Source organism: Vibrio sp. B181a (assembly GCF_030248375.1).
Lineage (GTDB): Bacteria > Pseudomonadota > Gammaproteobacteria > Enterobacterales > Vibrionaceae > Vibrio > Vibrio campbellii.
Map to the genome: position 1 here is coordinate 1 of NZ_JAHGAD010000036.1, position 115,343 is coordinate 115,343.

A 115,343-nucleotide genomic window follows, 5' to 3' on the forward strand; every position below is an offset into this window, starting at 1 on the left:
TTTTACTTGACCACTACAGTTTGTCTCCTCGTCGTACGCTTGAGTAAACACGTATCTAGCTCTTGCTCGAGCTGCTTAAGGGCAGAGCTGAGCACCGACTTGGAGAGTTCCAACTTCTCTGCTGCTTTCGAGATTGAGCCACACTCCACAATATGAACGAACAGAGACATTAACCGCAGCTTATTCATCGCCTTCCTTATTGTTCTATTTAACAGAACACTTATTTCTTATTTGTTTGTTTTTCAGTTTTAATTCTAACCCTATGATTGCCACATAAACAAACACCAATCACAGGAAATTCAGAATGACTCAATCAGCTTTAGAACGTGGTAAAACCGCTAGCGCAGCTTGGAAAACGGCTTTTAACAATCAAGATGCGGCAGGTTGTGCAGCGCAGTACACTGAAGACTGCATTATGGTAGCGAAACCATTTGGCACATTTGAAGGACGCGAAGCGATCCAAGGTTTTTGGCAACACATCATGGACCAAGGTTTTAACAGTGTCGATTACACCAACACTAAGTGGGAAAAAGACAGCGAAAATGGCTACATTCTTACGTCAGATTGGACGATGAACAAAGCGTTCGGCGTGGTACACAAAGAACTGTGGGAAGTTCAAGAAGATGGCCAATCTCGTCTTACTTACGATGAATTTGAAGTGCTTGGCGAGCGATAAGCATTAAGCGATAGCAATAAAAAATCCCCAAGCCGAAACTTGGGGATTTTTTTTTCAGTTTATTTAATTAAACTAAGCAAAGATAAAGGTGTACAAGTAACCGGCACCCATTGCCATGCTTAGGATGACAAATAGGAAGGCTGCAATCATTTGGTTCTTAAAGATTGATTTCAATAAAATCACTTCTGTAAGACTTGCGCCTGCGCTACCAATGATAAGTGCCATTACTGACCCCAATGCCATGCCTTTTTGCACTAAAGCAGCGCTTAGTGGAATCACAGCCTCTGCACGGATGTACAACGGAATACCAATAATTGCAGCGACTGGAATCGCATACCACTTGCCTTCACCAGCGTATTCCGCAATAAGATCCGTTGGGATAAAGCCATAGATGAATGAGCCAATCGCAATACCCATCATTAGGTAAGGGAACACTTGTTTAAAGTCTTTCCAAGTAGAGTGCCAAATACGAACCCAACGGTTTGGTTTCTTCTCTTCGACCATCGTTGCTGCCGCAGTACCATCTGATGAACAGCAAGACACTTCCACTTTAGGCTCAGCTTTTGGTCCGTCACCACAACAAGATGTTTTTGCTGCAACTGGTGCAGGTTCACCACAAGCGCTGGTGCCACAGCTAGATGCCGGTGTCGCTTGTTCTTTTTTCTTGCTTGAGTCACCGCAAGATGTACCACATGAAGATGTGCCTGCTGCTTCGTACGCTTCTGGTTTTACGTAGCGCTCAAACCCTAACTTTTCAAGTACATAACCTGCAACTACAGACACTGTCATCGCTACAGCAAAATAGAATACTGCAACTTGCCAGCCAAAAGTCACCACAAATAAACCAATGATCACAGGGTTAAGCAGTGGGCTAGCAAATAGGAACACCATCATAGGTCCAAAACCTGCTCTTGCACGCAACAAGCCTTTTAAGAAAGGAATGGTTGAACACGAGCAGAAAGGCGTAATCGAACCTAGCAAAGCTGCAATGAAGTAGCCCTTACCCTTTTTAGAACTCAAGATAGATTGAATTTTTTCTGGCGTTAGAAAATCTTGCAACACACCCACAATGTAACTAATCGCTAGGAATAGGATGATGAGTTCGGTTGCAAGAAACGCAAACATATCAAGCGCTTCTTTAGCCATGGTAATGATTTCTGGATTCATATTTTATCTCCTACTGATGTCGCATCAGTAACCGTAAATGTCCTAATGAAGCTGAATTCTTCATTTCTATTTTTCTCGAATTATAGAATTAAAAACCGATGCGTCAACCATTATATTTCGATAAATATCGAAATATAATTTTAACCCTTACTAATCAATGGATTAGGTATTGAAATTTTCTTGTTTGCTATTCATCTACACTTTCACTATCATCGAAATGTATTTATCGTCAGTCATTCCAAGAGGTCAGTATGGAACTCGAAGCTGTAGCAAAAGCGCTCAAAGAGCTAGGACACCCTACCCGTTTATGTATCTATAAAGAGGTGGTTAAAGCGGGCTATGAAGGTATCGCTGTTGGTGGCGTACAAGACAAACTCGGCATTCCTGCCTCTACTCTTTCTCATCACATCTCGAGCCTTGCCTCAGCTGGCTTGATCAGTCAGCGCCGTGAAGGTCGTACTTTGTATTGTGTTGCTGAGTATGAATGCTTAGATACGGTGATTGGCTTCCTACGCGACGAGTGTTGCATCAATGAAAACTGCTAACCTTGAATCGATTTGGAGCGAATACGAACACGCTATTCATGCTTTCTTACGCTCTAAAGTCAGTAATGAAGATGACGTAGACGACTTAAAACAAGAGATCTTACTCAAGACGTATCAGAATCTTGGGGACATTCGCGACGTATCAAGCGTGAAATCATGGCTATTCAAAATCGCCAATAACACCATCATCGATTTCTACCGTAAACGTGCACGAAATCAGCGTGATAATGACCTCGTCGCTGATGATCTTTGGTTTGAAGAACAAGAAGCGAGCCTTAAACAAGAACTGTCAAAGTGCATTGCGCCGTTTGTGCAGGCGCTACCAGAAGAGCAATCGCAACTCCTGTCTTCTATTGAACTTGAAGGCATGAGCCAGAAGAAGCTAGCGGAACAACAAGGCATCAGTTATTCGACTCTCAAATCACGTGTTCAGAAAGGACGTGTAGAATTGAAAAAGCTGTTTGAAGAATGTTGTAGCTTCTCATTCGATAGGCAAGGCCGAATGACAGATTGTAATCAAAACGGAGCTTCATGCGATAAGTGCTAGCCTCACGGCAAACACCCATCTCGTAATAAATACCAATAGCCTGGCGGCTTTCTTTGGCGCCGCCCGTCTATGAACTCCCTCACAGCTTTACCCCACCGTTAGTTATCTCATTTGCTATCTTTTTGAATAGTAAGCTTTACTTCTTTTGTTTTAATGAAGAAGGAATCTCGTATTTATGATCTCACTAAGAGAGCTCACCAAAGAAAACTACCTAGACTGTATTCGTCTCAACCTGCATCCTGACCAGGGAGAAAATCTTGCCTCCAACGCGATTACGATTGCTCAATCACGCTTTGAGACCGACTACCGGTTGAAAGTGATTTATGAGCAAGAGACGGTGATCGGTTTACTTGCGTTTTGCCATGAAGACGAACCACTCGATTACTCCATTTACTGGCTATTTCGTTTTATGATCGATAAAGATCATCAAAACAAAGGCTATGGAAAGCAGGTACTAAGCTTACTTGTAGAAGAGGTGAAGCAACTTGGCGGTAAAACCCTACTCACAATGCACAAACCAACCAATCAGCAAGCGGGAAAGCTATATCGTGCGTTCGGGTTTCATGAAGATGGCGTGCTTGATGATGGCGATATTTCATTAAGATTGGGGCTTATATAATCGAGTACTGCCTCAGTAGTTCAGCATAAGAAACCTAGCAGCTACACCAATGGCATTGCGAAACTGGATAGCGTGACCTACAAAATCCCATTGGATGCAGCAAACCGTCCTGCTAATGGCGAAATGCGTGGCTACGCAACCATCTATGGTTTGGTGTACAACCTTGACCAAAAAGTGATGGACGTACATTACCAGTAGGACGACAGTTACACCCAGTACTCAGTGGACTTTAACAAGTTAAATGACGGTCATAACTACACGATCAAAGCCGACTTACCGGATCTGTTTGGTGACATTTCATCTCGCTTAGAAAAAGGCGATGGTGTGATGGGTCAGCACTTAGCGAAATAGCCTAAACGGCAGAAATTGAAGGTATTTGGACAATAGTGCCTATCAAAATAGCGCCGATGTACTCGGCGCTTTTCAACACTTGCACTTTATCACCCAGAGCAACGTTATCTCTCCACAAGCAACATTGCTGATTTGGCGGCGACTTTGATCTCCTCACCACACGGCACATCTTCGCCAGTCATCATATCTACCAGTGCATTAGTGACGCTAAGCTTAAGTGACTGTGGTCGTGATGACTTGTTCATCACTAAAATGCCCTTCTCACCTCGCTGAAGCACTAACATATCGTCGTTACCTTCTAACACGGCCATCGGCTCGCCATGCACCCTATTATGGAACGCGACCATTTTAGCCATGCGAGCGTCTTTCCACGCATTCTGCCATCTTGGCTTCCCATCAGCGCCCTTGATGCCACTGGTATCTAAATCCGTGTAAACAAGCGGAACACCGCCGTCACGCCCTAAGATATAGGCATACGCGAGCCACTCATTTTCTTCATCCATGATTAAATCCAAAAACACATCATTATTTGGAATGTCATGGGTAATGGCGAAAGTAATGGCTCGACGGTTGGACAACGCTTGACCAAAACAGTAAGGGTCAATCAAAGACTTAAAACTGCCTTTCTTCGAGAAAGCCTTAAAGATGGTTGAAAACAGAGGAAAATCGTAGGCACCTAGGCGTGTCTCTTTCAAATACGGCTCTAAAAAGATTTCATACTCTTCTTCTGTCGCACCGCCATCGGTAATGATCTCGCCAAAGATATGCACGTCTCGTGTTATCTCTTCTGTCCACACTTGCTTTAGGTGCTCTAACGTCATGTGCTTCGCTGCGTCTATACGAAAACCCTTCACGCCCATTAACTTAAGCGCCTTCAAGTAGGCTTTTTGTTGCTCAACAACATGGTGACAAACACGCAAGGTCGGCAAGCCTGGATCTGTCGGACCTCCGGTGATTCGTCCGTTCTGGACTTCCCATTTGTCTTTCCAATCTGTGATTCCAAAGGCCTCAACAAAGTCATTTTCATCAAATAGTGGCTCAGATAAGTCACCAAATAGAACCAAACCTTGATACTTATCCGCATGTTGCTGATAATCGTCCATCACAGCTTGGCGCGGGTACTGTAAATCCGAACGGAGATGTGCTTCGTTTGCCATGTGGTTAAATACGACGTCGGCGTAAACCAATACACCTACATGGTCGAGCGCTTCCACCATGTTTTTAAAATCTGTGGTATTACCGAGCGCATTGTCGATAACACGATAATCTTGAGGTTGGTAACGCTGCCACCAGCGTTCATCTTGTGCGCTTTTCATGGGCGGAGAAACCAATACCGAGCCATAACCTAGCTCGCTGATCTCCGCTGCGCGTTGGGCAATGTCAGCATACTTCCAATCAAAAGCGTGCAGAATAACATTTGCACCTGTTGATTGTGTTTCCTGTAAGCCACTCATGTTTCTCTCCTCGTCGCGTCCGCTCACCCATTGTTACTCGAATTCATCGTGAGCGAATCCAATAGCCAAAATTATAAGAACTATTAGCGAACCGCCCTCACCCCTTTTGCATTTCTACTAGGGGGAAAAACAAGGCGTAGCTCATCCCCCGTAAAGGGTTAACAAGCCTTATTTGCGCCCAAACTATCATCAAGCCTATAAGCCCCCAAAGGTAAGCTATTGTTTTATAAAAGACTTAGTAGAAACCTCAACTTTTAACTTCTCACCTCACTCATACTCCTAAGCGCAAGAACAACATGAAAATAGAGAATCCACTCGATATGTAACAAATATTTAAGTGAGATAAAGTGCCGCTTACGTCACAGTTGGTGCCGTTAAAGATGACTAGGAAAGTCGACAAAAGCGCTTATAAAAGACAAGATCTGAGTACGAATGAAGAGCTGTAGATACAAAAATAGCGCGATAAACGCGCTATTTTTTAAGTGCGGTATAGCACCTTCACAACGTGCCAACCGAATTTGGTTTTGACTAGGTGTGGCGTTAGAACCTCACCTGAAAAACAAACTTTATCGAACTGTGGTACCATCTGACCGCGGCGAAACTCACCTAGGTCGCCACCACGTTTACCAGATGGGCAAGTCGAGTATTTCTTTGCCAATGTCTGGAATTTAGCACCTTTTTTAAGCTGCTGGATGATGTCTTCAGCTTGTTCTTTATGCTTTACAAGAATGTGTAAAGCGGCTGCTGTATTTGCCATGTGTCTGTCTCTCACTGTTCGGGTGGCGCAAGTTTACCGAATCGCTTCAATATCGCAATAACTTCTCTGATTCCGTCCATATCTTCTTCTTTTTATGATCAACGCCATCTGGCAATTTGATGAAAACTTGGCCGTTACCCAATTCAATTTCACTTTTAATTTGCGCTATTTCCTAAAAAGCTCACTTTTCCATGCTCTACGGTTGAAGCTGTCGCCTTATAAGATTAGATTAAATGCATAAATCAGTGATATTGATAAGGTTATTTTCATGGCAAAAGTCGCAAGTAAAGCGAACCAATCTCAAGGCATGTTGGTGTTTAAACTCACCCTGCAACAGAACTTCGCAATTGGCACACTTAAAGTCCGTGAGATTGTTCCTTACATGCCAACAACCAAGATTCCATATTCTCATCACCATGTGATTGGAACGGTCACGATTCGTGATTTGACAGTGCCAGTTATTGATATGGCTGCCGCCATTGGATTTCGCCCAATTCATCAAGAGGAATACCAAAACTGCTACTTGATTGTGACGGATTGCTTGCGCACTGTTGTGGCTTTCATGGTTCGGAGTATTGAGAAAATCATTGAATGTGATTGGAAAACCATTGAAACACCACCATCAAGCGCCGGTCACAATATCTTTGTCACGGGCATTACTCGCTATGAAGAAAAAATCGTCCAAATGTTGGACGTGGAGCTTCTTCTCTCGAAGATCTACCCTCAATATGAAAACACCAAGATTCCGATGCTGACGGACATCGAACGTGAACGTCTGAAAGCCCTTAACATCCTTTTGGTGGACGATTCCTCGATTGCGCGTAAACAATTAAGCGATGCATTAGACCGCATCAACATCCCTTACCAGATTTGTAAGAACGGTACCGATGCGCTCGACTTAATGAAACGAGATGCCGAAGCCAACCGCCCTATTGATCTTCTGGTGAGCGATATTGAAATGCCAGGATTGGACGGTTACGAACTTGCGTTTGAAGTTCAAAATGATTCTGCGCTGAATAATTCTTACCGTATTCTTCACACGTCTCTATCAAGCGAGATTTGTGTTGACCGAGCTCACCAAGTAGGCGCTCACGAAGCATTGGAGAAATTCAATGCAGGCGAATTGATTGAGGCGATGCTGCGCGGTGCAAAAGAGCTCGAAGCAAAAGCGATGGCTTCTTAGTCATATCTAATAGGTTTGCTTTATCTGGTACACATCAATGACTTTTTCAGCGGTGAACAAACTCGTGATACTCGCTACCGAACACGAAAACAGTGCAACAAAGACGAACAGCTTGATGTGACTGTTGAGCAATAACCCTCCGCCGAAGAAATACAGTCCTACCGCTATAACCGCTAGCATGATCAATGCGGGGCGACACAACAATTCCATCGCAAGGGAGAAAAAGTAAACCTCCTCCCTTTTCGCAATCGAATACCAGTTGTAGAAAACAATAGAAGCTGTAGCCCCCACCGCTAACGCTATAGCAATCATGACACTAGAAACACCCTGCCCTGCAAACAGCACGAACCCGACTCTGATAGACAATAGCGCGCAAAACAGCCATATCAATAAAGGCCCCCCAACAACTAAACCCATCGTTTCTTTCCTCTGAATCAATTTAATCGTTATTCAAACAAAGGCAGAAAGATGGGTAAAGGTAATCAAAGCACTCGAATGAGAACTCTGCGACGGCTAGCTTAAAGTCATTAAATTCAGACTATTAGGTGATATTTTGCCTATTTACTTGGCATTGTGTAGCTGCGAGACACGAACTCAGTTTCTTCGACTTGATAAATGTGGTTGATGTAAGACGCAAGACTGTAGAGCACATTCGCGAGCAGGTTTGAATAGCGGAACAAAATCGGAGCGGGTTGTTTCTTACCTGAATGCTCGACGGCAACCAATGCACGAACCACCTTCTTTGCTTGGCAACGACACAAATGCAGTTGGCTTGACGTTGGGTGGCCACCAGGTAGCACAAACCCTTTAAAACCGCCGTCGATACGAGCCTTGATGGCATCATAGTCGGCTTTTAGCTCATCGACTTCCGCTTCTGTAATCGCGAGCTTTCCGCGAATAGAGCCATTCACATGGTATACGTTTGGCTGCATTCGAGTCAGTATGTCGCGGCTAAAGTCATCCAACTCCATCGACAGGACAAGTCCAATACGGCTGCACAGTTCATCTGCGGTAATCTCAAAATCACAGACCGGACTGTCTTCATAGATGAATGGGTAACAAATCTCGCCAAGTTCCTTGCTTACTGGTCTCATGATCTTTCTCTGTGCTTTTGTTCTAATAAAAAAGGGAGTCAGTATAACCTAACTCCCTTTGGGCAATCACATCCCTTTGGACAAACATAAATTAGAAAACCGGCTTATGCGCTTTCGATTTTCTTGTGACCTTCTTGAAGGTGAACGAAATCAACCAGATCATCACCCGAAACTTGGTAAGCTTGACCAAAGCCTTTTACGAATAAACCTTGTTCTGCTTTCAGGTTGAACAGTACAAAGTCTTCCAGTTGGCTCAGGCCATCGATGATTTCACCAAAACGATCTTTCATTTGACCAACCACTTGTTGCCACATTTCAGTATCACGCTCAACAACCGTTGCGACAGCATCAAACGTTAGACGCTTGCGAGCGAACAACTGCTTCGACGAGTCTTCATCTTCAATCATCATCAAAGATACGTTTGGATTCTCTAGTAGGTTGCGTGCGTGACGAGCGATCTGAGAAATAAGAACGAAGTAACCTTCCTGGTTTTGAACGTATGGTGCGTAACTTACGTTTGGACGGCCTTCCGCATCAACGGTTGCCAATTGAACGGTACGACGCTCCTGACGAAATTCCTTGATTTCTGGTCCTAGACGACCTTGTAAACGCTCTTGTTTAACTTGCTGATCCATTTTGATACCTAACTTTACTTGTATGTTATTCCGAGTTTTAACCCAGTTATTCTTTAACAAAACGACACTGCTCTAACGGGTTCGCGCTAAATGCAGTGTCATCTTGATGCGAGACTACTTCTTCAGCTCTGCTTGCATTGAACGAAATGCCGTTACTTGCTCTTCAATCAGTTCACGTTTTTCGTTACGGCCTAGATAAATCTTGAAGATATTGCTGCCGCATTCAGAGAAGAAGCCAAAGTAGTGGCTCTCACGCCCCATAAACGGTTTACTTACTAGCGCAATGTTTTTCACGTTATCCAGTTTTAGGTGGCCATGAAGTTCACCTTCTTTACCCATCAGGTTGTAGTAACCACGAGCAACTTTACCTTTCGGGAACGGCGCTTTTACTTCAAAGATAGAACCAAAAGAATGAACGATAGTTGTTACTGGGCCAAAACCAACAAGACCTTCTAAGATGCTTTGTGCTTGCTCGCCTGGTGCTACTGCAACCATCTCTTGAGGAAGTGCAGCTACCACGTCAAACTCTGTTACACCAAGGCGCTCAGCCATTGCTGCTGGGAGTAGTTGCGGCTCTTGTTCTAGTAGGGCTTCGACCTGTTGCTTAATTGATTCCATTGTTTTTTCCATTTCTTTCAGATTAATTGTTAGATACTTTTGGTACGTTTTCGTTCATTTCAGAAGTCAGTACCTGAATACACGCTTGAGCCAAAGACACAGCCCAGAAGCTACCTGCTAATGTCAGTACTAAACTGCGCTCTTGTAACTCAACTAAGCCCTTGTCATGCCAGACTTTGAATAACGGCATTAGGAAGCTGAAAGTGTCTTCGCCCATAAATGCTGGCAGCTTGCTCGCCTGAACAATGCCTCGGTCAAAGCCGGACTTCAGCGCTGCGAATAGCGGCTCAAGTGGGCTTTGCTTCATCATCATTGCGATGGTGCTTTGCCCTTCATTTACGGCTTTAACGTAAGTGTCTAGCGTGCGGTGCTGCATCATGCCGTAACCACCTATGTTACCGCCCGCACCACAACCGACAGGCAATACTTCTGCATAGGTCTTCGCTAAGCTGTTGTATAAGCTGCGCTCACGGTTATCAATCGCCCAATGGTTCACGCTAAGCTGCTTCATGTGGTGCTTAGCCATGAATTTCACGCCCAGTTCGTACATGCCCGCTTTTTCTGGCGTAGTGGCAGGTGGTGGAATCTTGCCCTTCTCTACTAGGTTCAGCATTGGGGCTGTTCCGCCAACAACCAGTTGGTATAGATCCAAACCGTGCGCGCCAGTGGACATAAAGTCGTTTAAGTCTTGTTCGAGCACTTCTTTGGTTTGGTAAGGCAAGCCGTAAAGCAGGTCGATGATGACAGGAACTTTGTCCTCTTTGGCAAGTTCACTAACACGATTCAGTACATCTTCACGGTCATCCAGACGCTTAGCACTGCGACGCACTTGGGTATTGAAACTTTGCACACCAAAGGAGAAGCGGTTAAAGCCACCGTCTAACGCACCCTGATATAACTCGTCAGTAAAGCGATTAATGCGTCCTTCAAGAGTAATTTCGCAGTCCGCAGCCAAAGGGAAATAGTCGTGAATAGCCTGGCCAAGAATACGAATCTGCTCAGGAGATAAATCGGTTGGCGTGCCACCGCCAATATAAACCGCATGGAAGATGCCACTTTGTGTCCAAGGCATTGCCGCCTTCTCTCTCAACTCTTTCATCAGAGCATCAAAGTACTCATCGACTAACTTACGGCTGGCAGCATTTTGGAAGAAGTTACAGAAAGTACAACGTACACGGCAGAACGGCACATGAATATACAGACAGCGTTTGTTGTTCTTTGCTGCTTCTGAAGTGATCCGCGACAGAATGTCACCTTGTTGCGGCGGTGGTACAGGTATGCTGCTACCACCCGCGTGCGCAGAGTGTTTTTTCACAAACGCAAAACGCAGCGGATCGGGGCTATCACTTCCAAGAATTGATTCGTCAAATTTATAAATCTCGACGCTCATATTTACTCACTTAAAGCCCACCACACATAGGTTTGAGGCTCATTTCAAAAAAACTGCAAAGATCATAATTTGCACGTAATGATAATGCAATTGATAATTGATCTTATTTCCTTTTCGCGTAATAATCTTCCCACTTGATAATGATTCCTACTACCGAGATTTACCCGTGAACGTAAAAAGATATGCCATTGCCGGAGGCGCCTCTCTCGTGGTGCACGCTGCGCTTCTTTTTGTCTCCCAAGAGACAAAGGTGTTTGCAATGCCAGCAGGTAATCCTACTAGCTCGGTAAGCCTTAATTTAGTCTCGGCTCCCAAACCAGTCCAAGCTGAACCGACACCACAAGAAGTGGTAGAAGAAAAACAACCAGAGCCACAAAAAAAACCTCAACCAAAGCCAGAGCCTAAGCCGGTTAAAAAAGTCGTAGAAAAGCCGGTCGTAAAGAAAGAAGCAGTTAAAAAGAAACCGGTTGAAACGAAACCTAAACCAGTTAAAAAACCTCAACCACCAAAGCCAGTTGCGAAAAAAGATCCGCAACCTAAAGAAAAAGTGACCGAAAAAGTCGTGCAGGAACCGGTTCAACAGCAACAAGCGGCACCTGCGAATCAATCAAAAGGGGCCAGCGCACAGCCCGTCATGATTGATCAACCGGCTTTTGTCTCCCAGCCAGTTCAGCCACGTTACCCACGTTCAGCTCGCAAACGCGGTATTGAGGGGGTCGCTCTCTATGAGGTGTGGCTAGATGCAAACGGCAACCAGATTAAACAAGTGCTAATTGAATCTTCAGGCGCACAGATGCTTGATGTTTCTGCACTACGAGCCATCAAACAATGGCAATTCTCTCCTCATATTTCTGGTGGGCAAAAAGTTGCTCACCGAGTTCAAATCCCAGTTCGTTTTAAGTTGGATGGATAATGGAACAGCTACAACATTTACAAACCCAATTTGGTCTTATGACTTGGCCTTTAATTATTTGCTCTGCACTTACAGTCATGATCATTGCGGAAAGACTCTTTCAAGTATTCATTAGCTTAGGCGTGGGGAAGCGTGCAATTCGTCAAAAGCTGACCAATCTTGACCCAACCAACAACAAAGATATTGAAGCGCTAGCGGACGAGCTTTCAGGCAAACGCCCTCTACTCTATCGCGGTGTCGCTATGTTGCTCGCTCACCACTCTTTTTCTAAATCATTACGTGAGGATGCAGCTGGTATTTGGCTTCAAGAAAAGCGTCATCAGTTGCACTCAGGCCTTCGCTTACTGACGTTGATTGGCGTGATCAGCCCTCTGATTGGTCTGTTAGGAACAGTACTTGGGCTTATCGACATGTTTAAAGGCATTGCCTCTTCCACAGGCAACATCACACCAAACGATTTGGCTGATGGTCTAGGCCTTGCGATGCGCACGACAGCAGCAGGTTTGATCATTGCATTACCTGCCATTTCTGGCGCGCAACTTATTGGCCTTTGGGCTGATCGTGTTATCGCGAAGCTTGAGCATACGCTCAACTATGTGAATCTTTGGCTTGAAGGCATTTCCCTGCAACACGTGTCTCCAGAAAACCACAAAGAAATCGCTACTGTGGCAAATCATGTTGAAGCGAGAAGCTCATGATTAAGGCACCGCAAGACAATCACAGTCACGGTTTAACGCCAGACTTAACCCCGCTGCTCGATATCATTTTCATCGTGATGGTGTTTTTGATGCTCACTGCGGCGGTGAAGTTAGATTCCCTCGATGTGAACCTACCCAGTACCGACTCCCAAGCGGTAGCTGAAGTGGACAAAGAATCGATTACGGTAAACATCTTGAAAGAAGAACCGCACTGGGCAATCAACGGTAAGGCGTACATCAATTGGGAAAACTTTACGCTGGCCCTATTAGAAGAGAGTAAATCAACCGACAAACCTATCGTGATTGGCGCGGAAAAAACCGCCGATATTCAATCGCTGGTTAAGCTTCTTGGCTTTTTACAAGAAAACGGAATTCAAGCGACTCAACTACTCACTGAAGAGTCGCAATAGAAGAACACAAGATTGAGAACACACTAATGAATAAAATACTTTCGCCCGTTCGTACCGCATTGACTGCAGCCATTACTATGCTTGCCAGTGCGAGTCTGTTTGCCAACGAAGCCCCATCATCTGAGCGTGTTGTCAGTGCAGGCAGTGCAGTGACTGAACTGCTGATTGCTCTTGATGCAAAAGACAGCCTTGTTGCCGTTGACGTAACAAGCCAATTACCAGAGGGAATGGCGCTGCCAAAAGTTGGTTACCACCGCCGTCTGTCTGCTGAAGGTCTGCTGGGATTAAGCCCAACGAAATTAATTGGTTCAGATGAAATGGGACCAAACACCACGCTAGACCAATTGAAATCCGCAGGTGTTGATGTCGAGGTCGTCAACACAGAAGCAAACGTGGAAGGTTTGGTTGACCGTATTGACCAAATTGCGACCATCATGCATCGTGAAACTCAAGCGACAGCACTAAAAACGGAAGTTGAAGCGCAAGTGAAAGCACTTGAAGGTAACCAACCAGCGAAAGCTGACAAAAAGAAGGTACTTTTCTTACTGATTCACGAAGGTCGCCCAGCAAACGTCGCGGGATCTGACACTACACCTGATGCAATCATTCAATTAGCGGGTGGTGAAAACCCAGCAGCGAGCAAACTCTCTTCATACAAACCGCTATCTACAGAAGCAATGGTTGAAATGCAGCCAGATGTGATTCTTGTAAGTGGCCGTAGCTACCAAACCATGGGTGGTGCGGACGCCATTTTGAAAGCGATGCCTCTGCTTGCTGCAACGCCTGCTGGCATAAACAAAAAGTTCGTGACAATCGATGGTCATGCGCTGGTTGGCGGTTTAGGGCTTAAAAGCCTGTCTGAAGCGAAGCGTTTGAATGAACTGCTTTACCCGTAGAGAGTTTCAATGCTGTTAAGACGTCTACCTTTATCTACTACCCTACTTGCGTTGTCTGGCGTTTTAGCCTTTATCGCAGTAGCGTCCATAACCGTTGGTCCAATGAATATTAGCTTCTCAGATAGCCTGAGAAGCTTAACCGGAGCAGGTTCAGACCTTGCTCCTCACATCCAACTCGTTATCAACGAAATACGACTCCCACGCACCATTCTTTGTATGTTTATAGGTGCGATCCTCGCTATCTGTGGTGTTGTAATGCAGGGGTTATTCCGAAACCCTCTTGCCGAACCAGGCATCATCGGCGTTTCCGCTGGTGCAGCACTTGGTGGTGCATTTGCCATTGTCGTATTTGCCGACTTTAGCCAAAACTATCCGACACTCATGAACTTGGCGGCGCTACCATTCTTCGCTTTCTTGGGTGGCGCTCTTACAACCGTATTGGTTTACTGGCTAGGGACAAACAAGTTTGGTACATCAGTAACCATCATGCTACTGGCAGGTGTCGCTATCAGTGCACTATCTGGTGCTGCTATTGGTTTTATGAACTTCATCGCTGACGACCAGATGCTGCGTGACTTAACACTTTGGTCGATGGGCTCGTTAGCAGGCGCAAACTGGTCAGGGATTGCTTTAGCAGCCGTGACACTAGTACTGCTGATGTTCTGGTTCCAGAAAAAAGCCATGTCACTCAACGCATTGCTCTTAGGTGAGTCAGAAGCTAAGCATCTTGGCGTTCCCGTTCAAAAACTTAAACGACAACTTATCCTTTTATCGGCAGTGGGTGTTGGTATCACAGTAAGTATTAGCGGTGCCATTGGCTTTATTGGCCTAGTGATACCTCACTTAGGTCGTATGCTTGCTGGTCCTGACCATCGTACACTGCTTCCTATCTCAGCACTGATGGGCGCATTGCTTCTTACTGCGGCAGATATGTTTGCTCGCGTAGTGGTGGCTCCTGCAGAGCTTCCTGTCGGTATCGTCACCGCTCTGATCGGTGCACCGTTCTTTATCTACTTACTGTTCCAACAAAAAGGGAAGATTCTGTAATGAACAACATCGTTTTGTCTGGCAGAAATATCTCAATGAGGTACGGAAGCCGAGTGGTACTAGACAACGTCAGTATTGATATTCGTGCAGGAGAAGTGACTGCGTTACTAGGTCCAAATGGCGCTGGTAAAAGTACCTTGCTGAAGCTGCTGTGTGGTGAAATTCTCTCTCAGAATGACATCCAGTTCTTTGGTAAGCAGAGAAACGATTGGGAGCCAGCAGAGAGTGCAAAACACGTTGCGATGTTGCCTCAGCACAGCACGCTGACTTTCCCATTCTTAGCGAAAGAAGTGGTCGAGTTGGGCGCAATTCCTCTCTCTATCAGTCACAAAGAAACGTCTGAGTTAGCGCTCCACTATATGGCACAAACTGATGTACTGCATTTGGCCGATAATCTCTATCCTGCCCTCTCTGGTGGTGAGAAACAGCGTTTACACTTGGCTCGTGTACTAACACAGTTACATCAATCAGGTGATAGAAAGATTCTAATGTTGGATGAGCCAACGTCTGCACTGGATTTAGCCCACCAGCACAACACATTGAAAATCGCTCGTGAGGCCGCAAAACAGAATAATGCAGCAGTGGTCATTGTATTGCACGATCTAAACTTAGCCTCGCAATATGCAGACCGTTTAGTGTTGCTGCATGATGGTCAGCTCGTTTGTGATGACACGCCATGGAATGCGCTAACCCCAGAACGCATTGAGCAGGTTTATGGCTATAACTCTATCGTAACCAAACACCCTACTCTGGACTTCCCACAAGTCCACGCAGCGGCATAGAAAGAGCACTCACTTTCTCACTCGCGTAGCTAAATTAAACCCAAAGTTAGACCCAAACAAAAAGCCCCGCAGTGATTGCGGGGCTTTCTTGTTCTAGTGTTATTTGCTCATTTGAATTAACGAACGACCAATCAACCACTCTAACTCTTTGTCGCTACCAGCACCAAATTGACTCTCAGCCATTTTGTACAAACGGTCAATACCATTTGCAGCAAACTCATGTGCACTTTCTGAAGTAACAATATGGTGGAACAACAAACGCAAAATCGCTAGGAATTCAGTATCTTCTAAAGCCTTGATCCAGCTCTTCGAAAACGCGTCCAAACCTTTGTCAAATTCTAGATGTTCAACGAACATTTTGAAGATGCGACCGTCTAGCGCGGCGGTAAAGTCCGTTTTCTTAGGAAAATGGTGGCTAATACCTGTACGCGATACACCAGTCTGTTGACTTAACGTGGTGTAAGACATTTTGTCATAACCAAGTCTTAGAAGCTGATCAACAACGGCATCCATGATCTTCTGGATAGTGATTTCGGTATCTTCTTTACTACGCTTTGGCATATTTTAAGCTCTTCTCTTTGTAAATCCATCTAACTCACATTTAAATGAGGCCAGAATGAAATCATCCTCAGCATTATGTACTGTATGTCCTTGACATGAAAATTAAGGCAGCAATCATAACTAAACCGCACTGCGTAACGTGCAATTTACAGTGATATTTCTGTCAATACTGATGACTCAAAATATGGCGAAAAGTCCACTCCATCAAAACCTTACACCATTTTATTCATCCAAACTATTTACAGACTAAGAATGATAATTATGTAAAAATAATTAATCCAGAAATAGTCTTATAAATTAACCACCAGTTCAACTAACCTGACAAAAATCTCACGAATATGTAGGTTAATTGATTTTAAATATTGATACATATCACACTAATTTTATTAAGGAAGTTCTAATAAATTTAATTAACCCCTCATTAACAACATAACATACCGTGCCTTTTTTATCCAAAATCATTCATTTTTGTAGATAGAGATCAAATACCTGATAGAATACCCACAGTATTTACAAGAGGATTCGTTATGAGTGTCGAATTAGAACAAAACCAAGTATGTGAAGCTTGCGGTTGCGCTGGTGAAATGGGTTTTATCATCAAAGAAGGTGACGATGTTGCCGACGTAACGATTTTCGCAGAGACTAAAGCAGCATTAGAAGCTGAGTTGGCGAAATACATCGAAATGGCAACAGCAGTATGTGCTGGCGTTGAATACAACGTTTCTGAACTAACAGAAGAATCGAAAGAGCTAACCGCTCGATTCAAGTTTGAAGTAAGTGCTGAAAAGCTGATCTTTGAACTTAAGACTCGCTCTCTAGCGCGTTAATCACAACATTTCATCGGTAGTTCTATATTTTACCGATAGATAAGTAAAGCGAGCACACGGCTCGCTTTTTTGATCTCTGATGAACCGGTCTATTTCTGGTCCTGTTGAAACACAACCCACTTCAGTGAACCGTTGGTTTCAAAATCATTCTCATCGGTACACATCAGTAGCACACCCTCTACATTCAGCACTGCACCCGTCGTGTATGCTTTGTCATCGTAGTAACAAACACGCTGCCCTAGTTTGCCATCTGCAACGACCAACGCTTTAGTATCTGGCGTGCTGTAAGATTTCGCCATTACCACGCTTGAAAACACCAACGCTGCAATTGCTGCCAAAAATGATATCGATTTTAAGTTCATGAATATTTCCCTCAATCAAGACCTTATAACTTAACAAAGAAGCATCGCAAGTTCTTGGCAGCATCTCATATTCTTGTTAAGTGACGATGTAGCGGCTAACGGCGCTTTACGTTATCCTTTTCCAGACTTTATCAACGGTTGTAATGGTTATGCGCATTCTCCCCCTCTTACTCGCTCTGACAACGTTTTCTAGTACCACCACTGCCTATGAGCTTGATTACTACGCCAAGTTTGGTCATACCGACAACTACGGCAATATCGACCTACGGAATAAACCCTATACGACCATCCCTGATGGCTTAGTCGTTAAAGGCAACCTCAATATTTCCCAGACGCCGATAACCAAACTTCCAAAAGGGCTTGATGTACAAGGCAGCCTTGAGGCCACCAACAGCGCGCTTAAAACGGTAAGACCTGGCATTAAAATTAAAGGCTACGCGAACTTACTCGCCAGTAAAATTGAGCGCTGGCCACGCGGTGTCAAACTAGGTGGCTACTTGAACCTCACGGATACGCCGTTAACGAGCTTGCCAGCGAGACTGAGAGTAAAAGGCGACTTGAGCGTTATCCGTACGCCGCTAACGGAGCTACCGGAAGGTTTAGTGGTGGATGGCAACCTCTATATCGGAGGTTCAAAGCTAACGACATTTCCCGATACCATGACAGTAAGAGGCAATATCTTCTTAGGGGGAAATAAAGTGACAAAGTGGCCAACAAACTTGACCTTAGGTGGTGCAGTTGCACCGTAGAGAGGGATGTTTCCAAAGCTACTTGAGCCAATGAAAGGAACTAGGTCTAATGAGAGGAACGAGTTCAGAATCTAACAATAACACGCCTGAGATAGATTCCGTTTGAGCCTCGTTCCTCGCAATTAAATGTCCATTACCTTTCAAGCAATGGACATGACAAGATTACTCTTGATTGTTTACTGGATTAGCATAGCTAGCTACTAAGTAGCTGTGCGCGCCAGTCGGCAGTTTTTCAAGCTTCTCTTGTAACTGAGTTTTTACTGATTCAGTGATCGACTCATCTTCACGACCTGCGGCAAGCAAGTTGATTGGGAATACTCGGTAGTTATTGTGAATTTGGCGGTCGATTTCGTTCGCGAGTTCATCCGGCGTCTCGAACTCTTGGTCGATCACATCACCAAAGGCAACATGCACTTTGCCTTTGTAACCCACGATGCCTTGAATGATGCTTTCAATGTCTTCAAACTCGCCTTTCTCATAGCGGCCATTCTCTGCCTTTTCATACAGTTCTTTGGCTTTTGCTATGTCACAAGGGTCATTTTGGTAAGAGATAGACACTGGCACAATCTTCAATGAGCGAGTGTATTCGCCAAAGCTGACTTTTTGCTTACGGCCTTCCACATGGAACATCTTCAAGATGGCTGGATCAGTAAAATCATTACCGTCTTTCGCACGGCCTTCTTTTTGCGCAATCCAGATTGAGTTGCCTGTGTCTAGAGAGTGCTTGATGTAGCCAGACAATAAACCCAACGCTTTCATCATTTCACGCGGTGCTTTCGCAGAACGTTTTACAATGAAGCTCTTGTTGAGTCGCATTAGCTCAGTCGCACAAGGTTTCTTCAGCAGGTTATCACCAATTGCAATACGCACAGTACGATGATCTGTTTGGTGTAAACCGTAGTTCACAAGCGCTGGATCCATCGCGATATCACGGTGGTTAGAAACAAATAAGTAAGACGTGTTCTTGTCCAATTTATCTAGGCCAGAAAATGTCACGCCGTCGGTAGTTCGATTTAGCGTATCTTGCAGGTACTTCTTAACCTCTAGCTGAATCGCTTCCACAGAATCCAGTTTACTCCACTTCGCTTTCAAGTAGACACGGATAATCGGACTCATGAGTGTTTTGAACCACGCCGCTTTGTTTGCAAAACGGTGGTTTAAAATCGCACTGATAAACTCATCGTCTTTGATCAGGCGGTCCAGCGCAGCTGGGATTTCTTCGTCATTGTATGGACGAATTTCAATATAAGGATCGTTATTGGCTGTCATTATTCAATTCATTTCAAAAAAAGCTGGCACATTTTACGCATTGTTTTGCCAACCCGCAGCATTTTAGACCATACTTTTAACATGGTCATACCAGTAGCATTACAATTTCTATTCACAAAAAAATCTGTTATCCGGTTGGCAATTTAGGGGTTTAGCGTTACCCTTAGCGCCCCAAAAACTCTGGTATTCACAATGAACTACGCAATTGAATTTCACGACGCTAATTACCCTTTTCTTAATGTTGCTGCGCGCAAAAAGGCGCTAAAACACAGCTTACTATCAGTAGTGGAAGGTTTGGCGATCATTAAATTGGGTAAACATGAGTATGCCATTGAACCGGGTCAACACTTCTGGATTCCTCAGGGATGTTTGAGCTCCCTCACCTTTTTACCTAACACACGAGTGACTCGCTGTGACTTTTCTGTGCGCTTAGCTGACGCATTCGCTCAACAAGCAGGCTATGTGAAACCATCAGCGTTATTGTCAGCGCTTATTGAGAAATTGGTAATGACAAAAGCACGAAGCGAACATCAATTGGACTTGCTGGCAGTGGTTAAACATGAAGTGCTGGCTCTAAAGCCAATGCTGACTAGCTCAGCGCTAACCGACTCAATCAACAAATGGAAACCAGGTTGTGATTCGCAAGTTTCTATCGAGCTTTGCTTGGTTCTGACGCTAAGAGAAGCGCGTAAAATGAAGTTATCTGGTAAGAAGCAATCCGATATCGTGGCTAAGTTGTTCAACAACAATGAAGAAGAATACGAGCAACTGTGTTTCTTAGTGTTTGGGGAAGCACTGTAAATACAGCATACATAGAACGAAAAAAGGACGCACTCATGTGCGTCCTTTTTGTTTTGATTCGGCTTAAAACGGAACTTCGATTTGCATCATCCAGTCAGCGTCGTAGTATTCATGCCAACGGTAATCAAAGCGCATTCTTGGTTCACCATCGTGCTTATCGCCAAAGCCCACACTGAACATCAAACCATGACTTTTTAACCACTCTTCGGTGCTCATATTAGCTTCTTCATCACGTAGCTCTTCTGGCATCCAAAGCCCAAGACCAAAGTAGTTTTTTTCTAGGTTTTGAGTGAGTATCGGCGTGTTTTCCGAGCGAATAGCCCATTGATCCCAGTAACTTTCTGTTGGGCCTTCCATCGCCTTTTCAGCGATGTACCAGTTAAGTGTGTCCATGCTCAGAACACCCACGCTATCAAAAACATCTTCACAAACTGGCATGGTGTTATCAGCAAATACGACGGATCGATCAGACAAATAGTTACAAGCGGAACTAGCCTGTGTAGCCACAAGCAGCGCGCATGCACTAAATACCACAATTCTGACCATGAAAACCTGACCTCTTCGTTTTCAGATTACGATTGTTTATATAAGCCTTCGCTCATCAATATTTCATTAACCGTTGGGGTCGTGAATGCGCTGATGTCTTTACCCTCTACCAACGCATTGCGAATGTCCGTGCTTCTGATATTGACTTTCTCTGGACAAGCCATCACAGCCCAACGCTCCATAATTTCTTCCGCTCTATAAAATTTAGCAAATTTGAAAAAATTATCAGGACCTATGACAAAAGTTATATCGGCTTGGGTGTGGATTTCTTGAATTTTTTCTAATAACGCAAAAGTCGTCACACTTTGTCCGGGTTGGTACAAAGCTTGCTCAAGGTCTGAACGTTGAACATTAGAAAGCCCCATGTCTTTAATAAAGGCATCAACCAGTTTGCACCGAATTGGGTAATCCAACATATTTTTGCCCCAAGCGTGTGCAATGCTTGGCTCTAGAAGCACGAGATCAAAGTGGCTCAGTGACTCGATCACGCTTTTGTGACCTAAGCTCGGCGGGTTAAATGCGCTACCAAAAACGGCGATTTTTTTCATATCCGGTGATTACCTGGTTGAAGAGAGTTTTCTAATCCGATGAATTCGGTATGATACTACTAATCTTTAGATCTTTTTGACACCAATGCGACGTTTATGGACTCCAATTGGGCAGTTTCTCGCCACTTGGTGAACGATATACGTCTTAAGCAGTATGAATCTAGTAATACTGATTAGTGTCGAACCTATTTGCAGGAAAAGGAACCCTAAATGGAACAATCCATCCGCGATGAAATGCGAGTACTCCCTTCTATCGACCCGCATTTCGAAATTGAACGCCGCGTCGCTTTTATCAAGCGTAAATTACAAGATTCTGGCTGTAAGTCTCTTGTTCTTGGTATCAGTGGAGGCGTTGACTCAACAACGTGTGGTCGCTTAGCTCAATTGGCTGTAGACCAACTAAACGAAGAATCTGACGACAATGGCTATCAGTTTATCGCCGTTCGCTTGCCTTACGGTGAGCAAAAGGATGAAGACGAAGCCCAACTTGCTCTTGATTTTATCCAACCAACGCATTCCGTATCGGTAAACATCAAAGCTGGTGTGGATGGTCTTCATGCTGCTTCTCACGTTGCATTGGAAGGTACGGGTCTTCTACCAACTGACGCAGCAAAAGTTGACTTCGTGAAAGGCAATGTAAAAGCACGTGCTCGCATGGTAGCGCAATACGAAATCGCTGGTTATGTCGGTGGGCTCGTTCTCGGTACTGACCACTCAGCAGAGAACATCACGGGTTTCTACACCAAATTTGGTGATGGCGCGTGCGATATGGCACCACTGTTTGGCTTGAGCAAACGTCAAGTTCGCGAAGTTGCTGCAACGCTAGGTGCGCCTGAATTGCTTGTGAAAAAAGTGCCAACGGCAGACTTAGAAGAGCTTGCTCCACAAAAAGCAGACGAAGATGCACTGAGCCTGACTTACGAGCAAATCGATGACTTCCTAGAAGGTAAGCCAGTATCGCAAGAAGTGAGCGATCGTTTAGTAGCTATCTACAAAATGACTCAGCACAAGCGTCAGCCGATCCCAACGATCTACGACTAAAACGCGATTGTGCGCATGAGTGTTCCCGCTCTGAGCCCGCTCTAAGATAGAAAAAACGCCGCTAAGTTAGCGGCGTTTTTGTTTGCTGGTCATGGGCAGCGATTACTATTTAGGGTAGTTAGTCTGTTAGCGTCACGTCCGTTTGTGGAATAGCACAACACGCGAGCACTGTACCCATTGCACGTTCTTCTGCGCTTAATGCAGGTACATCCGGATGATCAACCTGCCCAGACTCTAATTGAACCTTACATGCCCCACACAAGCCCGCACGGCAGCTGTTCGTGATGCTCTTGCCGGCATTCTCGACTTGTTCCAGCAATGTTTGTTGGTTGTTACCCGCCAACTTCAAGCCGTTGAATTCAATCTCAACACTTTTCTCAGGTTTGGTCGTCGCAACCGCAACGCCAAAAGCTTCTTGATGGTAGTTATCTTCAGGTAACCCTTTCTTCAGCAGAAGGTTTTTCGCTTTCTGCATAAAACCATCAGGGCCACAAACGAACACTTGGCGTTGTTCAACATCTTTGATCTGTTTGATATGAGATAAGCTAATACGCCCTTTCAGACCAAACCAGTCCACCGCAGGCTGAGTTAAGCAAATCTTCACATCTAAGCCCGGATGTTGGCGTTTTAGTTCGTTTAACTCATCTTTACACGGGATATCAATCTCGCTACTGCACTGATGGTAGAACACCACGTCATCGAGTTGGTTGTGATCCGCCAAGTAGCGAACCATCGACAGCATTGGCGTTACACCGCTACCGGCAGACAGCAAGAGTAGAGGCTGAACAGAGTGCTCTTTTAGATGAAATTGACCATCTGGCGTTTCCGCTTCCAATACATCCCCCACTTGCAGGTTATCTAGTAACGCGTTAGATACACGACCACCAGAAACACGCTTAACGGAAATCGCGTAACGACCTGGACGAGATGGACTAGAAGAAAGCGTATAACGACGCCCAACTTTCTTACCGTCTAATTTCACTTCAATAGGCAAATGCTGCCCCGGCAAGTATGTTGGTAACTGACCTTTGCTTGGCTCAAGCCATAAGGTGACGAAGTCGCGCGCAATCTCTTCTCGCTCGACACAGGTGAGCGACATGCGATTAGGAGAGTTATCTGTATAGAATTCAGCTTCTTTGTATTCCAGCACTTCTACCTTGTCTCCCTGACGAATAATGCCTTCATTACGGGCAACAAGGTTTTGGCCGAAGAACACACCACCACGTTCATTAGCACGGAACTCTTGCAGTGTTTTCAACGGTTCTTTGCTTTCGCGGAAAGTGCCACGTTGAGTATTAACGGTGGTTAGAATGCAACGCTCACAAGGTTTCACTGATTCAAATTCGACTTCACCAATGCGAATGCGCTTCCATGAATCTTCTTCAAATGGCTTGGTATCGGACACCACAAGGTTGGTTCTAAACTGGTCCATCGAGTGCTGTTCAGAGCTTCTGCGATTTAGCTCTTCCAGTGACGCCTCACTGATCACAAGCACCGGATAGCCATCAGCAAAGCTAACGTTGTGGCCCAACTTCTCTCTTACACGATTAGATTGCTCACCAGTAAAAAGTAACTCAACGCGAAGGCCTAACACTTTACTAAACCAATCATCTGCTTCGTCAGTGGTGGTGTATGCAGTAAAACTGTCTTTCCAAACCGTCGCGGGTGCTTCCTGCATTTTGAAATCTTGATAACGGATCTTTAATGGCTCTTCCCCAAGACTGGTAAACACCACACCATCTGGCAATAACGCTGATTTGATGGTCACCATTTGTGGGAATTTACGGGCCGTCACCATTGAGCCATCTGACGTCGCAATCATAAATCGACGATCAAAACTTAATCCTTGTTTTTCAACCCAAGCGGAAGACAGCGCGACGCCTCCTACGGATTTGACTGGAAAAACATTAATTTGGGATAAAACTGATTGCGACATAACCTACTTCCTACAGGTGCTTTTTAATTGTTCTACTATCATATCCCCATAAGCTTCGTGACCCAAGTGTCTCGAGGTTACTCGGGGATAAAACTCCAATTTGCACGCGATATATTCATAAGGGATTCATTATTGGGCTCTAAGATATGTGTCAGTGCGTCGCATTTTATGAATAACGTCCCATAAATTTGCACATTATTGACGAAATTAGGATTGCCAAGATGTGACATTGAGCACATAATTCGCCAACTTTTTGACACTAAAAATAACCTATCCGGAGCATAGACCATGGATACTAACAAACTGATTCTAATTCTACTTTGTATCTTTCTTCCACCAGTGGCGGTTTACATGGAAAAAGGTCTAGAGAAAGACTTCTTCATCAATCTAATCCTGACGTTTTTCTTCTTCCTACCAGGCACAATTCACGCGCTTTGGTTGACGATGAAGTAACCAGCAGAGCTCCTACCGTAAAGAAATGTGAAAAATGGGGTGAAATGGAAGAGCAATTCCACTATCATCCTGTCGCCTAAGCGCAAGCGTTTGCTCTTGAGGTAAATGCAGCGTTTAGGCTCCAAACATAACTTTTAAATGGTGGGAGCAATTAATGACAACACTGACTATTACTCGTCCTGACGATTGGCACGTTCACTTACGCGATGGTGAAGTTCTAAAAGATACCGTTCGCGATATTAGCCGTTACAACGGTCGTGCACTGATCATGCCGAACACCGTCCCACCTGTGACCAATACTGAAATGGCGCTAGCCTACCGTGATCGAATCCTTGCAGAGCAGCACGGTGAGCAATTCGAACCTCTTATGGCGCTGTACCTAACAGACAACACCACGCCAGACGAAATCCGTAAAGCGAAAGCGACAGGCAAAATTGTTGCAGCAAAGCTTTATCCTGCGGGCGCAACCACCAACTCTGATTCTGGCGTAACCGATGCAAAGAATATCTACCACGTTTTTGAAGCGATGGAAGAAGTTGGCATGCTGCTTTTGGTTCATGGCGAAGTAACCCACAACCACGTTGATATTTTTGACCGTGAGAAGGAATTCCTAGACACGGTTCTTGCTCCTATCGTTAACGACTTCCCTAACCTAAAAATCGTTCTTGAGCATATCACGACTGCGGATGCGGCTAACTTCGTAAATAACGCTTCTGACAACGTTGCAGCAACCATCACAGCTCACCACCTGATGTTTAACCGCAACCACATGCTAGTAGGCGGCATTAAGCCACACTTCTACTGCTTGCCAATCCTTAAGCGTAATACCCACCAACAAGCGCTTATTGAAGCAGCAACGAGCGGTAGCAAGAAGTTCTTCCTAGGCACGGATTCAGCGCCACACGCAAAAGGCGCAAAAGAGTCAGCTTGTGGTTGTGCAGGCTCTTACACAGCACACGCAGCGCTAGAGCTTTACGCTGAAGTCTTTGAGAACGAAGGCAAGCTAGAAAACCTAGAGGCATTCGCTAGTTTGAATGGCCCTGATTTTTACGGTATCGCTCGTAACACAGATACTGTGACGCTAGAAAAAGCATCTTGGGATGTGCCAGAAACCATGCCGTTTGGCAGCGACATCGTTGTGCCAATCCGTGCAAATGAAAAGATTGAGTGGGAAGTGAAATAGTCACCCTCAAGAAATGAAAAAGGGTCATGCCACCATATTCGATATGGAAAGGCATGACCCTTTTCTTTTAGCTTCAATAAAACCTCAAAACAAAATTCGAGTTTATTTACCGCGAACCTTCTCCACCACAGTCCAAGCAGCAACCACAACTAGACCGGCAATCACACCAATCACACCGTTTAGCAGTGTTGGTACAATCGCTGTCGCAATCGTATGTCCACGGAAGTCCATAATGATGGGTTCAATCAGGTGATGAATCGCAGGTACGTTATGCACGACAATACCGCCACCAACCAAGAACATAGCCGCAGTACCCACAATAGCAAGCATCTTCATCAGCTTCGGAGCAAATGCCACTAGCGCACCACCCAGCTTCGCTTTGAGACCTTCACCATTTGATGTGCGCTCAAGATAAAAGCCCAAGTCATCAAGCTTAACGATACCTGCGACCAAGCCGTAAACACCGATAGTCATCAGTACTGCGATTAAACTCACCACGAGAATTTGCGTTACGATGCTTGATCCTGTGACTGTGCCCAAAGCAATCACGATGATTTCAGCAGAGAGGATAAAGTCAGTACGAATCGCGCCAGCCACTTTTCTCTTCTCGTACTCTTCGGCCGATTCACCAGTATTAACTTGCTCTTCTTTTTCTTCATGTTGGTGTGAATGAGGGAAGAGTTTTTCCAAGATCTTTTCTGCTCCTTCAAAGCAGAGGAACAGACCACCAATTAAGAGTAACGGCATGATCAGCCAAGGAATAAAAGCACTGATCAACAACGCCGACGGCACTAGAATCAGCTTATTCTTAAATGATCCTTTTGCTACCGCCCAAACCACAGGAATTTCACGCTCTGACGCAACACCAGATACCTGTTGCGCGTTTAGTGCTAAGTCATCACCTAGTACACCGGCGGTTTTTTTCGCTGCCATCTTAGACATCAATGCAACATCATCCAATACCGCTGCAATGTCATCCAACAGTGTTAGTAAACTTGCTCCAGCCATTTATTTGTCTCTTTTATGGAATTGAATAAGTAACAGAATGTAACACCATTAAATCACTCAGCAAAGTTATGATTTTGCAAAGAATAAAGTCACAAATTGTGTTTTCTGTTGCCGTGGCTTTGAGAGAGGACTAGTCTTGTCTTATCTTTCAAGCACTCAAAAGAAAAAGTATAGATGAAAAGCGGATACACTTACCCAATCGGTACCCCTGGTCAGCCTTGGGGCGAAGCAGAACGTAAAGCTTGGTGCGAACAACGTGACGTAAAACGTAGCTACCAAGATGAAGTTGTGACGAAAATTGATGCTCTTCGCGAACGTTTCGATGTTGAGCAATACGGCGCGCTTTCATACGACGAAGCGCGCTTCCCTCTGTTTTGTATCAAAACTCGTAACTGGGATGCGGCAAAACCTGTTGTTTTGGTCACTGGCGGCGTACACGGCTACGAGACAAGTGGCGTACACGGCGCGTTGAAGTTTGTTGATAAGCAGGCAGAGCGTTATGCAGAACACTTCAATATTGTGGTTGCGCCATGTGTGAGCCCTTGGGGCTATGAAGTGATTAACCGCTGGAACCCAAATGCGATTGATCCAAACCGCTCTTTCTACGCAGACAGCCCAGCAGAAGAGTCAGCAAACTTGATCAAGCTAGTTGCAACGCTAGGTGATGTTCTAATGCACATCGACCTTCACGAAACCACCGATTCTGACGAGACGGAATTCCGCCCAGCACTTGCAGCGCGTGATGGTCTTGAATACATCGAAGGCATGATTCCAGATGGTTTCTACACGGTGGGCGATACAGAAAACCCGCAACCAGAGTTCCAAAAGGCAGTCATCGAGTCAGTAGCGAAGGTGACCCACATTGCTCCAGCGGACGACCAAGGCGAAATCATTGGCTCGCCAGTGGTGCAATTTGGCGTAATTAATTACCCAATGGAAAAACTGGGGTTGTGTGGCGGCGTAACCAACTGCACTTACGGCACCACAACGGAAGTTTACCCAGACAGCCCGAAAGTGACTGATGAAGAGTGTAACGACGCTCAAGTTGCAGCAGTTGTAGGTGGTTTAGACTACGTGCTCGCTCAGCTATAACAAGCGATTCTTATATTGCTCCGGTGTAATGCCGGAGTATTTCTTAAACATGGCAATAAACGGACTGGCTTGGTTGTAACCCAACGTTAGCGCTACCTCTTTTACTGTTTGCCCCTTCCTTAACAACTCCATCGAATGCAGGTAACGCACTCGCAATCGCCACTCGGTAAAACTCATTCCCAATTCACTTTGACAATGGCGAGCTAAAGTACGCTCGGTGGTATGAACCTTCTCCGCCCATTCTCCTAAGCTGATTTCGTCAGTTGGGGCTTCTTCAACAGCTTTTAAGATTGGCTCTAAGTACTTATTGTCTGTAGTTGGCAAAAAGTGATGCTCGACTTCTTGTTTGGCTAACTGATCCAGCAAGACTTGAACGAGGCGCTTGTCCTCTTCGCTCTTAGCAACATTAATATCACGCTGACGAAAGTCTTCCACAATCGCAGAAACAATGGGCGTCACTTTGATCAAGCTCGTTTTGGATGGAAAGTGTTGAGTTAACTCTGGGTCGATGTTTAAAGAGCAGTATTCCAAAGGTTTACGGTTGTAACTGGTGTGTCGTATGCCAGCAGGCACCCAGATCGCAAGATGAGGAGGCGCTAAGAAACGCGTGTCTTCCGCATCCATCTCTAGTATGCCGCCACTGATCAGTTGAACCTGCCCCCATGGATGGCTATGTATACGAGTTTCCGTGTTCGACAGAAAGGCTTCGAAATTCATAAATACATCTGATGGTGCTCTATCAATTGATAATGATGGATGAAGATTCCTTGTGCTCTTTTTCAAATTTGTCTTCCTATCGCTTACGATGTCTTTCCAGAGATACATTTCATTATAAAGACCTGTCAGACTAGCGCCATTAATTATTCTGCGATGAGGTTCTCATGGTTTATTTGCTTCCGTTTTTTACTGTCATGATTTGGGGTGGAAATTCCATCGTAAATAAAATGGCAGCAAGTGCCATCGAACCAAGTGCCATGAGCTTCTATCGTTGGTTTGTCGCTATGGTGCTTCTGACGCCATTTTGCTTACCAGCGGTGATCAAACAGCGCCATGTGATTCGCCCATACTTGGCTAAGTTAGCGTTCCTTGCGCTACTGGGCATGGTACTAAACCAATCACTCGGCTATTACGCGGGTCTTACGACGACCGCTTCTAACATGGCACTGATTACCTCTCTCGTCCCATTGATAAGTGTTTTCTTGAGTGTGCCTTTATTGGGTAAGTCGATTTCCATGCTGAGCGTGGCAGGTGGCGTGATTTCATTAGGCGGTTTGGCGTTTATGCTGGGTCACGGTGACATCACCTACTTCCTACATCAAGACATGACGCAAGGTGACAGTCTGATGCTGTTAGCTGCCCTTTGTTACGCGATTTACTGTGTGCTACTAAAACGCTGGAAAATGCCTTTCAACAGCATGACCTTGGTCTATATGCAGGGCTTTTTCTCGCTGGTTATGCTAACTCCCTTGTGGTTGAGCAGTGATCAACTTCTACCAAGCCAAAGTGCGCTGCCATTGATTGCTTATGCGGGCATTGCTGCCTCTATCTTCGCGCCTTTAATGTGGGTGAAAGCGATTGATTTGATTGGTGCAGATTCAAGTGCCATGTTCATGAACCTGATGCCGGTGGTTTCTGTAGCGTTAGCCTCGACCATGCTGGGGGAAGAGGTGCATGTTTACCACATCATTGGCGGCATGCTGGTTATCTCTGGCGTTATCTTGTCGCAAATTAAGATCCGCAAGAAGGTTCAATCACCAAGCCCGGAACTGCCACCTGCGACATCTTAATTCAATCTCATAAGCCACGGCACCCACCGTGGCTTTTTTGTGCCCCATATCTTTTGCTGCTAGCACTGACAAAAAAGTTAATATTTTGTTGCACTCCCTATTCCAGTATCGATTTCTTGCTGATACATTGGATCTAATAGCAACGACAATAACAAAGGAATGACAGATGAGCAGTGGTCAAAGAGACATAACCCTTCGTTTTCTTGCTGAACCAGGAGACGTTAACTTCGGCGGTAAAGTACACGGTGGTGCCGTGATGAAATGGATCGACTTAGCCGCCTACGCGTGCAGCGCAGCTTGGAGTGGTAAGTATTGTATTACCGCATATGCAGGTGGTATTCGCTTTGTTGCGCCAATTCATGTCGGAAATCTAGTCGAAGTCAGTGCTAAGGTCATCTACACCGGACGCAGCTCAATGCACATCGCCATTGATGTACAAGCAAGCGATCCTAAAGAGCTAAAGAACCGTCTAACAACGCATTGCATCGTGATTATGGTTGCGGTCGATGAAGATGGAAAGCCAACCGACGTTCCAAAATGGATCCCAGAATCAGATGAAGACAAAGCACTGGAACAGTCGGCTATTCGCTTGATGAACATGCGTAAACAAATTGGCGAAGAGATGGAAGCACACGTCAAATATCTCAAATAGCTCAAAAAGTTCAAATAACTTGCCCCTCCCCAAGGCCCCAAACTGATTATCAAGTAATCGTTTGCTCTATATGTGTGAAGTAATGTCATGGTTCTGTCATTCACTTCACACTAGGTTCAAATTGTCATAAATCTTTCACTTTGATTTGATTAAATCCACGCACAATTTTCGTGTTGGATAGAGTTTGGATCTTGAGATTAAAAGAGACCACGTTAAGTGAAAATACATTGACCAATTTGAAAGCGGTCGAATATCAATGGGTACGCACAATGTATGTGGAAGGTTATAACGAAGAGGAAATTAACCACTACATTCAAACCTGTTTTGGTGGTGATACCACATTTGCCGATCTTTTCCGACGCGTCGCATTACAACAAGAGAGTTTATACACACTGCTTCAATATGTAGGCTGTGCACCTTCAAGCCGAGAGTTTTAGCCTCCCCCTTTAGTTACGCCATTTATTCTTTCAAATAACCCTACACTAATTATGTGAAGTGATACGCACGGCATTCTGCCGATGCTGTGTAATCCATTGCAAACTGGTTAGTCTGTATACGCAATAAGAAAACGCAGTGAATCTGTAGGTATAAAAAAACCTGAGTCTAGACTCAGGTTATGGTTACAAGAAACTGTTAGTGATTAAAGCGTAAGGAACTAAGCTAACAGCCAGCTATGCGTAACGCCAAAATAGCCAGATATTACTGATCGGCGGCCAAACCAAAATTGTAATATCGATGCTAAATATAAGGGCGACCATATGGTCGCCCTTTTCTAGTTATTCTTTTCTCTCTCAGAGACCAACTGAGATTATCCTTTCACACCACCAGCCGTCAGACCACCGACTAACCAACGCTGTGCAAGTAAGAATACAATTGTAATTGGTAGTGCAGACAATACTGCTGCAGCTGCGAAGTCACCCCACAGATAGTTCTGAGGATATAGGTACTGCTGCATACCAACTGCTAATGTGTAGGAGTTTACATCAGAAAGCAGTAGAGATGCTACCGGTACCTCACCAACAACGCCGATAAATGACAAGATGAACACTACAGCTAGGATTGGCACTGATAGTGGAAGCAGTACTAAACGGAACGCTTGCCACGGTGTTGCACCATCCAGTGCTGCCGCTTCTTCTAGCGAGTTGTCAATCGTCTCGAAGTAACCTTTAATCGTCCATACGTGTAGTGCGATACCACCTAAGTAGGAGAAGATCAGACCGCCGTGGGTGTTCAAACCTAGGAAAGGAATGTACTGACCTAGTTTGTCAAACAATGCGTAAAGCGCCACAAGAGCAAGTACTGCTGGGAACATCTGGAAGATCATCATCGCTTTCAGGATAGTGTTCTTACCTTTGAAGCGTAGACGAGCAAATGCGTAAGCCGATGTTGTAGACAGTGCCACGATAAGAATAGAAGTGATACCTGCTACCTTTACCGAGTTCCATAGCCAAGTCAGAACTGGGAATGGAGGCGGTGTTACAGAACCGTCTGCGTTTGTTACCGAGAAGCCCAGAGCAAGCTTCCAGTGTTCTAGCGATGGGTTGTCTGGGATCAGACTACCTGTTGCAAAGTTACCCTCACGGAATGAGATCGCAATGATCATCAACAGTGGGAAAATAATCAGTGACAGGAAAGCCCAAAGAGCAATATGGGTCGCCCATACACGGTACTTTAAAGATTTACCTTGTACTATAGCCATGGTCGTTACTCCTTAGTCCTGAGATAGCTTAGTGAAACGTAGGTTCAATAGTGCTAGCGCGCCAACCAATAGGAAGATAAGCGTTGCGATTGCACTTGCTAGACCGAAGTCCTGACCACCTGCACCTTCAAACGCGATACGGTACGTGTAGCTTACTAGTAGGTCGGTGTAACCCGCTGGCTCAGAAGTACCAATCATGTTTGGACCACCGCCAGTCAATAGCTGAATCATTACGAAGTTGTTGAAGTTAAACGCAAAGCTCGCAATCAATAGAGGAGTCAGAGGTTTAATCATCATTGGTAACGTTACTTTCATGAAGTTCTGGACGAAGTTCGCACCATCGATTGCAGACGCTTCATAAAGGTCATCAGGAATCGCTTTTAGTAGACCCATACACAGAATCATCATGTAAGGGAAACCAAGCCAAGTGTTCACGATCATCACCATGGTTTTCGCTAGTAATGGGTCAGAGAACCAAGAAGGACTGATACCAAAGATAGCGTTCAATACCATGTTGATCTCACCAAAGCTTTGGTTGAAGAGACCTTTAAAGATTAGGATTGAGATAAATGCTGGAACCGCGTAAGGCAGAATCAGCAGTACTCGGTACACTGCACGACCTTTAAGCTCTTCCCACTGAACAACACTCGCTAGAACTAAGCCAATAACTAGCGTGAATACTACCGTCAGGATTGAGAATACAACCGTCCAGATGAAGATACTGATGAAAGGCTCTTTGATGCCGTCGTCTTTCCAAACTCGCTCAAAGTTGTCAGTACCGATGTTTACCACGAAGCCAGGAGAAACCGTATTACCGACAAACTGGCCATTTTCATCGACAGGTTGGTAGTAGCCCACATCCATATTTGGACGCAGCATCTCTTGTGTACGGTTATTGAAGATCGACTCACCATCATCTTGAAGCGTGTACAGTGGTACCACCGCTGCGAACTTACGCAGACCGCTCATTCGGATGTCATCACCGCTTGGAAGATGAAGGTCAACACCACTCAGTGCACTACGGTTCTTAACAATAGTTTTGATTGGCTCTTTGTCACCCGTCGCTTCAGTGATAGGCGCTAGATCAAGATCCGTTGCAGAGAAGCCATCAAGCTGGAAAGTTGGCGTCGCTAGTAGCTCATCGCCTTTCTTCACTACAATTTGGTGACCTTGCTCAGTCTTGTATAGAGTGAATGGGAAACTTTCACCACTCTGATACGTTCTATCTAACAGGACAGACTGTGCACGATCGAAAGAAAGCTGGTTTTTCGCGCTGTAGTTAGTGAACGCCAGACCGACGGTATACGCCAACGGGAAAAGGATGAATAGAATCATCCCGGCAATACCAGGGTAGATGTATCGGTGAGCGTATGTTTTCTTACTACCAAAAATGAATAGCGCTAAAGCGGTTAGAATGATCGTAAGTAGTGCAAACGCAATCTCACCGCGAGAATACATTAGGATAGTTGCGTAGCCATTGATAATGCCGACTGTGCCCAATAGTGCCCATTTGGTGAACACTTTTTTGCTGCTTGGTAGGCTGGCTTCTGGTGCTGTCATAGCATCTGTACCTTGAACTGACTGCATAGGGAACCTGCTAGCGAATATAGGATAAATATAGAAAAGTAAGGAGGAGTTGCCCCCTCCTTAAAAAGGGTATTGCTGAATTATTTAGTCATTTGTTTTTCTGCATCTGCTAGAGCAGCATCTACAGTTTGACGACCGTCAACCACGTTGATGATAGCGTTCTTAGCTGCACCCCAGAATGCGTTCATTTGTGGGATGTTTGGCATGATTTCGCCGTTCATCGCGTTGTCCATTGTCGCCGCGATACGCGTATCTGAATCTAGCTCTTTTTGGAACGAGTTAAGCGCTACTGCACCTAGTGGCTTGTCGTTGTTAACCATACGTAGACCATCGTTCGTTAGTAAGTAGTTCTCGATGAACTCTACCGCTAGGTCTTTGTTTGGTGACGCAGTGCTGATACCAGCAGTTAGTACACCAACAAATGGCTTAGAAGACTGACCTTGGAACTTAGGTAGCGTTGTTACGCCATAGTTGATGCCAGATTTCTCAATGTTGCCCCAAGACCATGGACCGTTAATAGTCATTGCCGCAGTGCCTTGGTTGAACGCAGACTCAGATACTGAGTAATCCATATCCGCAGAGATTACCCCCTTGTCTACTAGGCCTTTCACGAAGCTCATTGCGTCTTTCACGCCTTCTTTCGCAATACCTGCATCTTTGATGTCGTAGCCTTCAGATGTGTATTTGAATGCGTAGCCGCCGTCAGCTGCCATTAGCGGCCATGTGAAGTACGGTTCTTTCAGGTTCCACATGATTGCAGACTTGCCGTCTTTCTTAAGTTTCGCGTCTAGCGCTGCTACTTCTTCCCATGTCTTAGGTGGGTTTGGAACAAGATCTTTGTTGTAGATTAGAGATAGAGACTCAACCGCTACTGGATAACCGATTAGTTTGCCATCGTAACGTACTGCATCCCATGCGAAGTCAACGATGCCGTCTTGGATTTCTTTAGATGGTTTAATTTCAGCTAGTAGACCAGATTCTGCGTAGCCACCGAAACGGTCGTGAGCCCAGAATACGATATCAGGACCATCACCTGTCGCTGCAGTTTGAGGGAACTTGTCTTGTAGGCCGTCTGGGTGAGCCACTGTTACTTTAATGCCAGTGTCTTCTTCAAACTTCTTACCAACCTCTGCAAGACCGTTGTAGCCTTTGTCACCGTTGATCCAGATGGTCAGTTGTCCTTCTTCGATGGCAGCATTAGCACCAAAAGAACCTAAAGCAACAAGGGTACCCAGTGCTACAGCGCTTAATTTTTTCATGTTCGTATCCTTTTTATATTTTTGATGTAGGGCTAGTCCATTGAGGTTCAGCCGTATTTCGACACATATCATCTGAAATTATCGATTGTGTCTCATCCTCCTAATCCCTACGCCCTTGCAATTATGACGTATTTTCGTGATCTGAATCGCCAAGGGTTAGAGACTCAAATCACAAAATGAATACTTCCTGTGATCGGTTTCAACTTTAGGTCACGCAATAATGTGATTTCCGCCCAACTCCACCTCTACTCCTCCTTTTTGACTCCTCCCCGCCTACTCCCCCTACAATTATTTCGATTAGGAGGATGTAGCAGTGAACACAATCTTAGAAACTGCAGTCATCCAAGAGTGGATGGTAAGAACCCTTTCCCAGCAGTACCTACCCTATAGGTGAAAAGATTTGCTGGTTTTTCATTGCCATACGAGTGGAATGTCATTATTGGTGTTGTTTGTGGTAATTATTTCACGGGGGAGACAACACGAATAATGTGGGGGAGAGAAACTCGTATTTGGCTATGGTGGGTAGTGCTCCAGTTCAGGACATTTGGAGCGCTACCCTGTTTTTCTTACCAATCCCAATAACTTACCGATTCCTACTGTTACTGCTCGCTAGATAATTCATATAATGATGAGCGGTGAATAATAAAAATTGATCGAGGACGAGCTACATGGCGAGTGTCACGTTAAAAAATGTTTGTAAAGCGTATGGCGACGTACTGATTTCTAAGAACGTAGATCTAGAGATCAACGAAGGTGAATTCGTTGTTTTCGTAGGTCCATCAGGTTGTGGTAAATCTACCCTGCTACGTTGTATTGCCGGTCTTGAAGACATTACTTCAGGTGATTTGTATATTGGTGACCAGCGCATGAATGACGTAGAACCATCCAAACGTGGTGTTGGTATGGTGTTCCAGTCTTACGCTCTTTACCCACACCTAAACCTATATGACAACATGTCATTTGGTCTGAAACTAGCAAAAGCTGACAAAGCGGAAATCGATAAGCGTGTTGAACACGCAGCAGAAATTCTACAGTTGGGCCACCTACTAGAGCGTCAACCAAAAGCCCTTTCTGGTGGTCAACGCCAACGTGTTGCTATCGGTCGTACGCTAGTATCACAACCAGATGTATTCCTTCTCGATGAACCACTATCAAACTTGGACGCAGCACTGCGTGTAAACATGCGTGCTCAAATCACGAAACTACAACGCCAACTTGGCTGTACCATGATCTATGTAACGCACGATCAGGTAGAAGCAATGACAATGGCAGACAAGATTGTGGTTCTCGATGGCGGTTACGTATCACAAGTTGGTAAACCACTTGAGCTTTACCACTACCCACAAAACCGCTTTGTTGCTGGCTTTATTGGCTCACCAAAAATGAACTTCATGAGTGTTTTCATTGATGAAGTGGAAGCAGAACGCGTAAAAGTACAGCTTTCTAACGGCGTATCTTTCTGGATCCCAGTTGACGGTACAACAGTGAACCGCGGTGACCGTATGTCTCTAGGTATTCGCCCTGAGCACTTAGTTCAAGCCGTTGACGCCGATGCGACAATTCACGGTGAAGTGATGATCGTAGAGAAACTAGGTAACGAAACTCAGGTTTACCTAAACCTTGAGGGTGCAGACGCAGACGTTATCTACCGTCAGCCAGATACACTACCAGTAGAGTCTGGTGACAAACTGGAAATCGGTATCCCTGCATATCGTTGTCATCTATTCCATAGCGATGGCCGTGCATGCCGCCGACTACACAAAGAAAACGGCGTAGATTTCGAGTAAAACGTCTTTCACCTTTGCTTGCTACCAATCCCTCTCATTCGAGAGGGATTTTTTATTTCCATTAAATATATAGCTTAGAAGAAGTAATATCCTTTCAATTTCGAATAGGTAATCTAAAATAAGAAATTAACGCCAATATCAAAATAGCAACCATAAAAAATGGCTGTAATTGATTAATTAAATTTCAATTAAAAATCGAGCTTAACATAATCAATTATTAGGAAATACCTATCGTTTCAGATATAACTAGTCTGTTTTTTATCAAAGCCTAAATTTCGCCAATCTAGTATTGTGACTTACAAAGCTTACTATTCTGTAGGGCCGCGTCTTCACACGGGATATCGCCAGATTCTTCAGCCCCACAAACTATCAAAACCATAATAAACAAGACGTTAAAAATCCACCCTTTGATTTAACTTCATAATTTAATCGTTTGTAAATAATTCAGAATGATCTAAAAACAACAAATAAATCAGTTAATACTTATTTACCTAAACACAACTGCGCCTTGGCGCAGTTGTTGCTTTTGACCCTAGGACGCTTTCCACTTTAACGCATCGTTTCACATAAAAAAGCAAAATGAGCAAACGCCAAAGACTCAACGCGAAACACCAAGTATTATTCTGAGATGCAAGAAACGTAACTGCCGTAACTCGGGTTGTCAAAGTAGCTGCCGCCCCAGGAGAGGTACACCCACTTGAAACCTGAATATTGAGGCGAGGCCGACCAGTAGTATTTGCTAGTCGGCCAAGATTTCGCTTTAAACAAAGCGTGTTGATCATCAACATCTTTGTATTCTTCATATAACGAATCTAACGCCTCTTTCGTTGGCAGTGTCCAGTTGCTACGACCATGGTAATTATTGTTCGCTAAATATTGGCACCATCTCTCCGCTTGACCAGTGTTATTAAATAACGCCGCCTTAAACCCATATAAACCACGCCCTTCAGTTTCAGTGTATGTGTCAGAATAATCTGAATAGTGAATGTTCTTAAGGTAACTCAGTTCAGGGTCTGGCGTGTACCACACATTAGGGTTATTGGTTGATGGCAACACCGGTAAACATGCAAACCCACCGCCAGGACACGGATAATTGCCCGCCTCAAACGTAACACTGGCTGTGGTTGAGTCCACCACCTCGCCATTAGGGCGCTTTAAATGGGCAATAATATCGACCGAGCCTGCGTCTGTATCACTAACCTTCACTACCGTATGCCCCTTATCGTCTGTCGTTGCGGGGCTCACACTTACACTCGCGCTGTCACTAGACAGACTATCTGCACTTATCGGTAATCCCGCCACTGGGTTACCGTTAGCATCTTCCACGGTCACTTGTAACGTATCTTGCGCTTGACCGTCTGCTTCGGCCTTATCTTGGGTCACCACTAACCCCGTCTCGTCGGGGAACCTCGCCGTGTCTGCATCAGCAAGGTATGTCAACTCTGGGCTGGTTAACACATTTTCTGCATCCCCGTTGTCTGTCACCTTAAAACGGTAGCTCCCGGCTTTTGTGCTAGTCGTGGTCAGCGTTGTGACCTTGCCTTGGCTATCGGTATTAGGAGTGATATTTACATCCTCTTCCGACAGGCTGCCACTTAACCTCGTGATATTGATTCCATGTGAGCCTGCCGGCTGGGTCACCGTCGCCAATGTCACACTCTTCCCGTTTGCCACTACGCTGTAACGCTTCATGTTTAACGTCATTTCGGGACTCGCTAAACACGTGACGTAATACGGGGTGCTTTGGTCATAGTCTTTAGTTTGACCATCTTCTATCCAAAACCCTTTCATACTGTCACCGTCTGAGGCCAAATACGGTTTCTTTGATGGCCAAGCCTTTAAACCCTCCTTGTCATGGTCGTTTAAGTGCGCTTGACGCAACGCTGTTAGGTCCTGTACGGTCGGTAACAGCCCCAAGCTTTTACAATACGAGTCACCTGATACTGCATTGAACCCTGCTATTGTATTAGTCGCGTGGCTGTCCCACACAGCGCTCACGTTGTACCCTTTTCTATACACGTCTGAATATCTCTCCGGCGCTGTGAACGTGTGCTTGTTGTTATCATCCAGTGAGTCCCATGTTACGACGGCATCGTTCGGTTCAACGCGCAGTTTTAATAATCCAGAGGCAAATCCATTATATTCATCGGCCACGATGTAACTGATGTAGTTAATCCCCACCATCCCTGATGTAAACTTGAACGCTTTGTTGGTGATTGAATCTTTATCTGCCGGTGACACATCTGCGGTCCAACTTGTCACTTCCAACAGTTGCCAATCACCGCCATCCGGATCGATGATATTTAAACCCTCAAGCTTAGATAAATCCAACGTCACTGCTTCACTCGAGTGCACAACTAAAGAGTTGTATTCATTAATGTCGTATTTAGGTATCGCAATATTCGGTGCTTGGTTAGCCTCTTCAGAAAATGTGATGTAAATCACCCCAAGCTTATCATCACCGCTTTTACTGTTTTTAACCGTGAACACTACTCGGTTCCAGCCCGCTAATTCTGGCGGCGTGAAAGTAATCTTGTTACCATCAAGCGTAGTGGTGCCCAGGTTATCTTCCATGCCTTGTACGGACAAAGAATCTGCTTCTATCGCATCGCCCTCTTGCCAGTCACTGCCCAATAAGGATTTCACATCAAAGTCTTTCGAACCGTCATTTAATGTCATCACACCGGATATCGGTGGCAATAGCGGTTGGTGGGCTGTGGTCGCCAACACTTCTAAATGCACGCGCGTGCTTAGGCTCCCGGCTTGATTGGCCGTGTACTGGTAATCACAATGGGCACCCTGCTGTGCTTTTAACATCAACCCAAGACCACTAATATCCGGTTGACCGCACCCTTCCCCCGTTACCGTGGCATCCGTCAGTTGGATTTGATCGCCGCGCACAAAGTTTGAGACGTCAACCAGCGAACGCACACCCGGCTTTACGACACTGAAACCGTCCATAGCCAACATTTTTACCGTTGGTGTAGGTGGACTTGGTGGCACAGGGGATGGCGAGCTGCCGTCACTGCCCCCGTCACAGCCTGTGAGTAGCACCGCAATGCACATTCCAAGGGTTTGTAAACGAAACGCTTGTTTTTTCATGTTCTTTTCACTTATTGAAGTCACGAGCAGTCATCCTACTCGCCTGTATTATCTGCTGCTCAATGAAAGAAGGGGTCGGTTATAAGCCAGCTTCAAACATTAGGACAAAGGCATCTCGATACGTCCCGCTTTTTAGCGTATCCATCGGCTGATCGGTAAAATCAACCTTTAATTGAGCTTTAGCTTGAGACCGACTCAACGGCAATATTTTTGCTTTATTATCGCGGTTATCTATCTTTGGAACACCATTGACAATTAACGATTGGACATCACAGCCAGACACACAGGTCAGGTTGTATTTAATGTCGCCGCTGTCACTCACATCAGACTGCAAATGGAATAGGCCGTCGGGATTGGTCGACGGTTGTAGTCCCATGAGTACTCCATTCGGAAAATCCCCTGTGGCTGTCAATGTATACTTGGTTTCTCCACTAACCCTCTGATAGCCATGGTACTGCGCTGCGATAATGCCATCCCCTGTCACTGTGATGTCATCTAGTCTAGCCGGCTGATAATTAAGCGACATATATAAGGGCACCACCAGCGTGTTTCGCACCCTAACTCCTTGGCGGTAGTAGTCATAAGGAACGGTTAGGGTAACATGCCCCGTATAAAGGCCCTGCTTAGCATTATTTTGCTCAAAGGCTTTAGCTAAGGTGGCACCATCAATTGCTTCCAATAACGGGCGATAGTGCGTAAAAGGCACTTCGTTACTAGTAAGATCAATTTTGACATCACCGGTACCTGTTCCAGTGGTTTGCGCAATGTCACCGTTGATGTTGGTTTGGGCATTGCCCCCCTCAACCTTCTCGTGAGAACTAAAACTGGCTAAGCGATATTGCACCCCGCTTACAGTAAGCGGCATGGACACAGATCTCCCATCAGGTCCCTTTAAGTCCAAGCTATATCTGTTTTGACTAACGCTACCGGGAATCACACTGTTGCCAGTGGGCAGATTAATAGGCAAATCCCACAATGCCGGGGTGATGCGTCCACCCACCGTAACGGCTGAGTACCATTGCAGCTTCTTGCCAACTAAGCGCCCTTCCATATCAGCGGCATGACATTCCATAGACAACAAAGCCAACAAAACACTGACTAAGAGTGCCAATTTCATTTTGTCCCCTTGTGTGTACTGAGCAACTGACCTGATTTTAGAGTAATGTCGTCTTTGTAGGTCATATGGTGAGTTGATAAGCTGACCTTAATGCTATCAACGTCTTGCATATTCTTGGGTAATGAGACGTTAAGATCTCTGCCTGCAAGGGTATATATGACCTTATTGCAATCTTCACGAGTTTTCCCAACAGTGCCCGTTGAGCAAGTATCTAATACAGCATGAAGATAAGTATCTGCATAGTTGTGTAGGTGGAACGTTTTCCCTTTAAAGGACATCTCGTAATTGAACGGCGCGTCTTTTTCTGCAGGCACAATAAAATACGGTGCAAACCCCACTGCTACTTGAAGCGCTTGTTTGTTCGCCTCACCTTTGGCGAAATACGGGGTTGGCACAAAAGTGACTTGGTACATATGATCTTTGGTTTTGTCTGCACCGACTTTCGGTTGGTAGCTAACCTCAAAGTTCTTTTGCAACCTAGGGTCAATGACAGTGCGGGCAGGACGTACGGCAATATCCCAATCCGGCAAGTTGTTTCGGGTCAAAGGGGTTTTCACAAGCTGGCCGTCTTGCGTTGTAACTTTACTCATAGCAACTTGAATAAACTGGCGGTAGTCCTCAGAGTTCGTAATAGTGAAGTGCCCTTTATCGTTGTCCGCAAAGGTCATCATGTTATCAATGCCAATTGCATGGCTTGATAGCGGTGCCACCGCGATAATTAAGGCTGTAAGGATCTTTTTGTTCATCTTCATTTCGTGATCTTATGCGGTTGTAGAAGCGCTTTGCGCACTGTCAACAACGATTAATGAATGCAAATTATCAAGCACAGTTTGTTGTGCGATCGTATAATCCGCTTGTAGGCGAACGTAAATATATTCACTGTCACCAATGTATAAGCTTGTAGCACTTAGACCTACCTCTTTTAAACGTATTGCAATTTCTTGGCCCTCTTCGAGGTTAGTAAATTTACCAACGTAAAGCAGCGCGTTATTTTTTTGTAAATACTTTTGCTGATTCCAAGGTATTTTCTCTTCTTCATCGTTAAGCCCCGGTAAACAATACGCTTGGGTATAAGCATCCGTTGCCGCATAGGGCGAGTACAAGCACACGTTTTTCTTCGTGATCAATGTAAAATTTGCATCTTTTACATAATTCACTCGGTAAACGCCATCATCAGAAAGTTGCTCAACCGACTGACACCCATCACCTAGGCAGTTCACGCTGCTAGTGATTGGCTGTCCGTACAAATTACTTAAAACAAATACGTGACTTTGCAACGGTGTGACCCTACTGGTTACACTGTGGTACATACCCGGCATCATAAATTGTTGATACGCAGTGTTATCTACCAACACGTTTTCTGATTCAGCATCCAGATTAATATTGATATCTGTATACGGGTCAACGCCTAGCACTTTTTTTCTGTTGGTATCAACGCTGTCTTCATATTGACGATTACCACCTTTACTAAGCCCGTAATGCACCGGTACGATACGCGATGAACTATCTTTTAATGTCGGCGCAATTTCGACAAATGATTGCCCTTGTTTCGACGTTAGCACTCCTCCTTCGCTTGAAAGCACTTGGGTATTACTAATATTCCCCGACAATGAACGCTCACCACGAGAGTCGATATAACCGTAACCACTGTAGTTAAACACGTCATTATGACCACTCGCCACCACAGATAAATCACTTTCATTGTCTACTCTCTCACCGAACTTAATACCCGCTGTGGCGGAGAATGTCGCATTATCGTCGCTTTTAGTATAAGTCGCACTGTGTTCACTGTATGCCATATCGGTGTCGTTAAACGCCATTGCCGACCGTGAACTCAAACTGTCATTAAAGCTATATCGCCAAGATACCATGGTATTGACAGCTTCATGCCTGTCGTTGTTCTCGCTATATGTGCTATTGATATTCAAGGCACCAAGCGGCAACGCGCGAGTCCAACTTAGTGACAAGTTGTGAGTACTTAATTCGTTACTGTTTTCTTTATCATCTGCTAGATAATTAAAATAACTCATAAAAGCATCTCCCCCGAATAAGGGTGTTGTGTAGTTCACACTCCATTCGGTGTAACTTTGGTCGCCAAACAACAAGCGTGGAAGCGGATGAGGTGTATTTTCCAAGCTCACCTCTCGGTAAGAGGTTGAAATAGGACCTAGCCCAATCACACCGTACCGATAGCTTTCGCCAGTATTAAACAACGCACCTGTGTAACTGACGTTCAACTTGTCACCTAGGGCCCAAGCACTACCGAATTGAATCTCGCTGTCCGATAAATTGGACGTCGCACCAATGCCTAACAAAGTATTTTCAGAATAACGGTATGATGCCGCACCACGGGCATACGTTCTGTCGCTATCTGAAATAGTCAGGTGATGAAACTCGTTAATATCAGTTTGAGCACCCTCATCTAAAACACCCGATTCAATTCTGTAGTCCCAGTCGTTTACGTTCAGTGAAAACTGTTCTGTGTTCACTACCTGACGCTGCTCTCTCAGGATTTCGTTATTGCCCTGCTTTAACACCAAAGTAACAGTGTAAATACCCGTAGGAAGCCTGTCATAACCGATGGATTGCTCCCCTTGAGCAACAACTTTCTCGAACAGCAAACGGTTACTTTGATAAACCTCCAGTTGCGCGTCTTGTGGCGCGAAGAAGTGAATCCGCTGGAGCGCTTTATGCTCACCTTTGACCAAATTTTGGCTCGAACCAAGAGTGGCCCTAACACCAGCATAATTTGCCCCGTAGCCTAAAAAATCAGTGCTATTTAACGATCGAGTATTACGATCCTGATAACCAAATACTATGTGTTTGTCTTTTACATCTAAGTCATAAGCTGCACGGTAAATATTTAAATCACTGGACTCTGATACATATTGCGAATCAACCGAGAAGTAACCATAGGGTAAACCGAGTATCGCGTTATTGGTCCAGCTAACGTTACCGTTATTGTTACTGTCTGTATAAAAATACGCATCGGAATAGTTGATGAAAGCGTTGTTTTCTCGTTTCTCAGGGTAATAGTCGACCTCGCCCGCTGTGTTTGTCAGCATTTCTGGGGAGACGAATATACGTAGTTTGCTATTGTCAAAATCAAACACATACTCAGCATGGCCGCTTTTGACCAGAGGCATGCACAAAGCTAGCTCACCTTGACAGTGCGGGTTAGCTTCTATGCCTTTTTTCAATGTTTCAACAATCGCATTTATCGCTATTGGAGACAGTTTATGTTGGTCTAAATACTGGCTTAATGTTTTTACAGAGTCCGACTCTGTGTCAACGCGATATGTTTCATAAGTCACTAAGGAACCCACACTCACCGATGACCCAGCACCCGCGACTTCCACCTCAATTTTTTGGGACTGCTCTTCAAAAAAATCAGAAAACGCTGGTGGGTATACTTCGTCGGTTAACGGTGAGGCCAAGACAGAAAGACTGTGCAACAAGCAGGTGGCCACCAGTACTAATAAGTACGCACTCTTCACAACTTAACCTCTGCTGATAGCCCCAGCACACCGTAACACTGCTGATTGTCACCACTTTGCGGTAAATTGGGATATTGAACTTCAAGTCGGTGTTGATGAACGCTACCGTTGAATGTTTGGCCCCCATGACCACCTTCGTCACTATTAGTTGGAGCAAACGGTTTTCCATCTAAAGTGAAGGATAAACCGTTCAACGGTACCAGCCCGGAGTTACCTTCGCAGTAATGCTGAGAAACCGGCAAAGTCAATGAATATTCTAATATTTCACCAGATCGATTTTTTACTCCAAAATCAATATTTAATGGTTTGAATGCCTGTAACTTAGTATCGTAAAGGGCTTGATAGTCTCTCTTGCCTGTTATCTCAATATCACCAAAATTATTATCCTTAAATATGGTCACTTCTGGTGTAAATGTGTGAACTATAGTTGCATTTGCGCTATTTGAGATTAAACAAACACACAAAACGGATAATTTAATTAATTTATAAGGGCTCATATATTTTGACTACTTAATTTGTCAAAAATGAAAAATCACCACTGCAATAGAGCAGTGGTGTTTTTTAGGACACCGTGTAAAGGTTCACGCCTCTGTTGGAGCGATCGCGACTACAGCTTGGACGACAACATGCTCCCCCTGTTCTGCTTCAAATATAACATCGTCGGATTGCTTAACTCTCAAGTTCGTTGTGTTGTGATCCTTATCTTTTGAAAGCGGAACACCCTTTTTCAGCTCCTGGCCATCAGCCATTATTTGAAAAGCACCTGCATCATCTTCAACTAGGAAGTTACCGTCAGAAAACTGTCGGCTTACCAATGTCGCATTGTAGCTAAGTGGATCTATGTCCTTTGAAGGGTCGTAAGGTTTTAATTTATCACCGCTGTTTTTCACCACTTTGAAACCTATGGTGGATGAATTAGTCAGTTTTACACCACCTGCAGCGGTATTACTAAACACTAACTGACCGTTATTGAAGTCTTGCCCCGGGTCAACTGGTACGATGAAGTAGGTTCCATCGGTATCAGTTTGCGCAGGCACAGTACCTGCCCACTGAAAAGCTGCCTGACCAGGTGTATAGCCATCGGCTATAGCTTGGGTTGCCGTCACACATAATGCCGATAGTAGAGCAGCTGTAACTACTGTGTTTTTCATTTTTAATTTCTCTGTTAGAAAATGGTCAATTACCGAAAACGCCAATGAAAAACATCCTTCACAAAAGCGGATGAATTAGTAAGACAATATTCATTAGCGATTCCAGAGCGTTTTTATGCCTTTTCTAACCCAAAATAAAATAAAAAATTTTTTTCATGTCGAAAAAATATTTTATAGAATTATCAGTAAATTTCTAAATTATATAAGTTATTATTTAAAACAATGCGTTGAGTAGACTTGCTCTGTAATTCACTTTGTAAGCCCAGCCCTCCTAATCTAGCCGGTAATCGCCCCACACGACAATTTTTTGTATTTGCTCAGACTCACTATTTTGTCAACGCTTTGACCTTTGTTGAAGTTTCACCAACTAGTATGTCTTGGTTTCTTAGGCTCAAGTCCAACAAATAGCTATATAGCCGATGCATGACCGTTTCAGATAGCAACCGTCCATGGTAACCCTATCGCTTTTTCCAAGACTTGTTCGAAGCACATGGCTTTGGCAATAAGTCGTTGGATTGCGTGGATTCCCTCAGTTGCACATGGTGAAACCCTCTTTCTGCGTGACGAGCGCTATAACGTATATGATTTACTCTTATTGCTGATTGAACTCAGCTGAGCAGCTAGTTATTGAATGGGTTAACACACCAAGCCCATAAAAAATGCACAGATTTATAGTTAGCAATACTCTGTATGCTACAAGACAACTTACATGCCTAAAAAGCAAACACTATTGAGAGAACTTTTCTACAACCACTCTGTAACCTATACTTGCGGCAACAATTAAGACGACAAACTTGACCATGTTGATAGCATCCAGAACAAAAAGAATACTCCTTGCGTTTATTGTCCTCATTCTATTGATTAGCATAGGATCCGTTGGTGTTTACCAATTATCCAAATCCAATCTTCATCGAGAGGTAAGAAACTCTCTTGAAGTAGGCAAATCACTCATGGACAAACTGGTTAAAAATGCAGATGTCGCGAGTCAGAGAGCTCTGCCTTATGCCAAAATGGAGTGCGAACAAGCATTGCCCTACATTAGGGATTTAGTTGTCACGATCCCTGATGTACAAATGATTGCCTTAGCGAAAGGGAACCACGTATTTTGTGGTTCTTTGGTCGGAAAACGTGACTATATCGTCCCGAGTTATCACTTCTCTGGTGATGAGTTGGTCTTAGTATCGAGCCTACCTGATAAGCCAAATACTCCTGCCCTTATATTTAAGAATGAAGCAGGCGATACTGGCGTCGGAGTATCCGTCAATAGTTACTACCTCACAAATATCCTGTCTCTCACCTTAAAGGACCTAGATACCTACCTTAACGTGGGAGAAAAATGGATCAACAAGGCTGGACAAATTTCTGACCAACCTCTTCCTGTCACAATTCAGGTAGAGTCAAAGGATTATCCGTATCGATTGCAAGTCTCACTGTTTCATGACGACTATATGAACTACCTTCTGTCTCATAAGCGTTCAACAATTTTTATCATTATTTTGTTTGCTCTCTCGATGAGCTGGCTCATATTCGTCGCAACAGGCCAAACGCCATCAATGGAAGACAAATTGCGCCAGGCTCTCGCAAATAATGAGTTCGTTCCCTACGTTCAACCTTACGTTGATAAAACTAACAAATTTGTAGGCTTTGAAGTGTTGGTTCGTTGGCTAAGCCCTAAAGAAGGGTTGATAAGACCAGACCTCTTTATACCGCTAGCAGAAGACTCAGGGCTCATTATCCCAATGACGAAATCGCTTATGCATCAAATCTCTAATGAGCTTGCAGCATGCTCACAGTCTTTACCACCAGATTTTTCTGTCGCTTTTAATATCTCAGCGAAACATTGCGTAAACAGTGAGCTTTTAGAAGATAGTCTAGAGTTTTTATCATCGTTCCCTGAGAAAAAGGTTCAGCTGTGCTTGGAGCTTACCGAGCGAGAACTTGTCAGAGACACAGACGAAGCACGGGCTCTGTTTCACTCATTAAGTGAACATGACGTTAGCCTAGCCATAGATGACTTTGGCACAGGCCATTCGAGTTTGAGCTACTTACGCCAGTTCCGCTTCGACATACTCAAGATAGACCAGAGCTTCGTTCAAATGATCGGTAATGATTCAGTCTCTGCACATATCGTCGAAAACCTCCTCGACCTAGCCTCTCGTTTAGGTATGAAGACAATCGCAGAAGGCGTAGAAACCGCTGAACAAGCTGAGTATTTACGGAGTCATAATATCGATTGCCTTCAAGGGTACTACTTCGCGAAACCAATGCCCTTGAAAGATTTCATACAACAGCTTGAGCAAAACTAATCCATTCTCTAATGCGAGTGAATCTTTACAGGAGCGCCCCCTATCCGGGGAAACTCCTGTAAAGAGTGACACATTTGCATGAATTCTGACTTCGGTCTACGTCAATCATAATATTTACTCCCCTCCAGCCTCTTAGCACTTTCCTTAGCAACTTATGAGCAGAGTATTAGTTTCTTACTAAACAGCGAATATTAGCCAAAGGTCTAAATTTCATTCTTATTTCCACTTACCCAAACAGAGCAAATTTTTAAACTTATCTCGAAAAAAATAAGAGCATAAGTCTACAACGTCGGAAGCTAAGCAACTGATTACTTCTCTGTCTATTCAAACACTAAGTTAAACCATCGATTTCGGTCGCTGAAGAACGGTAGCGTACCGTAAAGGAAATTAGGATATGAAACATAAAGGACTTATTCGTTCTCACGAGGTGGAGTTTGCATTTCTTTACCGCCTTACTGATCTTGCTGTTATCGTCTCATTCATGCTTTTTTTAATCCTGAATGATGTCAACACATCGATAGAGAAGGATTACGTTATCTTGTCTTTCGTCAGCAGTGTGACGTTTTTCATCATTGCCGAAAGCGGAAAGCTCTATCGCTCATGGCGAACCAGCTCATTCAAAGACCAAGTATTCATCGTTTGTGTCTCATGGCTTGTAACCTGTGCATTCCTGTTTATGGTGTTGTACTTTTCCCACGTCCACACCTTATTTGAACGCTACATTTTAGCTACTTGGCTATTAGTCACCCCTATCCTTCTGCTTGCATGGCGCTCAATATTTCGAATCGCTTTGGCTTACATGCGAAAGCTAGGCTACAACACACGAACTGCAATTATTATTGGCCAGACACCACATGGGCTGACTTTAGCTAACGAATTAGAGAGTCGCACTGAACATGGTGTGTTATTTGATGGCTTTTACGACGAACGTTCTCAAGATCGTTTGCCAGAGTCTGACTATCCAATTAAAGGCAACGTCGGACTTGCATTAGAAAGAGCAAAGCGTGGCGAAGTCGATTACGTGTACATCGCTATGCCTATGCATGCTAACGAAAGAATCGCTCTGTTTCTTAATCAATTCTCAGACACAACGGCGAACACTTATCTGATACCGGATTTCTTTACTTATAACCTGCTGCATTCACGTTGGGATCAGATAGGTCAGGTCCAAACATTGAGTGTATTTGACACACCCTTTGCTGGTATTTCCTCTTGGGTAAAACGCTTAGAAGACATCGTATTATCGAGCATTATTTTACTTCTGATTTCACCTGTACTTCTGGCTATTTCCCTCGGAATCAAACTGACCTCCAAAGGTCCAGTTATTTTTAAGCAGTATCGTTACGGCTTGGACGGCAGAAAAATCGAAGTGTGGAAATTTCGTTCAATGACGACCATGGAACAAGGTAATGACGTAAAACAAGCCACAAAGAATGACCCTCGTATTACACCATTCGGCGGGTTTCTGCGTCGCACTTCCCTTGATGAACTGCCTCAATTTATCAATGTTCTTCAAGGCACCATGTCTATCGTTGGTCCCCGCCCTCACGCCGTGTCACATAATGAAGAATATCGCCAGATCGTCGACCGCTACATGCTTCGTCACAAAGTAAAACCAGGCATCACAGGGTGGGCACAAATCAATGGTTATCGAGGTGAAACTGACACGCTCGATAAGATGGAAAAGCGCGTTGAGTTCGACTTGGATTACATCCATCACTGGTCAGTTTGGATGGATATCAAGATTATCTTTTTAACCATTTTTAAAGGATTTACTGGTTCAAATGCGTACTAAGTGCATCACAATGAAAGTTATCCCAATAACCGTCGCAATTGCTATGAGCTCAGCGAGTGTTATGGCTGAGCCCATGGCGTATAAAACGGATTCTGGGATTGAATTCATCCCTACCTTAGGCGTGTTCTACGAAGGTGATGACAACATCAACAAAGCCGATCGTGGAGAGAACATTGAATCGGTCAACATTTGGGGGATAGAGCCTGCCCTGTTGGCTAAAATTGAACGTAATCAATACCGAGCAAATGTGCTTTATAAACTAAGTGCTGGATTCTCTTCGGATGACCAAAATGATTACGACGACCATACCTTTCAATTTACCAACTTTTTCGAATTCAATCACCGTAATCGACTGGTTATCGACTATCAGTTCCGCGCTCAACATGAAGAGAAAGGTGAAGACTTCACCGAAGGACAAGGTAGCTTGCTCAACAGCCCTATTGAGTTTCATCGCAATGACTTGAGAACAAACTATGTGTTCGGTTCTGAAGGCTCAAAAGGTAGGTTGGAGTTTGGTATTGGATACCGTGACAAAACATACCAAAACTATCGTGATGGACTGCCAGGCAAGCCTGATGCAAAGACTAAATACAACGACTTTCGTGCACCGAGCGCCCACATAGAGTTTTATCTTCGAGCGACACCTAGAACATACTGGTTGGTTGGTACTCAACAAATGAGCACGGATTACCTTTCAGACAACCCTGTAGTGCCATCAAAAGACAGTTACTCTGGTTTCTATTACACCGGCGCACAGTGGGAAGTCACAGGGAAAACCAAAGGTATCGCCCGCTTGGGTTATCAAGTCAAAGACTTCGATAGCCATCAACGTGAAACCTTCAATGGATTCAGTTGGGACATAGGCTTGGAGTTGCAACCTCAAGAGCAATCGCTCATCACACTCAAGACCACCCAAGCAGCCGTCAGTCCTGATCAAGATGGTGATTACGATTTACAAACTCGCTACCTCATCGATCTTAAACACGACTGGAATAGCTACTTAGCAACCCGCTTAGGGGCCCTATATCAACAAGATGACTACACGGGTATTACACGTAATGAAGACCGATACGCGCTATCTGCAGGTCTTGATTACCAAATAAAGCGTTGGGTCTTATTGCAAGCGGATTGGCGCTATCAGGATAAAGATTCTAATTGGCAAGGCTACAGCTTCGAGCAAAACATCTGGTCTCTTAGTGCTCGATTCTCTTTGTAATAAGGAATGTGAATGAACTTACTAGCAACGTTATTTAGCTTAGTACTTGTGCTTCTTAGCACACCTTCTTTTGCCAGTGCCAATGAGCAAGATTACTTACTCGATACTGGTGATACCATCTCGGTTCAAGTCTACGGTGAGGAAGATCTTTCCATAAAGAACATCCTGATCACTTCAGACGGCTATTTTGATTATCCCTACTTAGGGCGAATTAAAGCCATCAATAAGACCCCAAAACAGCTCAAGTATGAGATTGAAACCGGACTGAAAGGTGACTACCTAATCAATCCTAAAGTAATGGTGGCAATCAATAGCTTCCGCCTTTTCTACGTAAATGGTGAAGTCCGAAAGCCTGGTGGATTCGAATACCAGCCGGGATTGACGATTGAAAAAGCCATCGCACTAGCAGGAGGCTTAACGGATCGAGCGTCCCGCAAGAGCATTAATCTTACTCAACACGCAACAGGTAATACGGTTGAAAGCGTCAGTATGCAACGCTCTGTAGAACCTGGCGACATTGTATTTATCGATCAGAGCTTCTTCTAATGACAGGCAACTCAATGAACGGAACTCATTCTACTCAAGCCCCTACGAATCAAGTCCCACTGATTCGTTTTGGGCATCATTTTAGAACCCTTAAGAAGAACTGGCTGAGTATCTTAGCATTCACCATCATCTTCTCACTTACGTGTACTTGGTATATCTACTCGAAAAAATCAGTCTACCAAGCCACTGCCACCCTTCTCATCCAAGAAGAGCAAAAAAGTGCACTTTCGATTGAGGAAGTTTACGGTGTCGACACCACGAAAAAAGAGTACTTTCAAACTCAAATCGCGATTCTTAAGTCAAACCATATCGCAGATAAAGTGATCACCAAATTGAATCTGGTTAACCATCCAGAGTTCACTAGTTCGAGCGGTATTAAGCAAAAAATCGATGAAATTAAAGCGATTCCTTTCGTTCAAGATTTATTGCATGTCGCACCGAATCCAAAAGAAACCTCACAACATACCAAGCCGTATTATCAAGCGCTTCAAACGTTCAAGAGAAAGCTGGATATTGAACCGGTCCGTAATACACAGTTGGTAAAAATTCGTTTTCGCTCTACCGATCCACAACTGGCAACCACCATCGCGAACGCAGTAGGCCAAGCGTATATCGATGCCAACTTTGAAGCGAAGTTGGTTGTAACACAAAATGCAGCTACATGGCTCACCAATAACTCGCAAAAACTAGAAGAGCGCTTAAGAGCATCAGAACAAGCACTACAAGATTTCTTAATGCAAGAAGGCTTAATCGATATCAATGGTATCGATGACATCTATGCCAATGAGCTTGAAGAACTAAACCGTAAACTCAACGCCGCTGTAAACAACCGCATTGAAGCACAAACATTAATTCAACTGCTCAAGCGTAAATCGACACAAAATATCGACAGCTTGCTATCGATTGATGAGTTTGCAAACCAAGCTCAAATTCGTGATTTAAAGATGTCGGAAGCCCAAGCCGCTAAAAATGTCTCTGAGCTGTCTCAACGCTACGGCCCTAAACATGATCGTATGATTCAAGCCAAGGCGCAGTTGGCTTCCATACAAGAACGAACTGAACAATTGATTCGAGAAATTTCGTTCAGTAAACAGCAGGACTTACTCGCAGCAAAAGCGCAAGAAGACATGCTTCGTGCTGAGCTGGATAACAAAAAATCTGATTTCCAAATGCTAGGATCGCAAAAGGCACGATACGAACAACTTAAGCGTGAAGTTGAATCGAACAAGGATCTCTACGAAGCGTTCTTGAATCGCGAAAAAGAAACCAATGCCACTAGCGATTATAAGAATGTCACCGCTCGATTTACTGACCCTGCGATCGTGCCTCTGTTCCCAATCGCACCTCAACGAATGAAACTCGTGCTGATAGCTACCTTCTTTGGCTTTGCTATCGCATGTGCCCTTGTGATCATCCTTGAAACACTGCGCGAAGTCATTCGTACCTCTTCTGATGTTCAAGACAAGCTTGGAGTCACCTGCTTAGGTACGATTCCGAAAGTGAAAAAGCGTGCTCTTCGCCAAAAAGGCGTTACCTACTCAGCTTATTTGGACCAAGACGAAAAACTGTTCAGCGAAGCGTGCCGCTCCGTCCGAACCTCGTTATTGCTGAGACTAACGAACTCTAAGCAGAAAATCTTGCCATTTACTTCTGCCATTCCTGAGGAAGGCAAGACATCAACCAGTATTAATATGGCTGTCTCGTTCTCAACCATGGAAAAGGTACTGCTGATTGACTGCGACCTGCGAAGACCCTCATTAGCAAAACGCTTCAACCTTCCAGAATCAAGCCCAGGTTTAACCAACATACTAACGATGGATACGCCTTTGAGCGAATGCATCATCAGAAATGAAGAGGCGAACTTAGATGTGTTGTCTGCCGGTATTATTCCACCAAATCCACAGGAGCTATTGGCATCTGAACGTTTTGAAAAACTCCTTGAGTACCTAAAGAGTAAGTATGACCGAATCATCATTGACACCCCACCTCTGCTTTCAGTAAGTGATGCTCTTATTCTTGGTCAAAAAGCCAATGGGTTGATTACTGTTATTCGCTCCGAGTCAACTAAAGCTTCACTGGTTAACGTAGCGTTATCCAAACAAATTCAACATTCAATACCATCTCTTGGTGTGCTTATCACTCAGGCAAAATCTAAGGAAGGAGAAACACTTTATGTCCAAAAGTACGCCTACTAATCAAAGCATGCAGTGGTATCAGTTGCTAAAGAGCCAAGAGCGCCCCGTCCTCATCTACCAAATGGGAAAAGTGGGTTCGAGTGCATTGGAAAAATCCATTCCGAATTCGATTCACTTACATGACCTGATGTCGATACAAGCGAGTAAACAGATTTCACCCGTTCGTGCTCAACTGCACAAACCCGTTACGAATCAGATAAAACGTTTACTCAAACGAACCATCATGTGCCACATGCTTAAACGTAAGCAACAGGTTCGTATTATCTCTTTGGTGCGCGAGCCAGTAGGTAGAAACATCTCTATGTTCTTTCAGTCACTGCCATTTTGGATGGCGGATAAGTATCTAAAAGACGACAGCGCGGTACGTTCAGAGCGCCCTCAATTGCTCCATGAAGCGTTTGAAGAACATGTGAACCATCAATACCCATTAGAGTGGTTTGATAATGAAATCAAAGCACTGACAGGCATTGATGTTTTTGCTCAGCCCTTTGATCAAGCAGTGGGTCACCAAATATACCAAAACCACAACTTTTCACTCATGGTTATTCGTATCGACAAACTCGACCAATCACAACAAGCCATTAGTGAATTTCTACAACAAGAGGTGACTGTTGTTCACGACAACCAAGCCGACAATAAGTGGTATTCCCCTCTGATCAAAGAGTTTAAACATTCATACCAGCCAAAGCCTGAGTTTGTCGAGGAGATGCTGTCATCAAAACTGACCAAGCATTTCTTTGCTGAGCCTGAAATCGAACAGTTCAAACAAAAGTATCTAGCGACTGAGTCATGAAGAAGAAAATACTGCATATTATCAATGACCTATCAAAGAACGGTGGCGCACAGAAGTTTCTCGTCGACTTGGTGATGGAACACTCACCGGAGTATGAAATCAAAGTCCTCGTACTTTGCGATGACAACGATTATTTGGCGCAGCTCACTTCTCGTGGCATCGAGTGCTTTAATTGGCGGGCCCTGACGATTAAAGAGAAATGGTCTTTACTACGCTGGCCAGATCTCGTGCATGGACACTTGTACCCATCTATCTATCTGGCATTGCTTGCCGTTGGTAAAAAGCGCATTCAAACCGAGCACTGTTCATACAACCGCCGTCGTGACTACCCGTTATTTAAATTTATGGAATACCTACTTTATCGTGGGCACGATCTGACGGTCAGCATCAGTGAAAAAGTCCAAGAAGAACTGGTAAAGTTCATGCCGCATTTTGAACATAAATACCGTGTCGTTCATAACGGTGTGGATTTAGCTCGCTTTCCTCTTGTGGCTAAGTCTGGAAGCCTCTTAAGGGAGAAATCAGCCATCAATATCGGTATGGTCGGGCGACTACATGAACATAAAGATCATGAGACGCTAATCCACTCGATTGCCCTTCTTCCTACCAATTATCATCTCCACTTAGCTGGAGACGGAGCGAAACGCGGTGAACTCGAATCTCTCACTCGGAGCCTCAATATTGCCGACCGTGTTTATTTCCACGGTGTGGTATCCGATATCCCCGCTTTTTTGTCTGGCATGGACGTGTATGTTCAATCATCCCATGTTGAAGGTTTTGGTCTTGCGGCTGTAGAAGCGATGGCGGCAGGCTTGCCAGTACTCTCTTCAGATGTGCCAGGGTTAGATGAAGTCATGGGCAGCCATGAATATTTGTTCACGGTCGGTGAATCAGAGCAACTAGCAGACAAAATCTCTCGACTATGCACTACCGTTGACCTCTACGATAGCGCCAGTGAATACGCAGTAAATCGTGCCAAGTTATACACCATCGATAAATTCCGAGACGGGTACTATGGACTCTACCAACAGCTCTGCACCAGCAAGTAACCATGTACCGCTGTTTGCGGCGATTACTCTTGCGCTATTTTTTGTTCCGGTAAAGATAGGCCTTGGTGGTATTGCTCTCGCACCGTCAGATATCGCGAGCTTACTGTCACTGGGTTTTGTCGCTTTGGTTATTCTTGAAGGAAAAACCCATAAGCTGTTCCACCCTTGTATTGGTTTCTTGCTGCTGTTTACTAGCTATGTGTTCATCAATGGCATGCTGAATCGTGTTCCGCTCGTACCGTTAGTGACTGAAACCGTCCAGTGGGTAGCAATACTCGGTTTACTCGGCCTGCTGTATGCCTATGGAGCCTTCGACGATGAACGCGTGATGGTTTATCTTACTTATTGTTTGCTGGTGATATGTAGTCTTGTCGCCGCCTGGCACTTTGTGCAAGGCTATCAAAGTGGATTCAAGCTACTCGGCGTGAGCAAATACGCGTTTGGTGTGCTCTGTTCCCTACTCTACCTCTACCGAGATCGTATTCGTGTATTTCCTGTCTTGATGCTATTTGCGCTCGTACTTCTGCTTTTATCCCAAGAAAGAAAGGCATTGCTTGGCTTTTGTTTGTTGGTCTTTATCGATACTTTGTTTCTCAGGCGCCTTATACAACAAACACTCAGCGAAACTTACACATGGACAGTGCTGCTTGTTGGTGGATTGATCGCATTAGCAACCGTATCGACCACCTTGTACGTGGGCTTTGATCAGCTTGCCGATAAGCTGGAAATCACCCAAGAAGACATTATTTTCGCTAATCAAAGTGAAGCGCGTTGGGTCTCCAATTTACACCGTAAATTGCTGCTAGCAAATGGTCTCGATATCTTGCTTGAGCATCCAGTTTTGGGGGTTGGCGCTAAGATGTTACCCAACTATATGATCAACTATTTCAATTATGATGAGTTAGCCATCTATACCCATAACTTCATACTCGACACCTCGATCGAATATGGATTACTTGGTATTGCTTTGTTGTTTGGCGGCTACTTTCTATTTATGAAATCTTGCTTCAATACATTGATAGACAATAAAAAAAGCCTCTTACTCTCCATTTATGCACTAATCATGGTGTTTTTCGTAGCCGTGAATACCACCATCATTTTAATACTTTTACTACCCGTCATGATCAGTAAAAAACGGCATCATAGTCGTCAGACAGAACATCAAAAACAAGCTGATCATAACCATCAATCTGAGTTACCGATTCCGCCAATAACTCACAATTAATAACGCTGCGGAATAACAACATTAAAGTTATCAAGGATAGGATAAATGAAATATTCAATCTCTCGACAATTTGAAAAAAACCGAGAACTTCAAGCAGACAATTTTGTTTTGGTATATCAAATGGGCAAAGTGGGCTCGTCATCTATTGAACACACTCTTGGCGAAAGAAAGATCCCGAGCTATCACATCCATACCTTTGATGATCATGAAGAGTTCCACATGTATCACAACAAAAAGGACGTGAGTAAATTCTTTGATTTTAAGAACCGCACCATGTATCGCCTGGTGCTCAATAAGCGTAAGCGCATTCTACAAAAACGTGAGCATATCAAGATCGTCACACTAGTCCGAGACCCTATCGCGACCGTGTTTTCTCGTTTTTTCCAAGACTTACACCTTCAATTTATTGAAGGGAAGAAAAATGATGCTATTCATCGTGATATGGATGTGACCTACAAACATCTAGAGCACTGCTTCGATAACTATATAAACCTGAATTACTTCGCTAACTGGTTCGATAATGAACTTAAGCGTAACTTTGACATCGATGTTCTTAGGCAAGAGCTTGATAATACTCAGCCTTTCTATACGTTCAATAACGAACAAGCCAGCGTTATCCTAATTAAATGCGAACAACTTAGCTCACTCGATCAAGAGATTGGTGAGTTTCTTCAGCTTGATGACTTCGTTCTTAAAAACAGTAATGAAGCAAAGAACAAGTGGTATTCCAACATCCATCAGTACTTTAAAGAACACTACGACTTCTCGAAGCTTTTCTACATGTACGACCTGCCCCTCTATCGCCATGTTTACTCAGAACAGGAACGCGAGGCATTTAAAGACAAGTGGAAACAAACACCAGGGACGAAGTCGTGATGAAAAAAGTACTACATATTACTGAAGCCTTCGGTGGAGGCGTTCAAACGGCACTTTACAGCTACGTCCATTCATCACGTTCAGAGCCTTATGAACATTCACTGCTCGCACGCGCGCGCTCAAACGATATGACCAATGAATCGAGCAACCATGGTTTTAGCCATGCAAGATGGGTTGAGGGCAATCTGCTGCAATTTATGAAAGACGCCAACGCATTTATCTCTGAGCTCAAACCAGATATTGTTCATTTACACTCAAGTAAAGCGGGCTTTTTAGGTCGCTTTTTAAAGCTCGGTGGAGCGCGTTTAGTTTATACGCCTCATTGTTACGCTTTTGAACGTGAAGACATTTCCGGCTTTGCTAAACAGGTCTACAAAACATTAGAAAAAGTGGCCATCAGCAGGATTGATGTGGTGGCAGGTTGCAGCCAACGCGAGTGTGATTTAGCCATCAGCATCGGCGCCAAACGTGCTGATTTATTGAACAATTACGTGACATATGATAGTGAAGAGCGTCCACAAAGCTCACAACAAACCACGCTAAAACTTGTGGTACTTGGCCGCGTGGCGCCACAAAAGGATCCTCAGTTTTTACTGGATACATTGAATCATATTGCCCCTTCACAGCTGGCGCGGAAATTTGACATTACTTGGATTGGCGGTGGTGAGGCAGAGCTTGAAAATAAGCTTCGCACACAGGGGATTACGGTAACCGGAATGATTCCTCGCGATGACGTCGTGAATCTACTCAAAGACGCGGATTTGTATCTTCACACAGCCGCCTGGGAAGGCATGCCTCTCACTATTTTGGAAGCCGCAAAGTTGCACTTACCTATGGTTATTCGCTCTATCGGTGCCACGAAGGATCTTAACTATCCTTTCTTAGCGGCAACTCCAGAAGAAATGGCCAAACAGATGAGCCATTGTATCAATCACTACTACGACATCGACTTCTATCGATACACAATTGGGCTCAATGATGCGTTTAGTGAAGAAAAACAACGTCTAGCACTCAACAGCATTTATAGCTAGAGGATTCCATGCTTCAATCCATCAACCAAAAAATCCAAAACCTACCAAGTGAAAAGAAGCAATTCTTCTCACTTGGCGCTGCTACGGGGATCGTTAAAGCACTTGCAGCCTTCTTCGCTTTTTTGTTGACGCTTGTAGTATCAAGGTATTCTGATGCAGCGACAACTGGACAATTCTTTTATCTGTTCAACCTTGTCTCCCTTATCGCCGTTATTGCACAGCTTGGTTTCAATATCTCACTGGTGAAGTTCAATGCCATTGCATTTAAAAACCAAGACAGAGCGGAGCAAAGTAACAACTATCGCATCGCCTTAGTTCGTAGCCTCTTATTTAGCATTGCAGTCTGTACTTTAATTTACCTCGCACTTATCTCTTTTCCACAACAACTCAATACCACTCAAGTGACCTCCTTCTCGCTTGCCGTTTCTCTTGCGGCTATTCCTCTCCTTGTTATCGGTCAAACCAACAGTCGAGTACTACAAGCCAGCAGGAAAGTCATTGCTTCTCTTGTCGCTCTGCAACTCGGTGTTAGCTTTCTGATGGTGGTCTTGATTGTTGCAGCCAAACGAACATTGCCGATAACGACCGATACTTTGATGGCACTTCTATTAATCGCAGCAGCGCTTATTGCGTTATTGTCGACGCTTCAGTGGGTTCGTTCAGGTCAATATCAGCATGGGAAAACCGCGGTAAACCGTGAACTTAGCTATTCAGCTAAACAAGTCTGGATTGGAAGTATCTTCACCAATTTAGTCCAATGGGGAAGCTTAGTGATCGCAGGCTTTTTTATTTCTACCTCTGAGCTTGGGCTTCTTGCTGCTGCACAGCGTACCTCTTTGCTGATCGGTTTTGTCCTCATCACAATTAACTTTGTCGTTGCTCCAATGTTTGCCTCTCTCTATAGAGAAGGAAAAATGGATCGCCTACGAAACCTCAGCCGCCTTGCCTGCAGAGCCAACATCGCCGCTGCAATTATCCCCGTGATTATTTGCGTACTGTTCCCAGAGTTTGTTATGCAGTTATTTGGCAAAGAGTTTATTGCTGCCGCACCACTGCTTATTGCTTTGTCATTAGGGCAACTGATTAATGTTGCCACTGGTTCAGTTGGCTTTCTATTGCTGATGAGTGGTCATGAGAAAACAATGAAATACATCACTATTGTCTCCGGTGTCATTTCTATTGCGCTGCTGATAGTGCTCTCTCAGTCACACGGTGTGCTTGGTGCGGCTTGGGCGATCGCCATTGGCTTAGCTATTCAAAACCTTGCAGCATTGTATTTTGTGAAACGTTACTTAGGCTTCTTTCCCGTGGGGTGAATATGACCAATACCATTGCTCGATACAGCTTTATCTTAGTACTTCTGCTTACTGTCTCTTTATCACTTTGGAAGAGTTCCGATATCGACCATAGTGTGTATCAAAGCATGGAGAACTATGTTGGCGGTTCGAGTACGTTACATTTCACCTTTAGTCTTTTAATCGGCTTTCTTGCTGTATTTAATTTTCCTAAATGGGTGAAAGCAACGAAAGCAGACATGTTTGGTATCCGCCTGTTGATTGTTTTGTTGTGTATCGTTTCTCTTGAGGAGTTTAGCCAACTGTTTATCCCCTCTCGCTCTTTTAGCTTTGAAGATTTAAGTACAAATTGGATTGGTATTATCTCAGGCTATTTTTTTGCCAAGTTTATAAAAATCTTTTCTAATCAATAAGTTTATCGACAAACTCTGCACTCTAAATGACGTAAACGCGCCTGTTTCACACGGGCGTGATATACTCTTGCCCTATTCGATTAATATGAGCATCGGTTATGTCTTCACATCCAACTAAAATCACCTTCTTTGAATTCCTGACACCACTTATCACTGCAGGTAAAAAGACAATCACGATTCGTGATGAATCAGAGAGCCACTACGTGCCAAACACCGAAGTGGAAGTATTTACCCTAGAAACAGACCGCAAAGTATGTGATATCAAAATCCTATCAGTTGCACCACTGAAGTTTGATGACATCAACGAGTTCCACGCAGAACAAGAAGCGATTGAACTGCCAAAACTGAAAGAGCTTATTCGCGAGATCTACCCGAACATCGATGAGCTGTATGTCATTGAGTACGAGCTGATCAAGTAAGAACCATAAATCACTAGACGACTGGTCTAATCGCTTTTATAGTATTGCTCATGAACGCAAAAACGAACGATACACGCCAACACATACTCGATGTCGGCTACCAATTGGTAGTGACCAAAGGTTTTACTAGTGTTGGGCTCTCTGAACTGTTAAAGGCAGCGGATGTGCCGAAAGGCTCTTTCTACCATTACTTTAAGTCGAAAGAGCAATTTGGTGAGGCATTGATTGAAGATTACTTCTCTCGCTACCTTAAGATGATCACAGCCCACTTTACTGAAAGTGAAGGCTCTGGTTGCGACCGCCTTTTGAGCTACTTTGAGCGCTGGATGGCGATTGAAAATGGCCAATGTAACGCCAACAAATGCTTGGTGGTGAAGTTGAGTGCTGAAGTCTCTGATCTTTCAGAAGCGATGCGCGTAAAATTGGCTTCGGGTGCCACTCAAGTGGTGAAAGCCATCGAAGATTGTGTCCAAGCGGGCATTGAAGACGGCTCAATCCAAGTTGAGTCAGCAGAACAAACCGCCCACTTGATTTACCATCAATGGATTGGCGCAAGCTTACTCAACAAACTGTATCAGGATCGTTCCGGTTTAATGCGTAGCTTTGAGAGCACTCAAAGTATGCTAAAAGGCAAATAACGAACCACACTTAATCCGCCTTATCTTTACCCCAAAAGTACGGCGGATTTTTTAGGAATCAAAACTAGACGACTGGTCTAATAATCAATATAGGAACTTACCATGACCCAAACGCTCAACCGTCAAATCGTATTGGCTAACCGTCCAAAAGGTTCGCCTGTCCCAGAGAACTTCCGCTTAGAACAGGCTGCCATCCCTACTCCGAGCGAAGGTGAAGTGCTTTTGCGTAGCGTGTATCTGTCTCTTGACCCATATATGCGCGGCCGTATGAATGAAGGCAAATCCTACGCTGATCCGGTAGAGCTAAACGAAGTGATGGTTGGCGGGACAGTTTGTCAGGTGGTGGAATCGAAGAACTCAGACTTCCAAACTGGCGAATGGGTAGTAGCTTACACAGGCTGGCAAGATTACGCGCTATCTAACGGCGAAGGTCTGTTTAAATTAGGCAGTGAACCGACGCATCCGTCTTATGCCCTTGGTGTGCTTGGTATGCCTGGCTTTACCGCTTATGTGGGTTTATTGGAAATTGGTCAGCCTAAAGCTGGCGATACCCTAGTTGTCGCAGCTGCAACTGGTGCGGTGGGCTCTATGGTTGGTCAAATCGGTAAGCTAAAAGGTTGTCGCGTAATCGGTGTCGCAGGCGGTGCAGAGAAGTGCCAGTATGCAAAAGAGACTCTAGGCTTTGATGAATGTCTTGATCACACTGCAGATGACTTCGCAGAGCAACTAGCAGCAACATGCGACAAAGGTATTGATGTCTACTTCGAAAACGTGGGCGGAAAAGTCTTTGATGCCGTGTTACCTCTGCTAAATGTCGGCGCTCGCGTGCCACTTTGTGGTTTGATTTCTCAATACAACGCGACAGCATTACCAGAAGGTCCAGATCGTATGTCGATGCTGATGGGTAACATTCTGGTCAAACGCATCAAGATGCAAGGCTTCATCATTTTTGACCACTACGAGCAAAGCTACACAAACTTCGTCAAAGATGTAAGCCAATGGCTAGCAGAAGGCAAAATCCACTATCGCGAACATTTAGTAGAAGGTTTAGAAAACGCGCCAGAGGCATTCATCGGTCTACTAGAAGGCAAAAACTTCGGCAAGCTTGTTATTCAAACCAATCAACCTGTATAAGAAAAGATTCTTCTATGATTAAACTGCATCATTTAAATCAGTCTCGCTCAAAACGCATCATTTGGTTGTTAGAAGAATTGGGGGTGGATTATGAAATCGTGCCTTACCTTCGTGACAGCGTCACCTTCCTTGCACCACCTGAGCTCAAGAGCATTCACCCACTCGGCAAGTCACCTGTATTGGAAGATGGCGACGAGATCGTTACAGAGTCTGGTGCAATCACTGAATACTTAATTGAAAAGTATGCAGATGGACGTTTTGCACCAGTGCGTGGCAGCAAAGCTTACACGCAGTACATTCAATGGCTGCATTTTGCAGAGAGCTCAGCCATGGTTCCCCTGCTGCTCAAGATGTTTGTTGCTAAAGATGGTGCGCAGACCAATTTCCTTGCGGACTACGCCGATGCGGAAACCATGAAGGTCATGGGCTACGTTGATCAAAGCCTAGAAGGGAAAACCTACTTTGTAGAAGAGCGACTAACAGGCGCGGATTTCATGATGTCTTTTGTCGTCGATGTCCTAAACAAGTTTGGCGTCATTGAGCGCTTCCCAAACATCCAACGTTATGGTGCACAGCTCGCGACTCATCCTGCGTTTACTAAAGCAGAAGAACTTGAAGTGAAGTTCGGTTAATCGAGTTGAGACCTTCTCAAACCGTTGAGAATTTCTGTCTATTTCGGGAATCTTTGAAATAGGCAGAAACCATTCACACCAAACATGCCTGAATACCATTTATAATCCACACGACAAATAATGTTAATTGACATAAAGCCATTAATTAACAACCACTTAAAGCATAGGTGATACCTATCACACTGATTGCTAATAACAGTTTTTTTCTTCTCAATTGCAGCGTTATTCTCCTCGCATAACTTTCGGATTCATCCAAAAAACAAGATTTATTATCACTATTGCAAGGAAATTCAAATGAGCAAGAAATTGACTACAGCAGCAGGTTGCCCTGTCGCACATAACCAAAACGTTATGACTGCAGGTCCTCGTGGCCCTCAACTATTACAAGACGTTTGGTTCCTTGAAAAATTGGCACACTTTGACCGCGAAGTGATCCCTGAGCGTCGTATGCACGCAAAAGGTTCTGGTGCTTACGGTACGTTCACAGTAACGCACGACATCACAAAATACACTCGCGCTAAAATCTTCTCTGACATCGGCAAAAAAACAGAACTATTCGCTCGCTTCACTACTGTAGCTGGTGAGCGCGGTGCAGCAGACGCAGAACGCGACATCCGTGGTTTCGCACTAAAATTCTACACTGAAGAAGGTAACTGGGACTTGGTTGGTAACAACACACCAGTATTCTTCCTACGTGACCCACTAAAATTCCCAGACCTAAACCACGCAGTAAAACGCGACCCTCGCACTAACATGCGTAGCTCTACCAACAACTGGGATTTCTGGACATCACTACCAGAAGCATTCCACCAAGTGACTATCGTAATGAGTGACCGTGGTATCCCAGCTTCTTACCGTCATATGCATGGTTTTGGTAGCCACACATTCAGCTTCATCAACGCAGAAAACGAGCGTTACTGGGTGAAATTCCACTTCAAAACTCAACAAGGCATCAAGAACCTGACTGACCAAGAAGCAGAAGCGATCGTAGGTAAAGACCGCGAAAGCCATCACCGTGACCTTTACGAAGCGATTGAGCGTCAAGACTTCCCTAAATGGAAGATGTACGTACAGATCATGCCGGAACTAGAAGCGGATGAAGTCAACTTCAACCCATTCGACCTAACAAAAGTATGGTCTCAGAAAGATTACCCACTGATCCCAGTTGGTGAGTTCGAACTGAACCGTAACCCAGAAAACTTCTACGCAGAGGTTGAGCAATCAGCGTTCAACCCAGCAGCAGTAGTTCCTGGTATCGGCTTCTCACCAGATAAGATGCTACAAGGTCGTCTGTTCGCTTACGGCGATGCTCAGCGTTACCGTCTAGGTGTGAACCACCATCAAATCCCAGTGAACGCACCTCGTTGCCCTGTTCACAGCTACCACCGCGATGGCGCAATGCGCGTTGATGGCAACTTTGGTTCAACACTAGGTTACGAGCCAAACTACAAACAAGAATGGGCAGAGCAACCAGATTACTCTGAGCCACCTCTACGCATCAACGGCAATGCTGATCACTACGATCACCGTGTAGACGAAGACTACTTCAGCCAAGCGGGTGACCTATTCCGTCTGATGAGTGAAGAGCAACGTCAAACTCTGTTCGACAACACAGCTCGCGCAATGGACGGTGTACCAGAGTTCATCCAACAGCGCCACGTTCAACACGCATACCAAGCGGACGAAGCGTACGGCAAAGGTCTTGAGATTGCACTAGGCTTAAACAAGTAAGCGAACGCTGTAATCATCACGCTGTGTGATTAAAAGACATAAAAAAGGAGGTGCCCAACAGCACCTCCTGATTTCAAATCACTAATCCTTAATCACTAGCCACAACCAATGCTCAAGGAGATTCATTATGATTAACTTAGATTTCTTTAAGCTCTTTGATACCAAAGAACTGTTTATCTATTACTGATTCATCAACTACTGATTTTTAGCGACCGCTTTGATCAGTACTGATGTATCCATGCGACCTAAACCATCTCGTTGAAGGTCTGCGTATTGCTCATCCACTTTCTTAGTCAGTGGAAGTTCTAGACCCACTCGCTCTGCTTCTTGCAGACAGAAACCCAAGTCTTTGCGCATCCAATCAATAGCGAAGCCAAAATCAAACTTATCTTCCGCCATCGTATTTGCGCGGTTTTCCATCTGCCATGAACCTGCAGCGCCGTGCTTCAGCGTTTCTACAACTTGAGCGATGTCCAAGCCTGACTTCTGTGCCAGCAGCAAAGCTTCACTCAGACCTTGTAAAACGCCACCAATACAGATTTGGTTTACCATCTTACAACGTTGACCCTGACCGTTTTCACCCAGTAGCGTCATCTGCTTCGCGTACACATCCATCGCTGGAGAGACACGATCAAAAATGCTTTGTTCACCACCACACATGATGGTTAGTACACCGTTTTCTGCGCCCGCTTGACCACCAGAAACTGGCGCATCAATGAAGTGATTGCCGTATTTAACACACGCTTCAGCCAGCTCAACCGCTAGGTCTGCAGAAGTCGTCGTGTGATCCACTAACACTGCATCCGCTTTCAAGCCAACCAGAATGCCTTCTTCACCGTAAACAACGCTACGAACGTCATCATCATTACCCACACAGGTAAAAACAATGTCACAGCCTTCTGCCGCTTCACGTGGTGTTTCACAAGCCACGCCTTGGTATTCTTCAGCCCATTTGTCGGCTTTCGCTTTTGTGCGGTTGTATACTTTGGTTTCAAAGCCCGCTTTACTTAGGTAACCAGCCATTGGGTATCCCATCACACCCAGACCAATAAATGCTACTCTTAGTTTTTCCATTGCAAGCCTCCTTGAATTCGAAATACGTTACGTTTTGAAACTATTACTATTTGAAACAGTTAATATTTGAAACATGTTACTAAAGATTTCAGAACATTACTTGCAATAATTTCGTCTTAAATAAGCGCAACAAACTCAATCAAAGGCGAAGTTACCAAAAGTGATAATAAAAGCGTCACCATTGACGGAATCGCATCTTTCCAAGTATCAAAACGAAAATGGAAAAACATCGCACCAACTGAGGTGAAAACAATAAAACTTGCACCTATCGCACTTAACAAGTTGTTCATCGATAACAAGCCAATTAACATCAAAATTGCACCAGTTACCTCAACCAGTCCAACCAAAAACATAGCGGCACTTTTCGCAGGGATAAAAAAAGCTCCATCAAAAATGATGGAGCTAACTAGCAGATAGCCTTGATTGGGGGCTATGTACTTAAGGGATTCTTTTCGCCTGTAACAGTGCTGCGGCGTTGAGCATCGCGTCTTTAGTGCTGACATCCAACACCTTCATTTTTCTAAATCGTTCTGGCTCTTTGATGGCAACATCGTGAGCGAAAATAACAAACTTCGCCTTAGCGATATCTTTGTCAGTGATGCGGTTGATGATACCGTTCGCTCCTTGCGTTTCGACCTTGATCTTAATGCCTAACGCACAAGCAGCTTTTTCTAATGACTTCGCCGCTAAGAAGGTGTGCGCCACACCTGATGGACAAGACGTCACGGCAAGAATGTCTGCTTCGCCCTCGCCTTGCACAGACGTATAAGCTTGAGATTGACCAACCGGACTGTCGTCTTCTGTGACCGTCTTCTTAAGCGCAATAACAATCAATGCTGTGGTAAACGAACCTGCAATTGTGCCAACTATGTAGCCAATCTTGCCGTCCACAACTGGCAGCACAATCCAGCCGCCCCACGGAGCATGGTTAATGACATGGAACATAAAACCAATCACGTTACCGACTATGCCTCCAGCAACAATCGCAGGCAGTACGCGAGCTGGGTCACCGGCAGCAAACGGAATCGCCCCTTCACTGATGCCAATCATGCCCATGATGCCCGCCGCTTTACCCGCCTCACGCTCATCACGTTTAAACTTACTTGGCGACAAGAAAGTCGCTAACGCCATGCCCAGAGGCGGGGTACAAATCGCAATACCGACACCACCCATTAGCCATGGTTGAGTATTCACCTGAGTCTGAGCAAACAAGGTCGCCACTTTGTTGATAGGACCGCCCATGTCAAATGCGGTCATTGCACCCAGTACAGTGCCCAACATCACTTTGCCAGAGCCCGCCATACCTGTGAGCACATCATTCATGGTCGTCATTGCGCTGGCGATAGGTGAACCAATCACCCACATCACTGCGCCACAGGTGACAAACGTACCAACCAGTGGGTAGATAAAGATCGAGCCGAGCGAACTCATGCTGTCCGGCAATTGAATCTTCTTCAGTAACCAAACCACAAAGCCGGCGAAAAATCCGACCACAATCGCGCCCAAGAAGCCGGTGTTGTAGTGACTAACCGCAATCCACGAACCAATCATACCCGGAGCCAAACCCGGCTTATCCGCTATCGAATAGGCAATGTAACCGCCTAACACCGCGGTAAACAGCGTCAAACCTGCGATACCCATCTCAGCGATATCTGCCAGAATACCTTCTTCCGGAACGCCGCCATGGCCCGAAATCATCACAGAAAGAGACAACAATACGCCGCCCGCGACAATAAACGGAATCATATGAGAGGTGCCAAACAGCAAGTGTTCTTTCATTCTGCCGAGCTTTTGCGCCCAAGGACTGAGAGGCTCAGACGCAAACTCTAAAGGATCGATACCAGAGTCATTCGCGTTCGACTGAATATCAGTAAGTAGCTCGCGCGCTTCCTCCACCGACTCCGCCGCTTTTAACTTATTGACGAAACCATCTTCAATGATTTTGGTGGAAATTTGTGCCAAGACTTCGATGTGGTGATGATCATCCCCATCAGGAGAAGCCAGCATGAAAAATACGTCAGACAGTTCGCCGTCATCAGCGCCGTAATCAATCCCTTTTCGGCTGATGCCCACTGCCACTGCGGGTTTAGCGACCGCATTGCTTTTGGCGTGAGGAATGGCAATACCCTCGTCAAAGCCGGTATTGCCAATCTCTTCTCGTTTCCAAATGTCCGCCAAGAACTGACTTTTGCTAGTGAGCTTGCCCGCCGCGTCCAACAATTCGACAAGCTCTTTGAGCGCTTCATCTTTGGTTTGAGCCTGCAAGTCCAAGCAAATGGTTTCCGGCTCAATAAGGTTTAATATGTCCATTGTTTGTACCTTGCAATGTTCACGCTCGAGAGTCATGAGTTATTTGTTCCATCTATGACTGTGTACAGAGTAACCAACACTCGTCCTTTCCAATACAGGACAAAAAGTGCATTAACTGGATTAATGTAACATGAGATTTAAACTGTGATAGAGCTCTTGCGATTATCTGCTTTAAATCCATCCTTCCGACGACCACTATGCTAAAATCCACAAAAAAATAAAGTGGATAGAACATGAAAATCGTAGCGGTGACAGCGTGCCCTACAGGCATCGCTCATACTTATATGGCGGCAGATGCTCTAATGAAAGCTGCGCCTAAGCATAACGTACAAATTAAGGTCGAGACGCAAGGTGCGATGGGTATTGAGAATCAGCTCACTCCCCACGACATTGCACAGGCGGATCGTGTCTTAATTGTGTCCGATATTGAGATTGAGCAACCAGCCCGCTTTGAAGGCACTAACAAAATCCAAATCCCAATTGAAGATGTGTTACTCAATGTTGATAAGGTGTTCCTTGTACACTGTCGATGATACTCTTTGCAGATGAACGAATACCAGATCACCTTTTTTGTCGACGATATTAATGCCAGTGCTCACGTAGCGCAGCCCCTCAATCGCGTCGCCAAAAAGTTCAAAAGCACCATACACATCATTAACATAACGCAAAACCGCATCGCTGAACTCACCAAGTCAGTCGCGGTTTTACAGGTCGGCTTGCAGCAAGGCGACCTGTGCCAAATCACTGCCATCGGTATTGATGCCGAGCTTGCCTGTTTCGTTATCAAAGACATCATTGCTGAGAACTTTACCGTTGTCGGCTCCCACATTAATTACGAGTTCTCAAGCCAACTTGCGGAGCGACATCCCCAGATTTGCCCACCGTGTGAAATACAATGGCATTACGCCAAAGCGCACACTGAGCTCACCAAGTTTGAGTGCTTGAAAGGGCTAGCACAGCTTATTCATCCGATTCACCCAGACGAACTCATCCTTGCCTTTATCAAACGTGAAGAGCGGTCCTCAACCGCAGTAACACCGGGTATTGCCCTGCCCCATGTGATGTTCGAAGGTGTGGACCACATTTCTGTTGCAGTTATCGCTAACGAGATCCCGATGGATTGGGCATCCAAAATGGGTGAAGTGCATCTTGCTATAGCATTAGTAATGCCAGCGAAGCCTACACGCGAGCACATCATTGCAGCAACCAACCTAACTCGTAACCTGCTGACCGACCAAATGGCTGAGCGTTTGCTGCTAACAAAAAGCAGCGTCGACTTACAGGCGCTTCTGATGTACGCCATGTCGAGGCTGCTCGCTTAATCTTTACAATGTTATCCTTAAATTGAACCGCGATATTCCGTTGGCGTTCTGCCCGTTCGGTTCTTAAAGACGCGGCAGAAGTAGTTCACATCTTTGAATCCACAGCGCACAGATACCTCATTCAACTTAAAGTTGTATTTCTTGAGCATAAACTTCGCGCGATCTACTCGAACCCACGTAATGTAATCCGCTAGCGTCATATGACCTTGCTGACGGAACAAACGCGACAAATGGTTAGAAGAGATGCTGAACCTCGACGCAATACTGTCACGTGTGATTGGGCGGTGGAAGTTCTCTTGGATGTAGATACAAATACCCTGATACAGGTCTTGCACTCGGCTGTGCGCCTGCGTCTCGATAGGCGCATCTAACATCGACTTAGCGTATTGCAACAAGGCTTGCAGCAACAACTCATCCATTGGTTTCTTATTACACTCACGAGCCAATGAACTCAGTGCTTCCAAGATATTATCTATCGCAAATCCAGAACGAGTTTGAATGCTGTGCTTTTGGATATCGTAAAAGCTCGCTTCCCCTTTACGTTTGGACACAAGACTCAAACCCAATTGACGGCGACCAAAGAGAATACTCAATACCGAGCAATCTGTGTCCCAGTCAGGTTTATTCCAGCAGTTTGGCGGAATAAATATCGCATCACCGGTTTTCGCTACGATATGCGTCACTTTGCGATCATGACTTTCCATTTCATTAATATATTCACCAGACAAGACCAATTCTAATCGAGGGAAGTTAACCTGATAACTAAATTCAGGGGGTGTATGAAAATCACCAGCAAACCATATATTGTGGAATGGTTCTCGCTCGTTTAATACTGATGAAATCAAATCATGAAAAATCATTTTACGTACTCTTAAACACGCATCCATGATGCTATACCTATAGATATACACCCTACTGGATTTTTGTGCTATTGAGCAAAATCACACTTCCATTTTAAGGTTACAAAAATCCAGTTAACGCATCAATTATCCAGTCTAGCAAATCATCAACAAAGCCTTTAAACCCTTATATATTGGAGCAATAACACATTTCACTTATGGTTCATCGACTTCCACATAATGTCACAGATATGCAGTAAGTTTATCCAGTAGACGATCTACATCACACTCTAGTCGGGCGGTTACAATCGTCCAGTAAATGCATTTTTTCTTCACTACTGTCTCCGCTTGGTTAATTTCAAAATACCCCTGAAATAAAAATTATATTTATAGGGGTTCGACAATGATCACCAAACTAATAAATGAAGACTTGATTAAGCTTGATCTTCAAGCGACTTCAAAAGAAGACGTATTTAAAGAACTGGTTGCAGTTCTACACGCCCAAGGTCGTATTTCAGACCAAGAGCAATTTCTTGCAGATATAAAAGCACGTGAAGAATTAGGTAACACCGGATTTGAAGATGGCGTTGCTATCCCACACGCCAAAAGTGCAGCAGTCATTGAACCAGCGGTTGTGATCGGCGTAAGCAAATCTGGTATCGAATACGGCGCGGAAGACGGTTTGCCTTCAAAACTGTTCTTCATGATCGCTTCTCCAGACGGTGGCGATAACCACCATATCGAAGTTCTCGCAGAGCTGTCTTCAAAACTGATTGAAGATGGTTTCATTGATGCATTTTTAGGTGCAGCAAACAGCCAAGACGCACTGGCACTGCTGCTTGCTAAAGAAGAGCCGCAAGCAGTGGCAGACGCACCAGCAAACCAAGGTTTCATCATTGGTGTTACTGGTTGTCCTGCAGGCGTTGCGCACACTTACCTAGCGGCAGAAGCGCTTGAGAAAGGTGCAGCGGCGATGGGTTACGAAATCAAGGTTGAAACGAATGGTTCAATCGGTGTGAAAAACAGCCCAACCGCAGAAGAAATCGAACGAGCAGACGCAATCATCGTGGCATGTGACAAGCAAGTCGACATGAACCGCTTTGCGGGCAAACGCGTGGTAAAAACCAACGTAAAAGCCCCTATTCGCGATGCTCAAGGTCTGATTAACGAAGCGTTAAGCGCTCCAACATACCAAGCAGATGCAAGCAGCAATGCGCAAACTTCTGTTGCAAACAAAGCCTCTCAGGCTCGCTCGGACCTATACCGCTACTTGATGAACGGCGTATCACACATGATCCCATTCGTTGTCACGGGTGGTCTATTGATTGCACTTGCTCTTGCCGTCGGTGGTCAGCCAAGTGAAGCGGGCATGGCTATTCCTGAAGGCAGCATGTGGAACCAAATCCTCAACGTTGGTGTAGTTGCCTTTACGCTGATGATCCCAATCCTAGCCGGTTACATTGCCTACGCGATTGCTGACCGCCCTGCTCTAGCTCCTGGTTTGATCGGTGGTTGGATTGCAAACAACGGTTCTTTCTACGGCGCAGACGCAGGTACAGGCTTTATCGGTGCCATCATCGCTGGTCTGCTTGTGGGTTACTTCGTGAAGTGGATTACGTCGATTAACTACCACAAATTCATTCAACCTTTGGTGCCAATCATGATTGCGCCAATCACAGGTTCGCTATTCATCGCTGGTCTTTTCATCTTCGTTATCGGCGCGCCAATCGCAAGCCTAATGGACGGTCTGACTGCGCTACTAACAAGCATGAGTACAGGTAACGTCGTTCTACTAGGCATCGTACTTGGTGGTATGGCTGGCTTCGATATGGGTGGCCCATTCAACAAGGTCGCGTTCCTATTCTCTGTAGGCATGATTGCGAGTGGTCAAACTCAATTTATGGGTGCGATGGCGTGTGCAATCCCTGTTGCACCTCTAGGCATGGCACTGGCAACGGCACTGGGTCGTAAGTTCGACCTGTTCGAAGAATCAGAAACCGAAGCGGGTAAAGCAGCAGGCGCAATGGGTCTAGTTGGTATCTCTGAAGGTGCGATTCCGTTCGCAGCGCAAGATCCAATGTCAGTGATTCCAGCAAACGTACTTGGCTCAATGGTAGCGGCAGTAATGGCGTTCTCATTCGGCATTACCAACAGTGTTGCTCACGGCGGTCCAGTTGTCGCTCTACTTGGCGCGATGAACCACCCAGTACTTGCTCTGATTTGTATGGCAGCTGGCGCAGTGGTTACCGCAGTAACGTGTGTAACTCTGAAGAAAGTTCGCAAAGCAAAAATGATGCAAGCAGCCGCTTAATCACCCCTACCCCCAATGGCTCCTATGGCTTGGGCAATGTCGCCCAAGCCATGATTTTCTCTCATGGTGACACTCTATGTCTGATTTAACGATGTCCGATACACAAACGATTCAAACTCAAGCTAAGCATCCGATGTTTTTCCTGATGAACAACGTGATTCAAAACTACGCTTGGGGCAGTACTACTTCTGTTAACCAACTGTTTGGCATTGAAAACCCAACGGGCGAACCACAAGCAGAAGTATGGATGGGCGCGCATCCAAACGGTTGCTCATTGGTGATGGTAAACGGTGAAGAGACCAAACTGTCTTCACTGATTTCTCAAGACATGAATGCCTTTCTGAGTGAAGAAGTCACAAACCGTTTTGGTGAACTTCCATACCTGTTTAAAGTGCTTGCCGCTGAGAAAGCACTGTCGATTCAGGTTCACCCAAACAAACAACAAGCAGAATTGGGTTTTGCACTGGAAGAAAAACAAGGCATCCCCCTAACCGCTGCAAACCGTAACTACAAAGATCCAAACCACAAACCTGAATTGGTTTACGCGCTAACCGAATACCAAGCGATGAATGGCTTCCGCCCAACAAGTGAAATCATCAGCTTCTTCTCTGAACTCGCGATTCCTGAGCTACAAGGCTTGGTGGATGATCTAATCGCAAACCAAACGCCAACAGGATTGGCGACCTTCTTCTCGGGTCTACTGTCACTAGAGGGCGAACAGAAAGAGATGGCGTTGACAGTGCTATTGGCTCAAGCTCGCATCACCGACTTACCTCTGTTCAACCTCATTCTTGAACTAGAGAAGCAATACCCTGGCGATATTGGTTTGTTTGCACCACTGATGCTTAATGTGATTACCCTACAACCGGGTGATGCTATGTTCTTGGATGCAGAAACGCCACACGCTTACTTAAAAGGTACAGGTCTTGAGATCATGGCGAACTCAGACAACGTACTACGCGCTGGTCTGACACCAAAATACATGGACGTGAAAGAGCTTGTTGCGTGTACACGCTTCAACGAGAAGCCGTTCGACAGCCTATTGCTCGCACCAAACGAAATCGACGATATGTTGGAATACCCAATCCCAGTCGACGATTTCAAATTCGCCATCGTTAAACAAGCTCACCAGCGTACTCTAGAAGTTCAAACCGCTGAGATCCTTATGCCTCTGGATACCAAACTTGTGCTAACTCACGCGAACGGCGAAACATGCGAAGTTGAAAAAGGACAATCAGTTTTCATTCCGGCTTACGCAAAACAGGTCACTTTGGATTGTGAAGGTCGTGTCGCACGCGCTTACAGCTAATCGTAATTATTAATAGTACGCCACTAAAACCAACGCCTCGCCACTCGCGGGGCGTTTTGCTTTTAACCCTAGTCTTTTTAACCCTAGTAAACCAATGGTTAATTAAGCACTATAGTCTTGATCCAAAACAGAAACATTTCCCTACAAAACCAAGAAACTGTGTAAGACTTATTGAGTAGCCCTGTTGATAAAGGTGGCAAGATGACTCATAGAAACGCTCGCTCTCTTCATGCCATTATCGGCGCACTCGTCGGTGATGCAGCATCTCTCGGATTTCATTGGCTTTACGATCAAGAGCTCATCAGGCAGTTTGGTTCTCCGCATCCGGAATTTCATCAACCTAACCGAACTGAATACCATGACAAAGGTTATTTTGCCCACGGTAGCAAACAAGTCGGTGAGCTCACCCACTATGGCGCGCAGCTTGTTGCCATGTTAGACGCTCTGGTTCAAACCGGACACTACGACGAGGCGCGTTACATTCGCTCCTTTCGAGAATGGTTTGATTTTGGTGGTAAATGGCAGGGCTATACAGACAAACCGACTAAACAAACACTGCTCAACATTCATGCATTAGAAGACAAAGAATTACGCGTAACTTTGTGCGGGGCTGACGACACGCAAAACCCTGCATTATCTAAGCTTCCGCCTTTGGTGGCTTTTCATTCCGATGATGACAAACTCGCTAAACTGGTCGATTCCGCCGTGCGGGTTACCAATAACAACGACACCGCAGTTATGTATGCCCAAGCTATCGCAGTGATGATTCAGATCGCGTTGCAAGGCGCAGCGCCCAAAGCGTGTGTAATGGCAGCTCAGACGGTTTCTCCAAAGATTGCCAGCGACATTCAACATGCAGAAGCGATGAGCGGCAGAAGCGCTACCAGCGTTGCGGAGTCCGTTGGAATGCATTGCGGTTTAGACGCTTCGTTTGTGGTGATTTGTCATTTGTTGATGAACTCAGAAAGCTACGAAACTACCATGCGTGAGAACATTTACTGTGGCGGCGATTCAAGTGGACGAGCTATACCGCTAGGTGCCATTCTTGGGGCAAGTTACTACGACACACCAATGTCGATTCCAAATCACTGGATGGATAAAACCGCGCTTCCTCGTCGTTTATTGCAGTGTTTATAAAAGAAGGGGATGTTGCGGGCTCAGGGCAAAAAAAGAGGCCCATGAGAACCTCTTGCTATGCGTTACTCGGCGGGTACTGCCACTGAGCGGAACTTGAAAAGCTTCTTAGGTGCTTTGGTTAACAAAATGCCAAACATAAGAGGTAGCATTAAGATAATCGACTGCTCTGAAAGCATTTCTCCATTAATAAACGCGGATAGGAATAACGCGACCAAAGGGAAAATCAGAAAACAAATCGAAGCTTGAAACGGTGTCGAAACCTGACCAAGTTTAAAGTAAGCCACAATACCGCCAACACTTGCCACAAAGCCAAGATAAACCACCGCTAGGACTGAGTCGTAAGTAAATGCCGCTACACCAACTTGCTCACATACTGCCGATAAAGCGAATAGTAGCAGAGACGCAATAAAGCAAGGCACCGCGTTATAGGTCAATACCTGAATGTCCTTGCAGTACTTTTGAACTAACACATACATTACCGCATGCATCGCCACCGCAAGCGCTAACGACAGCGTACCTAGTAAGTAATCTTCCCCACCCAGTTGCATCTCGTTGCCCAAAATTAGACAAAGACTTACCACTGCCGTCAACAAGCCAAACACTTGGTGACGCGCCAAACGCAGCCCCAAAAACAGGCCAGACATTAGCATCACCGCAACCGGCATGTTGGCAAAAATAATCGATGCAAGACCCGACGAGATGTATTGCTCTCCGTAAATCATCAGCGTAAACGGCATCGCAAAGTACAAAACAGCCACGATAAAAATCCAATGACGTTTACCCTTTGGGAACATCAAAGGTTGTTTGAATGCTTTTGCCATCACAAACAGCAAAGGTGCAGCAAGGAAAAAACGCATACCTGTGGCAAGAACAGGAGGAATAGAGTGCAATGCGACTTCCATTGCGAACCATGTGGTTCCCCAGATCAAACACACAGACAAAAAGAGCAAAAATATAAAAGACTTTGAATTCATGACGACGACTTACTTAAATTATTTAATATTCACTGGCTTGTATCACCAGATTTACGTGTCACATTCTAAAGTCTTCCCTCGAGAAACATTTTGCTATTTGTAGGGTTCTTTACCTGCCAACTAAAATAATTTTTTATATATAAGATAAAATGCAGAAATAATTTCTACAATACAAAGATATGGCAATATCATTGTTTTGTTTGTGGTTTTTTATCTCGTTTAAAATATGGGGGTGAGCACGGCACGAAAGAGCACTTGAGCCAAAGACATACACTTTTTGGCGACCGTACTAACCATTCCATCACCCTAAAGGTTTAGTTGTGTGATGGCAGATAGCGAATATAAAACCAATTGCATATATAGTAACTCCTGCAATCCTTAACGCTCTGACTGAGCTTCGCCCTAGCCTGAGCCAATGCAGGCTAGGGTATTTTTTAGGGTTCGCACAGACAAACAAAGCTGCCAGAGAGTCTCAGCAAAGTTAAAAATGCACCAGTCATCAACTGGTGCATAAAGCGAAAGGTTGAATACTGACTAATCTAAAAGACTATAGAGATTCAAAGCCAACACTAGCTTCCGTGTAGCCTTTTCTTTCAGAGTTGTAGTCGATAGCAACATTCAGGTGACCTGATAGTTCACCTTCTGCGGCATAAACTGGGCAAGTCGCAACATGCGAAAGGTACGTTGCCTCTGTCGGCTTCATAAAGTAGTAAATCTGTTGCAAGTCACACTCACCAACGCTCTTACCAGATGACTGAAGGCTTGCTCTTTGCTGATGAAAGTTAGGAGCAGCGTCTAGAAGGTAGCTCGGTGTTAGCGTGTAGATATGAGTCTGATAGATATCGGTAAACTCATTGCTTGCTTTGTACATCTGGCTGCTCATATCGTAAACGACGTTTAAGTGCCAATAAGCAATTTCGGATTCATCCGTAACTTGCGCACCAGGTTTTGAGTACATACAAGTAATCTGGCTGTGTGGGGTTTCCATATCTTGATCAGCCATGTGGCCTTTCTTGATAGACTGGATACCACAACGATGCAGCGTAAAACCAGACGACGCCATGCGATCACGGACTTGATGAGCAGACTCAAACTTTGTATGCACTCCCTCAGGCGTGCTACTGGTGATATCAACTGAGTTGTTGGCATGAGCTTGTAGGCTAATACAAGCGATGAAGACGACTGCAACTTTTATATTTTTCATAGTAATGTTCTATTCTCCTCGTTAGATTCGAGAGGGAAACTAACTCACCAAACAAATATGAAACAACTTTAATATAGAAATTTGTGATATTAGATCCATATATCAGGGTTAAACTCACCTAAAAAACGGATAAAATCCTTTTTATTCATATAATTAACAGCAAATCAACTCAGTAAAAGCCTGTTTTATTCCCCCTTCTAGAACGAACGCTTGCCAAATGAGCTTAAACTTTATTTTGTTTTCATAGTCTGCTTAGAATGTAAAACAACCAAAGAAGAGAGTGCCTATGGACCTTAACTTGTTAAAAACGTTTGATGCAGTAATGAAGTCAAAAAGTGTCAATGATGCCGCAACCGCTTTAAACATCACCGCACCAGCGGTAAGTCACGCGCTCAACAAGTTAAGAGATCAATACCAAGATCCCCTCTTTGTTCGTCAAGGCAGAGGTATCGTCCCGACGAATTTTGCGATTGAGTTACACGCGGAAATCAAAGAGCCTTTGAGTCTATTGATCAACGGTTCAAAATCTCGTCAAGAGTTCACGCCAGAAACCAGCCAACGCACGTTTCGAATCTCTAGCCATAAAGATATCGATTTGATGCTCGTACCGGCCTTGGCGAAATATAAATCCCAACATGCACCATTGGTGTCTATCGAAGCGGATGTGGAACACTTAAATGAGCAAGATCGCCATGATGATTTAAGACGCCGACGCGTGGATGTAATACTGGCCACCGTACCTCTTAACGACCATGGCTACCACAACGAATTGCTGTTTGAGCAAGAGCTCATGGTGGCAGTAAGCCAATCGCACCCCCGAATTAAAAGCCCCCTAACCTATGACGACTTTATGCGTGAAGCCCATGTAACTTGGCGAACGCAGCGATTAAATACCAACGCCTTAGATTCTTTGATCATCGAAGACACCTTGCCACCAAGACAAGTCGCCTACTCCACAGGCTCCAGCATGACAGCGCTTCAATTGGTGTCACAAACCGATTGGATATGCGTCACATCACGTTGGTTTGCAGATAACTTAGCAATCAAACTCGGCTTGAATGCTTATCCTCTCCCGTTTGAAGCTAACAAGGTGCCAATTTATATGACTTGGCACCAATCACAAAGAAACGACAAAGGGCATGAATGGCTTAGAAATGCACTGAGACAAGCAGTCGCTCAATCGATTAAATAACGGATGACCAATAAAAAATACCAATAGCAAAAGGGCAAAGCGTGTTGCTCTGCCCTTGTTGTCATTAGCCTTCAAATAACCAGTTTTGCCAGCTTTGCATTCTCAGAATCACTTTTCGTACAATGCTGAACATTTCCCATTTCGGTGAGTAGACGGCAACGTGCGCATCGGTACCAGATGGCAGCGGCATGTCTTTTACCAAATCGGGATTATCCAACGCCACTTTGACCAAGATTCGCCCACCCGCAGGGATCTGCTCTGGGTATTTCATGTTACCCGATGGCGATACCGCGCCTTGTGCAAAAATATCGTTCACTTGTGTCACGTGCGCTTTATATGCATGGCCGGGAATCGTATTGAAGGTGACTTCTGCCGGATACCCCACTTTCACATAACGTGCTGGCGCTTGTTTAAATGCTGCAAACAACTGCTTGTCTTCCTTGTGAACGAAGGTCAGGTTACCTTGGAAAGGAACAATGCGACTCTTCATTCCTGGACGCAAAGCCACTTGAGTGACATAACCATCCGTCGGAGCAGTTACCGTGGTTTTACTCAAATTAAACTGCGCAATCTCAAGCTCTGATTGGTATTTGCTTTGATTGGCTTTTTGCTCCAACAATTGGCTCTCAATGTTGTCTATTTTCTCTTGAGAGGAATAACCCTTGCTGCCGAGTTTTTTGTATCTCGTTAATTCAGCTTGGTAAAAATCAATCGCTGATTCAGTACGTTTAATATCCCCTTGAATGCGGTTCACTTTGTCTTTAAACGGCGTATCGTCAATTTGGTAAAGTGGGTCACCCGCTTTCACTTGCTGATTGCCTTGCACAAATACGTGAGTAACCATGCCCTCCACTTGAGAAGTGATCGGCGTAGTCACGCTGTACAGACGCGCCATTCGAGAAACTGGTTGATACATCGCCATATAGAGAAAAATCCAACCCACAATGAACATACCAATGACCGACGCAGTGGTGAGTGTCCATTTGGTTTTAGGCACGCGAAAGACTCGAAATACAACCACGCACAGCGCGACGTAACTTAAGATGATCAGTGTTTCCATTATTCGCCCTCTCTCGCTTGTTCAAGTTGATTTATACGGGCCGACAACTTCTCGTAATCTTGTTGCGATACTGATGGCTTTGCTCCTAGCCAGTTCTGCTTTTCTCCGTCGTACATGGTCGCCCATATCCAAAGGAACGGCCACATCACATGAAGGAAGAACAAACTCACCCAACCCGCGACATGAATGGCATCGGCATGAGGGTGGTTCCGCTTTTTTGCAATTTCATAGGGAATATCGTGCAGGGCAATCAATCCAAAAATCAGAATCAACAGCACTATAAATAAGATCGCCAGAGAGGCGTAATCCAAGGTTAAATTCATTGTGGAAGCTCCTAGTTTAAGACGTTCTAGGCATTTAAAAATTCTAGGTGATGCTAAAACGTAACTGAGTGATGACTTTCCTTAAGCTTGTCGCTCCGTCGCAATGAAGAAATAGTAGGATGAGGCTTCCATCAGGACTATTGATTCCTGTTTAAATGACAGTTTAGTGATATTTAATTGTCTATAAAATCATCAAGTTAGACTTAGATACTCATTCAAGATTTGAATAGGTAGACAGAAAAAAAGCGATACCAAGATTGATATCGCTTTGGAAAAGGTTGCAAGACCAGTAAATATTCCGAAAAAATCGATTGGACCCCTCCATCTCTCTAAACGGGTATTAATCGCCCGGCACGAGCAACAAACCTAAAATCACTTTTATTCTTTCGCTGGTACCAGCAGTCCGCATACAAAGACATAAGCGGTATTAACTAGCCGAGCAGAAACAATGTTATAACATAACACTTATTGAGTTAACAGGTAGGAATTGCTTCGTGACTAGAATCACAGAATAAACCCATGAAGGACTTAAAGCCCCTCTCTCGAAATCAAAAAAGAGCAGAGACGGATCTCTGCTCTTCTGTCTATTTTAATAGATTGTCGTAAACGCTTCTTCCCGACAAATTAGCGCAATATCGATTTCAGTATTAAATTATTTTTTCGTATGGAACAGCGCTTGCCCACTTTTGTCTTTATTCGACCAAAAGTTGATATTGAACTGCGCATCATCGCTCATTTCAACACGGTGCCAGTATTGAGGAGGACTTGTCGCAAACTGACCGGCATTGATTACCACTACCACTTCTGGCTCTGTGGCATTTTCATCAGCAAAGCCATAGTAAGTCACTTGCCCTTCCATCACACAAATCTGTCCAAACACGCCCTCTGCTGTGTTGTGATGAGTTAACAGTGCCGCTGGTACATTATCTTTAGTGAAGAAAGGCGTTGAACGTTGAATCGTCCATTCTTTTGGAATACGTAAATGTGACATAGTAATACCCTCTTTAATTACAAATTCTTTTGGTTCAATTCGGTTAAGCCTGAGCGGCTTGAGACAACTCTCTAAGTAGCGGAAATGCTTGCGTAACTTGTTCTCCCGTCACAACGAAGCCTATGAGTCGGTTGTTTTCATCTTCTGCCTTCGCGGCAATGCCGGTTTGAGAAATCCTTACACTCCAATTAACGACCGAACTCAAGTCGCCTGCCAGCTGAATTGGGTAGCTCGGTGTTTTCACCTTTATCATCAGTGGCGGTAGCTTCAACTCTGCTTCTTGTCCCAGTAATTGCTTACCCAACACATTAGCACTAAGCACGATAGGTTGGAGGTATGGCATCATCTGACCTTGGATCTCGGCACAATCACCCAACGCAAACACATTCGTTACTGATGTCTGTAATCGAGAGTCAACTACAATGGCTTTATTGACCTTAAGCCCACCAACCTCCGCTAACCAAGTGTTCGCCCGCAAACCTGCGGCCGATATCACTACATCAACTTCGACCTCTGTTCCCTCAGTCAATCTGACCACGAGCGAATGACCAGAGTGTTTCACTTCAGCAACACCGCTCTCCAACGCAAGTTGGATACCTTGCTGCTTGAGTTGGTTTTCAAGGGGCATTGCGACGAAATCAGGAATCAAATTCGCGAGCAAACGAGGGTTTGGCTCAACGACCGTAACGGCTTTGCCACTGCTTGAGAGATCCATGGCGATCTCGACACCGATTAAGCCACCACCAATCACTAAAACCCGCTTCGCGCGACTAATTTTCTCTTCAGCCGACTGGTATTCTTGCCGTGAGTTTAGAGTTATCACCTCTGACGCAGCACTACCCAGCATTGGTGGCACATAGGGTTTCGCTCCTGTCGCGAACACCAGTTTTGAATAAGGATAAACTTGACCGTCGGCAATCACGTGCTGAGCTTGTTCATCAACATGATCAATCATGGTATGGGTGAAAAGCTCGATGTTGTGTTCCTCTGCAAACGCCTCGCCACTTTTAACCACTAAGTCTTGAGCAGTTTTCTTATTACTAAATACATGACTCAAATCGGGCTTGTTGTATTCCGCGCCATCATCAGCAGTAAACACTTGCAGTGGAATATTTGCGTCCATTCGACGCACTGTTTTAACCAACTGGTAGGCCGCAAAACCGCTACCAATAATCACAATAGGTGCTTGCATGCTTCCCCCTAGCCGTTGTATTCGACGAAAACGTCTTTGCCTAAGTGACACTCTGGGCACAAGAAGTAATCCGGCACTTCAGACCAAGCCGTACCCGGTTCAACACCTTGGTTATGTTCGCCTTTGGCTGGGTCGTACACCCAATTACAAACGGTACAGACCATGCATTGGCAATCTACCGGATGCGCTTGGGAACTAGGGTTACTAGGAGCAAATTCTGCTTCGACTTGTTCTACCAATGGTTCAAAAGATGGAGTCTCAGCTGACGTAGGTGAGCTAACAGCCGCAGTCGTAAAAGAGCTTGTCAGATCATGCTTCGTCCACAATTTAGCGATGTTCTGCCCATGCTCACGGCACTCACGCATCGCTTTGCCATCTGGTCGCCATTTGGTTTTCAAACTCACCGCAGTTTCAAATCCTGCGTCGGTTAATCGCGCATGGATGCGATCCACTGCACCGCCATTCCAACCGTAACTACCAAATGCCGCGGCTTTCTTTTCTTTGAAACGTAGACCTGTGATTTCTTCTAGCATGCCTGCAATCTTGGGCATCATCACGTTATTCATGGTAGACGAACCAACCAAGATGCCTTTTGAGCGGAACACATTGGCTAGGATTTCATTCTTATCTTGCTTAGACACATTGAAAACTTTGACGGCCACGCCAGGATCAACATCATGAATACCCTGCGCAATGGCATCAGCCATCATTCGAGTGTTGTTTGACATAGAGTCGTAGAAAATCGTAATGCGGTCTTCTTGATAGTTGTCTGCCCACGCTAAGTATTGCTCGATGATTTGAACGGGATTATCACGCCATACAATACCGTGTGAAGTTGCAATCATGTCGACAGGCAAGTTGAAGCTTAACACTTCTTTGATTTTGGCTGTTACCAAGCTGCTAAATGGCGTTAGGATATTTGAGTAGTAACGCAAACACTGTTCCATCAGCTCATTTTGATCCACTTCATCATTGAACAAGCGTTCATCGCAGTAGTGCTGACCAAACGCATCGTTACTGAATAGCACTGCATCGCCCGTTAGGTATGTCATCATGCTGTCCGGCCAATGCAGCATTGGCGCTTCGACAAATACCAATTGCTTGCCATTACCAATATCGATACTGTCGCCCGTTTTTACGGTTTTGAAGTTCCACTCAGGGTGATGGTGGTGCCCAACGATGGAGTCAATCGCCGCTTCTGTACAGTAAATTGGCGTGTTCGGAATCTTCTCCATCAATGCCGACAATGCGCCTGAGTGATCTTCTTCTGCATGGTTTATCACGATGAAATCTATGGATTTAAGGTCGATTTCCATTGCCAAGTTTTGAATGAATTGTTGACTGAAGCGATGATCAACCGTATCGATAAGTACGGTTTTCTCTTCACGAATTAGATAACTGTTGTAGCTGGTACCTTTTGTCATTTTGTATTCTGTACCGTGAAAGTCCTGAACTTCCCAATCTCGCTGACCTACCCAATGAAGGTTGTTTTTTACGTGAATTGTCATATTTACTACCTTGAATGACGAAATAAATAATAAGAACTACTTCCTATATTGCACTGGCCGTGCCAACTATTTATTTCATTAAATTTCAATAAGTTAATATAAAATCAATACTATGAAGTGTCATTTGGACACAGTTGTAAATTGTCATTAAGACACTACAATAGTCATATTGACACAATCGGTATTGGTTATGACTTCTTTAATCGCGCAATGGCTACACATCACACAAGACCTAAACTCGGCACTCACTCAACAAGCTCGTTTCGATACGTTATTAACCACGATTCGAGAAGTATTAAAGTGTGACTCTTCCGCGCTTCTTTTGTATGAAGATCTTCACTTCAAGCCGCTAGCGATTAATGGTTTGGCAAAAGAAGTGCTTGGACGCCGCTTCTCCATTGAGCAACACCCACGTTTAGAAGCGATTGCCCGTGCTGGCGACATCGTGCGTTTTCCTTCCGATAGTGACTTACCTGACCCCTACGACGGCTTGATCCCAAACCGCGATGACAAACTGCATGTCCATTCATGTATTGGTTTACCTTTGCTGATCGACGATCAACTGATTGGTGCAATAACGATTGATGCCTTCGACCCCAATCAATTTGATGGACTGCGTAACCAAGAATTGCGTTTTGTTAGTGCATTGGCAGCGGGTGGCTTACATACCGCCCTACTCTTAGAGCAATTAGAGACACAAGCAAGCTTGCCACGAGAGTCTTACACTGAGAAACGCACACTAAACAACGAGATCATTGGCAGCTCACAAGGCATGGAAAATCTTCAAGAGCAGATTGATGCGGTCGCCGATACGGAGTTATCCGTGCTGATTACGGGCGAGACAGGTGTGGGTAAAGAGTTAGTTGCTAATGCTATTCATCATCGCTCCAGTCGCTCTGGTAATACTTTGGTCTATCTCAACTGTGCGGCGTTGCCGGAATCGGTCGCTGAGAGTGAACTGTTTGGACACATCAAAGGCGCGTTTACAGGCGCAATCAGTAACCGCAAGGGTAAGTTTGAACAAGCCGATGGTGGCACACTGTTTTTAGATGAAGTTGGCGAACTGTCGTTAGAGCTGCAAGCTAAGTTACTTCGAGCCCTACAATACGGCGACATACAACGAGTGGGTGACGACCGTCATATCCGAGTTAACACGCGCATTGTTGCCGCTACTAACCGTATTTTGCATGAAGAAGTTACCGCAGGTCGTTTCCGTGCAGACTTATATCATCGCTTGAGCGTCTTTCCGCTTCATGTTCCACCTCTTCGTGAGCGTGAAGATGATGTGGTGCTACTGGCTGGCTTCTTTGCCGAGCGCTTGAGAAGCAAACTTGGGTTGAACAGCGTTCGTTTATCACCAACTCTCGTTCAAGCACTCAAAGACTATTCATGGCCGGGCAACGTGCGAGAGCTTGAACATGTCATTAAACGTGCAGGGGTTTTGGCAAAAGCGCGTACCCACGCCATGGACATTGAGTTGGTTGAGCAAGATTTTGACATCCGAACGCCGAACCAGAACATCAAGAACCTTGAGGAAAAGGGACAAAGTTCTGAGCTTGAGCTACCAGAAGGTGGATTGAAACCAGCCACAGACGCCTTCCAAAAAGCAATGATTGTTCGAACACTGGAAGAGAACCAAGGCAACTGGGCAGCAACGGCACGTCAGCTTGAGCTCGATAACGGTAATTTACACCGATTAGCGAAACGTCTCGGAATTAAATAAAGATTGAGGAAAGCCTACAGGATGATCGAATTGCACAAGAAAATCGATTCCGCTTATGTCAAAATGCGCCATCTCAATCGACAAGTCATAACGTAATGAATTATCAAGCTGCTATTTTCGATATGGATGGACTGCTCCTCGATACGGAGCGAGTGTGCATGCGCATTTTCCAAGAAGCGTGTGAGGCACAAAGCCTCCCATTCTACAAAGACGTTTACCTTTCAATCATTGGTCGCAACGCGGCGGGCATTGAGGTCATTTTCCGCAAAGCTTACGGTGATGATTTAGATCGCCTTCATCACGAATGGCGCACTCGCTACGATGCGGTTGTAAAGCATCAAGCCATTCCAGTAAAAGAAGGCGTGGTAGAACTGCTTGAGTGGCTAAAACAGCAAGGTTTACCCATTGCCGTTGCGACTTCTACTGCGAAAGAAGTAGCGAGAAAAAAGTTGGAGCTGGCGGGTCTGAGCAAGTATTTCGACAACTTAACCACGGGCTGTGAGGTCTCACACGGAAAGCCAGATCCAGAGATCTATCTGCTTGCAGCAAGTCGACTAAACGTTGACCCAACCAAATGTCTTGCCTTTGAAGATTCCAATAATGGCGTACGCTCTGCGGTAGCAGCTAACATGGTCACTTTCCAAATCCCAGACCTTGTTGAACCTTGCGCAGAAGTGCGTAATTTTGGCCATGCGATCGTTCCTTCACTGCATGACGCATTATTCGAGCTTAAAAAAGCGTAGCCCGTTTTCGCTCATCTAAGTTCAGAACAACGAAAAACGCACTCTCCATTGAGAGTGCGTTTTGCTTTTAGCCCACTAGCATCTCTGACGAATCAAGAGATTGTGAATCCACCGTCGTCTTCTTTTGCCAACGGTCGATCACAAGCGTCGCGACTAAATCCCCCTCCACATTAACGGCAGTGCGGAAGGTATCTAGCGGTCTTTCTATCACCAATAAAATCGCAATCGCTTCCAGTGGAATACCCGCGGCTAACAGCACTAACTGCATACCCGACATAGAGCCAGAAGGCATGCCCGGAGCACCGACAGAAGAGACCATAGCCATGATAAAAATCATCACCAATCCAGTCGTGCTCAAATCCACACCGAACAGTTGCGCCAAGAAAATCGCAGCAACACCCTCAAATAGCGCAGTCCCGTCCATGTTCATTACAGAACCGAGTGGCAACACCATACTGCTGACTTCTGGTGAGACATCTAAATTGTCTTCCGCACTTTGCTTTGCAAGAGGCAGAGCAGCTGCACTAGAGGAAGTCGCGAACGCCATGGCTAACGGTGCTGAAATCGCTTTAAACAACGTAATCGGCGAAATCCCCGTCATAACCTTAGCAATCGTCGGTAATACGACTAGCCCATGCACCATCGTAAGCAAAAACACCAGCAGCGCAAACAGCGCAAGTTGCTGAATCAGATTGCCACTCGAGGTCAACGTGATATCAAGCACGATCGCGAAAATAGCAATCGGAGACAGTTTAACGATGCCACGAATCATGGTGTTGATGCTTTTGTTTAACCCCGAAATCACGGCTAATAAAGGGTGACCTGATGGCACCGAAAGCAAAATCGCAACGCCTACCATAAAGGAGAAAACGACGATCGCCAGTAAGTTACCATTCGCCAATGCAGCAAACGGATTGACCATTGCCATCTTGACGAGATTGGTCAATATCGCTGCCCCACCAGCCCCTTGTTCATCAATCAAACGAACATCACTGCCAACAGGAATAGTCTGACTGAGCGGCTCCCATGCTGGCAATGCCAAAGAAGCACCAAGCCCCAAGCTGATGGCTATTAGAGTCGTGAAGCTGTAGAAAAGCAGTGTTCGCCCACCCAATGCTTTAAGGCGTAAGGTTGAACCGATATTGGTAATACCCTCGACAAGGGAGAACAGTACCATCAAGCCCACCACCATTTTGAGTAAACCTAGGTAGACCGTTTTACTCAACATCAAAATTTGGTAGTAATCACTCGACAGCAATAGCGATTTATCTGCAAAACCATGTTCGACGAGAAGAAGGATAGCTTGAGCCCCACTCCAAGCAAGCAAAGCAGAAATAAGAAGTTGAACAGGTAAAGAGAGTTGCAAATGACGCATAAAAAACACCTAGCGCCACAAATCGTTATGATTTGGGCGCTCGATAATAGTGAAAAGACAGAAACGAATAATACTGACTGGGATTAAGACCAAGAGCCTTTGTAATAAGGGTTCAATAAACCTTTTACGCGTTTAAGCACAACCAACGCTGATACTCGGAACCAGCCAAAAATGACACGTTGATGCAGTCTAAAAATGGTGTCGTATAAACGACGAACATAGCGTCCGCGTAACACGACTTTGTCATTCATCAACGCGCCAACCGCGTAGTCATGCCCCAGAGCTACCACCATGCCACCATCTTTGAATACAAACGGCTTTAGCTCTTTGCCTTTCACCAAGCGCTTAAACTGCTTCGCCAAATGCGCCGCTGCTTGGTTGGCTGCTTGTGCTCGTGGTGGTACAACACGCCCATCCTCTTGTGGACATTCAGCACTGTCACCGATGACAAAAACGCTCTCATCAAGAGTGGTTTGCAACGTTGGCAACACTTTAAGTTGGTTAATACGGTTGCTTTCCAGACCATCGAGATTCGCTAGCCAATCTGGGCATCGAATACCTGCTGCCCAAATTTGTAGATCAGCAGGAATGACCTCATTTTCTGTTACAATGCGATCCGCTTCTGCACGCTTAACCCTTGCGTTTAAGCGGACGTTAACGCCCTGCTTTTGAAGTTTCTTGAGTACTTTTTCAGACATGCAATCGGCGCTTGCGGGCAATACGCGGTCTGCGGCTTCAATAAGCGTAATAGAAAGCTGAGTATCATTTTGATAGCGGTTTAATTGCTTGCTCACTTTAGCCCACTCAGCAGCCAACTCAACACCAGTCGCACCAGCTCCCACAATAGATACACGGTGAGCACCACCGTTCGCCAGCATCTGTTTCATCTGCTCCCATGCTTTTTCTGCTTGAGAGGCAGAATCTAAGAACAAACAATGATCGCTCACACCCGGAATTTTGAAATCATTACTGATCGCACCAACTGCAATCACAAGGTAATCGTATTTCAATGTTTGTTCTGGTGAGAACTCAGCGCTTACGGTAATCGTTTTGTTTGCTCGATCTAATCCTGACATACGCGCTTGAACATACTGGTAGCCGTGGCAAGCAGCATGAAGGCGAAACGCCACCGAATCGAGCTCATTGTCAAACGTGCCCGCCGCAATTTCATGCAGTCTTGGTTTCCATAAGTGATGAGAAGATGGTTCAACCAAAGTGACGGTGTGGCCAGATTTACCCGCAAAACTGCTCGCTAAACGCGTGACCATTTCTAGGCCTGCAGCACCACCACCGACAACAACAAAATTCGACATACTCCCCTCCCGGAAACCATTCATCGAAAGATAAAAATCATAAACGCAGTAAATACGTTTGGAATGGCGAGCATTATATTGAGTTGAAAATAAATGATAATAAGCAGAAAAAGAAAATAACTATTACAGAAACGTAAAAATAAAAACTAAGCGTCTGAGCCGAATGAAAAAAACAAAAAAGCCACCACTTTTCAGTGGTGGCTTTGACTCATCGATGTTGTTCTATCTGAATTAACGAGGATCAAGTCCTAGCTTTTGTAGCACCAGTTTGAAGTTATCACGGCGCTCTTCCACGTTATGAACGTCACCAGTCGAACACGTCAAATCAGGACAACCACGGTTAACGATACCTGAAACGTCATCAATAAATTGAGAGCCTTGTAGACCGCTATCAACGTACTTCTTCAGCTCGTTGTAGTAGTTCCAGTCTGCGTATTGGCCGCCTTCATCGTTATACGCCTGCACTGATGTTACCCAGTAGAATAGACCAGCAATCCATTTGATCTCTCTGTTTTCTTCCGAGCTACAAATCAGACCAGGGTTCGAACAGAAGTCCAACTCCGCGTATAGCGGATTCTCTGGTGGCGCTTCAACCGTTACGCCATCAATCGTCTTACCGATCGTCGATGGATCAACATGAGAACGACCTAGGTAGTGGTTAAGCGTACCGAAGTTCTGACGACCTGTGGTTTGGATAACACCACGGCCCCACCAGCCACAACCCTCAACACTTTCTTGGCTGCTGCCGTCCCAAACAAATTTACCCGCTTTTTGGCCCACGTAAGTTCTACACTCGTCACGCTCCCATACTTGCTTAGACGTATCGACGCTTTCAGGTACTTCGTTACAGTGACCGTTGTTCGTCCAACGACCAGCAGCACCATTTACCAGTAGACCACGCTCTTCAAGCACAGCATCCGGAGCAGCAAATACTGGAGCTGGTGCACCGTACCATTTCGCATGCGTCAGCGCGCTTACTTCCATCTTGTTATCACGTGGACACGAGTACGCGTGATCCAGACCAGACACTGGGTTTACACCATAATCTGCGTATTTCTGACCAAGTTGACCACAGCTTGCCGTCATTGGGTAATCCGTTGGCGCGCCATATTTCACTTCTGACCAGTTGTTTTCATCACAAGCGTTGTAACGAATAGTCTCTTGCATACTTTGTGCAAGGAATGCAGCAATCGCGACTTTCGCGTATTTGATGTTAGTAGCGTCATCGACTTCATCATCCATCAGCCAGAACTTGTTACCCGCCACACCAATGTTGTGCATCGCGTTCAAGCCATCTAGGAAGTCATTCCACTTGTAAACCGTTGACGGAACCCACTGAGATTGCGGCGTTTCGTATAGGAAGGCTTCGTTATCCATCACGCTTTCAGCGTTGGCTAACTCTTGGTTTAGCGCCTCAATACGAGTCAATGAACCTTTCTCTAGCTCTTCACCCACGTAGTACAGTGGTACTTTCGCCGTTTGGTACAGTTCAATCTTGCTGGTTAATGCTTGAGAGTCTTGATCAAACATCAATGCAAACACGTTACTGTAAGCCGCTTTGCGAATTTGCTGCTCGCTTTGCGTATTGCCCATGAAGTAGTTCGCCGCTTGCGCAGTCGACATGTTTGCCAGCATTGCAGGTGCTTCAACGTAATCTGTTACCTGTTTTACGTATTCAAGTGCGTTGTGCCACTGCTCGCTAGTTAGCGCAGCCGTCTCGCTCGATTTAGTGAAGGCAACAAAGTCCGCTTTATTTGCAGAATCCGCTTTGTATAGTTCGAAGCTATTAAGCAAATCAGCAGAGAAGACAGACGCTTCATCCCATACTGATTGACGACCAGAATGCGTATCGTAAGCGAATTCGCCAATGTTTAGTGACCAACCAAATGTCGCTTGAGGTGCAAGTGTGGTGAAGATCAAGTTGTGAGCCTGTGCCCAACCTTTTACATCATCACTCAGTGCGTTGATCGCGTCGATATCGATATTGCTGCCTGTAATATCGATAGCGTTTGTCAGCGCTTGCTTAACCGCTACCGTACCCAATGATGCGCCTTTATCTTGTGTTGCAAGATCCAGAACATCCGATTGAATAACGATAGAGGCTGAGCCTGCGTTCTCTGCCTGTTCTAGGACAGAAACAAATGCACGTGTTAGCTGTTCTACATCTACTAACGCATCAGCGCTGCTTGTCTCGATCGTCAATGTGCTTGGTGCTTGAGTTGATGGGCTCGCTACAACAAATGTATTTGGCCAACCAGCAACTTCAAGGCGAACTGGGTCCATTGGGTTGCGTAATGATAGCGCTGGTGCTGTACCCGGCTCTGTGCCATCACAGTTCAGGTGCAGTGCCCATGAGGCGTCGCTACCCGGAACAGTTTGCGTCCAGTGAACCGCTGAGTAAGCAATGTTCTTGTGAACCATAATGTCGCCACCAGTTGCGTGGTCACCACGAGTCCAATCTGGGTAAACATTGAAATCAGCACACAAGCCACCCGGAGGCGTTGGGGTATCAACTTCTTCCACTGTGATTTTTACACGTGCAGTCGCCGTCAGATTTTCAGCATCGGTCGCTACCGCTTCTAACGTCACATCCCCCACTTGAGATGCCGTCCAGTCACAAGAGTACTGGCTTTCCGTAGACGCGTTAAACTCACAAATTTGCTGGTTGTTTGCTTTCACAATAACACGAGACAAATCATCATCCGCATCCGTTGCACGAACAGAGATCGATACCAACTCGTCTTTTTCAAACTTAGAACCGTTTGCAGGAGAAGAGAAGCTCACTTCAGGACTAACAAAGCTTGGGGCAGCTTCTACTGTCACTGCGATGCTGTTCTGCTCAACCGTTTGGCCGTTTTGATCTAACACCACCACTTTTAGCGTTGCATTGCCAACTTCGCTTGGTGTCCAAGATTGCGAGTAAGAGTTTTGAGTAGCTGTGATACTACGCTGGCCTAGCTTGCGATCGTTTGCCCAAAATTCCAGGGTCGAGATCAACTCACCATCAACGCGTGCAGTAATTGTCGTCGCTTGTTCAACAGTCAGTTTTTGACCTTGTGTTGGTGCAACAAACGTCAGTTCATGTACTTCAGGCTCCAGTGGCGGCTCAACTTGCTTTTCTTTAACTGTGATACTTACAGCCTGCTCTTGTGTTAGACCAGAAGTGTCTTCCACTACTGCTTTAATCGTGTGTGCACCCACGCCAACTGATGTCCAGCTAGCTTGGAAAGGCGCCTGTGTTGCACGAGCAACTTGAACGTTATCGACAAAGAAAGTCACCGCTTTAACACTGGTATTGGTCACGGTTACGTTTGCTAACATCGCAACCGCTTGGCCTTCTTCAAACTCCGCACCGCTTACTGGTGACGTTAACTGAAGCGAAATATCCGGCTCACCCACTTCACCATCATCAGCAATCAAACGGATAGTGTTTTGCAGCAGAGCAAGATCCAATACGCCACTCACACCCAGTGTTAGTTCGATGCTTTCACCAGCTGGAAGTTGTGACTTAACCCAACTACCGCTATCAAAGGAAAGGGTAAGAGTGTTTTCGAATAGGCTCCCTTTCGCATTGCTCGTAAATGCCATGCCTGGGTAGCTAACGCTTGTAGCAGCCCAAGAAGGCGCAGACATAGTTAGATTTGAATCAAACAAAACCTTGGCATCACGCAACTCAATTGATTGAGAACCATCGTTTGTCAGGGTTACTTTGTACGTGTTCCACCATTGGCTTTCAGAGCCAACAACAGCAGCATCGGTTACGACTCCAGCTTGTGCTGCGGGAAGTCCCATTCCGATCGCGAGCGCTAGAACGCTCGGCATGAAATTTAGCATATTCTTATTCATAATTAATGACTTATACAATCTACAGTAGGAAGGTAAATCATTATAAGCAGGAACTTTTTTCGCGGCGCAGCTGATGGATGTAACAAAACGTAACAGGATTTTTGGAGGAAAAATCGTCAATAATTAAGCAGTCTTAGACGTCAAATTGATGACAAATCATTCAGTGACAATATGGACAATTTAAACTGGGACTCTAGTTCAAATTATATAAATGACATCAAGCAATTGATGAATTTATTTATTCGTGTCGATAAATAACTTTTGTTTGCATAATTGTTAATTTTGTGAATTAAGAGAAATTTGCGTTACAAGTTAAAAAGCACAGAAACATTTAGTTACAACTTGTCGAGATTCCAGCCAAAACCGTTGTAACTCCTCTGTTGATTGATGTAAGAACACCGAAAGATAAGATTACTGAAACTTGTTAATTTGATTACATAAAATAAGCCCAATGAATGATCAAATAGTGAAAATCATAAGTATAACTTTGCAACAAAACGTCAATATAGGGTTCAAAGCACGGTTTCAAACAGAATATTCGATGATAATGAGATGCATTGGATCGGTTTGAATCCAAGTCAGCCCAAAAATACAATATGGAGAGTGTTATATGTCTTTACGTTTAGTAGTAGCAACCTTTGCACTAGTTGGAATGAGCTTTGGCGCACAAGCCAACGCGGAGTGTGAAGTGTCCATCGATGCTAACGATATGATGCAGTTTTCGACCAAGACACTGAGCGTGCCAGCGACGTGTAAAGAAGTGAAACTGACGCTGAACCACACTGGTAAGATGCCGGCACAGTCAATGGGTCACAACGTTGTGATTACAGATACGGCTAACCTTCAAGCGGTGGGTACAGACGGGATGTCTGCGGGCCTTGATAACAACTACGTGAAACCAAACGACGACCGCGTTTATGCCTTCACTAAAGTAGTGGGCGGCGGTGAAAGCACTTCTATCACCTTCAGCACAGAGAAAATGACTCCGGGAGGCGACTACTCGTTCTTATGTTCTTTCCCTGGTCACTGGGCAATCATGCAAGGTAAATTCGAGTTCAAGTAAACACATCTACATCTAGATGACCCAATTTGAGATTGGGACACACAGATGTCTTATTTGAACCTAAAGAAAAGGGAAGCATTTCGCTTCCCTTTTTGGTGCTGTTAACTTACTGCTTAGCATGCAAAGTGATCGTAATCTGAACGCTCTTCTCGCTCGCTGTATTCAAGCTTTACAACATCGTCAAACGGCATTGGGCGGTAGAAGTAAAAGCCTTGAATCAAATCAATACCTAATTCTGCCATAAACTCTAATTCGCTCTCTGTTTCAATACCCTCGGCAACGGTGACGGCTCCGGTAATTTTTACCAGCTTCGCGGTTAACCTAAACAGTTCGCGACCGTTTTTGTTGTTGAGGTTAAGTACTAACGAACGGTCTATTTTCACTTTATCGAAATCGTATTTTGACAGGTAACCAATAGACGAATAACCAGAACCAAAGTCATCCAACGCAATCTTCACCCCCGCAGCTCGCAGTGCGCTTAACACATAGTGAGTACGATGCTCATCCTGAATCAGCATGTCTTCGGTAATCTCAAACTCCACTTGAGAGCAAGAGAGAGCACTTTCATTAATCATCGTCAGTACCTTTTCAGTGAAGTCTGGTACCAAGCAAGTTTCTGGCGATAGGTTAATTGAAACCTTGAAGTTTGGTCGATTCGCCAAAGGCGCAGCTTCACGCAATGTCGTTTCGACTACCCATAAATCCAACTCACTCATTAAGCCGACTTTGGCAAAGTCCTCAAGAAACGTTGGTGGTGTGATCTCCCCTGTTTCAGAGCGATGACGAATCAGTACTTCAAGCGAACGAATCTCACCCGTACGAGCATTAACCTGTGGTTGATAGAACAACACAAACTCGCCATGCTTTTTCAAGTCACTGATGCGTTTTTGCGCCGCAAACTTATTCGTGATTTCAGGGAAAAATGCCCCCGCCACTTTGCCATTGTCTAATCCTTCATAATTGAAGAAATCATCAGAAACTGACTTTGCAAACAGCGTATCCGCATTACCAATTTTGTCCATTTGCTTAAAGAATGGGTAGTAAATTACCACACCAACCAAGATGATGATCAGTTGCAAAATCACGCCCGTCCACGTGTAACCTGTGCCAATGAAACCACTCGCTAATGGCGGTGTCATCCAACTGACGATCTCAGTAATCGGTGCGACCAGCCCCATCGCTGTCGCAACGTAAGCAATGACCAACCCTACAATAGGAGCAATGAGAAACGGCACAATCATGACGGGATTGAACATGATGGGTAAGCCATAAATGATTGGCTCGTTAATATTGAACAAGCTCAAAACCAATGCCGCTACCGCAAGCGCTTTATAACTGCGATTTTTGGTCAGAAAAAGCATACAAAGTACCAGTGAAATGGTATTCCCTGCGCCCCCCATCCCTGCATAAAAATCAAAGAAATTAGTGGTTAAAATTGGCAGTGGTGTACCAAGTGCTTCATGGTTTTCTATCGCAACGCGCGTCACTTCATAAAGCTCGGCTTTGTAAGGCGCAAAAATGATGTGGCCGTTGATGCCAATCGACCAAAATAGGTTACGCACAAATTCGTAGATCACGCCATCAAGCAGTGAGTTAGGATCCAGTTTTGGCAGTAGAAGATGCGCAACATCCGCAGCACAAAACGCTTGCCCAAGCGCATAGCCCAAAACCGTATAACCAACGACCAACACCACCGTCGCCACGATGAGGTTGTAGGATTGATCCACAACATTCGGCAAATCAGAGCGCATAAACCATTTTCGGTTTTGCATAAAACGCACAGACCAAGCGACGACGGTCGGAACAAGAATTGCCAATGGGTAGTTACTTGGAACGACCGTACCATCTTGCAATAAGCCCCATTCATTGCAGACGATAAAGTAAATCATCAACGATGGCGTTATGACGTTCACACGAGAGACTTTCAACAGTGAGGAAAGAAACTGAGAGAAGTACACCAACAGCAAAATTGGAAATAGCTTCCAGATAATGGCACTCGCTGTACCTACGGTGATACCAATCTGCTCGTAGCCAGCTATCACCAGTAAATTACTCAGCAATGTACTGAATGCAGAAATTAACGAAACTGGTAACAACATCACGAGGACGTTACATAAACCGTTAATGTATAAGTTGGAAGATATTAAAGTAAAAAGTCGATTGATATATCGATTGTTCATTTGGCTAAGTAAATCCATCAAAAAACGGCCTAGAAGCCGCTTAAGAAATTCGCCGCAATTAAATCCATGTAATTTGTTTCGTAATGAGGGAGAGTTTCGACAAGGACGTCGATGACGGTATCATTCGAGTAACAAAGCGTTGATCGTTCAACGTTGCGCATAGTCACTCAACAAAGGTAGCTACAGCCAACTTGTTGCTATTTAACAGAATGAAAGTGTGCCAGCCAAAACCCTCGACACCCTTCCATTCTGCTCAAACTCGTTGTTTCTTTGGTCAACGTAGTTTGTTATTTTGTTTGCTTATTAAGCAAGGAGGCGCACATTAGCGCCAGCAAGTCTATATTTCCACTCGACTTTGTAATTGTGACGATAGAAATGGCTTTTCTTGCTGTTCGTCCAAAATGTCCAATAACGGAGCTGGACGAGCAAAGAAATACCCTTGCACTTTATCCACCTCACACGCTTTTACAAAGTCATACTCCGCTTGTGTCTCAACCCCTTCAGCCACCACCTCACAATGGGTGATATGGCCCAGTTTCGCCACCAACTCGTAGAGATCCTTTCCTTTCTTATCGTTGGCATCCAGTAAGAGCGAGCGGTCAAGTTTGATCTTATCAAACGGGTATTTGAGCAAATGCGGGAACGAGGCATAGCCAGTACCAAAGTCATCCATTGCAATACGAATGCCTTGAGCTTGCAACGCTTCCATCGTTTTAATCAAGAATACCTTGTTGCTGAGAATCGCTTCTTCCGTGATCTCAATCTCCAGCCATTCTGGCGAGATACCGTAATGGGCCAAACGCGATAACAAATGCGGCACAAACTCTTCTTGCTCGATCGTCGCCACCGCAATGTTGATGGCAATACGACGATCTTTCGATAAGTTCATTTGCTGCATGTCTGCCAAGACTTTCTCAATCACCAGCTTATCCAGTAATGGCATCGAGTTAAGCATCTGGAAATCACTCACAAATGTCGGTGGGCATAACTTGCCATCTTTATCGATGTAACGTAGCAGAGCTTCATACGAGAACTCGTTAATATTTTTCGTCGACTGCAGTTTTTGATAGAACATCACTAACTCCCCTTCGCGCAAAATCGTAGTTAAACGCTTCTGGGCTGTCGACTTACTGATGCTTGAGTTGTTCGATGCTTTTACATTACTTAGCAATGTTTTAAAGATAGAGCTTTCTATCCCAGAATAAGCCGTATTGGCGCGGAACTGCGCTGAATATTTCCCCGCGTATGCCAAGTAAAATGGTCGATAGATGAAAATACCCAAAACAATGATCAGCGCTTGCAAGATCGAGCCTTCGATTTGATTCCCCATTGCCATGTAACCACTGAACAGTGGTGGCGTCATCCAGTTCACAATGTTTTCAACTGGCGGAACAAGACCCGATGAAATACACAAGAAGGTAATGACAAAACTCACTAACGGCACCAGCACGAAAGGGATGATCAAAATCGGGTTGAAGATGATTGGCAAACCAAACAACAACACTTCGTTGATGTTAAAAATAACCAGTGGCATTGCCGCCAGAGCCAACATCAAATGGTTACGCTCTTTAGCGAACATCAACACACAGAGAAGCAAGCTTATCGAGTTCCCCGAGCCACCCATCGACATAAATGCATCATAAAAACCTTGGCTGATGACATTCAGTGACGCCTCTCCGGCTTGCCATGCCATCATATTCGCTTCGGTCGCGGCGAATATCTGCTGCTTAATCGCAAACAACAAGTTATGTCCGTTGATACCAATCGAGCCGAGCAAGCCCAGCACGGTTTGGTACATAAGACCACCTTTGAACGTTAATGGATCAACACCGAGTCCGCGAACCATACCACCAGCCAATGCCATAAAGATTGCCGTGAAATGGGACATCACGAGCGCAACAAGCACAAACAAGAAAAAGTGCACCACATGCTTAAGCAGTCGTGATGAAAAATCGAGGGCTTGAGGCTCTAACAAACGTATCTTAAAGATGCTGCAGTAAACGTACGTCATTGTGGCACTCAATAGCGCCAACAGCGGGTTATTTGGCAACATGTACATCTGTGAAAGGCTGCCATTCTCTATGGAGATCAAGTAGAACATGATCAACGAATAGATGATGAACACCGCACTAGAAACATTGGTTTTGTGGGAAAGGTAATAACCCGCCACCACACAGAATGCACTCGGGTACAAGTTGATCAGGATATCTGACACGTGAAACAGCAACTGGGACAAATCCATTAAACCAGTAAAACGGAAGACGTGCCCAAAAAATACTGCCAACGCATTAGAGAGAATCAAAGGCAGCAGTAGCAATGCGATCGACGCCAAGTCCGTTAAATAGGATTTGGACGCGGACTGCCACTGCCCCATCAATGCGAATAGGCGTTGAGAAGGAGCAAATTTGATTTTAAAGCCAGTTTGCATGAAGCATCTTAATGATAAACGTGATAGAGATTCAGCGGTTTAATAAACAGCCATACGTGCAACCTTTACCGCGATGCCGTCGCTTCCATAGGAAACTAGCTATTGCGGTACGGACTATCTGAGTAGTCTTAATTGGTGTTTTTATTATGTATTTTAAGCAACAAGCGGAAGTTGTCTGAGGGCAGATTGCGCGCGTAATTTAACGATTATATGCGCCTCGATCCATTAAGATATTTTATCGTTACGACAAATGAACAATAAAAATAACCCCCACCTTTGATTGGTGAGGGTTTACATTGAGCTGGTGATTATTGAGCGAGAACTTAATGCTCCGAGTTCATTGGAAATCGTTGCTCATAAAGCTCCATAAAGTCTTTGCGAATCAGGTGTTCTAAGTGGTTGGCTTTATCTGTCGGACAGAAAATCATGATGTGCACGATTTGCTCACCATTGATGTTGCTTGAGATATGGATATGCGGCTCAGCCCCCGGAAGATCGACACCAGCGTGCTTCTCGATCATCGCGTTATAACGGTGTGCAACATCGGCAAAATAACTGCAATGTTCGTCAATCTTATCGGTCAGTAACGGCAAAAGTGGGTATAGGTTGACGAAGTCTTTCACCACAACAGAAAAGTCATGGTAAACGTAACGCTTCATAAAGTTGAGGTTCTTCACTGGGTAGGTGAAAAACATACTGTTAGGCAACGTCGCGGTTTTCCCCGTGAAGTGGTATTGCCCATGGTGCAAGTCGATTTCTTGAATCACTGTCGCCATCATGTTGTGCTCAATCACTTCGCCACACAGCTTGCCGACTTCAATCCAGTCACCAATGCGAAATGAACGCGAACTGGCTCGTTGAATCGAACCGGTAAAACAAAGAATAATCTCTTTGGATGCAACAACAATCGCCACTGCAATAGCTGTAACGCTTAGGGCAAACTCGCTGATTTCTGATTGCCATAAGATGAACAACAGGATCAGCGTAAGCGCGAACGTGCCGTTTTTGGTTCTCGACATCCAGCTGCGTTGTTCTTCGGTAATGAAGGCATCGTCGCCACGAATTCGAGACAGAATCAAACGACGCAGAACAATGATGAACAGCAGGATTAATGCGGAAAATAAAATTTTGTGAGTGAGAAGAAAATCGACGACTAACTGCACTTTCTCCATTACCCGACTCCCTGTTTGGTTTGGATAGGTTGACCTTTGATGCTAACTATCGCTCAGAAAACAGATAACTAGCTTGCGAGAGGACAACCTTACCAAATTATTCAGTCGGTTGTCCCAGTTCGCTCTCTTTAAATACGATAAACGCACGGCGGTTTAAAACATTGGCTTCTGGAGATTCTTCGTTGATCACAGGTTGAAGCTCACCAAAGGCTTTTACTTCCCACACAAACTGCGATGGATCGAGTTTCGTTTTGAGGTACGCCACTACGGTTTGTGCTCTTCGCTCCGCCAGTTGTTCATTATAAGAGAGCGAGCCCACTTGGTCGGTATGACCAGCCACCATAATGCTACCTTCTAAACCTTGCAGTGTTGCGATGAAATCATCTAATTGTGAAAGGTCTTCCGGTTTTAATTCCGACTTATCGAAATCAAAGTGTGGTGTCATCGCCATGTAGATCTTACGTTCTGGTTTTGGCGGCTCACAGAAAGGCATCTCTTCATACTTCTTCGCCTCTTCAAACATCACGTAAGCACGACGGTTTTCGGCGCGAGCTTGATCCGATTTACCCAACGCTAGCGGCTGCGACTCACCAAAGTGTTTCACTTCCCAATCGTATTGCTCTGGGTTGAGTTGTTGCTGAAGATACGCCTCTACCGATTCAGCACGGCGCATAGACAGCTTCTCATTATATTCGTCAGAGCCTTTAAAGTCGGTGTGACCAACAATCGTAATACGCCCGGCCAAGTCTTGAATATCACGGATGAACGCATCTAGGCTTGCCGCATCGGCTTCACGAATGATGGATTTATCGAAGTCAAAATGCTCAGCAACCGCAATATGGATTTCGCGTTGCGGTGCTAAACATTCACTGATCAAAAACTTGGAGACATTGACATCAGCAAACTTTTCTCGGTTCTCTTGGCTAACATACGCATCTGCCGAGCAACCTGCCAATATTGCCCCTGCGATCATGCCGCTTAACAAACGAATCGTCGTTTTCATATCGCCCTCTTATAACTTACCAACTAGGTTAATGAACACGCCTGATGCGTCGTAATCGTCATCATTCGCTAGGTTGCCATCAAAGCCTGAGAAGTTGTAACCCACACCGACTTTGAAGTTGTCGCTCAAATGTTTGTTAACCGAAACCAATGCGCCCTGCTCTAGCTCGTCGTAGGTGCTGTCCGTCTTCCAGTGGTACTCACCAGTAACGTCCCAATCTTTCATAACACGGTAAGAGGCACTCAAACCGTAGAGAGAAATTTTACTGTCGACTGGAATGTCTTCGCCTGACTGCCGAGTGAAGATTTCATGCTTGTCCTTGTAAGCGTATTTCGCGCCTAAATCCCAGTTTGCATCCAGCGAGTAGATACCTTCGATTTCGATGATATGACTTTCTTCATCTTTGTAATCCACATCGCGGTTAAGTTGGTCGAAGTCCACCAAATAGGTGTAGCGAGAGAGTACGTTCAAACGGTCGTTGTAGATTGGGCGATATGCTAAACCTGCGGTCGACTCAATAAAACGAGCCAACACTTTATCGCTCGATTTGCTCTCTGAGCGTGAGTAGTTGAACTTACCAAACAAGGTGTACTCTTCCGTTAGATGATGTGTGTAACGGTTAGTCGTCACCCATTGGTCGACACGTTTTTTATCTGGGTCTGCGGAATCATCGGTCTTGTCGACACGGTACTCGACTTTGTTCTTGAACAATACGTCATCCACATCAATCGAAGTGCTCACACTCACGGCTTGGCGCTCTGTGGTGATCTTCTGATCGTCTTCGATTTCGCCTTTTTGATAGCCAATCCCCATGTCGATGTCGTCGTTCATGTCGTAACCAAAACCAAACGAGTCAATACGACCTTTGCCGTTGTTCTCATCTACAAATTGGTTTTCTTGGTAGAAATCGACGGTTGAAGTCAGGTCTGCACGTTGGCCGACAATTACGTTGTTTTTGCCTTCGTAAGTGTCATCTACGTAGGTTAAGTAGGTGCTGTAATCTTCCGTTACGTCATACGTCACGCTCGCTTCTGCGGCATCGCCGCGATCACCCGTGGTGTATTCCGCGCCAACGACAAAGTCTTCTAGAATGCGCGTTTCACCACCTAGTGTGACGCTGTCGTTCTCGTCGTATTCGTCAGTTTGACCTACGGTTTTCTGACCTTTGATGTACACGTTGTTGTCGCTGTCCCAGATGTAGTCAGCACGCAGGCCTGCTAAGGTTCCTTTGCCTTTTTCATCTTGGTTGTTTAGCTCTTCAACTTGTTTACCCGCTGCCGAGATCTTAATGTGTTTGGTAACTTTAACTTGGGTTTCCAATTCCGCTTGCTGGGTATCGGTTCGCAAATCACCATCGGATTCACGCTCTTCAACCGAGGTAAAGCGCGTCTTCACGGCAACTCGGTCAGTGGCTTGAAAACGAATTTCAGTACCGTAAGACTCTTGCTCTAAGTCGTCATCTTGGCTGGCAAAACTGTAACCTGCGTCTTTGGATTTGTACCAAGCTTTAACGTCGTTACCCACCGCAGAGAATACGTTTGGTGCTAAGTCGTAGAGGTTCATCACCCCTTTCACTTGGTAGATATCACCTTCACGATCTTCCGCGTTGCTGCCAATTGGGGTAAAGGTTAAACCGCCATCGAAAGAAACGTAGTTGGAATCGGTTTGACGACCTTTACTGTGTCCGAATTCGGCTTTCAAGTACGTACCTTCTGATGCACGCAAGGTTAAATCCGTGCCGTACGCTTCGTAATCTTGGTTGTCTTTTTCTTCGGTTTGGTAGTTTGCGCCCACACCAATGTAGTCGTTCACCCAACCTTTCACACGACCACCAGCAGTCATTGCGTCAAGTGCGTCACTGCCTTGAGGAACGTATTCGTAGTCCACCGAAAGGTAGTTGTCATAGCCAGATGCTGGTTGGTCGTTGATAACAGTACCAAAGTGATCCGAAATGATGTTGTTCAGCGGTCTGGTCAGAATAATGCGACCTTGGTACGGATCGATTTCATAGTCACGTCCCGATTGCAGCGGCATTTCTTGCACAGTGATGCTGCTGTCTGGGTCGACAACTTTCACCATCACTTTGTCACTGCCTGGTACCACTTCACCATGGCGCAAGAAGTACAACGAACCACCAGTACCTAGGAATTCATCGTGAGCGAAGAGTGAGTCAGATTCAGCCGCAAAGCCGACAATGTTTAGGCGATCTTCACCAAACTTGGTGGTTGAGCGAGTACGGTAATCACCTTTGAAGCCGTATAAACTACGGTTGTAATCGTTGTTGTCGGTGCCAGTAATGCCGGTGTTGTAGTTACCCCACAAGACATTGGATTTGTCGTACTCAACGTTGAGGTAAACCTTACCTTTGGTGTTCACCACTTTGTAGATGTTGGAGCTGTCACCATAGTTGCCGTAATACATCTCATCGTCGTCTTCGAGAATATCGAATACGCTGGAAGAATCAGAGGCAAATGGGTTCTTAAACATATCTCGAACTTCACTCTCTTTAGTATCAAAGTGAGTGGTCACTCTGAGTTTGTCGCCAAACTTACCCTGACCAAAGTACGCCAAGCGCCCTTGATTATAGATGTCATCTTGGTATTGCTCGTCTACGGCTAATGCGGCGGAGTTACCCGTTACTTTGTTTTTACCAATGTAGAAGTCTGCAAGACCGGCTTGCACCCAATATTCATCAGGAATACGCACGTACAGTTGGTAACGACGCTCTTCACCACTGTCGAATACCACACGAGTTGGGAACAGATACGCATCTGCTGGCAAGTATTGTTCTGCGTATAACTCGCCCTCTTCCACATCAAACTCGTCTTCGCCAATCACAACTTTATCGACGCCTTTTAATCCTGTACCCATGAACCTTGCCAGACCCGCAGAGGTAGGAATGTTGTGACGCATCAACTGAGCTTTACCGAGCTTGCGGCTTTGCTCTTCTTCACCGTCGTTCTTATCGATATCGACTTCAGAATCTGGCTCGACAAGGTCAATTACACCAACCGTCGTCACGTCCATGTTGCCGTCTTTATCGAAGGCTTTTAAACGGAACAACAACTGCGTGTTGGATTCAAATTGATACTCTTGGTCGGTCGTGCCATCCCAAACAATGTTGAAATCGTTCGCAAATTGCTGGCCTTCTACCACTGCTAAAGGATCAACCAAGCCACGGTCACCACCACGGAAGACCTCCAGTTGGTAATGGTCAACGTAGTAGCTGAAGTTGGTTGTGATAGCGAAGCTCATTTCTTGTAATGGCTTGCCATCTTTCACTTCAACATCACTGCTAATGCTCAGGTCAAGTACCGGATCAAATCGCATGATGTCGCGGCTTACCCAAATCGCACCTTGGTCTAGGTAGATACGGGAGTTATCCGTTTGTTCGTGAGCTTTTACTTCAATACCCAGTGAGTCACTGTCAAGTTTCTCCAATTGGCTGGTGTCTTTCGCGTACGAAAGTATCGGCAACGCAGCCGCGATACACATTGTCAGTTTTGATTGTCTAAATCTAATCATAATAATCCTGCTTAACCGCTTGAGTGGTGGGCTGGGACTCGCCCAGCCTGCGTCTGTACTGCGAACGGTTAATCATCCCCACTGCTTTGAATACTGAAGTTAAATTTCGTCAGTTTGTTTGGTGTGATTCGGCGTACTTTCGGGTTCTCACTGACCACCCTCATGCCTGTCGGTAGCGAGTCTGTGTCGACTTTGACCAAGAACTGTTTACCTTTTTTATTCAACACCCACTGATCTGGAACGTGGTATCGACCATATTGGTCTGTCTCGATGATGATGCCTTCGACCGTTAGCAGTCGAACGCCTGGGATACCGTCTTCGTAAAGTCCTTTGTTCTCTACGATGATTTCCCATAGGTACATATCACCATCTCGGTAGAGGTTTCTCACCACGTCGATGTTCTCTGCCGACAGACCTTTTTTCTTATCTCCTTTGTGCTTGGTAATCGCGTTACCTTGCTTATCAAACTCGATGTGCGTGCCGTTATACGTTGTCACCTTGAACGGGAAACCTTGGCGAGTTCGTGTATTAAACTGGAACACCACTTTGTTGTTGTGTTCGAGGGTACGGTTACGAGATAGACCGAACAGCTCATCGACTTCATAACCTTTATCTACACTCGACATCACGACGTCTTGGCCTTTGTGCTTCACCTTCACATCTTTCAGTTGGGTTTCAACACCATCTTGAGTAATGAAGGTCGACCCCGGTACGTAGTCGCCCGCGGCAAGGTCGACATCGATGTAAATGTCATCTGCCGTTGCGTCTGCTTGGAAACCGTCACCGTTGTGGTCTTCGAACACCTTACCGATGATTGAAGCGGTATCGAATACCTTATCTGGCATGACTTCGACCGTCGCACTGGCGAGGTTCGACTTCACAACGTAGTTGGTCGTGGTGTTTTGTGCCGAGAAGCTTTCTGCCGGTGGCGCTTCAGCCCATGCGGTGTTGATGTAAACGCCAAAGGTGGCACCAACACTAACACGCATTAGGTAGCGAATACGTACCGCATCAGCGGTTTTCGAATCGCCCTTGCCGTAAATATTCATGTCGCCTACTTCGAAGAACAGTTGATTGGTCTTCGTTGGTTCTACGGTGATTTGGATATCATCCGAGGTATCAAATACGCCATCAGGGCCACTGTTAACCATCTCAGTCGAGTCTGGGATGTAAGCAAAGCCGCCCGGATAGCGGTCAACCAAACGTACCCCCGTGAATGGGTTGTCGTTTTCATTGGTAATCACGACTTCGTATTCGACGACTTCACCAACGCTCGCTTCTGACTTGCTCGCTACCTTGGTCACTTTCAGCATGCCTTCGTTGTAAGCTTGCTTCTTAACCTTGATCGTGACGTTGGCGGAAGCGACTTCACCTGTCGATGCTTTTGCGGTAAAGACGTTCGTGAAGTTGTCATCAATGCCTTGGTTGATTTCACCCGTCACTACGATTTCGTATTCATTACCTTGGTACGCCTTCATGGTGTGGTTTGAATCGACGTTGCTATCTGAATCGACAGAAACCACCACACCAGACTTAAGCTCAGTGATAGTCGCTTTCCATGTGGTGAACAATGGATTGCCGTTGTTACCAATAAGCTTATCGATTTCATCCAACAGGTTGACGCTTTCTGCATCCGCAGAGCCTCGGTTGGTCGCCGTCATCGTGAAGGTAATTTCATCGTCGTCGTTGGTGTATTCCGCTTTATCTGCCACCTTAGTCACCGACAAAATGATCGGCAGTGGTTTGATAGTTGCGAAGTCATCCGCCAGAACATCGCTCTCTGACTTGTCGTAGGCATACGCGTGGTTGGTGATTTCTCCCATCGCATCCGCGTTGACAACACCTGTGATTTCAATCTCCAACTTATCGTTTGGCGCAATAATCACACGGCTATTTACATCCAAATTGTCACCTTGAATCTGTGGTAACACGATGGTGCGATCGTCACTGTAGGAGCTGGTCATACTCCAACTGGTAAACGCTGGCGCTTCGGTGTCATGAATCGTATTCACCTTCAACTCAGAGATAATATCCTTAAGCACTATCTCTTCGGTAAACGATCCAGATTCATTACTTAACACCACGTGGTAAGTGACGTTTTCACCCGGACGGTAGTACTCATCATCGACGGTCTTCTCTAGCTTGACCGACTCTGGCATCGCCAATAGCATAGCGCTTGCTTCTTGAGTTTCACCGCGGAACAACGCACTTGCCGTGTTCTCAATCTCGCCCGTTGCGTATTGATTCACCAAACCAGTGATAACGAACTCCACTTCATCATTTGCTGCAATCGTCAGCGTTGAATCGATGTCCGTATTTACGCTCGGAATGTTTGTGATATCAGTATCTGAACTGCCCTTATTGACTTCGATACGCCAAGAGTCGAACGCTTTTACTGTGGTTCCATCCAAACGATCCACTTCTAAGTCACTGATGGCATCTTTCACTTCTACGCCAGTTGCCGAAACGGTTCCCTCGTTCTTCACTTTGACGCGGAAGGTGGCTTCTTTGCCTGGAACGTAATACTCGGTGTCCGCCGTTTTCTCGATTGAGATACCTTGTGACTGAGGTTGAATGGTCGCGCTCGATTGCTGCACAGTGCCATTCAAGTCCGCAATAGCCGTGTTGGTGATTTCACTCGCTGCTAATGGGTTTGTTTTCACTGTAATGGTGAACTCAACAATATCGTGAGGCGCAATATCGATCACTGAGCGAATGTCTTGATTATCGACAGGCATTGGTGTGATCGTGGTACGACTGTCCGCGTTGGTCGTTTTAATCGTCCAGCTTTCAAACGCTCGCTCATTAACACCGTAGATGTTGGTCGCTTTGATGCCCGATAGGATGTCATCCAGTTCGATGTCGTTATCGAAACCATCGGTGCCGTTGTAAACACGAACATGGAACACCGCTTCCTCACCCGGAATATAGTTTGGTGACTCTGCGGTTTTCTCAATCCAAACTTCTTCAGGTAAGCTTTCTAGCGTCGCGGTTGCATCGAGGGTTGCTCCACCAAACTCTGCCGTTGCGGTATTCACGATGTTTGCAACCGCGCTACTGTTCACCGTACCTGTGATGGCAAATTCAACCGTGTCGCCTGGTGCGATATCAAGGTTGGTAGAAATATCACCATTTGGCCCCGGCACCGTTTCAATGTCAGTGCGCGGGTCACCCTTGCTGGTAACGATCGTCCAATCATTTAACGCTGGTTCCATTGCACCACCAGAGGTTTCCACTTCAAGTGACGAAATGATGTCCTCGACTTTTACATCTGCCGCAAAACCAGAACCATTGTTGGTCACTTTGATACGGAATGTGGAGAACTGCCCCGGCTGGTAATAACGCTCATCGGTCGTTTTCTCTAAAACAATATCACCCGGACGTGGCTTGATAGTGGCAGTTGCGGTCACGTCTTTACTGTTGTGGTTCAATGTCGCTTGGTTAACGATGTCGCCCGTCGCTTCCGTATTGACTAAGCCAATAACGTAAAGGGTGATGGTATCGTTTGGCGCGAGATCGATGTTGTAATCAATGTTCTGATCGACGACGAGTGAGTTAGCGTCGACTGTGGTCAGCGAGCTTCCCGTTACGTATTGAACCGCCCATTGCAAGAAAGCTTGGTTCGCCGAGCCATCAATGGTATTCACGGTGAGCGCACCAATTTCATCTTTCAGGTTGATGTCATTCGCGTAGCTGTTGCCTTCATTGACAATTTTCAGGATGTAACCTGCCGCTTGGTTGGGGCTATAAAACTCTACCATTGGCTCTTTGGTGAAGGTTAAATCTGGAATCTTTGCCGTACTGGTGGCTTCGGCTGTCTTGATCGTGCCGTTATAATCCACTGCAACTTGGTTGGTGACATCTCCTACGACTTCAGGATCTAGCTCCCCTTCTACGCTCAGAGTCACAACGTCATTTGGGCCAATATCTAAACTGCCGTCTATGAACTCCCCCGTCGCCGATGGGAACTTGGTTTCTCCCGTTTGTGAAGATGCATTGAAGAAGATGGTGCCAGATTCAAACGCTTTTACTGTCGTGCCAGTAATACTGGTCGAAGTGATGTCGTTTACAAAATCTTTGACTTGAACGTCATTCGCCCAGTTGGCTGTGGTGTTCTCAATCTTGATGGTATAAGTCAGCGTATCGCCTGATTCATATTGGCTCTTATCGACCGTCTTCTCGACGGTCAAATCAGCAGTAGCCGCCTTATAGGTCGCAGCCGCTGTTTGGGAGCCGCTTGAATCGCTCACTTCCACTACGTTGGTGATATCGCCAACAAGGTCCGCTTTGACGATACCTTCAACATGAAGTTTCACTGTGTGGTCTGGATGGATGTTGTAGCGGATTTGGTAGCCACTATCACCTTTGACCTCTGAACCCGTAATCGGCTTCGTTAAGTCAGGAACTGTACCCTCCACGCTCGTATAGGCATCAAACCAAGAGTCAAATGCACGAACAGGTAACGTAGAACCCGCCTTCTCGGTTCGGATCGTTTTCCAAAGATCAGAGATCAACACATCCGTCGCGTAACCCTGTCCCACGTTTTTCACTTCAATATCGAAGCCAATGGTGTCGCCAGGATGGTAAATCGCAGGAGTGATTGAGGTAACCTTGGTTACTTCGAGACTTCCTGGCTCTGGAACAATGACTTTTTCTTTGAGGTTGTAGGTAAAGTAATTGGTTCCTGAGTTCAGTTTGCCTTGTAGTTGGTTTGTAAACTCACCAACCGCATCATCACGAACGTGGCCCTCAACTGTGATTAAGATTTCCGTGTAAGTATCATCTGCGGCTTTCCCGCCCATCTGAACGGTCACATCAATATCTGTGTTTGGAGCAATAGAATTAAGATTACTGATGTCTGTATAAGCAGGGTTGCCATCAGTAATCACTTGAGCACTGACCGTCCAATCCTTCAGAGCAACTTGCTCTGAGCCATCAGCGACTTCAACTTTGTAGTCAGAAATAATGTCTCGGATATCAATCAGCTCATTATTTGCCGTCTCGTTACGAACACGCATTTGATAGTGGACTTCAGAACCCGGCGTGTAGGTTGGTGTGTCTGTTGATTTTTGGGCAATAAGGCTCGACGTACCAGGATCTAAAACGACGGCATTACTATCAACACCATTGATTTTAGCCACGTTGGTAATCGTCCCCGTCGCATCCGCTGCTACTGTACCGTCAATTTCAAACACAACGGTGTCGCCTGGCATCAAATCGAACGCAGCATTCAGTGGTACGGTTCCTTGGTAGTTACCCGTAATGGAGAATCGATCTGCATCCGGTGCACTCACGATCGCAACGCTGTAATCTTTGAACGCAGGCTTACCATCAGATGTATCAATGCTGTTCAGTTCATCAACAATCGTCGCACCATTAGTAATACTCTCACCCACGTTGGTCACGCTAACTTGGTATTGAACTTGACCGTTCGGGTTGTAGTGACAATCGGTGCCTGTTGTTGATGGGAAGGTACATGTACCACTGTCTGCGGTTGTATTCAGAACTGCTTTTTCAAAGTCCAATATCGGCACTGCTGGCGGAATGACATCTGTTGTATCACTGTGATTGCCAGCTTTACCTGTGTTGCCATCAATATCGCCTAGCGCATCTGGGCGAACCTTACCTGTAACCGTAAACTCAATAACTTCTTCTGGTGCAATATCAACGAGTAGGTCAAGATCGTCCGTCGCATCGTAAGGTTCAACGTAGGTGTCCTGCGTTCCTGTCGTGCCCGCAGAAGTGAAAACATGTGAAATGTTCGTCTCAGAAAATGCAGACTTAGTTGTACCTCCAATCACCTCAACACGAACATTAGAAACGATATCTTGAATAGCCGTTTGATCTCGCCACACAGGCTCCGTATTGGTCACGGTGAACTTATAGATCACCTCATCTTCAGGTTTGTAGGTGTCACCGGATACATAAGATTTGCCATCAATAGAGACAATTTCTTTACTGACTGAAAGGTTGCTACCCTCCGGCGTTACTTTTGCTGAATGAAAGTTGCTGCCATTGTATTTTGGTGTCGCAACGATTTGGTCAAGTGCGTCTTGGCGGATCTGTGACTCCATCACAAAGTCAATCCAACCACCAGGCGCAATCGACAGCGTAGAGATATCAATGTCCGCATTTGGACCACCAGTATATCCATCAATCAACGTGGTCGCTTCGCCAGAAGTTGTTGCGGTAACTGTCCATCCATACTGACCAAATGCTGGCAGAGTTTGAGAATCCGATTCGCCCGCGGCGTTTTGCGCGACACGCACTTTGACATTAGAGAACAGCTCTTTCAGTGATTTGTTGTACTCCAAGCCCTTACCATTGTTCTCAATCCGCAGGTGGTAGACGATCTTCTCGCTGTCAGTCGTATGGTTGTATGTGGTCTTGTGTGTAGCAAGCGTTGTATCTGTATACGCTTTATGCGTTTTAGAGATACTTGCTGGCAGCATACTCACTGGCTCGGATGGTAAGTTATGGCTGTTATCAACGACCGCAACGTTCAGGATTTGCCCTACTGCTTGCTCGCTGATCTTCGCTTTAATGGTGTACTTAACAAAGGTGCCACCAGCAACAAACTCGTTTGCTGCAAGATCGAAGCTAGTATCAATGTCGGCATTGTTGACGACTTTACCGGCATTGCTGATCGTACTAGCATCGACGCTGGTCGTTATCGTCCATGAATCAAATGCACGCCCTTTAACACCGCCAAAATAGTCAGTTTTAATTTTGCTGATTTCATCTTTAATTGGCATCTGATTGATGTGAACATTGTTCAGGTTCTTCAATAAGATTTCGTATTCGATGTAACCACCAGGCGTGTACCCACCGCTTAACTCGGTTGTGCCATCCTGATCGTAGATTTTGGTGACATGTTTAGAGAAGTCGTACTTCTCTGCAGAGGCTTTGGTCTCCGCACTGACCGTATCGCCATCAACCGTTAATAAGTTCAGAATGTTGCCCACTGCGTTATCATTGACTTTTGCAGTCACGACATACTCAATCTTGGTCCCCGTTGGGATGGAGGCGTGGGTATCGATATCGACGTTATCCGCAATTTTGCCATCGAGATCTAGAATCGCTTTACTGCTGCCACTCACAATGCGTGGCGCTACCGTCCAGCCTGAATCAAATGCTTTATCATTAGTGCCATCAATAAGGTCAACTTTAATCTCAGACAGTCGATCAATCACCGGAATGTTATAAGCGTTACCTTTACCATCGTTTTCAATTGTTAAGCGGTAAACGAGCGGTTGCCCTGGCTCATAGCTTGCTTGGTCAACTGTTTTACTAAACGAAAGGTGGTAGCTATTTGGAACGACAGTAATGCCGCCAATCGTAATCGTACCGACCGCATCTTCACGGACTACACCCTCAACCTGATAGGTAACGGAGTCTCCGCCTGCTACATCGATGGTGGTCGTAATGTTTTGGTTGTCTGCAACTGTGCCGTCCAAGGTACCATCTGTCGTACCATTTCCGCCGTTAGTATCGTCTTTGCTGACATCAACGCTAAAGCCGGCTGCAAACGGGGTTGCCGTGGTTCCATCAAGGAGCTGAGTCGTTACACCCGTGATGTTTTCGTTTACACCGTGGTCGTTCACGTAGCCCGTTTGCGAGGAGATAGTAACTTGGTAGGTAAGCGTATCACCTGGTGAATAGAAGTTGGATTCCACACCGTTAACCAGTAACTTTCTAACGACATCGCCGCCGTTGTACGCGCGCTCCATCTCATGGTGGGATACGTGAGACTCTTCGGTCACTTGACCAAAGTCACGATACACGTAAGCATCATTTTCAATTTTATTGTTCAGGTTTCCCACTGAGTCTTGAGAACCAATGACATTATCTTTAACTCGCGCTTTGATTCGGAAAGTACGAAGTTCTCCAGCCTCAAGTGTCATCGTGTTAGACGCATCACCCGGTGGATAGATGAAATCATCATTCGTTTGTGGCTGGAAACCAGCGCCATCATCGTAATCAAACTGCCAGTATTCAAATGGCTTCTGGTTTGGGTAGTCTGCGTAGTGGTTATCTTTTTTGTTAGCGAGAACCGATCGAATTTCATTCAATAAATCGACAACTTTTAGACCAACTTCTGGGTTAGCACCGTTGTTTAGAACACGAATTTCATAGGTCACATCATCGCCAGGGATAAAGCGGACTTTATCGGCGGTCTTCAAAATTGAAACGTTGAGTGAATCCCCCGTCTTACTACCAATTTGTGCAGAGGATGATTGATTCAGATTGGTGGAAGGGTCATATATCTCTGCCGTATTAGAGATTTCATCTTCGGCATAGTCGTTTTTAACTTTACCGCTAATGGTATAAACAACAGCACCTTCCGCTCCATTGATTCGAGGATCTAGATCAATGTAGCTATTGATGTTGCCGTTATTTGGAAAGCCTGATTTTTCACCTTCATAACTACCTGTTTTAAAAGGAGAGTTATTCGAGTCAGTAGACGCTGTAATTGTCCATTCTGAGAATGCATTTAGGCCGATAATATCGTCTGTTACATGCACTTCGTTGGCATAACCTGGGCCCGTGTTCAAAATTGTGACATTGAAGCTCACCCACTGACCTGGAACAAACGCATTATCGGGCGTGGTTTTAGCAACAATCACTTTCGGGTCGTGAGGATAAACCACGACCGTGTCAGAAGCTGAGTTCTGAATGCTTGAGTCTGGTGTCTTTATTTCCGCAGTATTATCAAACCGAGTAAATAGGATTTCATCTTCGTTAGTTCGGTCGATTTGCGCAACGATCGTGTACAGCACTTCAACGTTTGGTGGGATCTGAGCGGTGGTATCTAAGTCTGTATTATCAGCGAACGTGCCGACATATGTATAAGCTGGATTCCCGTTGAGTATAGAATCATCAGAGATAATCTCGGCGCTGATCGTCCAAGATTTAAATACCGCTTTCGTTTTTCCATCCGGCTCTAAAACACCCGCAGTAATTGTTGATAATACATCTTTCACCGCAACGTTTGTCGCAAAGCCGTTTTCTTTGTCGTTTTTAAGGCTGATTTGGTAAGTCACCTCAGTATCAAGCTTAGAGTACGCGGTTTGATCACCATGGAAACCTTTATCGGTATTGGTCTTAACGCGCTTATTAAGCTCGATGGCAAAGTCACGCGGGTCGGAGCCGCGGTCAGCATAAACAGAGCCATCCACTGTCACTTCATTAGAAATGTGGCCATTTGCAAGAGGATCTGTCTTTGCAACTATGGTGTATTCGATATAAGAATGAGGCTCAAGTGTCGCGATAACATTCAAATTATTAGGATAATTCACTTCACCCGAGATACCGGTATCAGAAGCGGTCGCAGCAGTGCCATCATCTTTAAAAGCCGCAGCAGTAATCTTCCAATCCGAGTATGCTTCGATATCACCGCCATAAATGTCTTTTGTTGTTACTGAATGGAGGTCATCTAAAACCTGAACTTGGTTTGCAAAACCATCGCCATCGTTGGTCACTGTGATGGTGTAAGTCAGCGCCTGCCCTGAAGAGTAGAAACGGCTGTCGACGTCTTTACTTGCGCGTAAGTTATCGTCTGGAGTTTGAACACCCGATCCCTCTTCTGTGACATTATCGTTAGAACAACTTGGGTTGTTATCAAGAATTAAGCCCGTGCTAGTATCATTCGTTTTGGCCGTCAGTTTGTACTTGATGGTTTTACCCGGCGCGATGTCTGGCGTAAGCGAAAGCGGACTGGACGTCCAAGTTCCATAGCTAAAAGATCCCGGATCCGAACCTATCGAGTCCTCACCAGAAATGACATCAACTTTCCACTTTTCAAAAGCCTGGCCATCCCCAGCACCACCCGCTTGCTCAGTAATCACACATGTTAAGTTATCTTGAACCAGAAGGTTGTTCGCGAAGTACTTTGAAGAGCCATTGGTGACAGTAATTTCATACTCAATTTCTCCACCAGGTACGTATTCAGACGCTGATGTGGTCTTCGTAATTGAAATATCTGAGTCCGTTACGGTTAACACTTTTTCTGCATCAACCGTGCTGGAGATTGTCGAGTTTTGTACCAATGAACCTGATTCATCCGTGACTGAAGCCGTAAAACCTTGCAAAGTGCCGATGGTGATTGAGGTTAAAGTTGCTTTAATTTGATAGGTGATTGACTCACCCGGGTAGATAGAAACGGTATCGTCGAAGTCCACATCCGTTTGTGGGCTACCTTGGTAGTCTGAGAGTGAGTTACTGCCGATGCCTGAAACCGTGATGTTCCAAGTAGCAAATGGATTCCCATCTACATCGGTGTTGTTGTATGAAGGAGATAAGTTGTTGGCGAGACCATTGCTACTAACTAAATCGTTAATATTCTGTTTTACGTGGTAATTATGAGCAATTGCGCCACCGTTGTTCGTCACCTTCAACTCAAAATCGACCTCACCATTAATCAAATATGGCGACGTTGAGTTGATTGTATGCTCGAGTTCGATATCAGGATCTGCCGGAGGGGTGGAAAGCGCATTACTGTCGACATTTCCGGCACGAGTAGTGGAAGTCGCTTGAGTATCAATGTTGGAGAGCAGATCGGATGCAACCGTCGCGGTGATAGTGTAAGTGATGTAGCCACCGACAGAGATCTCCGCGTCAGTGACAGATAAATCGCCAGTAGTCGCAAACGTACCCGCATTACTGCCAGACGAAGCTACCGCGCTGATCGTAACGTTACTAAATGCATTCCCTGTCGAACCATCGAGCTTTTGTCCTACGAGAGACGCAAAGTCTTGCTCAATATCTAAACCTTTAACAGCATAACTGCCATTGTTGGTTGCGGTTAAAGAGTACGTGAGCGTGCCACCGACGTTATATTCCTCAGGGGATACAAAAGCATCGAGAGTATAATTATATTCAGCAGGTTCGAAGGTAACGGTATCAGTATTGGTAAAAGTGGTTTCTGTGCCAGAAACCGTCCCTTTTACTTCGGTACCGCCCAGCGTAATGCTCTCCGCCGCATCGTCAGAAATCCTTGCTTCTATTTGATAGGTAACACGACCAAAAGGAAGTAAGTTCGCTCCAGTAACACTGAGGTTACTGTCACTTGAGGTATAAGAGCCAGGGGCTGTGCCTAATGTATGAGAATCCGATATGGTCAAACTGCTGAAAGCT

At 45.2% G+C, this 115,343-nt stretch carries 93 protein-coding genes and 2 pseudogenes (1 of these 95 running past the window's edge); 49 read left to right on the forward strand and 46 right to left on the reverse strand.

The genetic code is table 11. From position 1 onward, the window contains the following. Nucleotides 1-14 precede the first annotated feature (14 nt). Nucleotides 15-188: pseudogene (locus tag KIO97_RS15925) on the reverse strand (LysR family transcriptional regulator); the annotation flags it as partial. A gap of 116 nt (nucleotides 189-304) precedes the next feature. On the opposite strand from KIO97_RS15925, the gene KIO97_RS15930 reads away from it, so the two are divergent. Beyond that, nucleotides 305-676 (forward strand): nuclear transport factor 2 family protein, encoded by a 372-nt coding sequence (locus KIO97_RS15930; RefSeq protein WP_005433527.1) that lies wholly within the window; start codon nucleotides 305-307, stop codon nucleotides 674-676. A 72-nt stretch (nucleotides 677-748) separates the two neighbouring features. On the opposite strand, the gene KIO97_RS15935 is transcribed toward KIO97_RS15930, so the two are convergent. Beyond that, complete coding sequence (locus tag KIO97_RS15935; RefSeq protein WP_285383411.1) at nucleotides 749-1,843, reverse strand: permease; 1,095 nt, start codon at nucleotides 1,841-1,843, stop codon at nucleotides 749-751. A gap of 251 nt (nucleotides 1,844-2,094) precedes the next feature. Here KIO97_RS15935 and KIO97_RS15940 point away from each other — a divergent pair, with 251 nt between their 5' ends. The 4 genes and pseudogenes from KIO97_RS15940 to KIO97_RS15955 all read left to right on the forward strand — a co-directional run. Further along, a complete protein-coding gene (locus KIO97_RS15940) occupies nucleotides 2,095-2,388 on the forward strand; it encodes a helix-turn-helix transcriptional regulator (RefSeq protein WP_005433559.1) in 294 nt (97 codons plus the stop codon). Then, entirely contained in the window at nucleotides 2,375-2,935 is a 561-nt protein-coding gene (sigZ, locus tag KIO97_RS15945; protein WP_285383412.1) for an RNA polymerase sigma factor SigZ, read from the forward strand. The genes KIO97_RS15940 and sigZ overlap by 14 nt, the downstream gene beginning before the upstream one ends. 175 nt (nucleotides 2,936-3,110) lie before the next feature. Further along, a complete protein-coding gene (locus KIO97_RS15950) occupies nucleotides 3,111-3,554 on the forward strand; it encodes a GNAT family N-acetyltransferase (protein WP_285383413.1) in 444 nt (147 codons plus the stop codon). Between the two features lie 21 nt (nucleotides 3,555-3,575). Next, nucleotides 3,576-3,905 (forward strand): annotated as a pseudogene (locus KIO97_RS15955) (choloylglycine hydrolase); the annotation flags it as partial. Between the two features lie 104 nt (nucleotides 3,906-4,009). On the opposite strand, the gene KIO97_RS15960 reads toward KIO97_RS15955, so the two are convergent. Next, entirely contained in the window at nucleotides 4,010-5,359 is a 1,350-nt protein-coding gene (locus tag KIO97_RS15960) for an alpha-amylase family protein (protein WP_045370624.1), read from the reverse strand. 478 nt (nucleotides 5,360-5,837) lie between these two features. Continuing rightward, the gene (gene ppiC, locus KIO97_RS15965) at nucleotides 5,838-6,131 is read right to left on the reverse strand and encodes a peptidylprolyl isomerase PpiC (RefSeq protein WP_223976268.1); all 294 of its coding nucleotides are present in this window, start codon (nucleotides 6,129-6,131) and stop codon (nucleotides 5,838-5,840) included. Nucleotides 6,132-6,384: 253 nt separating this feature from the next. Between ppiC and KIO97_RS15970 the strand changes: the two genes are divergently transcribed. Next, entirely contained in the window at nucleotides 6,385-7,299 is a 915-nt protein-coding gene (locus tag KIO97_RS15970) for a chemotaxis protein (protein WP_285383414.1), read from the forward strand. A gap of 6 nt (nucleotides 7,300-7,305) precedes the next feature. Here the strand turns inward: KIO97_RS15970 and KIO97_RS15975 are convergent, their stop codons facing one another. The 5 genes from KIO97_RS15975 to hutW all read right to left on the reverse strand — a co-directional run bounded on the left by KIO97_RS15975 (nucleotide 7,306) and on the right by hutW (nucleotide 11,036). Next, nucleotides 7,306-7,716, reverse strand: a complete 411-nt coding sequence (locus tag KIO97_RS15975; protein WP_233968252.1) for a hypothetical protein — start codon at nucleotides 7,714-7,716, stop codon at nucleotides 7,306-7,308. 140 nt (nucleotides 7,717-7,856) lie between these two features. Beyond that, nucleotides 7,857-8,393, reverse strand: coding sequence for an ATP:cob(I)alamin adenosyltransferase (locus tag KIO97_RS15980; protein WP_005441120.1), 537 nt, complete (start codon nucleotides 8,391-8,393; stop codon nucleotides 7,857-7,859). A gap of 104 nt (nucleotides 8,394-8,497) precedes the next feature. Next, nucleotides 8,498-9,028, reverse strand: coding sequence for a heme utilization protein HutZ (gene hutZ / locus KIO97_RS15985; protein WP_285383415.1), 531 nt, complete (start codon nucleotides 9,026-9,028; stop codon nucleotides 8,498-8,500). A gap of 114 nt (nucleotides 9,029-9,142) precedes the next feature. After that, nucleotides 9,143-9,646 carry a heme utilization cystosolic carrier protein HutX gene (hutX, locus tag KIO97_RS15990; RefSeq protein WP_045382201.1) on the reverse strand — a complete coding sequence of 168 codons (504 nt, stop codon included), beginning with the start codon at nucleotides 9,644-9,646 and terminating at the stop codon, nucleotides 9,143-9,145. A 22-nt stretch (nucleotides 9,647-9,668) separates the two neighbouring features. Further along, nucleotides 9,669-11,036 (reverse strand): heme anaerobic degradation radical SAM methyltransferase ChuW/HutW, encoded by a 1,368-nt coding sequence (gene hutW, locus KIO97_RS15995; RefSeq protein WP_285383416.1) that lies wholly within the window; start codon nucleotides 11,034-11,036, stop codon nucleotides 9,669-9,671. 166 nt (nucleotides 11,037-11,202) lie between these two features. On the opposite strand from hutW, the gene KIO97_RS16000 reads away from it, so the two are divergent. Genes KIO97_RS16000 through KIO97_RS16025 form a run of 6 tightly spaced genes read left to right on the forward strand, consistent with a single transcriptional unit; the run spans nucleotide 11,203 to nucleotide 15,782 of the window. Beyond that, nucleotides 11,203-11,949 (forward strand): energy transducer TonB, encoded by a 747-nt coding sequence (locus KIO97_RS16000; protein WP_285383417.1) that lies wholly within the window; start codon nucleotides 11,203-11,205, stop codon nucleotides 11,947-11,949. Continuing rightward, the gene (locus KIO97_RS16005; protein ID WP_050920210.1) at nucleotides 11,949-12,647 is read left to right on the forward strand and encodes a MotA/TolQ/ExbB proton channel family protein; all 699 of its coding nucleotides are present in this window, start codon (nucleotides 11,949-11,951) and stop codon (nucleotides 12,645-12,647) included. The genes KIO97_RS16000 and KIO97_RS16005 overlap by 1 nt, the downstream gene beginning before the upstream one ends. Then, entirely contained in the window at nucleotides 12,644-13,057 is a 414-nt protein-coding gene (locus tag KIO97_RS16010; protein WP_005433575.1) for a biopolymer transporter ExbD, read from the forward strand. Before KIO97_RS16005 ends, KIO97_RS16010 begins: the two co-directional genes overlap by 4 nt. 26 nt (nucleotides 13,058-13,083) lie before the next feature. Continuing rightward, nucleotides 13,084-13,953, forward strand: coding sequence for a hemin ABC transporter substrate-binding protein (locus KIO97_RS16015; protein WP_285383418.1), 870 nt, complete (start codon nucleotides 13,084-13,086; stop codon nucleotides 13,951-13,953). 9 nt (nucleotides 13,954-13,962) lie between these two features. Beyond that, a complete protein-coding gene (locus KIO97_RS16020) occupies nucleotides 13,963-15,000 on the forward strand; it encodes an iron ABC transporter permease (RefSeq protein WP_011999477.1) in 1,038 nt (345 codons plus the stop codon). Continuing rightward, nucleotides 15,000-15,782, forward strand: a complete 783-nt coding sequence (locus KIO97_RS16025) for a heme ABC transporter ATP-binding protein (protein WP_285383419.1) — start codon at nucleotides 15,000-15,002, stop codon at nucleotides 15,780-15,782. Before KIO97_RS16020 ends, KIO97_RS16025 begins: the two co-directional genes overlap by 1 nt. A 99-nt stretch (nucleotides 15,783-15,881) precedes the next feature. Here the strand turns inward: KIO97_RS16025 and KIO97_RS16030 are convergent, their stop codons facing one another. Then, nucleotides 15,882-16,343, reverse strand: a complete 462-nt coding sequence (locus KIO97_RS16030; protein ID WP_005441131.1) for a TetR/AcrR family transcriptional regulator — start codon at nucleotides 16,341-16,343, stop codon at nucleotides 15,882-15,884. 527 nt (nucleotides 16,344-16,870) lie between these two features. Here KIO97_RS16030 and KIO97_RS16035 point away from each other — a divergent pair. After that, nucleotides 16,871-17,170: a YfcZ/YiiS family protein gene (locus KIO97_RS16035; RefSeq protein WP_010645003.1), complete on the forward strand. Its 300-nt coding sequence runs from the start codon at nucleotides 16,871-16,873 to the stop codon at nucleotides 17,168-17,170. A gap of 89 nt (nucleotides 17,171-17,259) precedes the next feature. On the opposite strand, the gene KIO97_RS16040 is transcribed toward KIO97_RS16035, so the two are convergent. Next, nucleotides 17,260-17,532 (reverse strand): YnjH family protein, encoded by a 273-nt coding sequence (locus KIO97_RS16040; RefSeq protein ID WP_285383420.1) that lies wholly within the window; start codon nucleotides 17,530-17,532, stop codon nucleotides 17,260-17,262. A gap of 149 nt (nucleotides 17,533-17,681) precedes the next feature. Here KIO97_RS16040 and KIO97_RS16045 point away from each other — a divergent pair, with 149 nt between their 5' ends. Next, nucleotides 17,682-18,281, forward strand: coding sequence for a hypothetical protein (locus KIO97_RS16045; RefSeq protein ID WP_285383421.1), 600 nt, complete (start codon nucleotides 17,682-17,684; stop codon nucleotides 18,279-18,281). Nucleotides 18,282-18,443: 162 nt separating this feature from the next. Here KIO97_RS16045 and KIO97_RS16050 read toward each other — a convergent pair whose 3' ends face one another. After that, nucleotides 18,444-19,550: a 1-acyl-sn-glycerol-3-phosphate acyltransferase gene (locus KIO97_RS16050; protein WP_011999473.1), complete on the reverse strand. Its 1,107-nt coding sequence runs from the start codon at nucleotides 19,548-19,550 to the stop codon at nucleotides 18,444-18,446. Nucleotides 19,551-19,742: 192 nt separating this feature from the next. Here KIO97_RS16050 and KIO97_RS16055 point away from each other — a divergent pair, with 192 nt between their 5' ends. After that, a complete protein-coding gene (locus tag KIO97_RS16055) occupies nucleotides 19,743-20,351 on the forward strand; it encodes an AraC family transcriptional regulator (protein WP_285383422.1) in 609 nt (202 codons plus the stop codon). Nucleotides 20,352-20,414: 63 nt separating this feature from the next. On the opposite strand, the gene KIO97_RS16060 is transcribed toward KIO97_RS16055, so the two are convergent. Then, the gene (locus KIO97_RS16060; RefSeq protein ID WP_050906071.1) at nucleotides 20,415-20,897 is read right to left on the reverse strand and encodes a hypothetical protein; all 483 of its coding nucleotides are present in this window, start codon (nucleotides 20,895-20,897) and stop codon (nucleotides 20,415-20,417) included. Between the two features lie 26 nt (nucleotides 20,898-20,923). Beyond that, nucleotides 20,924-21,445, reverse strand: a complete 522-nt coding sequence (locus KIO97_RS16065; protein WP_045457282.1) for a nicotinate-nicotinamide nucleotide adenylyltransferase — start codon at nucleotides 21,443-21,445, stop codon at nucleotides 20,924-20,926. Between the two features lie 210 nt (nucleotides 21,446-21,655). Here KIO97_RS16065 and nadE point away from each other — a divergent pair, with 210 nt between their 5' ends. Further along, nucleotides 21,656-22,486 (forward strand): ammonia-dependent NAD(+) synthetase, encoded by an 831-nt coding sequence (nadE, locus tag KIO97_RS16070; RefSeq protein ID WP_038891605.1) that lies wholly within the window; start codon nucleotides 21,656-21,658, stop codon nucleotides 22,484-22,486. A gap of 118 nt (nucleotides 22,487-22,604) precedes the next feature. Here nadE and KIO97_RS16075 read toward each other — a convergent pair whose 3' ends face one another. Continuing rightward, nucleotides 22,605-24,422 carry a hybrid-cluster NAD(P)-dependent oxidoreductase gene (locus tag KIO97_RS16075; RefSeq protein ID WP_285383423.1) on the reverse strand — a complete coding sequence of 606 codons (1,818 nt, stop codon included), beginning with the start codon at nucleotides 24,420-24,422 and terminating at the stop codon, nucleotides 22,605-22,607. Nucleotides 24,423-24,710: 288 nt separating this feature from the next. Between KIO97_RS16075 and KIO97_RS16080 the strand changes: the two genes are divergently transcribed. Both KIO97_RS16080 and pyrC read left to right on the forward strand, forming a co-directional pair. Next, complete coding sequence (locus KIO97_RS16080) at nucleotides 24,711-24,875, forward strand: YqaE/Pmp3 family membrane protein (protein ID WP_005453437.1); 165 nt, start codon at nucleotides 24,711-24,713, stop codon at nucleotides 24,873-24,875. Between the two features lie 154 nt (nucleotides 24,876-25,029). Beyond that, nucleotides 25,030-26,058: a dihydroorotase gene (gene pyrC / locus KIO97_RS16085; RefSeq protein ID WP_045370637.1), complete on the forward strand. Its 1,029-nt coding sequence runs from the start codon at nucleotides 25,030-25,032 to the stop codon at nucleotides 26,056-26,058. A 102-nt stretch (nucleotides 26,059-26,160) separates the two neighbouring features. Here pyrC and KIO97_RS16090 read toward each other — a convergent pair whose 3' ends face one another. Continuing rightward, nucleotides 26,161-27,066, reverse strand: a complete 906-nt coding sequence (locus tag KIO97_RS16090; RefSeq protein WP_045370638.1) for a DUF808 domain-containing protein — start codon at nucleotides 27,064-27,066, stop codon at nucleotides 26,161-26,163. Between the two features lie 174 nt (nucleotides 27,067-27,240). Between KIO97_RS16090 and KIO97_RS16095 the strand changes: the two genes are divergently transcribed. Continuing rightward, on the forward strand, nucleotides 27,241-28,158 hold the full coding sequence (locus KIO97_RS16095) for a M14 family metallocarboxypeptidase (protein ID WP_285383424.1): 918 nt from the start codon (nucleotides 27,241-27,243) through the stop codon (nucleotides 28,156-28,158). On the opposite strand, the gene KIO97_RS16100 is transcribed toward KIO97_RS16095, so the two are convergent. After that, on the reverse strand, nucleotides 28,153-28,941 hold the full coding sequence (locus KIO97_RS16100) for a helix-turn-helix domain-containing protein (protein WP_005453431.1): 789 nt from the start codon (nucleotides 28,939-28,941) through the stop codon (nucleotides 28,153-28,155). The genes KIO97_RS16095 and KIO97_RS16100 overlap by 6 nt on opposite strands. A gap of 98 nt (nucleotides 28,942-29,039) precedes the next feature. On the opposite strand from KIO97_RS16100, the gene KIO97_RS16105 reads away from it, so the two are divergent. The 3 genes from KIO97_RS16105 to KIO97_RS16115 all read left to right on the forward strand — a co-directional run bounded on the left by KIO97_RS16105 (nucleotide 29,040) and on the right by KIO97_RS16115 (nucleotide 31,034). Then, a complete protein-coding gene (locus tag KIO97_RS16105) occupies nucleotides 29,040-29,945 on the forward strand; it encodes a DMT family transporter (protein WP_045370640.1) in 906 nt (301 codons plus the stop codon). Nucleotides 29,946-30,111: 166 nt separating this feature from the next. Beyond that, complete coding sequence (locus KIO97_RS16110; protein WP_005441158.1) at nucleotides 30,112-30,597, forward strand: acyl-CoA thioesterase; 486 nt, start codon at nucleotides 30,112-30,114, stop codon at nucleotides 30,595-30,597. A 191-nt stretch (nucleotides 30,598-30,788) separates the two neighbouring features. Beyond that, nucleotides 30,789-31,034 (forward strand): hypothetical protein, encoded by a 246-nt coding sequence (locus KIO97_RS16115; RefSeq protein WP_005529750.1) that lies wholly within the window; start codon nucleotides 30,789-30,791, stop codon nucleotides 31,032-31,034. 371 nt (nucleotides 31,035-31,405) lie between these two features. Here the strand turns inward: KIO97_RS16115 and malG are convergent, their stop codons facing one another. The 3 genes from malG to malE all read right to left on the reverse strand — a co-directional run bounded on the left by malG (nucleotide 31,406) and on the right by malE (nucleotide 35,142). Then, nucleotides 31,406-32,296 (reverse strand): maltose ABC transporter permease MalG, encoded by an 891-nt coding sequence (malG, locus tag KIO97_RS16120; RefSeq protein ID WP_005432001.1) that lies wholly within the window; start codon nucleotides 32,294-32,296, stop codon nucleotides 31,406-31,408. Between the two features lie 12 nt (nucleotides 32,297-32,308). Then, nucleotides 32,309-33,883: a maltose ABC transporter permease MalF gene (gene malF, locus KIO97_RS16125; RefSeq protein ID WP_081233945.1), complete on the reverse strand. Its 1,575-nt coding sequence runs from the start codon at nucleotides 33,881-33,883 to the stop codon at nucleotides 32,309-32,311. Nucleotides 33,884-33,963: 80 nt separating this feature from the next. Then, nucleotides 33,964-35,142, reverse strand: a complete 1,179-nt coding sequence (gene malE, locus KIO97_RS16130) for a maltose/maltodextrin ABC transporter substrate-binding protein MalE (RefSeq protein WP_005432005.1) — start codon at nucleotides 35,140-35,142, stop codon at nucleotides 33,964-33,966. A gap of 668 nt (nucleotides 35,143-35,810) precedes the next feature. Between malE and malK the strand changes: the two genes are divergently transcribed. Beyond that, nucleotides 35,811-36,929 (forward strand): maltose/maltodextrin ABC transporter ATP-binding protein MalK, encoded by a 1,119-nt coding sequence (gene malK, locus KIO97_RS16135; RefSeq protein ID WP_005432007.1) that lies wholly within the window; start codon nucleotides 35,811-35,813, stop codon nucleotides 36,927-36,929. Between the two features lie 618 nt (nucleotides 36,930-37,547). On the opposite strand, the gene KIO97_RS16140 is transcribed toward malK, so the two are convergent. From KIO97_RS16140 to KIO97_RS16165, 6 genes are all read right to left on the reverse strand, one after another. Beyond that, a complete protein-coding gene (locus KIO97_RS16140) occupies nucleotides 37,548-40,031 on the reverse strand; it encodes an Ig-like domain-containing protein (protein WP_285383425.1) in 2,484 nt (827 codons plus the stop codon). 79 nt (nucleotides 40,032-40,110) lie between these two features. Then, nucleotides 40,111-41,148, reverse strand: coding sequence for a hypothetical protein (locus KIO97_RS16145; protein WP_285383426.1), 1,038 nt, complete (start codon nucleotides 41,146-41,148; stop codon nucleotides 40,111-40,113). Then, nucleotides 41,145-41,894, reverse strand: coding sequence for a hypothetical protein (locus tag KIO97_RS16150; protein ID WP_227740705.1), 750 nt, complete (start codon nucleotides 41,892-41,894; stop codon nucleotides 41,145-41,147). Before KIO97_RS16150 ends, KIO97_RS16145 begins: the two co-directional genes overlap by 4 nt. Before the next feature lie 15 nt (nucleotides 41,895-41,909). Further along, complete coding sequence (locus KIO97_RS16155; RefSeq protein ID WP_285383427.1) at nucleotides 41,910-44,645, reverse strand: TcfC E-set like domain-containing protein; 2,736 nt, start codon at nucleotides 44,643-44,645, stop codon at nucleotides 41,910-41,912. Beyond that, nucleotides 44,642-45,142, reverse strand: a complete 501-nt coding sequence (locus KIO97_RS16160) for a hypothetical protein (protein WP_005529728.1) — start codon at nucleotides 45,140-45,142, stop codon at nucleotides 44,642-44,644. The genes KIO97_RS16155 and KIO97_RS16160 overlap by 4 nt, the downstream gene beginning before the upstream one ends. Before the next feature lie 84 nt (nucleotides 45,143-45,226). Beyond that, nucleotides 45,227-45,796, reverse strand: a complete 570-nt coding sequence (locus tag KIO97_RS16165) for a hypothetical protein (RefSeq protein WP_103414765.1) — start codon at nucleotides 45,794-45,796, stop codon at nucleotides 45,227-45,229. Nucleotides 45,797-46,746: 950 nt separating this feature from the next. On the opposite strand from KIO97_RS16165, the gene KIO97_RS16170 reads away from it, so the two are divergent. The 17 genes from KIO97_RS16170 (at nucleotide 46,747) to KIO97_RS16250 (ending at nucleotide 65,090) form a co-directional block, all read left to right on the forward strand. Then, complete coding sequence (locus tag KIO97_RS16170) at nucleotides 46,747-48,102, forward strand: EAL domain-containing protein (RefSeq protein WP_285383428.1); 1,356 nt, start codon at nucleotides 46,747-46,749, stop codon at nucleotides 48,100-48,102. Nucleotides 48,103-48,496: 394 nt separating this feature from the next. Then, nucleotides 48,497-49,897: an undecaprenyl-phosphate glucose phosphotransferase gene (locus KIO97_RS16175; protein ID WP_285383429.1), complete on the forward strand. Its 1,401-nt coding sequence runs from the start codon at nucleotides 48,497-48,499 to the stop codon at nucleotides 49,895-49,897. Beyond that, nucleotides 49,887-51,113 carry an outer membrane beta-barrel protein gene (locus tag KIO97_RS16180; protein ID WP_373417325.1) on the forward strand — a complete coding sequence of 409 codons (1,227 nt, stop codon included), beginning with the start codon at nucleotides 49,887-49,889 and terminating at the stop codon, nucleotides 51,111-51,113. Before KIO97_RS16175 ends, KIO97_RS16180 begins: the two co-directional genes overlap by 11 nt. A 12-nt stretch (nucleotides 51,114-51,125) precedes the next feature. Then, entirely contained in the window at nucleotides 51,126-51,659 is a 534-nt protein-coding gene (locus KIO97_RS16185; RefSeq protein WP_005432020.1) for a polysaccharide biosynthesis/export family protein, read from the forward strand. Beyond that, nucleotides 51,659-53,854 (forward strand): polysaccharide biosynthesis tyrosine autokinase, encoded by a 2,196-nt coding sequence (locus tag KIO97_RS16190; RefSeq protein WP_285383431.1) that lies wholly within the window; start codon nucleotides 51,659-51,661, stop codon nucleotides 53,852-53,854. The genes KIO97_RS16185 and KIO97_RS16190 overlap by 1 nt, the downstream gene beginning before the upstream one ends. Then, a complete protein-coding gene (locus KIO97_RS16195) occupies nucleotides 53,832-54,647 on the forward strand; it encodes a putative capsular polysaccharide synthesis family protein (RefSeq protein ID WP_285383432.1) in 816 nt (271 codons plus the stop codon). The genes KIO97_RS16190 and KIO97_RS16195 overlap by 23 nt, the downstream gene beginning before the upstream one ends. Next, on the forward strand, nucleotides 54,644-55,696 hold the full coding sequence (locus KIO97_RS16200) for a glycosyltransferase (RefSeq protein ID WP_285383433.1): 1,053 nt from the start codon (nucleotides 54,644-54,646) through the stop codon (nucleotides 55,694-55,696). Before KIO97_RS16195 ends, KIO97_RS16200 begins: the two co-directional genes overlap by 4 nt. Further along, nucleotides 55,662-56,921: an O-antigen ligase gene (locus KIO97_RS16205; RefSeq protein WP_285383434.1), complete on the forward strand. Its 1,260-nt coding sequence runs from the start codon at nucleotides 55,662-55,664 to the stop codon at nucleotides 56,919-56,921. The genes KIO97_RS16200 and KIO97_RS16205 overlap by 35 nt, the downstream gene beginning before the upstream one ends. Nucleotides 56,922-56,966: 45 nt before the next feature. Beyond that, nucleotides 56,967-57,797, forward strand: a complete 831-nt coding sequence (locus KIO97_RS16210) for a putative capsular polysaccharide synthesis family protein (protein ID WP_285383435.1) — start codon at nucleotides 56,967-56,969, stop codon at nucleotides 57,795-57,797. Further along, nucleotides 57,797-58,828: a glycosyltransferase gene (locus tag KIO97_RS16215; protein ID WP_285383436.1), complete on the forward strand. Its 1,032-nt coding sequence runs from the start codon at nucleotides 57,797-57,799 to the stop codon at nucleotides 58,826-58,828. The genes KIO97_RS16210 and KIO97_RS16215 overlap by 1 nt, the downstream gene beginning before the upstream one ends. A gap of 8 nt (nucleotides 58,829-58,836) precedes the next feature. Continuing rightward, entirely contained in the window at nucleotides 58,837-60,144 is a 1,308-nt protein-coding gene (locus KIO97_RS16220) for a lipopolysaccharide biosynthesis protein (RefSeq protein ID WP_285383437.1), read from the forward strand. Between the two features lie 2 nt (nucleotides 60,145-60,146). Then, a complete protein-coding gene (locus KIO97_RS16225) occupies nucleotides 60,147-60,536 on the forward strand; it encodes a VanZ family protein (RefSeq protein ID WP_005432044.1) in 390 nt (129 codons plus the stop codon). 98 nt (nucleotides 60,537-60,634) lie between these two features. Beyond that, on the forward strand, nucleotides 60,635-60,955 hold the full coding sequence (gene yqfB, locus KIO97_RS16230; protein WP_005432046.1) for a N(4)-acetylcytidine aminohydrolase: 321 nt from the start codon (nucleotides 60,635-60,637) through the stop codon (nucleotides 60,953-60,955). A gap of 50 nt (nucleotides 60,956-61,005) precedes the next feature. Beyond that, nucleotides 61,006-61,593, forward strand: a complete 588-nt coding sequence (locus tag KIO97_RS16235) for a TetR/AcrR family transcriptional regulator (RefSeq protein WP_045417243.1) — start codon at nucleotides 61,006-61,008, stop codon at nucleotides 61,591-61,593. A 102-nt stretch (nucleotides 61,594-61,695) separates the two neighbouring features. Beyond that, nucleotides 61,696-62,727: an NADP-dependent oxidoreductase gene (locus KIO97_RS16240; protein ID WP_285383438.1), complete on the forward strand. Its 1,032-nt coding sequence runs from the start codon at nucleotides 61,696-61,698 to the stop codon at nucleotides 62,725-62,727. A gap of 14 nt (nucleotides 62,728-62,741) precedes the next feature. Continuing rightward, nucleotides 62,742-63,359 carry a glutathione S-transferase family protein gene (locus KIO97_RS16245; RefSeq protein WP_039985273.1) on the forward strand — a complete coding sequence of 206 codons (618 nt, stop codon included), beginning with the start codon at nucleotides 62,742-62,744 and terminating at the stop codon, nucleotides 63,357-63,359. 294 nt (nucleotides 63,360-63,653) lie between these two features. Beyond that, a complete protein-coding gene (locus KIO97_RS16250; RefSeq protein WP_029790098.1) occupies nucleotides 63,654-65,090 on the forward strand; it encodes a catalase in 1,437 nt (478 codons plus the stop codon). Nucleotides 65,091-65,285: 195 nt separating this feature from the next. Here the strand turns inward: KIO97_RS16250 and KIO97_RS16255 are convergent, their stop codons facing one another. The 3 genes from KIO97_RS16255 to KIO97_RS16265 all read right to left on the reverse strand — a co-directional run bounded on the left by KIO97_RS16255 (nucleotide 65,286) and on the right by KIO97_RS16265 (nucleotide 68,474). After that, nucleotides 65,286-66,164 carry an NAD(P)-dependent oxidoreductase gene (locus tag KIO97_RS16255; protein ID WP_010452745.1) on the reverse strand — a complete coding sequence of 293 codons (879 nt, stop codon included), beginning with the start codon at nucleotides 66,162-66,164 and terminating at the stop codon, nucleotides 65,286-65,288. A gap of 116 nt (nucleotides 66,165-66,280) precedes the next feature. Beyond that, a complete protein-coding gene (locus KIO97_RS16260) occupies nucleotides 66,281-66,667 on the reverse strand; it encodes a DoxX family protein (RefSeq protein WP_285383439.1) in 387 nt (128 codons plus the stop codon). Then, nucleotides 66,603-68,474 carry a fructose-specific PTS transporter subunit EIIC gene (locus tag KIO97_RS16265; RefSeq protein WP_191117062.1) on the reverse strand — a complete coding sequence of 624 codons (1,872 nt, stop codon included), beginning with the start codon at nucleotides 68,472-68,474 and terminating at the stop codon, nucleotides 66,603-66,605. The genes KIO97_RS16260 and KIO97_RS16265 overlap by 65 nt, the downstream gene beginning before the upstream one ends. A gap of 233 nt (nucleotides 68,475-68,707) precedes the next feature. Here KIO97_RS16265 and KIO97_RS16270 point away from each other — a divergent pair, with 233 nt between their 5' ends. Together KIO97_RS16270 and KIO97_RS16275 are read left to right on the forward strand one after the other, a co-directional pair. Then, nucleotides 68,708-69,007 (forward strand): PTS fructose transporter subunit IIB, encoded by a 300-nt coding sequence (locus KIO97_RS16270; RefSeq protein WP_005432059.1) that lies wholly within the window; start codon nucleotides 68,708-68,710, stop codon nucleotides 69,005-69,007. A gap of 12 nt (nucleotides 69,008-69,019) precedes the next feature. Further along, entirely contained in the window at nucleotides 69,020-69,796 is a 777-nt protein-coding gene (locus KIO97_RS16275) for a PTS sugar transporter subunit IIA (protein WP_285383440.1), read from the forward strand. Nucleotides 69,797-69,813: 17 nt separating this feature from the next. Here the strand turns inward: KIO97_RS16275 and KIO97_RS16280 are convergent, their stop codons facing one another. Then, nucleotides 69,814-70,656, reverse strand: a complete 843-nt coding sequence (locus KIO97_RS16280; protein WP_005451367.1) for a helix-turn-helix transcriptional regulator — start codon at nucleotides 70,654-70,656, stop codon at nucleotides 69,814-69,816. A gap of 382 nt (nucleotides 70,657-71,038) precedes the next feature. Here KIO97_RS16280 and KIO97_RS16285 point away from each other — a divergent pair, with 382 nt between their 5' ends. The 3 genes from KIO97_RS16285 to KIO97_RS16295 all read left to right on the forward strand — a co-directional run bounded on the left by KIO97_RS16285 (nucleotide 71,039) and on the right by KIO97_RS16295 (nucleotide 75,392). Beyond that, nucleotides 71,039-72,946, forward strand: a complete 1,908-nt coding sequence (locus KIO97_RS16285) for a fructose-specific PTS transporter subunit EIIC (protein WP_282065442.1) — start codon at nucleotides 71,039-71,041, stop codon at nucleotides 72,944-72,946. 91 nt (nucleotides 72,947-73,037) lie between these two features. Further along, nucleotides 73,038-74,255, forward strand: a complete 1,218-nt coding sequence (gene manA / locus KIO97_RS16290) for a mannose-6-phosphate isomerase, class I (RefSeq protein WP_373417327.1) — start codon at nucleotides 73,038-73,040, stop codon at nucleotides 74,253-74,255. Between the two features lie 201 nt (nucleotides 74,256-74,456). Then, nucleotides 74,457-75,392 carry an ADP-ribosylglycohydrolase family protein gene (locus tag KIO97_RS16295; RefSeq protein WP_285383442.1) on the forward strand — a complete coding sequence of 312 codons (936 nt, stop codon included), beginning with the start codon at nucleotides 74,457-74,459 and terminating at the stop codon, nucleotides 75,390-75,392. A gap of 62 nt (nucleotides 75,393-75,454) precedes the next feature. On the opposite strand, the gene KIO97_RS16300 is transcribed toward KIO97_RS16295, so the two are convergent. Both KIO97_RS16300 and KIO97_RS16305 read right to left on the reverse strand, forming a co-directional pair. After that, on the reverse strand, nucleotides 75,455-76,366 hold the full coding sequence (locus KIO97_RS16300; RefSeq protein ID WP_285383443.1) for a DMT family transporter: 912 nt from the start codon (nucleotides 76,364-76,366) through the stop codon (nucleotides 75,455-75,457). Nucleotides 76,367-76,913: 547 nt separating this feature from the next. After that, a complete protein-coding gene (locus KIO97_RS16305) occupies nucleotides 76,914-77,570 on the reverse strand; it encodes a hypothetical protein (RefSeq protein WP_285383444.1) in 657 nt (218 codons plus the stop codon). Nucleotides 77,571-77,856: 286 nt separating this feature from the next. Here KIO97_RS16305 and KIO97_RS16310 point away from each other — a divergent pair, with 286 nt between their 5' ends. Beyond that, nucleotides 77,857-78,762 (forward strand): LysR family transcriptional regulator, encoded by a 906-nt coding sequence (locus KIO97_RS16310; protein ID WP_208444291.1) that lies wholly within the window; start codon nucleotides 77,857-77,859, stop codon nucleotides 78,760-78,762. 64 nt (nucleotides 78,763-78,826) lie between these two features. Here KIO97_RS16310 and KIO97_RS16315 read toward each other — a convergent pair whose 3' ends face one another. The 5 genes from KIO97_RS16315 to norV all read right to left on the reverse strand — a co-directional run bounded on the left by KIO97_RS16315 (nucleotide 78,827) and on the right by norV (nucleotide 83,836). Then, nucleotides 78,827-79,822, reverse strand: a complete 996-nt coding sequence (locus KIO97_RS16315) for an HlyD family secretion protein (protein ID WP_045457359.1) — start codon at nucleotides 79,820-79,822, stop codon at nucleotides 78,827-78,829. Then, on the reverse strand, nucleotides 79,822-80,145 hold the full coding sequence (locus KIO97_RS16320; protein ID WP_285383445.1) for a DUF3302 domain-containing protein: 324 nt from the start codon (nucleotides 80,143-80,145) through the stop codon (nucleotides 79,822-79,824). The genes KIO97_RS16315 and KIO97_RS16320 overlap by 1 nt, the downstream gene beginning before the upstream one ends. 652 nt (nucleotides 80,146-80,797) lie before the next feature. Next, complete coding sequence (locus tag KIO97_RS16325) at nucleotides 80,798-81,136, reverse strand: DUF1971 domain-containing protein (RefSeq protein ID WP_038889122.1); 339 nt, start codon at nucleotides 81,134-81,136, stop codon at nucleotides 80,798-80,800. A 43-nt stretch (nucleotides 81,137-81,179) separates the two neighbouring features. After that, the gene (gene norW, locus KIO97_RS16330; protein WP_285383446.1) at nucleotides 81,180-82,328 is read right to left on the reverse strand and encodes an NADH:flavorubredoxin reductase NorW; all 1,149 of its coding nucleotides are present in this window, start codon (nucleotides 82,326-82,328) and stop codon (nucleotides 81,180-81,182) included. Between the two features lie 8 nt (nucleotides 82,329-82,336). Beyond that, the gene (norV, locus tag KIO97_RS16335) at nucleotides 82,337-83,836 is read right to left on the reverse strand and encodes an anaerobic nitric oxide reductase flavorubredoxin (RefSeq protein WP_285383447.1); all 1,500 of its coding nucleotides are present in this window, start codon (nucleotides 83,834-83,836) and stop codon (nucleotides 82,337-82,339) included. 190 nt (nucleotides 83,837-84,026) lie between these two features. Between norV and norR the strand changes: the two genes are divergently transcribed. Together norR and KIO97_RS16345 are read left to right on the forward strand one after the other, a co-directional pair. Beyond that, nucleotides 84,027-85,559, forward strand: a complete 1,533-nt coding sequence (gene norR, locus KIO97_RS16340; protein ID WP_045457373.1) for a nitric oxide reductase transcriptional regulator NorR — start codon at nucleotides 84,027-84,029, stop codon at nucleotides 85,557-85,559. 95 nt (nucleotides 85,560-85,654) lie between these two features. Beyond that, entirely contained in the window at nucleotides 85,655-86,302 is a 648-nt protein-coding gene (locus tag KIO97_RS16345) for an HAD family phosphatase (protein ID WP_285383448.1), read from the forward strand. Nucleotides 86,303-86,369: 67 nt separating this feature from the next. Here KIO97_RS16345 and KIO97_RS16350 read toward each other — a convergent pair whose 3' ends face one another. The 3 genes from KIO97_RS16350 to KIO97_RS16360 all read right to left on the reverse strand — a co-directional run bounded on the left by KIO97_RS16350 (nucleotide 86,370) and on the right by KIO97_RS16360 (nucleotide 92,836). After that, on the reverse strand, nucleotides 86,370-87,677 hold the full coding sequence (locus KIO97_RS16350; protein ID WP_285383449.1) for a dicarboxylate/amino acid:cation symporter: 1,308 nt from the start codon (nucleotides 87,675-87,677) through the stop codon (nucleotides 86,370-86,372). Between the two features lie 83 nt (nucleotides 87,678-87,760). Further along, nucleotides 87,761-88,990 carry an NAD(P)/FAD-dependent oxidoreductase gene (locus tag KIO97_RS16355; protein WP_005432099.1) on the reverse strand — a complete coding sequence of 410 codons (1,230 nt, stop codon included), beginning with the start codon at nucleotides 88,988-88,990 and terminating at the stop codon, nucleotides 87,761-87,763. 231 nt (nucleotides 88,991-89,221) lie between these two features. Next, entirely contained in the window at nucleotides 89,222-92,836 is a 3,615-nt protein-coding gene (locus KIO97_RS16360; RefSeq protein ID WP_285383450.1) for an Ig-like domain-containing protein, read from the reverse strand. A gap of 610 nt (nucleotides 92,837-93,446) precedes the next feature. Here KIO97_RS16360 and azu point away from each other — a divergent pair. Beyond that, nucleotides 93,447-93,899: an azurin gene (azu, locus tag KIO97_RS16365; RefSeq protein ID WP_285383451.1), complete on the forward strand. Its 453-nt coding sequence runs from the start codon at nucleotides 93,447-93,449 to the stop codon at nucleotides 93,897-93,899. 113 nt (nucleotides 93,900-94,012) lie between these two features. On the opposite strand, the gene KIO97_RS16370 is transcribed toward azu, so the two are convergent. From KIO97_RS16370 to KIO97_RS16395, 6 genes are all read right to left on the reverse strand, one after another. Beyond that, complete coding sequence (locus tag KIO97_RS16370; protein ID WP_043883488.1) at nucleotides 94,013-96,079, reverse strand: EAL domain-containing protein; 2,067 nt, start codon at nucleotides 96,077-96,079, stop codon at nucleotides 94,013-94,015. A gap of 337 nt (nucleotides 96,080-96,416) precedes the next feature. After that, nucleotides 96,417-98,507 (reverse strand): EAL domain-containing protein, encoded by a 2,091-nt coding sequence (locus KIO97_RS16375; RefSeq protein WP_045370675.1) that lies wholly within the window; start codon nucleotides 98,505-98,507, stop codon nucleotides 96,417-96,419. 323 nt (nucleotides 98,508-98,830) lie between these two features. Then, on the reverse strand, nucleotides 98,831-99,679 hold the full coding sequence (locus KIO97_RS16380) for a mechanosensitive ion channel family protein (protein WP_038889132.1): 849 nt from the start codon (nucleotides 99,677-99,679) through the stop codon (nucleotides 98,831-98,833). Nucleotides 99,680-99,776: 97 nt separating this feature from the next. Continuing rightward, nucleotides 99,777-100,682 carry an OmpA family protein gene (locus tag KIO97_RS16385; RefSeq protein ID WP_285383452.1) on the reverse strand — a complete coding sequence of 302 codons (906 nt, stop codon included), beginning with the start codon at nucleotides 100,680-100,682 and terminating at the stop codon, nucleotides 99,777-99,779. A gap of 9 nt (nucleotides 100,683-100,691) precedes the next feature. Then, a complete protein-coding gene (locus KIO97_RS16390; protein ID WP_285383453.1) occupies nucleotides 100,692-104,207 on the reverse strand; it encodes a hypothetical protein in 3,516 nt (1,171 codons plus the stop codon). Nucleotides 104,208-104,275: 68 nt separating this feature from the next. Continuing rightward, a protein-coding gene (locus KIO97_RS16395) for a hypothetical protein (protein ID WP_373417326.1) crosses the window boundary here: on the reverse strand, nucleotides 104,276-115,343 show its 3' portion. 248 nt of this gene lie beyond the right edge of the window; the window shows 11,068 of its 11,316 coding nt (coding positions 249-11,316); its start codon lies off the right edge, out of view; its stop codon occupies nucleotides 104,276-104,278.

What these genes read in the sequence shown, in the direction of transcription:
- hutZ (WP_285383415.1), bottom strand. Translation starts at nt 9,028, where the DNA reads ATGGATCAGCAAGTTAAACAAGAGCGTTTACAAGGTCGTCTAGGACCA.
- KIO97_RS16040 (WP_285383420.1), bottom strand. Translation starts at nt 17,532, where the DNA reads ATGAACTTAAAATCGATATCATTTTTGGCAGCAATTGCAGCGTTGGTG.
- KIO97_RS16060 (WP_050906071.1), bottom strand. Translation starts at nt 20,897, where the DNA reads ATGGTCAGAATTGTGGTATTTAGTGCATGCGCGCTGCTTGTGGCTACA.
- KIO97_RS16355 (WP_005432099.1), bottom strand. Translation starts at nt 88,990, where the DNA reads ATGTCGAATTTTGTTGTTGTCGGTGGTGGTGCTGCAGGCCTAGAAATG.
- KIO97_RS15975 (WP_233968252.1), bottom strand. Translation starts at nt 7,716, where the DNA reads ATGGGTTTAGTTGTTGGGGGGCCTTTATTGATATGGCTGTTTTGCGCG.
- malK (WP_005432007.1), top strand. Translation starts at nt 35,811, where the DNA reads ATGGCGAGTGTCACGTTAAAAAATGTTTGTAAAGCGTATGGCGACGTA.
- KIO97_RS16165 (WP_103414765.1), bottom strand. Translation starts at nt 45,796, where the DNA reads ATGAAAAACACAGTAGTTACAGCTGCTCTACTATCGGCATTATGTGTG.
- KIO97_RS16375 (WP_045370675.1), bottom strand. Translation starts at nt 98,507, where the DNA reads ATGCAAACTGGCTTTAAAATCAAATTTGCTCCTTCTCAACGCCTATTC.
- KIO97_RS15970 (WP_285383414.1), top strand. Translation starts at nt 6,385, where the DNA reads ATGGCAAAAGTCGCAAGTAAAGCGAACCAATCTCAAGGCATGTTGGTG.
- sigZ (WP_285383412.1), top strand. Translation starts at nt 2,375, where the DNA reads ATGAAAACTGCTAACCTTGAATCGATTTGGAGCGAATACGAACACGCT.
- KIO97_RS16295 (WP_285383442.1), top strand. Translation starts at nt 74,457, where the DNA reads ATGACTCATAGAAACGCTCGCTCTCTTCATGCCATTATCGGCGCACTC.
- KIO97_RS15950 (WP_285383413.1), top strand. Translation starts at nt 3,111, where the DNA reads ATGATCTCACTAAGAGAGCTCACCAAAGAAAACTACCTAGACTGTATT.
- manA (WP_373417327.1), top strand. Translation starts at nt 73,038, where the DNA reads ATGTCCGATACACAAACGATTCAAACTCAAGCTAAGCATCCGATGTTT.
- KIO97_RS16020 (WP_011999477.1), top strand. Translation starts at nt 13,963, where the DNA reads ATGCTGTTAAGACGTCTACCTTTATCTACTACCCTACTTGCGTTGTCT.
- norW (WP_285383446.1), bottom strand. Translation starts at nt 82,328, where the DNA reads ATGCAAGCACCTATTGTGATTATTGGTAGCGGTTTTGCGGCCTACCAG.
- malF (WP_081233945.1), bottom strand. Translation starts at nt 33,883, where the DNA reads ATGCAGTCAGTTCAAGGTACAGATGCTATGACAGCACCAGAAGCCAGC.
- norV (WP_285383447.1), bottom strand. Translation starts at nt 83,836, where the DNA reads ATGACAATTCACGTAAAAAACAACCTTCATTGGGTAGGTCAGCGAGAT.
- KIO97_RS16215 (WP_285383436.1), top strand. Translation starts at nt 57,797, where the DNA reads ATGAAAAAAGTACTACATATTACTGAAGCCTTCGGTGGAGGCGTTCAA.
- KIO97_RS16030 (WP_005441131.1), bottom strand. Translation starts at nt 16,343, where the DNA reads ATGCCAAAGCGTAGTAAAGAAGATACCGAAATCACTATCCAGAAGATC.
- KIO97_RS16225 (WP_005432044.1), top strand. Translation starts at nt 60,147, where the DNA reads ATGACCAATACCATTGCTCGATACAGCTTTATCTTAGTACTTCTGCTT.
- KIO97_RS16320 (WP_285383445.1), bottom strand. Translation starts at nt 80,145, where the DNA reads ATGAATTTAACCTTGGATTACGCCTCTCTGGCGATCTTATTTATAGTG.
- KIO97_RS16360 (WP_285383450.1), bottom strand. Translation starts at nt 92,836, where the DNA reads ATGAATAAGAATATGCTAAATTTCATGCCGAGCGTTCTAGCGCTCGCG.
- KIO97_RS16045 (WP_285383421.1), top strand. Translation starts at nt 17,682, where the DNA reads ATGCGCATTCTCCCCCTCTTACTCGCTCTGACAACGTTTTCTAGTACC.
- KIO97_RS16305 (WP_285383444.1), bottom strand. Translation starts at nt 77,570, where the DNA reads ATGAAAAATATAAAAGTTGCAGTCGTCTTCATCGCTTGTATTAGCCTA.
- KIO97_RS16150 (WP_227740705.1), bottom strand. Translation starts at nt 41,894, where the DNA reads ATGAACAAAAAGATCCTTACAGCCTTAATTATCGCGGTGGCACCGCTA.
- KIO97_RS16190 (WP_285383431.1), top strand. Translation starts at nt 51,659, where the DNA reads ATGACAGGCAACTCAATGAACGGAACTCATTCTACTCAAGCCCCTACG.
- malG (WP_005432001.1), bottom strand. Translation starts at nt 32,296, where the DNA reads ATGGCTATAGTACAAGGTAAATCTTTAAAGTACCGTGTATGGGCGACC.
- KIO97_RS16035 (WP_010645003.1), top strand. Translation starts at nt 16,871, where the DNA reads ATGAGTGTCGAATTAGAACAAAACCAAGTATGTGAAGCTTGCGGTTGC.
- KIO97_RS16280 (WP_005451367.1), bottom strand. Translation starts at nt 70,656, where the DNA reads ATGATTTTTCATGATTTGATTTCATCAGTATTAAACGAGCGAGAACCA.
- azu (WP_285383451.1), top strand. Translation starts at nt 93,447, where the DNA reads ATGTCTTTACGTTTAGTAGTAGCAACCTTTGCACTAGTTGGAATGAGC.
- KIO97_RS15930 (WP_005433527.1), top strand. Translation starts at nt 305, where the DNA reads ATGACTCAATCAGCTTTAGAACGTGGTAAAACCGCTAGCGCAGCTTGG.
- KIO97_RS15935 (WP_285383411.1), bottom strand. Translation starts at nt 1,843, where the DNA reads ATGAATCCAGAAATCATTACCATGGCTAAAGAAGCGCTTGATATGTTT.
- KIO97_RS16025 (WP_285383419.1), top strand. Translation starts at nt 15,000, where the DNA reads ATGAACAACATCGTTTTGTCTGGCAGAAATATCTCAATGAGGTACGGA.
- KIO97_RS16210 (WP_285383435.1), top strand. Translation starts at nt 56,967, where the DNA reads ATGAAATATTCAATCTCTCGACAATTTGAAAAAAACCGAGAACTTCAA.
- KIO97_RS16265 (WP_191117062.1), bottom strand. Translation starts at nt 68,474, where the DNA reads ATGGACATATTAAACCTTATTGAGCCGGAAACCATTTGCTTGGACTTG.
- KIO97_RS16050 (WP_011999473.1), bottom strand. Translation starts at nt 19,550, where the DNA reads ATGACAGCCAATAACGATCCTTATATTGAAATTCGTCCATACAATGAC.
- KIO97_RS16180 (WP_373417325.1), top strand. Translation starts at nt 49,887, where the DNA reads ATGCGTACTAAGTGCATCACAATGAAAGTTATCCCAATAACCGTCGCA.
- norR (WP_045457373.1), top strand. Translation starts at nt 84,027, where the DNA reads ATGACTTCTTTAATCGCGCAATGGCTACACATCACACAAGACCTAAAC.
- KIO97_RS16310 (WP_208444291.1), top strand. Translation starts at nt 77,857, where the DNA reads ATGGACCTTAACTTGTTAAAAACGTTTGATGCAGTAATGAAGTCAAAA.
- KIO97_RS16105 (WP_045370640.1), top strand. Translation starts at nt 29,040, where the DNA reads ATGGTTTATTTGCTTCCGTTTTTTACTGTCATGATTTGGGGTGGAAAT.
- KIO97_RS16300 (WP_285383443.1), bottom strand. Translation starts at nt 76,366, where the DNA reads ATGAATTCAAAGTCTTTTATATTTTTGCTCTTTTTGTCTGTGTGTTTG.
- KIO97_RS16350 (WP_285383449.1), bottom strand. Translation starts at nt 87,677, where the DNA reads ATGCGTCATTTGCAACTCTCTTTACCTGTTCAACTTCTTATTTCTGCT.
- KIO97_RS16260 (WP_285383439.1), bottom strand. Translation starts at nt 66,667, where the DNA reads ATGTCAGCACTAAAGACGCGATGCTCAACGCCGCAGCACTGTTACAGG.
- KIO97_RS16220 (WP_285383437.1), top strand. Translation starts at nt 58,837, where the DNA reads ATGCTTCAATCCATCAACCAAAAAATCCAAAACCTACCAAGTGAAAAG.
- KIO97_RS16315 (WP_045457359.1), bottom strand. Translation starts at nt 79,822, where the DNA reads ATGGAAACACTGATCATCTTAAGTTACGTCGCGCTGTGCGTGGTTGTA.
- KIO97_RS16075 (WP_285383423.1), bottom strand. Translation starts at nt 24,422, where the DNA reads ATGTCGCAATCAGTTTTATCCCAAATTAATGTTTTTCCAGTCAAATCC.
- KIO97_RS16390 (WP_285383453.1), bottom strand. Translation starts at nt 104,207, where the DNA reads ATGATTAGATTTAGACAATCAAAACTGACAATGTGTATCGCGGCTGCG.
- KIO97_RS16250 (WP_029790098.1), top strand. Translation starts at nt 63,654, where the DNA reads ATGAGCAAGAAATTGACTACAGCAGCAGGTTGCCCTGTCGCACATAAC.
- KIO97_RS16010 (WP_005433575.1), top strand. Translation starts at nt 12,644, where the DNA reads ATGATTAAGGCACCGCAAGACAATCACAGTCACGGTTTAACGCCAGAC.
- KIO97_RS16240 (WP_285383438.1), top strand. Translation starts at nt 61,696, where the DNA reads ATGACCCAAACGCTCAACCGTCAAATCGTATTGGCTAACCGTCCAAAA.
- KIO97_RS16200 (WP_285383433.1), top strand. Translation starts at nt 54,644, where the DNA reads ATGAAGAAGAAAATACTGCATATTATCAATGACCTATCAAAGAACGGT.
- KIO97_RS16090 (WP_045370638.1), bottom strand. Translation starts at nt 27,066, where the DNA reads ATGGCTGGAGCAAGTTTACTAACACTGTTGGATGACATTGCAGCGGTA.
- KIO97_RS15960 (WP_045370624.1), bottom strand. Translation starts at nt 5,359, where the DNA reads ATGAGTGGCTTACAGGAAACACAATCAACAGGTGCAAATGTTATTCTG.
- KIO97_RS16385 (WP_285383452.1), bottom strand. Translation starts at nt 100,682, where the DNA reads ATGAAAACGACGATTCGTTTGTTAAGCGGCATGATCGCAGGGGCAATA.
- KIO97_RS16065 (WP_045457282.1), bottom strand. Translation starts at nt 21,445, where the DNA reads ATGAAAAAAATCGCCGTTTTTGGTAGCGCATTTAACCCGCCGAGCTTA.
- KIO97_RS16005 (WP_050920210.1), top strand. Translation starts at nt 11,949, where the DNA reads ATGGAACAGCTACAACATTTACAAACCCAATTTGGTCTTATGACTTGG.
- malE (WP_005432005.1), bottom strand. Translation starts at nt 35,142, where the DNA reads ATGAAAAAATTAAGCGCTGTAGCACTGGGTACCCTTGTTGCTTTAGGT.
- hutW (WP_285383416.1), bottom strand. Translation starts at nt 11,036, where the DNA reads ATGAGCGTCGAGATTTATAAATTTGACGAATCAATTCTTGGAAGTGAT.
- KIO97_RS16015 (WP_285383418.1), top strand. Translation starts at nt 13,084, where the DNA reads ATGAATAAAATACTTTCGCCCGTTCGTACCGCATTGACTGCAGCCATT.
- KIO97_RS16170 (WP_285383428.1), top strand. Translation starts at nt 46,747, where the DNA reads ATGGACAAACTGGTTAAAAATGCAGATGTCGCGAGTCAGAGAGCTCTG.
- KIO97_RS16095 (WP_285383424.1), top strand. Translation starts at nt 27,241, where the DNA reads ATGAAAAGCGGATACACTTACCCAATCGGTACCCCTGGTCAGCCTTGG.
- KIO97_RS16080 (WP_005453437.1), top strand. Translation starts at nt 24,711, where the DNA reads ATGGATACTAACAAACTGATTCTAATTCTACTTTGTATCTTTCTTCCA.
- KIO97_RS16140 (WP_285383425.1), bottom strand. Translation starts at nt 40,031, where the DNA reads ATGAAAAAACAAGCGTTTCGTTTACAAACCCTTGGAATGTGCATTGCG.
- KIO97_RS16175 (WP_285383429.1), top strand. Translation starts at nt 48,497, where the DNA reads ATGAAACATAAAGGACTTATTCGTTCTCACGAGGTGGAGTTTGCATTT.
- KIO97_RS16345 (WP_285383448.1), top strand. Translation starts at nt 85,655, where the DNA reads ATGAATTATCAAGCTGCTATTTTCGATATGGATGGACTGCTCCTCGAT.
- KIO97_RS16195 (WP_285383432.1), top strand. Translation starts at nt 53,832, where the DNA reads ATGTCCAAAAGTACGCCTACTAATCAAAGCATGCAGTGGTATCAGTTG.
- KIO97_RS16245 (WP_039985273.1), top strand. Translation starts at nt 62,742, where the DNA reads ATGATTAAACTGCATCATTTAAATCAGTCTCGCTCAAAACGCATCATT.
- KIO97_RS16270 (WP_005432059.1), top strand. Translation starts at nt 68,708, where the DNA reads ATGAAAATCGTAGCGGTGACAGCGTGCCCTACAGGCATCGCTCATACT.
- KIO97_RS16110 (WP_005441158.1), top strand. Translation starts at nt 30,112, where the DNA reads ATGAGCAGTGGTCAAAGAGACATAACCCTTCGTTTTCTTGCTGAACCA.
- KIO97_RS15940 (WP_005433559.1), top strand. Translation starts at nt 2,095, where the DNA reads ATGGAACTCGAAGCTGTAGCAAAAGCGCTCAAAGAGCTAGGACACCCT.
- pyrC (WP_045370637.1), top strand. Translation starts at nt 25,030, where the DNA reads ATGACAACACTGACTATTACTCGTCCTGACGATTGGCACGTTCACTTA.
- KIO97_RS16145 (WP_285383426.1), bottom strand. Translation starts at nt 41,148, where the DNA reads ATGAAATTGGCACTCTTAGTCAGTGTTTTGTTGGCTTTGTTGTCTATG.
- KIO97_RS15980 (WP_005441120.1), bottom strand. Translation starts at nt 8,393, where the DNA reads ATGAGACCAGTAAGCAAGGAACTTGGCGAGATTTGTTACCCATTCATC.
- yqfB (WP_005432046.1), top strand. Translation starts at nt 60,635, where the DNA reads ATGTCTTCACATCCAACTAAAATCACCTTCTTTGAATTCCTGACACCA.
- KIO97_RS16205 (WP_285383434.1), top strand. Translation starts at nt 55,662, where the DNA reads ATGGACTCTACCAACAGCTCTGCACCAGCAAGTAACCATGTACCGCTG.
- KIO97_RS16255 (WP_010452745.1), bottom strand. Translation starts at nt 66,164, where the DNA reads ATGGAAAAACTAAGAGTAGCATTTATTGGTCTGGGTGTGATGGGATAC.
- KIO97_RS16380 (WP_038889132.1), bottom strand. Translation starts at nt 99,679, where the DNA reads ATGGAGAAAGTGCAGTTAGTCGTCGATTTTCTTCTCACTCACAAAATT.
- KIO97_RS16275 (WP_285383440.1), top strand. Translation starts at nt 69,020, where the DNA reads ATGAACGAATACCAGATCACCTTTTTTGTCGACGATATTAATGCCAGT.
- KIO97_RS16160 (WP_005529728.1), bottom strand. Translation starts at nt 45,142, where the DNA reads ATGAGCCCTTATAAATTAATTAAATTATCCGTTTTGTGTGTTTGTTTA.
- hutX (WP_045382201.1), bottom strand. Translation starts at nt 9,646, where the DNA reads ATGGAATCAATTAAGCAACAGGTCGAAGCCCTACTAGAACAAGAGCCG.
- nadE (WP_038891605.1), top strand. Translation starts at nt 21,656, where the DNA reads ATGGAACAATCCATCCGCGATGAAATGCGAGTACTCCCTTCTATCGAC.
- KIO97_RS16325 (WP_038889122.1), bottom strand. Translation starts at nt 81,136, where the DNA reads ATGTCACATTTACGTATTCCAAAAGAATGGACGATTCAACGTTCAACG.
- KIO97_RS16370 (WP_043883488.1), bottom strand. Translation starts at nt 96,079, where the DNA reads ATGAACAATCGATATATCAATCGACTTTTTACTTTAATATCTTCCAAC.
- KIO97_RS16235 (WP_045417243.1), top strand. Translation starts at nt 61,006, where the DNA reads ATGAACGCAAAAACGAACGATACACGCCAACACATACTCGATGTCGGC.
- KIO97_RS16055 (WP_285383422.1), top strand. Translation starts at nt 19,743, where the DNA reads ATGAACTACGCAATTGAATTTCACGACGCTAATTACCCTTTTCTTAAT.
- KIO97_RS16185 (WP_005432020.1), top strand. Translation starts at nt 51,126, where the DNA reads ATGAACTTACTAGCAACGTTATTTAGCTTAGTACTTGTGCTTCTTAGC.
- KIO97_RS16285 (WP_282065442.1), top strand. Translation starts at nt 71,039, where the DNA reads ATGATCACCAAACTAATAAATGAAGACTTGATTAAGCTTGATCTTCAA.